At 70.2% G+C, this 113679-nt stretch carries 100 protein-coding genes and 5 pseudogenes (2 of these 105 running past the window's edge); 57 read left to right on the top strand and 48 right to left on the bottom strand.

All coding sequences use genetic code 11. From position 1 onward, the window contains the following. On the bottom strand, positions 1 to 906 hold the 5' portion of the coding sequence (locus ACIRRY_RS21630) for a MurR/RpiR family transcriptional regulator (protein ID WP_403975065.1). It extends 6 nt beyond the left edge of the window; the window shows 906 of its 912 coding nt (coding positions 1-906); the start codon lies at positions 904 to 906; its stop codon lies beyond the left edge, outside the window. A gap of 55 nt (positions 907 to 961) precedes the next feature. Between ACIRRY_RS21630 and ACIRRY_RS21625 the strand changes: the two genes are divergently transcribed. Further along, the gene (locus tag ACIRRY_RS21625; RefSeq protein WP_403975063.1) at positions 962 to 1372 is read left to right on the top strand and encodes a hypothetical protein; all 411 of its coding nucleotides are present in this window, start codon (positions 962 to 964) and stop codon (positions 1370 to 1372) included. Further along, entirely contained in the window at positions 1369 to 1635 is a 267-nt protein-coding gene (locus tag ACIRRY_RS21620) for a DUF4031 domain-containing protein (RefSeq protein ID WP_403975060.1), read from the top strand. Before ACIRRY_RS21625 ends, ACIRRY_RS21620 begins: the two co-directional genes overlap by 4 nt. 47 nt (positions 1636 to 1682) lie before the next feature. Here the strand turns inward: ACIRRY_RS21620 and ACIRRY_RS21615 are convergent, their stop codons facing one another. Further along, positions 1683 to 2774: a GNAT family N-acetyltransferase gene (locus ACIRRY_RS21615; protein ID WP_403975058.1), complete on the bottom strand. Its 1092-nt coding sequence runs from the start codon at positions 2772 to 2774 to the stop codon at positions 1683 to 1685. A gap of 40 nt (positions 2775 to 2814) precedes the next feature. After that, positions 2815 to 3459 carry a hypothetical protein gene (locus ACIRRY_RS21610; RefSeq protein ID WP_403975056.1) on the bottom strand — a complete coding sequence of 215 codons (645 nt, stop codon included), beginning with the start codon at positions 3457 to 3459 and terminating at the stop codon, positions 2815 to 2817. Between the two features lie 44 nt (positions 3460 to 3503). Between ACIRRY_RS21610 and ACIRRY_RS21605 the strand changes: the two genes are divergently transcribed. Further along, positions 3504 to 4184, top strand: coding sequence for a maleylpyruvate isomerase family mycothiol-dependent enzyme (locus ACIRRY_RS21605; RefSeq protein WP_403975053.1), 681 nt, complete (start codon positions 3504 to 3506; stop codon positions 4182 to 4184). A 200-nt stretch (positions 4185 to 4384) separates the two neighbouring features. Next, complete coding sequence (locus tag ACIRRY_RS21600) at positions 4385 to 5077, top strand: copper homeostasis protein CutC (protein WP_403975050.1); 693 nt, start codon at positions 4385 to 4387, stop codon at positions 5075 to 5077. Positions 5078 to 5112: 35 nt separating this feature from the next. Here the strand turns inward: ACIRRY_RS21600 and ACIRRY_RS21595 are convergent, their stop codons facing one another. Further along, positions 5113 to 7200, bottom strand: a complete 2088-nt coding sequence (locus ACIRRY_RS21595) for a HelD family protein (protein WP_403975048.1) — start codon at positions 7198 to 7200, stop codon at positions 5113 to 5115. A gap of 288 nt (positions 7201 to 7488) precedes the next feature. Between ACIRRY_RS21595 and ACIRRY_RS21590 the strand changes: the two genes are divergently transcribed. Further along, a complete protein-coding gene (locus ACIRRY_RS21590) occupies positions 7489 to 7671 on the top strand; it encodes a hypothetical protein (RefSeq protein WP_403975045.1) in 183 nt (60 codons plus the stop codon). 64 nt (positions 7672 to 7735) lie between these two features. Here the strand turns inward: ACIRRY_RS21590 and ACIRRY_RS21585 are convergent, their stop codons facing one another. Next, entirely contained in the window at positions 7736 to 9379 is a 1644-nt protein-coding gene (locus tag ACIRRY_RS21585; protein ID WP_329252116.1) for a DNA repair helicase XPB, read from the bottom strand. Between the two features lie 85 nt (positions 9380 to 9464). On the opposite strand from ACIRRY_RS21585, the gene ACIRRY_RS21580 reads away from it, so the two are divergent. After that, positions 9465 to 9977, top strand: a complete 513-nt coding sequence (locus ACIRRY_RS21580) for an NUDIX hydrolase (protein WP_403975043.1) — start codon at positions 9465 to 9467, stop codon at positions 9975 to 9977. Positions 9978 to 10021: 44 nt separating this feature from the next. Here ACIRRY_RS21580 and ACIRRY_RS21575 read toward each other — a convergent pair whose 3' ends face one another. Then, positions 10022 to 12859 (bottom strand): helicase-associated domain-containing protein, encoded by a 2838-nt coding sequence (locus ACIRRY_RS21575; RefSeq protein WP_403975041.1) that lies wholly within the window; start codon positions 12857 to 12859, stop codon positions 10022 to 10024. Between the two features lie 130 nt (positions 12860 to 12989). Here ACIRRY_RS21575 and ACIRRY_RS21570 point away from each other — a divergent pair, with 130 nt between their 5' ends. Beyond that, positions 12990 to 13970, top strand: coding sequence for a hypothetical protein (locus tag ACIRRY_RS21570; protein WP_403975039.1), 981 nt, complete (start codon positions 12990 to 12992; stop codon positions 13968 to 13970). A 44-nt stretch (positions 13971 to 14014) separates the two neighbouring features. Then, entirely contained in the window at positions 14015 to 14656 is a 642-nt protein-coding gene (locus tag ACIRRY_RS21565) for an HAD family hydrolase (protein WP_403975037.1), read from the top strand. Here ACIRRY_RS21565 and ACIRRY_RS21560 read toward each other — a convergent pair. Then, positions 14635 to 14883 carry a hypothetical protein gene (locus ACIRRY_RS21560; RefSeq protein ID WP_403975034.1) on the bottom strand — a complete coding sequence of 83 codons (249 nt, stop codon included), beginning with the start codon at positions 14881 to 14883 and terminating at the stop codon, positions 14635 to 14637. The two genes, ACIRRY_RS21565 and ACIRRY_RS21560, sit on opposite strands and share 22 nt — an antisense overlap. A 151-nt stretch (positions 14884 to 15034) precedes the next feature. Here ACIRRY_RS21560 and ACIRRY_RS21555 point away from each other — a divergent pair, with 151 nt between their 5' ends. Further along, entirely contained in the window at positions 15035 to 15418 is a 384-nt protein-coding gene (locus ACIRRY_RS21555) for a cold-shock protein (RefSeq protein ID WP_201055598.1), read from the top strand. A 13-nt stretch (positions 15419 to 15431) separates the two neighbouring features. Here ACIRRY_RS21555 and ACIRRY_RS21550 read toward each other — a convergent pair whose 3' ends face one another. The 4 genes from ACIRRY_RS21550 to ACIRRY_RS21535 all read right to left on the bottom strand — a co-directional run bounded on the left by ACIRRY_RS21550 (position 15432) and on the right by ACIRRY_RS21535 (position 19140). Further along, the gene (locus ACIRRY_RS21550; RefSeq protein WP_403975031.1) at positions 15432 to 16286 is read right to left on the bottom strand and encodes a 1,4-dihydroxy-6-naphthoate synthase; all 855 of its coding nucleotides are present in this window, start codon (positions 16284 to 16286) and stop codon (positions 15432 to 15434) included. Further along, the gene (locus ACIRRY_RS21545) at positions 16283 to 16972 is read right to left on the bottom strand and encodes a futalosine hydrolase (RefSeq protein WP_403975029.1); all 690 of its coding nucleotides are present in this window, start codon (positions 16970 to 16972) and stop codon (positions 16283 to 16285) included. Before ACIRRY_RS21545 ends, ACIRRY_RS21550 begins: the two co-directional genes overlap by 4 nt. Next, entirely contained in the window at positions 16942 to 17406 is a 465-nt protein-coding gene (locus ACIRRY_RS21540) for a DUF2771 domain-containing protein (protein ID WP_403975027.1), read from the bottom strand. The genes ACIRRY_RS21545 and ACIRRY_RS21540 overlap by 31 nt, the downstream gene beginning before the upstream one ends. A gap of 309 nt (positions 17407 to 17715) precedes the next feature. Beyond that, complete coding sequence (locus ACIRRY_RS21535) at positions 17716 to 19140, bottom strand: MFS transporter (RefSeq protein ID WP_403975026.1); 1425 nt, start codon at positions 19138 to 19140, stop codon at positions 17716 to 17718. Positions 19141 to 19673: 533 nt separating this feature from the next. Between ACIRRY_RS21535 and ACIRRY_RS21530 the strand changes: the two genes are divergently transcribed. From ACIRRY_RS21530 to ACIRRY_RS21510, 5 genes are all read left to right on the top strand, one after another. Beyond that, the gene (locus ACIRRY_RS21530) at positions 19674 to 20600 is read left to right on the top strand and encodes a DUF3027 domain-containing protein (protein WP_403975024.1); all 927 of its coding nucleotides are present in this window, start codon (positions 19674 to 19676) and stop codon (positions 20598 to 20600) included. Between the two features lie 38 nt (positions 20601 to 20638). Further along, positions 20639 to 21196, top strand: coding sequence for a Uma2 family endonuclease (locus tag ACIRRY_RS21525; protein ID WP_403975022.1), 558 nt, complete (start codon positions 20639 to 20641; stop codon positions 21194 to 21196). An 86-nt stretch (positions 21197 to 21282) separates the two neighbouring features. Then, positions 21283 to 21954: a Type 1 glutamine amidotransferase-like domain-containing protein gene (locus tag ACIRRY_RS21520; protein ID WP_403975020.1), complete on the top strand. Its 672-nt coding sequence runs from the start codon at positions 21283 to 21285 to the stop codon at positions 21952 to 21954. 224 nt (positions 21955 to 22178) lie between these two features. Further along, positions 22179 to 25385: a sacsin N-terminal ATP-binding-like domain-containing protein gene (locus ACIRRY_RS21515; protein WP_403975018.1), complete on the top strand. Its 3207-nt coding sequence runs from the start codon at positions 22179 to 22181 to the stop codon at positions 25383 to 25385. A gap of 365 nt (positions 25386 to 25750) precedes the next feature. After that, positions 25751 to 26695: a hypothetical protein gene (locus ACIRRY_RS21510; RefSeq protein WP_403975016.1), complete on the top strand. Its 945-nt coding sequence runs from the start codon at positions 25751 to 25753 to the stop codon at positions 26693 to 26695. A gap of 52 nt (positions 26696 to 26747) precedes the next feature. Here the strand turns inward: ACIRRY_RS21510 and ACIRRY_RS21505 are convergent, their stop codons facing one another. The 3 genes from ACIRRY_RS21505 to ACIRRY_RS21495 form a co-directional block, all read right to left on the bottom strand. Continuing rightward, positions 26748 to 27185, bottom strand: a complete 438-nt coding sequence (locus tag ACIRRY_RS21505; protein WP_403975014.1) for a hypothetical protein — start codon at positions 27183 to 27185, stop codon at positions 26748 to 26750. 47 nt (positions 27186 to 27232) lie between these two features. Next, complete coding sequence (locus ACIRRY_RS21500) at positions 27233 to 29629, bottom strand: HAD-IC family P-type ATPase (RefSeq protein ID WP_403975012.1); 2397 nt, start codon at positions 29627 to 29629, stop codon at positions 27233 to 27235. 113 nt (positions 29630 to 29742) lie between these two features. Then, positions 29743 to 30027 (bottom strand): DUF2530 domain-containing protein, encoded by a 285-nt coding sequence (locus tag ACIRRY_RS21495; protein ID WP_403975010.1) that lies wholly within the window; start codon positions 30025 to 30027, stop codon positions 29743 to 29745. A gap of 144 nt (positions 30028 to 30171) precedes the next feature. On the opposite strand from ACIRRY_RS21495, the gene ACIRRY_RS21490 reads away from it, so the two are divergent. Beyond that, complete coding sequence (locus ACIRRY_RS21490; RefSeq protein ID WP_403975007.1) at positions 30172 to 31566, top strand: NCS2 family permease; 1395 nt, start codon at positions 30172 to 30174, stop codon at positions 31564 to 31566. 10 nt (positions 31567 to 31576) lie between these two features. Here ACIRRY_RS21490 and ACIRRY_RS21485 read toward each other — a convergent pair whose 3' ends face one another. Further along, positions 31577 to 31768, bottom strand: a complete 192-nt coding sequence (locus ACIRRY_RS21485; RefSeq protein WP_403975005.1) for a ribbon-helix-helix protein, CopG family — start codon at positions 31766 to 31768, stop codon at positions 31577 to 31579. A 153-nt stretch (positions 31769 to 31921) separates the two neighbouring features. On the opposite strand from ACIRRY_RS21485, the gene ACIRRY_RS21480 reads away from it, so the two are divergent. Then, positions 31922 to 32359 carry a MarR family winged helix-turn-helix transcriptional regulator gene (locus ACIRRY_RS21480; RefSeq protein WP_403975003.1) on the top strand — a complete coding sequence of 146 codons (438 nt, stop codon included), beginning with the start codon at positions 31922 to 31924 and terminating at the stop codon, positions 32357 to 32359. 137 nt (positions 32360 to 32496) lie between these two features. Further along, positions 32497 to 33771, top strand: coding sequence for an MFS transporter (locus ACIRRY_RS21475; protein WP_403975000.1), 1275 nt, complete (start codon positions 32497 to 32499; stop codon positions 33769 to 33771). A 28-nt stretch (positions 33772 to 33799) separates the two neighbouring features. On the opposite strand, the gene ACIRRY_RS21470 is transcribed toward ACIRRY_RS21475, so the two are convergent. Further along, on the bottom strand, positions 33800 to 34312 hold the full coding sequence (locus ACIRRY_RS21470) for a GNAT family N-acetyltransferase (RefSeq protein ID WP_403974998.1): 513 nt from the start codon (positions 34310 to 34312) through the stop codon (positions 33800 to 33802). 26 nt (positions 34313 to 34338) lie between these two features. On the opposite strand from ACIRRY_RS21470, the gene thpR reads away from it, so the two are divergent. Continuing rightward, positions 34339 to 34917, top strand: coding sequence for an RNA 2',3'-cyclic phosphodiesterase (gene thpR, locus ACIRRY_RS21465; RefSeq protein WP_403974995.1), 579 nt, complete (start codon positions 34339 to 34341; stop codon positions 34915 to 34917). 351 nt (positions 34918 to 35268) lie between these two features. Here thpR and ACIRRY_RS21460 read toward each other — a convergent pair whose 3' ends face one another. Together ACIRRY_RS21460 and ACIRRY_RS21455 are read right to left on the bottom strand one after the other, a co-directional pair. Then, the gene (locus ACIRRY_RS21460; protein WP_403974992.1) at positions 35269 to 36261 is read right to left on the bottom strand and encodes an aldo/keto reductase; all 993 of its coding nucleotides are present in this window, start codon (positions 36259 to 36261) and stop codon (positions 35269 to 35271) included. 44 nt (positions 36262 to 36305) lie between these two features. Beyond that, a complete protein-coding gene (locus tag ACIRRY_RS21455; RefSeq protein ID WP_403974989.1) occupies positions 36306 to 36893 on the bottom strand; it encodes a Uma2 family endonuclease in 588 nt (195 codons plus the stop codon). 148 nt (positions 36894 to 37041) lie between these two features. On the opposite strand from ACIRRY_RS21455, the gene ACIRRY_RS21450 reads away from it, so the two are divergent. Then, on the top strand, positions 37042 to 37818 hold the full coding sequence (locus ACIRRY_RS21450) for a Stf0 family sulfotransferase (protein WP_403974986.1): 777 nt from the start codon (positions 37042 to 37044) through the stop codon (positions 37816 to 37818). Between the two features lie 47 nt (positions 37819 to 37865). Here ACIRRY_RS21450 and ACIRRY_RS21445 read toward each other — a convergent pair. After that, positions 37866 to 38534: pseudogene (locus tag ACIRRY_RS21445) on the bottom strand (SGNH/GDSL hydrolase family protein); the annotation flags it as partial. A gap of 117 nt (positions 38535 to 38651) precedes the next feature. Between ACIRRY_RS21445 and ACIRRY_RS21440 the strand changes: the two are divergent. Continuing rightward, entirely contained in the window at positions 38652 to 39653 is a 1002-nt protein-coding gene (locus tag ACIRRY_RS21440; protein ID WP_403974984.1) for a WD40 repeat domain-containing protein, read from the top strand. Positions 39654 to 39657: 4 nt separating this feature from the next. Here the strand turns inward: ACIRRY_RS21440 and ACIRRY_RS21435 are convergent, their stop codons facing one another. Further along, entirely contained in the window at positions 39658 to 40449 is a 792-nt protein-coding gene (locus tag ACIRRY_RS21435) for a TetR/AcrR family transcriptional regulator (protein WP_403974981.1), read from the bottom strand. Between the two features lie 112 nt (positions 40450 to 40561). Here ACIRRY_RS21435 and ACIRRY_RS21430 point away from each other — a divergent pair, with 112 nt between their 5' ends. From ACIRRY_RS21430 to ACIRRY_RS21420, 3 genes are all read left to right on the top strand, one after another. Next, positions 40562 to 41554, top strand: coding sequence for an ATP-binding cassette domain-containing protein (locus ACIRRY_RS21430; protein ID WP_403974978.1), 993 nt, complete (start codon positions 40562 to 40564; stop codon positions 41552 to 41554). Then, on the top strand, positions 41551 to 42423 hold the full coding sequence (locus tag ACIRRY_RS21425; protein WP_403974975.1) for an ABC transporter permease: 873 nt from the start codon (positions 41551 to 41553) through the stop codon (positions 42421 to 42423). The genes ACIRRY_RS21430 and ACIRRY_RS21425 overlap by 4 nt, the downstream gene beginning before the upstream one ends. 197 nt (positions 42424 to 42620) lie before the next feature. Continuing rightward, on the top strand, positions 42621 to 44138 hold the full coding sequence (locus ACIRRY_RS21420) for a cellulase family glycosylhydrolase (protein WP_403975572.1): 1518 nt from the start codon (positions 42621 to 42623) through the stop codon (positions 44136 to 44138). 91 nt (positions 44139 to 44229) lie between these two features. Here ACIRRY_RS21420 and ACIRRY_RS21415 read toward each other — a convergent pair whose 3' ends face one another. From ACIRRY_RS21415 to ACIRRY_RS21405, 3 genes and pseudogenes are all read right to left on the bottom strand, one after another. Then, a complete protein-coding gene (locus tag ACIRRY_RS21415) occupies positions 44230 to 44508 on the bottom strand; it encodes a hypothetical protein (RefSeq protein WP_403974973.1) in 279 nt (92 codons plus the stop codon). 268 nt (positions 44509 to 44776) lie between these two features. Next, positions 44777 to 45246 (bottom strand): annotated as a pseudogene (locus ACIRRY_RS21410) (hypothetical protein). Between the two features lie 125 nt (positions 45247 to 45371). Beyond that, positions 45372 to 45458, bottom strand: a pseudogene (locus ACIRRY_RS21405) (DUF397 domain-containing protein); the annotation flags it as partial. Positions 45459 to 45474: 16 nt separating this feature from the next. Between ACIRRY_RS21405 and ACIRRY_RS21400 the strand changes: the two are divergent. Continuing rightward, a pseudogene (locus tag ACIRRY_RS21400) lies at positions 45475 to 45972 on the top strand (DUF5753 domain-containing protein); the annotation flags it as partial. Positions 45973 to 46015: 43 nt separating this feature from the next. Here the strand turns inward: ACIRRY_RS21400 and ACIRRY_RS21395 are convergent. Continuing rightward, positions 46016 to 46240: a VOC family protein gene (locus ACIRRY_RS21395; protein ID WP_403974970.1), complete on the bottom strand. Its 225-nt coding sequence runs from the start codon at positions 46238 to 46240 to the stop codon at positions 46016 to 46018. A gap of 33 nt (positions 46241 to 46273) precedes the next feature. Here ACIRRY_RS21395 and ACIRRY_RS21390 point away from each other — a divergent pair. Then, positions 46274 to 46486 (top strand): annotated as a pseudogene (locus tag ACIRRY_RS21390) (hypothetical protein); the annotation flags it as partial. A gap of 741 nt (positions 46487 to 47227) precedes the next feature. Continuing rightward, the gene (locus ACIRRY_RS21385; RefSeq protein ID WP_403974967.1) at positions 47228 to 49591 is read left to right on the top strand and encodes a spherulation-specific family 4 protein; all 2364 of its coding nucleotides are present in this window, start codon (positions 47228 to 47230) and stop codon (positions 49589 to 49591) included. A 323-nt stretch (positions 49592 to 49914) separates the two neighbouring features. On the opposite strand, the gene ACIRRY_RS21380 is transcribed toward ACIRRY_RS21385, so the two are convergent. Genes ACIRRY_RS21380 through ACIRRY_RS21370 form a run of 3 tightly spaced genes read right to left on the bottom strand, consistent with a single transcriptional unit; the run spans position 49915 to position 51346 of the window. Further along, positions 49915 to 50619, bottom strand: a complete 705-nt coding sequence (locus tag ACIRRY_RS21380; RefSeq protein ID WP_403974964.1) for a hypothetical protein — start codon at positions 50617 to 50619, stop codon at positions 49915 to 49917. 30 nt (positions 50620 to 50649) lie between these two features. Then, the gene (locus ACIRRY_RS21375) at positions 50650 to 50952 is read right to left on the bottom strand and encodes a hypothetical protein (RefSeq protein WP_403974962.1); all 303 of its coding nucleotides are present in this window, start codon (positions 50950 to 50952) and stop codon (positions 50650 to 50652) included. Next, positions 50933 to 51346 carry an ATP-binding protein gene (locus ACIRRY_RS21370; protein WP_403974960.1) on the bottom strand — a complete coding sequence of 138 codons (414 nt, stop codon included), beginning with the start codon at positions 51344 to 51346 and terminating at the stop codon, positions 50933 to 50935. Before ACIRRY_RS21370 ends, ACIRRY_RS21375 begins: the two co-directional genes overlap by 20 nt. Positions 51347 to 51534: 188 nt before the next feature. Between ACIRRY_RS21370 and ACIRRY_RS21365 the strand changes: the two genes are divergently transcribed. Both ACIRRY_RS21365 and ACIRRY_RS21360 read left to right on the top strand, forming a co-directional pair. Further along, complete coding sequence (locus tag ACIRRY_RS21365; protein ID WP_403974957.1) at positions 51535 to 52404, top strand: helix-turn-helix domain-containing protein; 870 nt, start codon at positions 51535 to 51537, stop codon at positions 52402 to 52404. Next, a complete protein-coding gene (locus tag ACIRRY_RS21360) occupies positions 52401 to 52580 on the top strand; it encodes a DUF397 domain-containing protein (protein WP_403974955.1) in 180 nt (59 codons plus the stop codon). Before ACIRRY_RS21365 ends, ACIRRY_RS21360 begins: the two co-directional genes overlap by 4 nt. A 53-nt stretch (positions 52581 to 52633) precedes the next feature. Here the strand turns inward: ACIRRY_RS21360 and ACIRRY_RS21355 are convergent, their stop codons facing one another. The 10 genes from ACIRRY_RS21355 to ACIRRY_RS21310 form a co-directional block, all read right to left on the bottom strand. Next, positions 52634 to 53491: a hypothetical protein gene (locus tag ACIRRY_RS21355; RefSeq protein WP_403974953.1), complete on the bottom strand. Its 858-nt coding sequence runs from the start codon at positions 53489 to 53491 to the stop codon at positions 52634 to 52636. 374 nt (positions 53492 to 53865) lie between these two features. Next, entirely contained in the window at positions 53866 to 54636 is a 771-nt protein-coding gene (locus ACIRRY_RS21350; protein WP_403974951.1) for a crotonase/enoyl-CoA hydratase family protein, read from the bottom strand. A gap of 49 nt (positions 54637 to 54685) precedes the next feature. After that, a complete protein-coding gene (locus tag ACIRRY_RS21345) occupies positions 54686 to 55894 on the bottom strand; it encodes a cytochrome P450 (protein ID WP_403974948.1) in 1209 nt (402 codons plus the stop codon). A 465-nt stretch (positions 55895 to 56359) separates the two neighbouring features. Then, on the bottom strand, positions 56360 to 57478 hold the full coding sequence (serC, locus tag ACIRRY_RS21340; protein ID WP_403974946.1) for a phosphoserine transaminase: 1119 nt from the start codon (positions 57476 to 57478) through the stop codon (positions 56360 to 56362). 108 nt (positions 57479 to 57586) lie between these two features. Continuing rightward, positions 57587 to 58816, bottom strand: coding sequence for a cytochrome P450 (locus ACIRRY_RS21335; protein WP_403974944.1), 1230 nt, complete (start codon positions 58814 to 58816; stop codon positions 57587 to 57589). A 128-nt stretch (positions 58817 to 58944) separates the two neighbouring features. Further along, positions 58945 to 60150, bottom strand: a complete 1206-nt coding sequence (locus tag ACIRRY_RS21330; RefSeq protein WP_403974942.1) for a cytochrome P450 — start codon at positions 60148 to 60150, stop codon at positions 58945 to 58947. Next, a complete protein-coding gene (locus ACIRRY_RS21325; RefSeq protein ID WP_403974940.1) occupies positions 60147 to 60815 on the bottom strand; it encodes a GTP-binding protein in 669 nt (222 codons plus the stop codon). Before ACIRRY_RS21325 ends, ACIRRY_RS21330 begins: the two co-directional genes overlap by 4 nt. After that, the gene (locus ACIRRY_RS21320; protein ID WP_403974938.1) at positions 60796 to 61140 is read right to left on the bottom strand and encodes a DUF742 domain-containing protein; all 345 of its coding nucleotides are present in this window, start codon (positions 61138 to 61140) and stop codon (positions 60796 to 60798) included. Before ACIRRY_RS21320 ends, ACIRRY_RS21325 begins: the two co-directional genes overlap by 20 nt. Further along, positions 61140 to 61544 carry a roadblock/LC7 domain-containing protein gene (locus tag ACIRRY_RS21315; RefSeq protein ID WP_329251992.1) on the bottom strand — a complete coding sequence of 135 codons (405 nt, stop codon included), beginning with the start codon at positions 61542 to 61544 and terminating at the stop codon, positions 61140 to 61142. The genes ACIRRY_RS21320 and ACIRRY_RS21315 overlap by 1 nt, the downstream gene beginning before the upstream one ends. Then, positions 61541 to 63451 (bottom strand): ATP-binding protein, encoded by a 1911-nt coding sequence (locus tag ACIRRY_RS21310; RefSeq protein WP_403974935.1) that lies wholly within the window; start codon positions 63449 to 63451, stop codon positions 61541 to 61543. Before ACIRRY_RS21310 ends, ACIRRY_RS21315 begins: the two co-directional genes overlap by 4 nt. A 199-nt stretch (positions 63452 to 63650) precedes the next feature. On the opposite strand from ACIRRY_RS21310, the gene ACIRRY_RS21305 reads away from it, so the two are divergent. The 12 genes from ACIRRY_RS21305 to ACIRRY_RS21250 all read left to right on the top strand — a co-directional run bounded on the left by ACIRRY_RS21305 (position 63651) and on the right by ACIRRY_RS21250 (position 81984). Beyond that, positions 63651 to 66524 carry an FAD-binding and (Fe-S)-binding domain-containing protein gene (locus tag ACIRRY_RS21305; RefSeq protein WP_403974932.1) on the top strand — a complete coding sequence of 958 codons (2874 nt, stop codon included), beginning with the start codon at positions 63651 to 63653 and terminating at the stop codon, positions 66522 to 66524. Positions 66525 to 66759: 235 nt separating this feature from the next. Then, positions 66760 to 66891, top strand: a complete 132-nt coding sequence (locus ACIRRY_RS21300) for a hypothetical protein (protein ID WP_019072556.1) — start codon at positions 66760 to 66762, stop codon at positions 66889 to 66891. A 101-nt stretch (positions 66892 to 66992) separates the two neighbouring features. Then, entirely contained in the window at positions 66993 to 69110 is a 2118-nt protein-coding gene (locus ACIRRY_RS21295) for an ABC transporter ATP-binding protein (RefSeq protein WP_403974929.1), read from the top strand. Positions 69111 to 69174: 64 nt separating this feature from the next. After that, a complete protein-coding gene (locus ACIRRY_RS21290) occupies positions 69175 to 70149 on the top strand; it encodes an EamA family transporter (RefSeq protein ID WP_403974927.1) in 975 nt (324 codons plus the stop codon). A gap of 1696 nt (positions 70150 to 71845) precedes the next feature. Next, on the top strand, positions 71846 to 72655 hold the full coding sequence (locus ACIRRY_RS21285; RefSeq protein ID WP_403974924.1) for a TIGR03084 family metal-binding protein: 810 nt from the start codon (positions 71846 to 71848) through the stop codon (positions 72653 to 72655). Continuing rightward, positions 72652 to 74373: an acyclic terpene utilization AtuA family protein gene (locus ACIRRY_RS21280; RefSeq protein WP_403974921.1), complete on the top strand. Its 1722-nt coding sequence runs from the start codon at positions 72652 to 72654 to the stop codon at positions 74371 to 74373. The genes ACIRRY_RS21285 and ACIRRY_RS21280 overlap by 4 nt, the downstream gene beginning before the upstream one ends. After that, entirely contained in the window at positions 74370 to 75977 is a 1608-nt protein-coding gene (locus tag ACIRRY_RS21275; RefSeq protein ID WP_403974918.1) for an acyl-CoA carboxylase subunit beta, read from the top strand. The genes ACIRRY_RS21280 and ACIRRY_RS21275 overlap by 4 nt, the downstream gene beginning before the upstream one ends. 8 nt (positions 75978 to 75985) lie before the next feature. Further along, positions 75986 to 77836, top strand: coding sequence for an acetyl/propionyl/methylcrotonyl-CoA carboxylase subunit alpha (locus ACIRRY_RS21270; RefSeq protein ID WP_403974915.1), 1851 nt, complete (start codon positions 75986 to 75988; stop codon positions 77834 to 77836). Positions 77837 to 77905: 69 nt separating this feature from the next. Then, positions 77906 to 79036: an acyl-CoA dehydrogenase family protein gene (locus ACIRRY_RS21265; protein ID WP_403974913.1), complete on the top strand. Its 1131-nt coding sequence runs from the start codon at positions 77906 to 77908 to the stop codon at positions 79034 to 79036. A 37-nt stretch (positions 79037 to 79073) separates the two neighbouring features. After that, on the top strand, positions 79074 to 80651 hold the full coding sequence (locus ACIRRY_RS21260; RefSeq protein ID WP_403974911.1) for a 4-coumarate--CoA ligase family protein: 1578 nt from the start codon (positions 79074 to 79076) through the stop codon (positions 80649 to 80651). After that, positions 80648 to 81382 (top strand): enoyl-CoA hydratase family protein, encoded by a 735-nt coding sequence (locus ACIRRY_RS21255; RefSeq protein ID WP_403974909.1) that lies wholly within the window; start codon positions 80648 to 80650, stop codon positions 81380 to 81382. The genes ACIRRY_RS21260 and ACIRRY_RS21255 overlap by 4 nt, the downstream gene beginning before the upstream one ends. Then, positions 81370 to 81984: a TetR/AcrR family transcriptional regulator gene (locus ACIRRY_RS21250; protein ID WP_403974907.1), complete on the top strand. Its 615-nt coding sequence runs from the start codon at positions 81370 to 81372 to the stop codon at positions 81982 to 81984. The genes ACIRRY_RS21255 and ACIRRY_RS21250 overlap by 13 nt, the downstream gene beginning before the upstream one ends. A 90-nt stretch (positions 81985 to 82074) precedes the next feature. Here ACIRRY_RS21250 and ACIRRY_RS21245 read toward each other — a convergent pair whose 3' ends face one another. Continuing rightward, complete coding sequence (locus tag ACIRRY_RS21245) at positions 82075 to 83181, bottom strand: citrate synthase 2 (RefSeq protein ID WP_403974905.1); 1107 nt, start codon at positions 83179 to 83181, stop codon at positions 82075 to 82077. 154 nt (positions 83182 to 83335) lie between these two features. On the opposite strand from ACIRRY_RS21245, the gene pdxH reads away from it, so the two are divergent. Then, positions 83336 to 84040 (top strand): pyridoxamine 5'-phosphate oxidase, encoded by a 705-nt coding sequence (pdxH, locus tag ACIRRY_RS21240; RefSeq protein ID WP_403974903.1) that lies wholly within the window; start codon positions 83336 to 83338, stop codon positions 84038 to 84040. A gap of 313 nt (positions 84041 to 84353) precedes the next feature. On the opposite strand, the gene ACIRRY_RS21235 is transcribed toward pdxH, so the two are convergent. Continuing rightward, a complete protein-coding gene (locus tag ACIRRY_RS21235) occupies positions 84354 to 84965 on the bottom strand; it encodes a nucleotidyltransferase family protein (RefSeq protein WP_403974901.1) in 612 nt (203 codons plus the stop codon). A gap of 152 nt (positions 84966 to 85117) precedes the next feature. On the opposite strand from ACIRRY_RS21235, the gene ACIRRY_RS21230 reads away from it, so the two are divergent. Further along, complete coding sequence (locus ACIRRY_RS21230; protein WP_403974898.1) at positions 85118 to 86539, top strand: PAS domain-containing protein; 1422 nt, start codon at positions 85118 to 85120, stop codon at positions 86537 to 86539. 38 nt (positions 86540 to 86577) lie between these two features. Here ACIRRY_RS21230 and ACIRRY_RS21225 read toward each other — a convergent pair whose 3' ends face one another. Continuing rightward, positions 86578 to 87333, bottom strand: coding sequence for an SIS domain-containing protein (locus ACIRRY_RS21225; RefSeq protein ID WP_403974893.1), 756 nt, complete (start codon positions 87331 to 87333; stop codon positions 86578 to 86580). 227 nt (positions 87334 to 87560) lie between these two features. On the opposite strand from ACIRRY_RS21225, the gene ACIRRY_RS21220 reads away from it, so the two are divergent. Continuing rightward, positions 87561 to 88253 (top strand): metal-dependent transcriptional regulator, encoded by a 693-nt coding sequence (locus tag ACIRRY_RS21220; protein WP_019057324.1) that lies wholly within the window; start codon positions 87561 to 87563, stop codon positions 88251 to 88253. A 529-nt stretch (positions 88254 to 88782) separates the two neighbouring features. After that, on the top strand, positions 88783 to 89640 hold the full coding sequence (locus ACIRRY_RS21215; protein ID WP_403974891.1) for an alpha/beta fold hydrolase: 858 nt from the start codon (positions 88783 to 88785) through the stop codon (positions 89638 to 89640). Positions 89641 to 89779: 139 nt separating this feature from the next. Here ACIRRY_RS21215 and ACIRRY_RS21210 read toward each other — a convergent pair whose 3' ends face one another. From ACIRRY_RS21210 to ACIRRY_RS21200, 3 genes are all read right to left on the bottom strand, one after another. After that, positions 89780 to 91387: a transporter gene (locus tag ACIRRY_RS21210; protein WP_403974888.1), complete on the bottom strand. Its 1608-nt coding sequence runs from the start codon at positions 91385 to 91387 to the stop codon at positions 89780 to 89782. Beyond that, a complete protein-coding gene (locus ACIRRY_RS21205; RefSeq protein WP_403974885.1) occupies positions 91384 to 92157 on the bottom strand; it encodes an ABC transporter ATP-binding protein in 774 nt (257 codons plus the stop codon). Before ACIRRY_RS21205 ends, ACIRRY_RS21210 begins: the two co-directional genes overlap by 4 nt. Positions 92158 to 92241: 84 nt before the next feature. After that, positions 92242 to 92904, bottom strand: coding sequence for a bifunctional DNA primase/polymerase (locus ACIRRY_RS21200; RefSeq protein WP_403974884.1), 663 nt, complete (start codon positions 92902 to 92904; stop codon positions 92242 to 92244). Positions 92905 to 93160: 256 nt separating this feature from the next. Between ACIRRY_RS21200 and ACIRRY_RS21195 the strand changes: the two genes are divergently transcribed. Both ACIRRY_RS21195 and ACIRRY_RS21190 read left to right on the top strand, forming a co-directional pair. Continuing rightward, complete coding sequence (locus ACIRRY_RS21195; RefSeq protein WP_403974882.1) at positions 93161 to 94546, top strand: transcriptional regulator; 1386 nt, start codon at positions 93161 to 93163, stop codon at positions 94544 to 94546. A gap of 212 nt (positions 94547 to 94758) precedes the next feature. Further along, positions 94759 to 96549, top strand: a complete 1791-nt coding sequence (locus ACIRRY_RS21190; protein ID WP_403974880.1) for a hypothetical protein — start codon at positions 94759 to 94761, stop codon at positions 96547 to 96549. 36 nt (positions 96550 to 96585) lie between these two features. On the opposite strand, the gene ACIRRY_RS21185 is transcribed toward ACIRRY_RS21190, so the two are convergent. Then, positions 96586 to 97896 (bottom strand): ABC transporter substrate-binding protein, encoded by a 1311-nt coding sequence (locus ACIRRY_RS21185; protein ID WP_403974877.1) that lies wholly within the window; start codon positions 97894 to 97896, stop codon positions 96586 to 96588. A 117-nt stretch (positions 97897 to 98013) separates the two neighbouring features. Between ACIRRY_RS21185 and ACIRRY_RS21180 the strand changes: the two genes are divergently transcribed. Then, positions 98014 to 98514 carry a hypothetical protein gene (locus tag ACIRRY_RS21180; protein WP_403974875.1) on the top strand — a complete coding sequence of 167 codons (501 nt, stop codon included), beginning with the start codon at positions 98014 to 98016 and terminating at the stop codon, positions 98512 to 98514. 376 nt (positions 98515 to 98890) lie between these two features. Then, positions 98891 to 99772 carry a formyltetrahydrofolate deformylase gene (purU, locus tag ACIRRY_RS21175; protein ID WP_403974873.1) on the top strand — a complete coding sequence of 294 codons (882 nt, stop codon included), beginning with the start codon at positions 98891 to 98893 and terminating at the stop codon, positions 99770 to 99772. Positions 99773 to 100079: 307 nt separating this feature from the next. Here the strand turns inward: purU and ACIRRY_RS21170 are convergent, their stop codons facing one another. Together ACIRRY_RS21170 and ACIRRY_RS21165 are read right to left on the bottom strand one after the other, a co-directional pair. Then, positions 100080 to 101315 carry a zf-HC2 domain-containing protein gene (locus tag ACIRRY_RS21170; RefSeq protein ID WP_403975569.1) on the bottom strand — a complete coding sequence of 412 codons (1236 nt, stop codon included), beginning with the start codon at positions 101313 to 101315 and terminating at the stop codon, positions 100080 to 100082. 515 nt (positions 101316 to 101830) lie between these two features. Beyond that, on the bottom strand, positions 101831 to 102403 hold the full coding sequence (locus ACIRRY_RS21165; protein WP_403974871.1) for a sigma-70 family RNA polymerase sigma factor: 573 nt from the start codon (positions 102401 to 102403) through the stop codon (positions 101831 to 101833). A 324-nt stretch (positions 102404 to 102727) separates the two neighbouring features. On the opposite strand from ACIRRY_RS21165, the gene ACIRRY_RS21160 reads away from it, so the two are divergent. Further along, the gene (locus ACIRRY_RS21160; protein ID WP_403974869.1) at positions 102728 to 103114 is read left to right on the top strand and encodes an STAS domain-containing protein; all 387 of its coding nucleotides are present in this window, start codon (positions 102728 to 102730) and stop codon (positions 103112 to 103114) included. A 183-nt stretch (positions 103115 to 103297) separates the two neighbouring features. Next, complete coding sequence (locus ACIRRY_RS21155; RefSeq protein ID WP_200689302.1) at positions 103298 to 103810, top strand: EF-hand domain-containing protein; 513 nt, start codon at positions 103298 to 103300, stop codon at positions 103808 to 103810. On the opposite strand, the gene ACIRRY_RS21150 is transcribed toward ACIRRY_RS21155, so the two are convergent. Beyond that, a complete protein-coding gene (locus ACIRRY_RS21150; protein ID WP_403974867.1) occupies positions 103794 to 105323 on the bottom strand; it encodes a class I adenylate-forming enzyme family protein in 1530 nt (509 codons plus the stop codon). The two genes, ACIRRY_RS21155 and ACIRRY_RS21150, sit on opposite strands and share 17 nt — an antisense overlap. An 85-nt stretch (positions 105324 to 105408) precedes the next feature. Here ACIRRY_RS21150 and ACIRRY_RS21145 point away from each other — a divergent pair, with 85 nt between their 5' ends. The 4 genes from ACIRRY_RS21145 (at position 105409) to ACIRRY_RS21130 (ending at position 109619) form a co-directional block, all read left to right on the top strand. Further along, positions 105409 to 106605 carry an amidohydrolase family protein gene (locus ACIRRY_RS21145; RefSeq protein WP_403974865.1) on the top strand — a complete coding sequence of 399 codons (1197 nt, stop codon included), beginning with the start codon at positions 105409 to 105411 and terminating at the stop codon, positions 106603 to 106605. Beyond that, positions 106605 to 107738: an acyl-CoA dehydrogenase family protein gene (locus ACIRRY_RS21140; protein WP_403974862.1), complete on the top strand. Its 1134-nt coding sequence runs from the start codon at positions 106605 to 106607 to the stop codon at positions 107736 to 107738. The genes ACIRRY_RS21145 and ACIRRY_RS21140 overlap by 1 nt, the downstream gene beginning before the upstream one ends. Position 107739: 1 nt before the next feature. Next, positions 107740 to 108633, top strand: a complete 894-nt coding sequence (locus ACIRRY_RS21135) for an acyl-CoA dehydrogenase family protein (protein WP_403974860.1) — start codon at positions 107740 to 107742, stop codon at positions 108631 to 108633. A gap of 509 nt (positions 108634 to 109142) precedes the next feature. After that, positions 109143 to 109619, top strand: coding sequence for an ATP-binding protein (locus ACIRRY_RS21130; protein ID WP_403974857.1), 477 nt, complete (start codon positions 109143 to 109145; stop codon positions 109617 to 109619). A gap of 412 nt (positions 109620 to 110031) precedes the next feature. On the opposite strand, the gene ACIRRY_RS21125 is transcribed toward ACIRRY_RS21130, so the two are convergent. Continuing rightward, positions 110032 to 110979: a cyclase family protein gene (locus ACIRRY_RS21125; protein WP_403974855.1), complete on the bottom strand. Its 948-nt coding sequence runs from the start codon at positions 110977 to 110979 to the stop codon at positions 110032 to 110034. Between the two features lie 95 nt (positions 110980 to 111074). On the opposite strand from ACIRRY_RS21125, the gene ACIRRY_RS21120 reads away from it, so the two are divergent. The 3 genes from ACIRRY_RS21120 to ACIRRY_RS21110 form a co-directional block, all read left to right on the top strand. Then, positions 111075 to 111986, top strand: a complete 912-nt coding sequence (locus ACIRRY_RS21120) for an SDR family NAD(P)-dependent oxidoreductase (RefSeq protein ID WP_403974853.1) — start codon at positions 111075 to 111077, stop codon at positions 111984 to 111986. A 135-nt stretch (positions 111987 to 112121) separates the two neighbouring features. Beyond that, the gene (locus tag ACIRRY_RS21115) at positions 112122 to 113270 is read left to right on the top strand and encodes an acyl-CoA dehydrogenase family protein (protein ID WP_403974851.1); all 1149 of its coding nucleotides are present in this window, start codon (positions 112122 to 112124) and stop codon (positions 113268 to 113270) included. Next, a protein-coding gene (locus tag ACIRRY_RS21110; protein ID WP_403974848.1) for a Zn-dependent alcohol dehydrogenase crosses the window boundary here: on the top strand, positions 113270 to 113679 show its beginning. 640 nt of this gene lie beyond the right edge of the window; only the first 410 of its 1050 coding nucleotides appear in the window; the start codon lies at positions 113270 to 113272; its stop codon lies off the right edge, out of view. Before ACIRRY_RS21115 ends, ACIRRY_RS21110 begins: the two co-directional genes overlap by 1 nt.

The following is a 113679-nucleotide window of genomic DNA, read 5'->3' as shown; positions in this document are numbered from 1 at the left end:
CCTGTGCCGATGCGCCAGCGCCTCGTAAGACGCCGACAACGCCGGCGCAGCCTGCTCGTACGTCCGTTGCGCGACCCCGATGAACAAACAGTCCACCACCAGCAGCTGACTCGTACGCGACGACATCGCCGCGGGCCGAAGCTCACTCTCCCGAGCCGTGGACGTCGTAAGAATGTGATCGGCGTACTGCGTCACAGCCCCGTCCGGCCGCCCGGTGATCGCCACGGTCGTGGCCCCGTGTTCGAAGGCCACCCGCAGCGGTTCGATGACGTCACCGGTGGACCCGGAGTGGGTGATCGCGATCGCCACATCGCCCGCTCTCAACTGCACGGCGTTCGTGACGGCGAGATGCGGGTCGCTGTGGGCGTGGGCTATGAGCCCTATCCGCAGCAGCTTCTGGGTGAGGTCCTGGGCGACGAGCCCGGACGCCCCGACGCCGTAGATGTCGGTACGGCGGGCCGCGGCGAGCGCGGCGACGGCGGCGCCGAGCTGGACGGTGTCGAGCGCGGCGGCCGTGTCGGCGAGGGTCTGCTGCTCGTCGTAGGCGAGTTTCGCGACGACGTCGGCGATCGGGTCGTCGACCGCGATGTCGGTGGTGAGGGCGGGCGCCCGCCCGGACTGCTGCTGCGCGGCGAGCCCGGCGAGGGCGAGGCGCAGGTCGCGGTAGCCGGGGTAGCCGAGGATGCGGGCGGTGCGGACGACCGTGGCCTCGCTGGTGCCGGTGAGCTCGGCGAGGCCGGTGACCGTGAGGGCCGCGCAGCCGGCCGGGTCGGCGGCGACGGTCTCGGCGACCCGCTGCATGGAGCGGGTCATGGAGGGGGCGAGGGTGCGCACCTTGGCGGCCAGGGCCGCGGGTGGCGTACTCCCGGAGGCGCTGGAGAAAATTTCCTTCACGTCCTGGGTCACCTTTGAAAGATATTTTCGTTCCGGTGACCGGGTCAAGAGTGCGCACAATGGGTGCATGGACCCCAGCAGTGATCCCGACCCCGGCCCCAGCCCCGACCCCACCGGCGCTCCCGTCAGCCCCCTGGAGCAGGCGCTGCACGCCGCCCGCGCGCTCGTGCTCGCCGACCTGGCCGCGCGCGAGGTCGTCGCGGCGGACGTGGTGTCCATGGTGGAGGAGTCCATCGTGGAGCGGCGCTGGTGGGTGGAGCAGTGGCCGGAGGGCGTCGAGTACGTCGCCGGGCTTGTCGCGCAGGACGTACAGGACGCGCTGCTGGAGGCGTACGGACGCTGGCCGCTCTGCCCGGTCTGCGCGTCCGGCGACCCGCACGCCCTGGAGATCGAGCCGGAACTCGGACCCGACCCGCACTGGGTGTGCCACCAGGCGGGCGTGAAGGTCGCCGCGGTCGGAAACCTGGGTTCCGCGTGACCGTCTACATCGACCCGCCCACCTGGCCCGGCCACGGACGCCTCTGGTCCCACCTCGTCAGCGATGTCTCGTACGACGAACTCCACGTGTTCGCCGAGGAGTTGGGCGTACCGCGCCGGGCCTTCGAGCGTGATCACTACGACATTCCGTCGCATCGCTACGCGTCCGCGGTGGCCGCCGGCGCGGTGGAGGTCAGGAGCCGGGAGGTGGTCCGGCTGCTGACGGCGGCGGGGCTGCGCCGGCCCAAGGGGCGGGCGCAGTAACCGAGTTGTCCTCAGTGGTGACGGGCGACTGTCGGTGACTCGCTTGCTCAGCGGGTGAGTTCGTAGGCGAACTCGTCTCCGTCTCCCTCCCCGTCCTCGCTCACCTTCCGGAAGCCCGCGCGGGTGACCACCGCCTGGGAGGCCAGGTTGTCGCGTTCGACCGTGGCGAAGAGGGTGCGTACGTCGTCGCGGGCCAGCGCCCACTCCGCGAGCGCGCGCAGTGCCTCCGTCGCGTAGCCCTGGCCGCGGGCGCCCTCCACCAGGTCGTAGCCGATCTCGGTACGGCCCTCCTCGTCGGGGACGCCGTGGAAGCCCATGCCGCCGATCGCCCGGCCGTCCTCGCGGCGGACCAGGGCGAACACGCCGAACTCCGGGCGGTGCACGCCCGATACGTAGGCCTTGAGGAGGAAGGTGGCGGACTCCCGGGTGCCCACGTACGGGCCGCCCTCGATCCACTCGAACCCGCCGTCGCCGCCGGAGACCAGATCGCCCGCGGCCCCGGGGGTGATGCCCTGGAGGGTGAGGCGGTCGGTGGTGTGGACGAGGTTGTTGTGCCAGCGCCAGTCGGTGACGGGGGCGCGGTCGGGGAGTTCGCCGCGACCGGTCGCCCACAGCAGCGTGCGCCAGTGGTCGGCGGCGGGGCGGACGTCCGGGAAGATCCGGCCGAGGACGAACTCGGTGAGTTCGGGGGCGGGTTGGTACTCCAGGCCCAGGCCCTCGGCGATGTCGTGGGTGTGCAGCAGCACCTCGGCGACGCCCATCGCGGCGAAGCCCTCGCGGTTCGCACTGCGGAACGGGTACGGGTGGAAGGCCCGCACCTCGCGGGGGGCGGTACGGACGGCGGCGGCGAGCAGGGCGCCCATCGCCTCGATCACGTCCAGGACACCGGAGTTGTCGGCGTCGTCGTCGAGCATGAGCTCGAAGGGGAGGTACGTGTGCTGCGCGCGGCCGGCCAACTGGCCCGCGTACGCGATGAGATCACCGGCGATGTGCTCGGCGGTGTACCGGCAGCTCCACTCCAGCCGGCCGGCCTTCACCTTCTCCCAGTCCTGACCGGTCGCCGTTCGCAGCAGCGAGACACAGCCCGCTACGGCCTCTTCCACCTGGTGTGCGCCTGTTTTTCCGCCCGTGGTCCCCATGCGGGGGAGCATACGGGCGGCGACCGACGCCCGCCGTGATTTAAAGTGCCGGCAGATCCAGCTCCGCCGACAGGTTGTAGCGTGCCGTCGCCTCCCATTCCGCGACCCCGTGCGGCGTCCTGAACAGGCGTGGCAGGTCCAGGAGTTGGCGCAGGATCGTCGAACGGCCCTCCCGGAACGCGTCGTTGGGGACGAAGTGGTACTCCTCGCGGACGGCCGCGGTGTAGGCGGCGTACGCCGACGGTGGCGCGGCCAGGATCGCGAGGTCCGCGTCGCACAGGACCTGGCCGTCGCGGTCGTCGTCGGCGGGGGCGTGGGTGACGGTGAGGCGGACGAGCCGGGCGACCTCGGCGGTCCGCGCGTCCGGTACGCCCGCCTCGGTCAGGGCCCGCTCGGCGAGCCTTGCCGACCGTTCCTCGTTCTCGGAACGGTCCGGGAGGTAGACCGCGTCATGGAACCAGGCCGCCAGCCGTACGACGTCCGGGTCGTCGGCGTGCTTCTCCAGCACGTCGATGTGGTCGAGGACCGAGGTGAGGTGCGTGAGCGTGTGATAGTGCCGCTGCGGCTCCTGCCAGCGGGCGAGGAGATTCTCGGCGTACGGCCCCGGGGCGGGTCCGGTGGCGGGGGTGCGGGCCCCTTCGAGGGCGTGGGTCCAGCGGGCGCGGAGGGCGTCGAGATCGGCCATGCTCCTTATTTTCCTCCCGCGCGCCCGCCCCTAGCGTGGAACGCATGACTTACGCCGACACGACACACGACGTACGCGACCCCGAACTGCCCGGCCGGCTCCTGACGACCGAGCGCGACGCGCTGATCCCGCTGCTCCGGGCCCGCCCGGACGACGACTTCGCGCTCGCGACCCTCGCGTGTCCGGGGTGGACCGTGCGGGATGTCCTCGCGCACTGTGCGGCCGCGCTGACGCGGGTGGTGGAGGGCCGGTTCGAGCAGGGCGGGTTCTCGCCCGAGGCCAACGACCGGGACATCGCGGAGCGGGCCGACTGGACCAACGCGCGGGTCCTCGACGAACTGGAGCGGGGCATGACCGAGGCCGGTGCGGCGATCGCCCGCGCGGGCGGCGCGCTGGACGGGGTCGCGCTCGGTGAATGGGTGCACTCCGGCGACGTACGGGACGCTCTCGGAGCGCCCGGAGCCTATGGGGGCCAGGGGCTGGGGTCCGCTCTAACCCTTCTCGCCCGCGTGACCGGTCAGAAAGGCCACCAGCTTCTCCATGCCGACCTCGACGACCGGGACGATCCGCTGCGGCTGGGCGACGCGTCGGGCGGGCTGACCCCGGCGCGGTACATCGGCGACGCGGCCATGCTCGTGCGGCTGTACGCGGGGCGGCCGGTGCCGGGCGGGGTGACTTACGAGCTGGCGGGCGCGAAGGCGGAGGACCTGAACATCTTCGGCTGACGGCTGACGGCTGACGGCTGACGGCCATCCGCCATCCGCCATCCGCCATCCACCGTTCTCTGTTCTCTGTTCGCCGCTCAGTGTTCGCCGCTCAGCGTTCGCCGTTCGCGGGGGCGATCTCGCGGCCCCCTGACCTCCCGCGTACCCTGAGATTGGACTAGACCTGTAGCCGCTCCAGGGAACACGACGGAAGGGGTCCTATGAGCACGCGTGCAGTCCTGGAGGTGATCGCCCTCGGCGCCGAGGACGCGATCGCCGCCCAGGCCGGAGGCGCGGACCGTCTCGAACTGGTCACCGACATGGCGGCCGACGGACTCACCCCGCCGGTGGAGACCTTCGCCGCGATCCGCGCCGCCGTCGACATCGACCTGCGCGTGATGCTGCGCCTCGCGGACGGCTTCGCCGCCGGTGACGTGGACCGGCTCGTCCGGGTCGCCGGGGAGCTGCGGACCGCCGGCGCCGACCAGTTCGTGCTCGGCTTCCTCGACCCCGACGGCCGCGTCGACCTGGACGCCGTGGAACGGGTCGTCGCCGAACTGGACGGCTGCGCCTGGACGTTCCACCGCGCGATCGACCGCGCCGCCGACCGCGACGCCCTGCGCAAACAACTCGCCGACCTGCCCGGCCTGGACGCCTACCTCACCGCCGGTTCGGCGGACGGCGTCGACGACGGCCTCTCCACGCTGCTCCGCGAGGCGGCACTGCGCGGTGAACCGGGGTACGAGCAGCGCATCCTGGTCGGCGGCGGTCTGCGCCTCGACCACGTACCGACCTTGCGCGCGGCCGGAGTCGACGCCTTCCACATCGGCGGGGCCGCTCGGCCGGAGGGCTGGGAGCGGCCGGTGTCGGCGGCGGCGGTGGGGGAGTGGCGGGCGGTCCTGGACCGGGCCTGAACAGGTCCTGAAAGGCCCTCAATCACCCCTTCCGCTCAGGCGAGTTGGGGCGGCAGTGGCGCCGTGTGCGTGACGATCAGGCCCGACACCGCTCGGGTCAGCGCCACGTACAGGCGGCGCAGGCCGGTGCGTTCGTCCGGTTCGCCGTCGACCACGGCCTGCGGCTCGTCGAGGACCACGTAGTCGTACTCCAGCCCCTTCGCGAGCGACGCGGGCACCAGCGTCAGACGCGTGTCCACGGTCGTCTCCTCACCGGGGTCGATGAAGCCGATGCCCGCCGCCGTCAGCGCCGCCGCCAGTTCGGGGATGCGGGTGTCGGCCGCGATCAGGCCCGTCGACCCCTCGTTGCGCAGCAACTCCTCGCAGGCGGCGACCACTTCGGCCGTACCGGAGATGGAGCGGAGGTCGAAGAAGCCGGGGTTCTCACGGACCGAGGCGACGGGGGTGAGCCCCGGGGCGATGTGGGGGAGGAGCCGGGAGGCGTACGTGATGACGTCCGTCGGGACGCGGAAGCCGGCCGTCAACTCCTCGATCACGCCCTCCGATTTGCCGAGGTGGGCCAGTGCCTCGTCCCAACTCCGCGTCGCCCAGGGCGTGGTGCCCTGCGCCAGGTCGCCGAGGACGGTCGCGGAACCGGTGGTGCAGCGGCGGCCCACGGCCCGGTACTGCATCGGGGAGAGGTCCTGCGCCTCGTCGAGCACGACATGCCCGAGCGAGTGCGTCCGCTGCACGAGGTCGGTCGCCTCGTCGATCAACACGGCGTCCGCCGCTGACCACTTGGCGGCCTTCACGCTCCGTACCGCCTTTGCCCAGAGGATCGTCTTCTGCTCGTCCTCGTCGAGGATCCCGTCCGCGTGCTCGGCGAGGAAGTCCGCGTCGGTGAGCAGCCGCAGTACGAGTTTCGCGGGTTCGACCGGCGGCCAGACCGCCTTGACGGCCGCCTTCACCGCCGCGTTGCGCGCCACGGCGTCCTGCACCCGGTCGTCCGGCGCCTCCCCGGACCGCTCCATCTGCACCAGCACGGCATGCGAGATGCGCTGCGGAAGCGCCTCGCGGGCGGCGCCGTAGCGGATGTCGCGGTCGAGCAACTCCCGCACGATGCCTTCGAGTTCGTACGCCGGGACCCGCCAGCGGCGCGAGCCGCGCACCACCATCACCGGCTCGGTCGGCAGGGTCACGTGCGCGTAGATCGCCCTCCGCAGGATCTCGGCCATACGGGCGTCGCCCTTGATGACGGCGGCCGGAGCCTCGTCCGTGCCGTGCACCTCGACGTGCGCGACCAGGTCGTCCACGGTGCCCTGGCGGACCGTCAACTCGCCCAGCGCGGGCAGGACTTGCTCGATGTAGTGCAGGAAGGACTTGTTTGGCCCGATGACGAGGGTGCCGGTGCGGGCGAGCCGCTCGCGATGGGCGTAGAGGAGGTAGGCGACCCGGTGCAGACCGACAGCCGTCTTTCCGGTGCCCGGGCCGCCCTGCACGCACACCGTCCCGCCGAGGCCGGACCGTACGATCTCGTCCTGCTCGGGCTGGATGGTGGCGACGATGTCGCGCATCGGGCCGACGCGGGGCCGCTCGATCTCCTGCTGGAGCAGCTTGCTGGTGGCGGCGGCCTCGGCCGGGTCCATGAGGTGCTCGTCCTCGTACGCCGTGAGGTCGCCGCCCGTGTACCCGAAGCGGCGGCGCAGCGAGACGTCCAGCGGGTCCTTCTTGGATGCCCGGTAGAACGGCTGCGAGACCGGCGCGCGCCAGTCGATGACCATCGGGTCGCCGCCCGCGTCGTGCACATGCCGGCGCCCGATGTAGAACTGCGCGCCCTCCGCGCCCTCGGCCTGCTCGGCGCCATGGGGGTCCCCCCGCTCGAGCGAAGCCGAGAGTGGGGGAGCGTGCAGGTAGTTGAGGCGGCCGAAGAAGAGCGGGGTGTCGCTCAGGTCGGCCAGGGCCTTGATGCGCTCGTCGATCTGGCGGGCGAGGACCTCGGCGTTGACCCAGTTCGCGGTGACGTCCTTGATGTCGAGCGACTCGACGTCCTCGCGCATGGCGCGGAGCGCGGAACGGGAGGAGGCGAGATGGGAGCGTTCGCGGGCGAGAGGGTCGTCGAGGGGGTCGGCGGCGGGCGTGGACAAGGGGGTGCCTCCGGAAGACCTGAGAAGAGCCGAGTGGGATACCGGCCGGTTTCCGTCCGGACGGCGGCACTCCCTGCGGGGAGGCGGGCAAGAGCGGAGATTCTAGGTCAGGGGGAGTGGCGGGGGCGAATGGTTTTACGGCCGCGTTGACGCCGGCGAGCGTGTCCCCTAGGGGAGACCCCTCCACCCAGGAGGGGAACGGGTCAGCCCGGAGGCGTACACGGGCGGCGTGAAGGTTGGCTCTCTGGACCGATGCCGACCTTATGTCCCAAGACGCACCATGGATTCATGAGCGCAGCAACCATTCATCCGGCCCCCGTCCGCCCGTCCGGCGCCACACCGGTCACCGGCGGCACCCGCCCCCATCGCCTGGGCAATGCCCTCCGCGCCATAAAAGTCTTCGCGGGCGCCGCGTTCAGCGTGGTCGTCCTCGGTGAGTACGGCGAGGAAGCGGGCATACGCCGTAAGTGACCCCGCGATCACTCACGGCCGCCCCGCGCCTCAGCTCTCCCCGCGCCTCGGTGCTCCCCGCGCCTCAGTTCTCCGCGAGGATCTCGTCCGCGTCCATGATCCGGTACGCGTACCCCTGTTCCGCCAGGAAGCGCTGGCGGTGGGCCGCGAAGTCCTGGTCGATCGTGTCCCGGGCGACGACGGAGTAGAAGTGGGCCTGGTGTCCGTCGGCCTTCGGCCGCAGCACCCGCCCGAGCCGCTGCGCCTCCTCCTGGCGTGAACCGAACGTGCCCGACACCTGGATGGCCACGGTCGCCTCCGGCAGGTCGATCGAGAAGTTCGCGACCTTGGACACGACGAGGACACTGATCTCACCCTCACGGAAGGCGCCGAAGAGCTTCTCCCGCTGGGCGTTGGAGGTCTCGCCCTTGATCACCGGTGCGTTCAAGTGCTCGCCCAGTTCGTCGAGTTGGTCGATGTACTGCCCGATGACGAGGATCTGCTGACCCGCGAAGCGCCGCACGATCGCCTCCGTGACCTTCCGCTTCGTGGCGGTGGTCGCACAGAAGCGGTACTTCTCCTCGGCCTCGGCGGTGGCGTACGCGAGCCGCTCGGACTCGGTGAGATTGACGCGGACCTCGACACAGTCGGCGGGCGCGATGTACCCCTGCGCCTCGATCTCCTTCCAGGGCGCGTCGAACCGCTTCGGCCCGATGAGGGAGAACACGTCCGACTCCCGGCCGTCCTCACGCACGAGCGTCGCGGTCAGTCCCAGCCGCCGCCGCGCCTGCAGATCCGCGGTGAACTTGAAGACGGGCGCGGGCAGCAGATGCACCTCGTCGTAGAGGATGAGCCCCCAGTCACGGGAGTCGAAGAGCTCCAGGTGGGGGTAGATCCCCTTCCGCCTGGTCGTCAGCACCTGGTACGTGGCGATGGTGACGGGCCGGATCTCCTTGCGCGTCCCGCTGTACTCGCCGATCTCCTCCTCCGTCAGCGAGGTCCGCTTGATCAGCTCGTGCTTCCACTGCCGGGCGGAGACGGTGTTCGTGACGAGGATGAGCGTGGTCGACTTGGCCTGCGCCATCGCCCCCGCGCCGACCAGGGTCTTGCCGGCCCCGCAGGGCAGCACGACGACACCGCTGCCGCCGTGCCAGAAGTTCTCCACGGCCTGCTTCTGGTACGGCCGCAGCGCCCACCCGTTCTCGTCCAGCTCGATCGGGTGCGCCTCGCCGTCGACGTACCCGGCGAGGTCCTCGGCCGGCCAGCCCAGCTTCAGCAGCACCTGCTTGATCTGGCCGCGCTCGGAGGGGTGCACGGCCACGGTGTCGGGGTCGAGCCGGTTGCCGACGAGCGGGGCGACCCGCTTCGACCGCAGGATCTCCTCCAGCACGGGCCGGTCGGTGGTGGTGAGGACGAGCCCGTGTGCGGGGTGCTTGGAGAGCGTGAGCCGACCGTACCGGTCCATGGTCTCGGCGATGTCCACGAGCAGCGCGTGCGGCACGGGATACCGGCTGTACTCCACCAGCGCGTCCACGACCTGCTCGGCGTCGTGCCCGGCGGCCCGCGCGTTCCACAGCCCCAGCGGGGTCACCCGATATGTGTGGATGTGCTCGGGCGCCCGCTCCAACTCGGCGAACGGGGCGATCGCGCGCCGGCACTCGTCGGCTCGCTCGTGATCGACCTCAAGGAGCAGGGTCTTGTCGGACTGGACGATGAGGGGGCCATTCACGTACGTACACATCCCTTCCGCACGGCCAAACGTCCAGTGTGCACTACCGGCCGATGATCACGGCGGGCTCTGCGAGGCTCAGCCCATGGGAGAGCTCGTGGAACGGGTAGACGAACAGGACCGGGTGCTCGGGACGGTGGACCGGGGCGAGGCCATCGCGAACCACTGGCTGCACCGGGTCGCGACGACCGTCTGCCGGGACCGGGAGGGCCGCGTCCTGGTGCACCGGCGGGCGGCGGACATGTCCCGGTTCCCCGGACAGTACAACTGGCTGATCGGCGGTGCCGCGGGGATCGGGGAGTCCTACGAGGAGGCGGCGGCCCGTGAACTCACCGAGGAACTCGGGGTGGTGGTGCCGATGCGGTTCGCCTTCAAGTTCCTGTGCCGGGGCGTGATCAGCCCGTACTGGCTCGGCGTCCACGAGGCGGTCGTCCGTACGGACATCACCCCCGACCCGGGCGAGATCGCCTGGCACGCGTGGGTCACGGAGGCCGAGCTGCGGGAGATGTCCCGGCGCCCGACGTTCGTGGCCGACGCGGTGGAGGCGCTGGACCGCTATCTGAACCGAGCCGGGTTGTGGCGAACTGGGGCGAGTTGAGCTGAGGCGGGCCCGTCCGCGCCGCCCCTTCGCCGACCGGCGCCCTACCCCTCCGCCAACTCCGCCACCCCCGTCACCCGGTGCAGCGGGTATGTCCGTACCTCGTCCGCCGTGTGGTCGTACGCCGTGACGAAGCCGCCCTCCACGCGCATCGGGGCGATGACGCGCTGGCTGGCGGAGCCCTCGGCGTTGACGTAGCCGATCCAGACGGTGTCGCCGGTGAGGACGGCGGCCTGCATGGTGGCGAGGGTCTCGGCGGAGCTGGTGCGGGGGAGTTCGCCGGTCGGTGAAGGGGTCGTCTTGAGGGGGGTCGTGGAGGCGCGGTCGCCCGCCCTGATCGCGCGGATCGCGGCCGACAGGAGGGTGGTGTCCGGGGTCGGCGGGCCGTCCGGTACCGGTTCCGGGGCCGTGCGGGGCGGGGTGCGGTGGGCGTGGGCGCGGGTGATGACGACATCGCCCTCCGCGGACTCGGCGGCCGGCGCGAAGCCCATCGCGCGCAGCCCGTCGAGGAGCGCCGCCGGATCGGCCTGCGCGGCCAGCACGGTCGGCGCGAGGCGGCGCAGCCGCAGGCCCGCCGACCGTTTGTCCGCGAGGATCTCGCTGAGCACCGAGTCGTCGTCGCAGCGCACATACGCCGAGGCCGTACCGATCCGCAGATGGCCGTGCCTGCGGGCCACGTCGTCGATCAGATAGGCGAGGGGCTGCGGGACCGGCGTACGGGAGTGCGCGGTGAGGAAGTCGTGCAGGTCGGAGGCGGAACGGCCCGCGTCCAGCGCGCGGCGCACCGAGCCCGGCGTGAAGCGGTAGACGGTCGCCCCGCCCTTCGACTCCACGTCCGCGAGCACGTCCAGCGTGTCCGCCAGCGGCCGTTGCAGCGGGCCGGGCGCGACCGCCGTCAGGTCCGCCTGGAGGAGTACGTGGTCCAAGGGCTCGGGCAACAACGGCGCGAGCAGCCGAGCCGCGGCGGCACTCGCCGTGGCCTGTTCGGCGGGGGAGAGGGGCTCGGGGGGAGCGGGGGTGCGGTGGTGGACGGGGAGCTTGTCGCCGGGGCCGGAGGGAGCCGCGGAACGAGGACCGACGGAAGCCGGGGATCCTGCCCCTGCCCCTGCCCCGGACCCTGCCCCGGACCCTGCCCCGGACCCGGACCCGGACCCGGACCCGGACCCGGACCCGGACCCTGACCCGGACCCTGCCCCGGACCCTGACCCGGACCCTGCCCCGGACCCGGACCCTGCCCCGGACCCGGACCCGGACCCCGACCTGGACCCTGACCCCGACCCTGACCCCGACCTGGACCCCGACCCGGGTCCAGTGGCAGACGCGGGATCGGCGTGGCCGACCGCCGCACCCCGGCGCCCCAGCAACGCCCGCCCCTGCGCCGACAGAGCCCCCCGCCCCGTCACCCCCAACATCTCCGCCTCGCCCAACGTCCACCGCGCAAGGCGACTGCGCAGATCGTCGCCCTCCTGAGGACTCCCCGGAGTGCCCCCTTGAGCACCTCCCTGAGAGACCGCCTGCGCACCCCCCGCCCCCCGCAACGGCCGCTCCCACCGCAACCGGGCCAGCACCGACTCGACCGACGGCGAGGCGCCCTCGGGCAACCCGGCGAGCAGCCCGAGCACCCGGTGTCGTACTTCCGGAGCGGCCGAGCGATCCAGGCCGGGGCCGAGCGCCGACAGCGTCCGGTCCTTCCCGTCCCGTCCGCCCACCAGGCCCGACGTCCGGGTGGCCGTCAGCCAGGCCTCCGCGAGCCGGGACCAGCGCTGCGCGGCGGGCTGCTCCAGCCACTCGTCGAGGGCCGGGGTCGCCGCGTACCGCTCGTCGGCCTCGCCGTCGGACGCCAACAGGCCTGCCGCATAGGCGAGTTCGACCCAGAAGGCCGCGACGGGCTCCGCCACGTCCAGCGCAACCGCCGTCCGCTTCAGATCGCGGACGCTGAGGCCGCCCGCCCGCATCACCGTCGGCCCGCCCTCGTCCCAGTCCTTCAGCAACTCCTCGACCGTCGCCAGCGCGGTGTACGCCTGCCCGGCCGCCGTCGTGTCCACCACCTGTGGACGGTGCGTGGCCTTCGCCTCGACCGGCGGCGCCACCGGTTCCGTCGCGCGGTGCGCGCGCCCGGCCCGCAGATGCAGGGCCACTTCACGGGGGAGTACGACCGTGCCGGGCGCGGTGGGCAGCAGCAGCCCCCGGTCGAGCAGCCAGCGCAGCCGGGCCGCCGGGTCGGCGGTCACCTGCCCGTAGGGCGGCCCCCAGACCAGCCGGTTGAGCACCTCCAGGGACTCCTCGGGGGCGCCGGCGAGCAGCGCCTTCATCCGCCTCCGGGCCGTGAACAGCTTGGTGAGCGCGGCCACCGCGGACACCGAGTCATGGGTGGAGGGCAGCCCCGCCGCCGTCACGATCTCCTGGATCCGGCCCGGCGACATGCCCGCCGTGGCCTCCGCGACCGTAGGCCCGAGCCCGGTCGGCGACGGATGCTGCGGCGACGGCGCCAGCAGCTCACGCGCCGTCCGCACCAGCCGCAGCCGGTCGTCCGCGCCCCACACCAGCGCCTGCTCGCGCAGGGTCGCGAGGGCGCGCGGCAGGGCGTGCGTGACGGCCGCGTCGCGCGCGTCGCCCGCCATGAGCCCGAGCAGCGCGTCGTACGGCGCCGGGTCCGCCGCCACGGCCAACGCCTCCGCCGTCTGCAGCGCGAACCGGTCCAGCCGCTCCAGCGCCCGCACGACCGATCCGCGCGTACCGGCCCGGGTCGCGAGCTGCGTGAGGTCGGTGGGAACGGGCGTGATGAGGTCGGGACGGCTGCGCAGCAGCGCGGCCATGGACGCGTCGTCCCTGCTTCGAAGTGCCTCCGCGAGCGAACGGGGCGGCGTGGCCGAGGTGCTCATCCGACCCACGGTAGCGGGTGGGGGTGACGGCGGGGGAGCGCGTACGACGTGAGGTTCCCGGCAGCGGGCCTGCTGGCGGTAACGTCTGTCACCGAGGGGTATCCAACGCACCCGCCCCTGAGGGGACTTCGTGGGTATCGAGAGCGACCAGGTCGTCTACGAGTATCTGAGCCGCGTCGGCGACGTCGCGCACCAGCGGCAGCTGCCCTCGGTCACGCGGATGCGGCTCGTGTCCGAGCTGCGCAACGAGATCGACCGTCGGCGGGCCGGGGCCACCGTCGACACACCGGCCGCCGTCCAGCGCATCCTCAAGGGCCTCGGCAGCCCGGACGAGGTCGTCGCCGCGGCCGGCACCGGCGCCGGCGTCCCCCGGGCGCCGAGCACCTCCGTGCCCGTACAACGGGACCACGAGGACGATCTACGGCCGAAGGGCCTGCGCCGGGTCGTACCGCTGCCGCGTCCGCGCCCCACGCGGGCGGCGCCCGAGCCCGACAACTCCGCCTCCGCACCGCACCTCGCGAGCGCGTCCGACCTTGGCGCCGGCGTCATGCAGCCCGACTGGTGGCGAGGGGAGGGCAACGGCTTCGCGCTGGGCGACAGCGTGCCCGGGTTCACCGGCGGGATCGAGATCCCGGACCTGCTCAAGCCCCCGCCGTCGAAGGAGCCCCCGAAGGAGCCGGCGAAGGAACCGGAGCCGGTGGCCGTACCGGTGATCGAGCAGGCACCGGTAGTCCCCGCCCGCCGACGCCGCATGGTCCCCCGCCTCCCCGCCGGACGCTGGTCCAACCCCCTGCTGCTGATCGCCGCCGCGCTCCTCGTCGGGGGCGCCGCACTCGGCAACTGGTTCGCGCTGCTGCTGGGTTGGCTCATCGCGTACGCCTCCCGGCGGCTGACCGACGCCGAGACGAAGGCGGCGGTGATCGGCCTGCCGACGGCGGCCGTCGCGGCCGGCATCGTCTGGCTCTGGGGCCGCAACACCGGCCGCTGGGGCACCCCCATCGCCCAGGGCCACATGAACGACGCGATCTCCGAGACCTGGCCGTGGGTGGTGCGGGGCGCGGCGGTGGCGTCGGCGCTGTACCTGGTGTGGCGGTCGCAGCGACAGCGCTGAGGCGATGGGTGGGCCTGGTGGGATAGTCGTAGCGACTGGGCACAATGGCCCATATGACTTCTTACTCCTCGCCCGGCCCGACCGTCGGCTTCGACCTCGACATGACCCTCATCGACTCCCGGCCCGGCATCCGTGCCAGCATGCTGGCGCTGGCGGAGCGGACGGGGACGTACATCGACGCCGATCTCGCGATCACCCGGCTCGGGCCGCCGCTCGCCGACGAGTTGATCAACTGGTTCCCGGCGGAGGAGGTGCCCGCCGTGGCGGACCTGTACCGCGAGATGTACCCGTCGTTCGCCATCGCCGCGACCCTCGCGATGCCCGGCGCCCCCGAGGCGATCGAGGCGGTACGGGCGGCGGGTGGCCGGGCGGTCGTCGTCACGGCGAAGTACGAGCCCAACGCGAAGCTGCACCTCGCGCATCTCGGCATCGACGCGGACGCCGTGATCGGCGATCTGTGGGCCGAGCAGAAGGCGGAGGCGCTGCGCGCGGAGGGCGCGAGCGTGTACGTCGGCGACCACGTCGGGGACGTGCGCGGAGCCCGCGTCGCCGAGGCCCTGTCGGTCGCGGTCGCGACCGGCCCGTGCGACGCGGACGAACTGCGCGCGGCCGGGGCGGACGTCGTGCTCGGCGACCTCACCGAGTTCCCGCGATGGCTTTCGGACTACCTCGCCGCACGCGCCTGACGGCGGCCCGCGGCGACCGACTGGAGCACTCCCGCGGCGGCCAGCAGGAATCCGACGCCCATGAGCATGCTCAAGAGGTACATGTACGTCGGAAAAGGCGTCGTGTGGAGCAACAGCGGTACCACGGTGACGAGTGTGGCCACCGCACCGAGGAAAAAGACGATGGCACCGGCACGGATCAGTCGGTCACCGGCCGCGGCGGAATTCGTTTGGGTTTTGTCACGCACCGGACCAGGGTAGTTCCCAGCGCGAAGGAACAAGCGGGCGACGTCTTGTCAGCCGCCTGAAGACCATTAGCCTTGGTACCGGCGGGTCCCGACGACCCGCCGGTCTGCTATCCGAAGCAGTTTTCCGACGAGTACGAGGACGAGGACAGACGTGCCTACCGGCAAGGTCAAGTGGTTCAACAGCGAGAAGGGCTTCGGCTTTCTCTCCCGTGACGACGGCGGTGACGTCTTCGTCCATTCCTCGGTTCTGCCCGCCGGAGTTGATGCCCTGAAGCCCGGACAGCGCGTGGAGTTCGGGGTCGTCGCCGGTCAGCGCGGCGACCAGGCCCTCTCGGTGGCCCTGCTCGACCCGACCCCGTCGGTCGCGGCGGCCCAACGCAAGAAGCCGGACGAACTGGCCTCCATCGTCCAGGACTTGACGACCCTCCTCGAGAACATCACCCCGATGCTGGAGAAGGGCCGCTACCCCGACAAGGCCTCCGGCGGAAAGATCGCGGGGCTGCTGCGGGCGGTGGCGGACCAGTTGGACGTGTAGATATCCGGCAGATCTAGGGGAAGTCGAGTGCGTTCGGGCCGAGGGGCGGCACCAGCCCCTCGGCCGCCGCGCGCGTCAACAGCCCCCGGATCGCGGCATATCCGTCCTCGCCGAGGTCGGCGGTGAACTCGTTGACGTACAGCCCGATGTGCTGGTCGGCGACGGCCGGGTCCATCTCCTGGGCGTGCTCCATGACGTACGGCCGGGAGACCTCGGGTTCGGCCCACGCGGCCCGCACGGAGGACCGGATCGAGTCGGCGAGCAGGGTCAACCGCCCCTCGCCCAGGGACCGTTTGGCGATGATCGCGCCCAGCGGGATCGGCAGGCCGGTCGTGGCCTCCCAGTGCTCGCCCATGTCCGCGAGCTTGTGCAGACCGTAGTTCTGGTACGTGAAGCGCGCCTCGTGGATGACGAGCCCCGCGTCGACCTTCCCGTCCTGCACGGCCGGCATGATCTCGTGGAACGGCATGACGACGATCTCGCCCACCCCGCCCGGCACCGTGTCCGCCGCCCAGAGCCGGAACAGCAGATACGCCGTCGACCGCTCGCTCGGCACCGCGACCGTACGACCGGTCAGGTCCACGCCCGCGTCCCGGGTGAGCACCAGCGGCCCGCACCCCCGCCCCAGCGCACCCCCGCAGGGCAGCAGCGCGTACTCGTCGAGAACGTACGGCAGCACGGCGTACGACACCTTCAGGACGTCCAACTCACCGCGCTCGGCCATGCCGTTGGTGATGTCGATGTCCGCGAAGGTCACGTCCGGCGCGGGCGCGCCCGGCACCCGGCCGTGCGCCCAGGCGTCGAAGACGAAGGTGTCGTTGGGGCAGGGCGAGTAGGCGATCCGCAGAGGCTGCTCACTGGTGGTCATACGTACGTCCAACTCTCCAGTACGGGCGCGCACTTCCCGAATCCCTCGGTCAGGGCCGCGAGCGCGTCGCCGATGCGCCAGGCGGCGCGGTCGCGCGGGCCGACGGGGTTGGAGACCGCGCGCAGTTCCAGGACGGGGATGCCGTGCGCGGCGGCGGCCTCGGCGACGCCGAAACCCTCCATCGCCTCGGCGAGGGCCCGGGGGTGACGGGCGCGAAGTTCCGTGGCGCGGGCGGCCGTTCCGGTCACCGTGGAGACGGTGAGGACGGCTCCGGTGCGGGCGCCGGTCGCCGCCGCGAGCTCTCGTACGAGTGCATTCGGCGGACGGTGGGTGACGGTGCCGAAGCCGAGTTCGGTGACCGGCACGAACCCGTCGGCGGTCTCGGCGCCCAGGTCGGCCGCGGTGATCTCGTCGGCGATCACGAGGGAACCGATGGGCGCCCCGGGCTGGAAGCCGCCGGCGATCCCGGCCGAGACGACGAGGTCGTACGGGGTGCGGGCGAGAGCCGTGGCGGTGACGGCGGCAGCGGCGGCCGGACCCACCCCGGCGGCGACGACCTCCCACGTGAAACCGGTGGTCCCGGTCAACGCCCGTGCCACCGCGTCCCGTTCGGCCGGGACGGCGGTGGCGACGAGGATGCGAGGGGCGTCCGTGGTCAGGAGTCCTTCTTGAACTTGAAGGACCACAGGCCCTTGACCGTCTTGTCGCCCTCCTTGATGGAGACGACGGTCGAGTTGCCGGTCGCGCCGTACTGGGTGTTGAAGAACACGCTGCCGGGGATCGTGCGGTACGTCTTCTTGCTGGAGTCGGTCAGCGGCTGACCGTTCATCAGGATCGTCCAGCCGTTGTCGGCGATCTTCGGGTCGACACCGAAACGTACGGTCTCGTCCGGGTCGACCGAGATCGACGTGGAGGCCTTCAGGCACTTCGCCAGCTCCGCGGTCTTCACCGCGTCGCCGTCGTTGTAGCAGGTGGCCTCGGTGTGGACCGAATTCCTCCCGACGGTGATCGTCGCGATCGGCGTCGGCTTGTCGCACGCCGACAGGACGAGCAGTCCGGCGGAAACGGCGCCGGCGGCGGCGACGGCGCGGCGGCGTCGCACAGCGGATTGCATGGTCATGGGGCGAAGGCTATCGGGCCCGTCCAGTACTCCCCCCACGTGGGGTGCGGCGTGCCGGGCCGGAGGTCGAGGGTTAGGCCACTCGCGGGCGTCCGCGGCCGCTGTGCCGGGGTGGTGCGGGGTGGAAGACGCGTGGGTGTCGGCCGCGCCTGTGCCGGGGTGGGCGGGGCAGGGGACGCGCGGGTGTCCGCCGCTGTGCAGGGTGCTGCGGGTCAGGCGACTCGCGGGTGTCCGCCGCCACTGTGTCGGGGTGGGAGTGGGAGGGGCAGGCCGCTCGCGGGTGTCCGCCGCCGTGCCAGGTGCCGCGGGTCAGGCGACTCGCGGGCGTCCGCCGGTCCCGTGTCGGGCCGAGGCGAGCAGGCCGCGCAGGGTGGTGAGCCAGCCCAGGGCGATGACCGCGGCGGCCAGGGTGAACCCGAGCGCGCCGTTCAGCGGCATCACGATGCCGATCGCGCCGCCGAACACCCAGGCCATCTGGAGCATGGTCTCCGAGCGGGCGAACGCCGAGGTGCGGACCAGCTCGGGCACGTCCCGCTGGATCAGCGCGTCCAGGGACAGCTTGGCCAGTGCCTGGCAGAACCCGGCGGTGGCGGCGAGACAGGCCACCAGCACGGCCCCGAAGAAGATCGCCGCCGTGATGGCCGCGCCCAGGACCAGCGCGACGACGGTCACGATGATGATCTCCGGCGCCCGCTGCCGCAGCCAGGACCCCACCGCCGTACCGAGCGCGTTCCCGACGCCCGCCGAGACGGCAACGATGCCCAGCGACACGGCCGCGCTCTGCCCGGTCATCGGATGCTCGCGCAGCAGGAACGCGAGGAAGAAGGTCAGGAAGCCGGACAGCCAGCGCAGCGCCGCGTTGGCGCCCAGCGCGTGGGTGACGGCGAGGCCGACCGTGCGCAGCCCCGGCCGCTTGACCTCCTTGGGATGCGGGCCGTGCAGATGGTTCTCGTCGGCCGCGAGCAGCGCCGTGTCCTCGCCCTTGGCCGAGTCGACCTTGGGGTCCAGGAAGAAACACAGGACCGTACCCGCGACGAAGATCACGAAGGCGCCGTAGAGCGGCCAGGGATCGCCGATGGCGTGCAGCCCGCCCGCGATCGGGGCGGCCACACCGGTGGCCAGAAGCCCGGCCAGGGTCACTCTGGAGTTCGCCTTCACCAGCGAGATGCGGGGTGGCAGCAGCCGGGGCACCACGGCGCTTCTGACGACGCCGTACGCCTTCGAGGCGACCAGGGCGCCCAGGGCCGCCGGATACAGCTCCAGGCTGCCGCTGGCGACCGCGCCGGAGATGATCAGCGCGAGGAGGGCGCGGGCCAGCATCGCGGCGGCCATGGCGGCGCGGCGGCCGTGCGGAAGCTTGTCGAGAAGAGGCCCGATCACCGGCGCGAGAACAGTGAAAGGCGCCATGGTGATCGCGAGATACAGCGCGACCCGGCCCCGCGCCTCGTCGGTCGGCACGGAGAAGAAGACGGTCGACGCGAGGGCGACGGTGATCATGACATCGCCGGCGCCGTTCACCGCGTGCAGCTCGATCAGCCGGCCGAGGCCCGACTCGCCCGCGCCGTGCGCGTGGGTCGCCTTGCGGATGCCGCGGGCGGTACCGGTGACGGGGAAGTGCAGGGCACGACCCATCGCGCGGACGGAACCGCCGACCCGGCCCGAACCGCCACCTCGGATGCTCCCCTTCGTCCCACCGATCCCGGTGGCACCTTGGGGCGACCTCGCGGCTGCCACTCCGTCATAGTGCCCCGAGAAAGGCGCGAGTAGTGCGGTTACCGCGCGTATGGCGGCTAGTGGGGGTGGATTCAGTGCCGTTGCACAGGTCTTCGGATGACGGCGTACGGGTCTTCGGGCGGGCGGGTACGGGTCTTCGGGCGGGCGGGTACGGGTCTTCGGGCGGGCGGGTAGCGGGTCTTCGGATGCCCGCTCACGGGCTCTCGGACGGGCGGGCACGGGCCTTCGGGTGACGGTCGCGGAGGTCTCGGTTCGATCGCCGCGCGCCGTCCGAGGGGCCGTCGGTGTGGGCGCATGGCGCGGGAGAAGGTAGCGTGCGTAGCGCGCCGTGGCGATTGTTCTCGGCCGCGCGCCTCTCAGCCATCCCGCAGAATGGATGGCGTAGGCGTGCCCGAGCGCGATCGGGCGCGGACGTCGACGCGGCCCTCCACCAGTGCCCCCAAGGGCCTGGTACATGTCTTTCAGCCGCTCCGTCCGCTCCCTTCGCCGCAACAGGCGCACCCGTGAGACGGCGTAGGAGAGAAGCGATACCTGTGAGCGCAGCGACCACGCGAAGCCGCACCCCCGACCGCCTGTGTGCCGAGGCCGTCGACCTCGCCCGTGCCGCAGCCGAGGAGGCCGCCGCGCCAGGCGTGGTCGGCGAGCACGCGGGCTTCGAATCCGAGGGCGACCGTGTGGTCACGCACTTCTTCGAGTGCAAGGAGTTCGGCTACCGGGGCTGGCGCTGGGCGGTGACGGTAGCGAGGGCGTCCCGCGCGAAGCTGGTGACGCTGGACGAGGTCGTCCTGCTCCCCGGCCCCGACTCGCTCCTGGCCCCCGAATGGGTCCCGTGGAGCGAACGCCTGCGCCCCGGCGACATGGGCCCCGGCGACCTGCTCCCCACGGACGCGGAGGACCTCCGTCTGGAGCCCGGTTACACGGGCGAGGACGAGCCCCCGCCGAACTCCGCGGTCTCGGAGGAGATGGCGGAACTGGTCGAGGCGGAGGACGCGGAGGTGACCGCGGGCACCCCCGCGACCCTCCCCATGGCCCCCACCCGGGGCTCGATCGCGGCGGTCGCCGAGGAACTGGGCATCCGCCGGGCCCGAGTCCTCTCCCGCTACGGCCTCCACGTGGCCGCGGACCGCTGGGAGGACGGCTTCGGCCCGAAAACCCCCATGGCCCAGGCGGCCCCCGCGGCCTGCGTCAGCTGCGGCTTCCTGGTCGCGGTCGGCGGCTCCCTGGGCCAGGCCTTCGGAGTCTGCGCGAACGAGTTCTCCCCGGCGGACGGCCACGTCGTGTCCCTGTCCTACGGCTGCGGCGGCCACTCGGAAGCAGCCGTCATGCCCAAACCGCCCCAGCCGCCGCCGCATGTGATCGACGAGACGATGGTGGACCCGTTCCCGTTGCGGCCCGCGGCGGATTCGGGGTCGGTGTCGGTGGGGGCGGACGAGGAATCGGCTGAGCTGGGGCACTCGTAGCTCTGTATTCTGGCGGCATACGGGAGAGGAGCAGCGCCATGAGCATCGACTCGACGATTGCGCGTACCGAGTTCCCCGAAGGGCACGTGGCTTTCTTCGGAATCGATGGGAAGATCATCTTGACGCCGCAGAGTTTCGAGCACTCCAGCACCATCAAGGTGATGCAGTACAACACGATCTTGTCCCTCGGGCTTGAAGCGAAGACCTCCTCCGACGTGTACATCGACTTCCCTGCGGACGAGAACTCCGCCCCCGACCTCGCCATCCTGCGCGAGGACGCCCGCCGGGAGGGCAAGCGCTACGGCTTCGAAGACGTTCTGCTGATCTCCGAGGTCGTCTCGACCTCGTCCGTCCGCAAGGACTACGACGACTGCACCGCGAAGTACGGCCGCCACGGCATCCCTGTCTACCTCGTCGTGGACCCCTACGCGCGGGAAGTCGTCCTCCACACTCAGCCGACCGGCACGGGGTACATCGCGGCCCACACCCACAAATACGGCACCGGCAAGCTCCCCATCCCTTTGGCTGATGGCCGCACCTTCACCCTCGACCTCGACCAACTCCCGCTGCCGGAGCCCGAGGTCGACGTTCACTGACGAACGGCGGAACCGGGGAAGCGACGACGGCACGGGCGGATCCCGGGTTCGTTGCGCGCCCCCGCCCCCCATGCTTGGCTCGCCCGATGAACCTTCTGCTGACGGCAAGCGGCCTGCGCAACGACACCCTGCGGGACGCGCTCCGGGACATGCTGGGCAAGCCGTTCGGGTCGGCGAACCTCGTCTACATCCCCACGGCGTCCATCGCCGAGCCCGGGGACCACAGCTGGATGATCGCGGACATGAACCGGCTGCACAGCCTCGGCTGGCGGGAGTTCGACGTCCTCGAACTGAACGGCCTGCCCAGCCAGTTGGTACTCGACCGCCTCCTCCACGCCGACGTCATCTACGTCGGGGGCGGCAACCACTACCACCTGGCCCGCAGCATCACCGGCAACAACCTGGCCGACGGTTTCCTGGAAGCTCTGCAGGACCGGGTCTACGTCGGCCTGAGCGCCGGATCAATGATCTTCAGCCGCAACCTCACCGAGCACTCCGCCGAAGTCATCGGAGACACCTCCGACCTCCACCTCCTCGGCGCGACGACCATCGACCCACCCTTCGCCCTCTTCGACTGGTACCTCAAGCCCCACCTCTACTCACCGGACTTCCCCGAACGCGACGACGCCTGGGCCGACCGCATCACCGCCCGCGCCGACTTCCCGATCTACTTCATCGACGACGACACAGCCCTCCGCGTCACGGACGACAGGACCCCGGACGTCATCTCCGAAGGCCGCTGGCGATTCCAGCCGTAGGCCGCCGACGAAACGGGAGCGGGTCGTGGCGGTACGGCGAGCCCGCCGTGTACCTGGTCCCCGCCCCGCCCACTGCGGCAGCGGGCAGAGGGGCCCGACCGGCGGCGGGCTCGCCGTACCTGCGCGACCCGGCACCCCCACCGGCCGTACGCGCAGGCACCGCAACCCCCACCTCCCTCCGCGCGGTACCTTCATCGCGACGTCGATGAGGAGAGTGAACGTACGTGAGTAAGTTCGTGCGGCCCGCCGCCGAGGGTGCCGACCCGTTCGGTACCGCCCGTCTGCGGCGTGGGGTGCTCGACGCCTGGGCGACCAGCCCGGCCCGCTTCCGGGAGGACGCCAACGCCGAGGAGGACCTCGTCCTCGGCGGCTACCGGGACCGGCTCGTCGTAGAGCTCGCGCAGAACGCCGCCGATGCCGCAGCCCGCGCCGGCGTGGCAGGCCGCCTCCGCCTCACCCTCCGCGACGGCGTCCTCTGCGCCGCCAACACCGGCGCCCCCCTCGACGCGACCGGCGTCGAATCCCTCTCCACCCTCCGCGCCTCCGCGAAGCGCGACGCGGGCGACAGCGCGGTAGGCCGATTCGGCGTCGGCTTCGCCGCCGTCGTCGCCGTGACCGACGAACCCGCCGTCGTAGGACGGCACGGCGGCGTCCGCTGGTCCCTCGCCGAGTCCCGCGCCCTCGCCGACGACACCGCCCGGCACAGCCCCGGCCTCGGCACCGAGATCCGCCGCCGCGACGGACAGGTCCCGGTCCTCCGCCTCCCGTTCGCGGCCGAGGGCACCGCCCCGGACTCCTACGACACGGTCGTCATCCTCCCCCTCCGCGACACCGCCGCCGAGGACCTCGCCGAACGCCTCCTCACCGCGGTCGACGACGCGCTCCTGCTCGCCCTCCCCGGCCTGGTCGAGGTCGTGATCGAGGTGGGCGACGAAACACCCCGCATCCTCAGCCGCCGCACCGCCGGCGCCGACACGGTCGTGGACGACACCCGCGACGGAACGACCCGCTGGCGTACGACCGCCGCACACGGCGAGCTCGACAAGGACCTCCTCACCGACCGCCCCGTGGAGGAACGGCTGCGCCCGTACTGGTCCGTCACCTGGGCCGTCCCGGTCGCCGACGACGGCACCCCCGCCCACCCCCGCACCAACCCCGTCGTACACGCCCCCACCCCCAGCGACGAACCCCTCGGCGTCCCGGCGCTCCTCATCGCGTCCCTCCCGCTCGACACCACCCGCAGGCACGCCGCCCCCGGCCCGCTGACCGACTTCGTGGTGGAGCGCGCGGCGGACGCGTACGTCGAACTCCTCGCCGCCTGGCGCCCGGTGACCACCGGCATCATCGACCTCGTACCGGGCCCGCTGGCCAAGGGAGAACTGGACGGCACCCTGCGCCAGTCGATCCTGCGACGCCTGCCGCGAACCCCCTTCCTCCCGCCCGCCGTCGAACCCCCCACCGCCGACCCCACCAGGGATCCGGCCACCGATCCGGCCACCGAACCCCTCACCGACGAACCGGAGTTGCCCGAGTCCCTGCGACCCCGAGACGCCGAGGTCATCGAGGGCGCGGGCGCCGACACCGTGCGGGTCCTCGCCGAAGTGCTCCCCACCCTCCTCCCCGCCGGCCTCGAACGCCGCGTGGAACTAAGGACGTTGGGCGTGGCCCGCGTCCCCCTCGCCGACGCGGTCGACCGCCTGGCCGGCCTGGAGAAGGACCCCGCCTGGTGGCGGCGGCTCTACGACAGCCTCGCGGGCGTGGACCCCGACAGGCTCTCCGGACTGCCCGTACCCCTCGCTGGGGGCACCTCCCAGGCTTTTGGCTCTGGGGGAGGCAGGACGACGATCGGCCCTCGCCAAGTCCTCCTCCCCACCCCCGACTCGGCCCAGGTCGAACCCGAGATCCTCGCCCGCCTGGGCCTCAAGGTCGCCCACCCGGACGCCGCGCACCCCCTCCTGGAGAAGCTCGGCGCGCTCCCGGCCACACCCCGCGCGGTGCTCACCACCCCCCAGGTCCGGGCCGCCGTGGCCGCCTCCATCGACGACGAGGGCGGCGCCGTATGGGACGAACCCGCCCCCGACGCCGAGGAGTTGGCCGACACGGTCCTCGCCCTCGTCCGGGACGCGGATCTCCAGCCCGGTGACGAACCCTGGCTCGGCGCCCTGGCCCTCCCCGACGAGGAGGGCGAACTGGCGCCCGCCGGTGAACTGGTGCTCCCCGGAAGCCCGTTCGCCCAGGTGATGCGCGAGGACGAACTGGCCTTCGTCGACGCGGAGTTGGCGGACCGTTGGGGCGAACAACCCCTCGCTGCCTGCGGAGTCCTCGCCACCTTCGCCCTCGTCCGCGCCACCGACGTGGTCCTCGACCCGGACGAACTGGAGCCCCGGGACAGCGACTTCGCGGAACCGGACGACCCCGGCCTGCTGGACTCCGTGGACGTGTGGTCGGAAGACGTCCTGGACCGCTTCCCCGACACCCCCGTACCCCCCGTGGCCACGGAACTCGTAGCCGTCCGCGACCTCGACCTCGTCGACGACGACCGCTGGCCCCAGGCCCTCGCCCTCCTCGCCCAGCCCCCGCTCCGCGACGCGATCACCCAGCAGGTCCGCGTCCTCCTGCCGGACGGCACCCACGAGCTCGTACGCCCGTACACGGCCTGGTGGTTGCGCGGCCACCCGGTACTGGACGGCCGCCGCCCGGCCGGCCTCCTGGCGGCAGGCGGCGACCCGCTCCTGCGCGGCCTCTACGACGAGGCGGACGCGACCGGCTTCGACGACGAGCAGGTACTCCGAGCACTCGGCGTACGCACCTCCGTCGCCGCCCTCCTCGACGAGCCCGGCGGAGCCGCCGAACTCCTCGACCGCCTCGCCGACCCGGACCGCGAGGTCACTGGCACCCAACTGCACGCCCTGTACAGCGCGCTGGCCGACCTGGACCCGGACCAGGTGACCCTCCCGGACGACCTGCGCGCCGTGGTCAACGGCGAGGTCACCGTCGTGGACGCCACCGAAGCCATGGTCGTCGACTCACCCGACCTGCTCCCCTTCACCGCCGACATCCCGCTCCTCCCCGTACGCCCGTCCAGGGCGGCCGAGTTGGCCGACCTCTTCCAGGTCCGGCGTCTGAGCGAGTCGGTGACGGGTTCGGTGGACTCGGAGGGCGCCGAGCACGAGGTACCCGAATCCGTCCGGATCCTCCTCGGCCCGCTCACCCCCGCCACCTACGTCGAACACGACGAACTCGTCGTGGACGGCGTGGAGATCGACTGGCGCCGCACCCGCGACGGCGTACTGCACGCCTCGACCCTGGAGGGCGTCGCCGCCGGCCTCGCCTGGGCGGCAGGCCAGTGGCCCCGCCGCTTCGAGGTCGCGGCCCTCCTCGAAGACCCGTCCCGCACCGAGGAGTTGGCCCGGGACCGTTGGTTCGACTGAGACCGGCACGCACGGGAAGGGCCGCCCCACCGGCGAGTTTCCGATGGGGCGGCCCTTCCCGGCTGGCCCTGCCCCGTCTCCGCCCCGGTCCCGTGCCGGTGTCGGCGATCTTCACGCGGCCGGGTCCCGGCGCGGGCACCACGACCACCCCGGCCGTCAACGCCGCGGGTGATTTCGTCGACGTGAAGTAATCAGTTCGCAATCCCCGTACAAAAACCTGATTCCGGCGTACAACCCTCTCCACCCGCCGCGCATCACACCACGTGAGCCAACAGGCTCCGCCATCACTTGGGCACCCGGCGCCGACGACGAGCCGTACGGAACGACCAGCGCGCCGGGGCCCCCTTTCTCCACTTGGGGAACGCATGCGCATACGCGCCACCGTGGCCGCCGTCTCCGGCGCCCTGGTTCTCTCCGCCTTCGCCGTACCGGCCGCACAGGCCGCGGGCTCCGACGCCGGCTCGTACCGCTCGGACATCGCGAAGATCCGTGAGGCCGCCCACGCCGCCTCCGGCAAGGCCGCTCTCTCCGGCTCCACCGTCGCCACACCCGCGGACGCCGAGCCGTACGCCCTGAACGTCACCTTCTCCAACATCAAGGTGCACAGCAGCAAGCCGATCGTGGTCGGCGCCGCCGCCCACGTCTCCGTGCCGGTCACGTACACGCTGACGCACGGCGCGGACGTCGACATCACCGCGGCCGACTTCTGGACCGATCTGTACCTCTACAAGGGCTCGTCGGCCGAGCCGGCGAACATGATCTTCGGCAACGACCTGGCCACCTGCACGGCCACCTCGACGACCGTCGCCGCCTGCAAGGGCACGCTCGACATCTACCCGGGCGAGGGCGACCTGTCGAACACCGACGCCGGCGCGTGGAAGGCCGGTGTCGAGGCCGTCGCGTGGAACGGCCAGGACCCCACCAGCAGCACCTTCGACGTCACCAAGGTCGGGTACGCCGACAAGGACGGCTTCGCCTCCCCGAACGTGACGCGCCTGTCCAAGCTGACGGTCAACGCCGCCCCGGAGCCGGTGAAGAAGGGCAAGACCATCACGGTCACCGGCAAGCTGACCCGCGCGAACTGGGACGCCAACAACTACACCGGCTACTCCACCCAGCCGGTGAAGCTCCAGTTCCGCAAGAAGAACGCCACCACGTACACCACGGTCAAGACCATCAAGACCACCTCCAACGGCAGCCTGAAGACCACCGTCAAGGCCACGGTCGACGGCTACTTCCGCTACAGCTTCGCGGGCACGCCGACCACCGCCCCGATCAACGCGACGGGCGACTACGTCGACGTGAAGTAGGAGTGCCGTAGTGAAGTAGCGGCAGTACGGTCCCAGACCCGCGCCCCGTTCCTCAGGGGCGCGGGTCTGCGTCGTTCCGCGACAGCCACTCGCCGACCGAAGGAGCGCGTTCCAGGATCTGGCCGACCTCCAAGCCCTCCTCGCGCGAGGTCACTCGCAGCAGCGGGGCGAAATCGTCGGGAAGCACATCCAGCAGGCTCCGCACACGGTCCCCCGCGCGCAGCGTGATCAGCAGCTCGCACCGCAACTGACGTGGAACGTGCGGCAGATGGGACAGGGAGTGCCACAGCGCCGGCCACAGATAGTGCGTGCCGTCGGGCGCCGCGTTGGCCCGCACCCACGTCGGCTCCAACCGCTGGCTCAGACCGAGATCACCGGCCCGCTCCTCCAGCCTGAACAGCGAGGCCGAGTCGATGGCTTTCAGCTCGCGCGGCAGAGGCTCCTCGCGAGGCAGGGGCTGATCGCGCGGCAGGGGCTGATCGAAGGGCATCGCCCCATACTGCACTGCCCTACGCCCCACCCCAGGAGTCGGTCTCCTCAGACCGAGACCCGCCGGTCGACCACCCGCCACGCCACCTCCAGCAGAACCCCCGCCACCCCCGAAATCCCCACCGCCACCCACGGCATGGTCACCCCCACCAACTTCAGCGCGAAGAAGTGCTGAAGCCACGGCACGATCAGCACGACCACGAAAGCCGCCCCCATCGAAGCCACCAGGGTGATCCGCCACCACGTGTAGGGCCGTGCGATGATCGCCAGCACCCACATCGAGATCAGGAACAGGGTCAGCGTCGCCGCACTCGTCTCCGCCCCCAACGCCCCCTTCCCCGTGTAGTAGTGACGGGCGATCAGATACGTCACGAAGGTCGCCGCCCCGGCGATCACCCCGCCCGGGATCGAGTACCGCATCACCCGCCGCACGAAGTGGGGTCGCGCACGCTCCGTGTTGGGCGCCAGCGCCAGGAAGAACGCCGGGATGCCGATCGTCAGGGTCGAGAGAAGCGTCAAGTGCCGTGGCAGGAACGGGTATTCGACCCGCCAGCACACCACCAGCACCGCCAGCAGCACCGAGTACACCGTCTTCACCAGGAACAGCGTCGCCACCCGCGTGATGTTCCCGATGACCCGACGCCCTTCCGCGACCACCGAAGGCAGCGTCGCGAAGCTGTTGTTGAGCAGCACGATCTGCGCGACCGCCCGCGTGGCCTCGGACCCCGAGCCCATGGACACCCCGATGTCCGCGTCCTTCAGGGCGAGTACGTCGTTCACGCCGTCCCCGGTCATCGCGACCGTGTGCCCGCGTGACTGCAACGCCCCCACCATGTCCCGCTTCTGCTGCGGGGTGACCCGCCCGAACACCGTGCCCTCGTCCAGGGACTTCGCCATCTCCTCCTGGTCGGCGGGGAGTTGGCGCGCGTCCACGACCTGCCCGGTGAGCCCGAGCTTCCCGGCCACCGCGCCCACGGACACCGCGTTGTCGCCGGAGATGACCTTGGCGCGCACATCCTGCTCGGCGAAGTAGCGCAGCGTCTCCGCCGCGTCGGGCCGCAACCGCTGCTCCAGGACGACGAGCGCGGTCGCCTCGGCCTCCCGCGCGACCTCGGGATCGTCCAGCTCACCCGCGACCCGGGCCAGCAACAGCACCCGTAGGCCCTGCTCGTTGAGCCGCCCGGTCTCGGCGAGCGCGGGATCGTCGGCGCCCAGCAGCACATCGGGCGCCCCGAGCAGCCACGTGCTCGACTCCCCGTCGCCCTCGCTGAAGGACGCCCCGCTGTACTTGCGCGCGGAGGAGAAGGGCAGCGACTCGACGCACCGCCACTCCTCGTTGTCCGGGTAGGCGGTGATGATCGCCTTCAGGGACGCGTTCGGCCGCGGGTCCGACTCCCCGAGCGCGCCCAGGACTTTGCGTACGTACGTCTCGTCGGCCCCGCCGAGCGGCCGCAGTTCGGTGACGTCCATGCCGCCCTCGGTGAGCGTGCCGGTCTTGTCGAGGCAGACCGTGTCGACGCGGGCTAGGCCCTCGATGGCCGGGAGTTCCTGGACGAGGCACTGTTTCCGGCCAAGCCGGATGACCCCGATCGCGAAGGCCACGGAGGTGAGGAGGACGAGCCCCTCGGGGACCATCGGCACGATCCCGCCCACGGTCCGGGCGATGGAGTCCTTGAACCCGTGCTGTTTGACGACGAGTTGGCTGATGACCAGCCCGATCGCGGTCGGGATCATCATCCACGTCACGTACTTGAGGATCGTGGAGATACCGGTCCGCAGCTCGGAGTGGACGAGCGTGAACCGGGAGGCCTCCTCGGCGAGTTGGGCGGCGTACGCCTCACGCCCCACCTTCGTCGCCTCGAACGCGCCACCGCCGGCGACCACGAAACTCCCGGACATGACCGCGTCCCCCGGCCGCTTGACGACCGGGTCCGCCTCACCGGTGAGCAGCGACTCGTCGATCTCCAGACCGTCGGCCTCGACACACTCCCCGTCGACCACGACCTTGTCACCGGGCCCGATCTCGATGAGATCCCCGAGCACGATCTCGGAGGTGCTCACCGCCAGGGCGGCCCCGTCACGCCGTACCGTCGGCTTCGACTCGCCGATCACCGCGAGGGAGTCGAGGGTCTTCTTCGCCCGCCACTCCTGGAAGACCCCGATCCCGGTGTTGGCGATGATCACGTACCCGAACAGGCTGTCCTGCACCGGCGCCACGAACAGCATGATCAGCCAGAGCACGCCGATGATCGCGTTGAACCGGGTGAAGACGTTGGCCCGCACGATCTCGCCGAGCGAGCGACTGCTGCGCACCGGGACGTCGTTGACCTCCCCGCGTGCCACCCGCTCGGCGACCCCGGCGGCCGTGAGCCCACGAGCCCGGGCGGGCGGAATGGGCACGGGGTGCACAGGATCGAGTTCGGCGCCCGCGTCGGTGTGCGTCATGCATTCGACGGTACGTGCGGATTTACGGCTTCACCCGCCGAGTGCCCGGAAGATCCGACCAGGGGAGGACGGCGGACGGGGCGGAGTGATGCCGTGGTTGTAGGGGAGCGTCGTTACTCGGCAGCAGCCGCGGGCCCTTCCGGACTCACCGCCTCCGACGCCAGCCGCTTGAGGGCGGCGTCGCGCCCCCGGACGTACCAGATACCGATCAGCCCGAGCCCCGCCCCGGCCAGGCAGGTCCACACCCACCACAGATGGCCGTGGTCGTCGAACCAGCCGTAGAAGGGGAGCTGTACCAGGAAGAGGACGAACCAGAGGATCGTGAGGCCGGTGATGGTCGGGACGATCGGGCCCTCCAGGGGCTCCGGTGCCTCGTGTGTCGGTGTCCACTTCGCCATGGCCACAGCTTACGAGGCGGTCGCAAGGCGTGGAGATCCCCACCTGGTCCACGCCGGTCTACGCGCGGAGATAGCGCCTCACGACCTCATATGTTCATACTGAAACGGTTTCCGTCTGTCCACTTCTGCTCGTAGGAACATCCAATGCAGACCGCCCTCGACCGCTACTTCAAGATCTCCGAACGGGGCAGCACGCTCCCTCGCGAGATCCGGGGCGGGTTCGCCACCTTCTTCGCGATGGCGTACATCATCGTGCTGAACCCGATCATCCTGGGCAGCGCGAAGGACATGTACGGGCACCACCTCGACAACGGCCAGCTGGTCACCGCCACCGCCGTCACCGCCGCCTTCACCACCCTCCTCATGGGTGTCATCGGCAACGTCCCGATCGCGCTCGCCGCCGGACTCGGTGTGAACTCGGTTGTCGCCCTCCAGCTCGCGCCGCGCATGTCGTGGCCGGACGCGATGGGCATGGTCGTGCTGGCCGGTCTCGTCGTGATGCTGCTGGTCGCCACCGGGCTGCGCGAGCGCGTCATGAACGCCGTCCCCTACGGCCTGCGCAAGGCGATCTCCATCGGTATCGGCCTGTTCATCATGCTGATCGGGCTCGTGGACTCCGGGTTCATCTCCCGCATCCCGGACGCCGCCCAGACCACCGTCCCGCTCCAGCTCGGCGGCGACGGTCATCTGGGCGGCTGGCCGGTGCTGATCTTCATCCTCGGCGCGCTGCTCACGCTCGGGCTGATCGTCCGCAAGGTGTCCGGCGCGATCCTGATCTCGATCGTCACGATGACCGTCCTCGCGGTGATCGTGAACGCGGTCGCGACGATCCCCTCCTGGGGCCTGACCACCCCGAAGTGGCCCGGGAACCCGGTCGCCACCCCGGACTTCGGCCTGATCGGCAAGTTCAGCCTGTTCGGCGGCTTCGGCAAGGTCGGCGTGCTGACCGGCATCCTCTTCGTCTTCACGGTCCTGCTGTCGTGCTTCTTCGACGCGATGGGCACGATCATGGGCATCAGCGACGAGGCCAAGCTGACCGACGGCGAGGGCAACATGCCCGGCATCAACAAGGTGCTCTTCGTCGACGGCATCGCGGTCGCGGCAGGCGGCGCCAGCTCCTCGTCCGCCACCACCTGCTTCGTGGAGTCCACGGCCGGTGTCGGCGAGGGCGCCCGCACCGGCTTCGCGAACGTCGTCACGGGCGCGCTCTTCGCCGTAGCGCTGTTCCTCACGCCGATCGCCACGATGGTCCCGTCCCAGGCGGCCACCCCCGCGCTGCTCGCGGTGGGCTTCCTGATCCTGGCGGGCTCCGTCAAGGAGATCGACTGGGCCGACCACACGATCGCGATCCCGGCCTTCATCACGATGGTGATGATGCCGTTCACCTACTCGATCACGAACGGCATCGGCATGGGCTTCATCACGTTCGTGGTGCTGCGTCTGGTGGCGGGCCGGGGCCGGGAGGTCCCGGTGCCGATGTACGTCGTGGCGGCGGTGTTCGGGTTCTACTACCTGATGCCGGCGCTGGGCCTGACCTGAGCCTCGGGGGTCACGTGACCCCGTTGACCCCGTAGAACTTCTCGGTCTCGTCGACCGCGGTCTTGAACCGCTCGTCGAAGTCGTCCCGGATGAGCGTCTGGACCACATAGTCCTGGACGCTCATTCCCCTTTTGGCCGCATGGTGTCGGAGCCGTTCGAGCAGCTCCCCGTCTATCCGCAGGCTGAGCACGCTGGTCCCCATACAGACGAGGGTCCGGGGCGGTTCCGGGCGGTGGGTGACGTTCCGCGCCGGTATCACTCATACGGGTGACGGAAGGGTTCAGTGGCCAGTGTCACGGGCATCCCGGCGTGTCCCATTGGTCTTTAGCGAGAGTAATGAGTTACGCTAAAGAACATGCCGGACCTTACCCATGGCGACGACGCTGCCGCTGTGAACTCCCTGCGGTCAGCCGTGATGCGGTTGTCCCGTCGACTCAAGCACCAGCGGGTCGACGAGTCACTGAGCCCCACCGAGATGTCGGTGCTGGGCACCCTGTCCAACTGCGGCAGCGCGACCCCTGGCGAGCTCGCTCGCAAGGAGCATGTGCAGCCGCCCTCGATGACCCGCATCGTGGCGCTGCTGGAGGCCAAGGGCCTGGTCCAGCTGGAGCCGCACCCCGAGGACCGGCGCCAGAAGGTCGTCACCAAGACCTCCCAGGCCGAGGCGATGCTCGAAGAGAGCCGCCGCAAGCGCAACGCGTTCCTGGCCGGCCTGGTCGACGGCCTCGACGAGGACGAGTGGGCGAAGATCGTCGCCGCCGCCCCCGTGCTGGAGAAACTCGCACACCTGTAAGCGGGCCCCCACGCCCGCTTCCGCACGCTCTATGTAGGAGGCGACTTTTTTTGAGTCCGGGACCCGGAGCAGACTCCGCCCCCGCGCCAGCCACCCCCGACTCCCCGCCCGCACCTGATGCCCCCGCCAAGTCCTCGATGTTCAGCTCGCTGAAGATCCGGAACTACCGCCTGTTCTTCATCGGCCAGGTCGTCTCCAACACCGGCACCTGGATGCAGCGCATCGCCCAGGACTGGCTGGTCCTCAGCCTCACCGGCTCCTCCGCCGCCGTAGGCATCACGACGGCCCTCCAGTTCCTGCCGATGCTGCTCTTCGGGCTCTACGGCGGTGTCCTCGTCGACCGGCTGCCCAAGCGCCCCACCCTCCTCGTCACGCAGTCCGCGATGGCCCTCACCGGCCTCGCCCTCGCCGTCCTCACCCTCTCCGGCCACGTCCAGGTCTGGCACGTCTACGTCGCCGCCTTCGCCGTCGGCCTCGCCACGGTCGTCGACAACCCGGCCCGCCAGTCCTTCGTCTCCGAGATGGTCGGCCCGGAGCAGCTCCAGAACGCGGTCAGTCTGAACTCGGCGAACTTCCAGTCCGCCCGCCTGGTCGGCCCCGCCGTCGCGGGCGTCATGATCACCGGCGTCGGCACCGGCTGGGCGTTCCTCTTCAACGGCCTCTCGTTCGTGGCGCCCCTGGCGAGCCTGCTCCTCATGCGCAACCGCGACCTGAAGGCCGTGGCGAAGCGCGCGCCACGCGGCAAGGGCCAGCTCCGCGAAGGCCTGCAGTACGTCGCCGGCCGCCCCGACCTGATCTGGCCGATCGTCCTCGTCGGCTTCATCGGCACCTTCGGCTTCAACTTCCCGGTGTGGCTGTCGGCCTACGCGGACGACATCTTCCACGCGGGCGCCGGCGCCTACAGCCTCTTCAACACGCTGATGGCGGTCGGCTCCCTGATCGGCGCCCTGCTCGCCGCCCGCCGGGGCACCACCCGCCTCCGCGTACTGATCGCGGCGGCGGCGGCCTTCGGCCTGCTGGAGGTCGTGGCCGCGGTGGCGCCCTCCTACTGGCTCTTCGCCCTGCTCATGATCCCGATCGGCATCGCCGGCCTGACGGTCAACGTCACGGCCAACACCGCCGTCCAGATGGGCACCGACCCGGCCATGCGCGGCCGGGTCATGGCCCTGTTCATGATGGTCTTCATGGGTGGTACGCCGGTGGGCGCACCGATCGTCGGCTGGATCACCGACGCCTACGGCCCCCGGGTGAGCTTCGCCCTGGGCGGCGTCATCGCGGCCGCCGCCGCGGCCACGATCGGCCTGGTCCTGGCACGCATGGGCGACCTGCGCCTGTCGTTCGGCTGGAACCACGGCCACCCGAGCGTGGCCTTCGTCCCACGCGAGCGGGAGCAACTGGCCACGGCGGCCTGAGAGTTGTGCGGTCCGACTGGCTCGGGGGTCACACCCTCCGGGCCAGTACCTGTCCCGGCCACTCGTCATCCCCGACGGTGAACGCCTCGGTCGCCGTGAACCCGTTGCCCTCGTAGTAGGCGACGAGCTTGCGGTCGTCCCCCGCGTAACAGTCCACCCGCAGCAGGGAGATGCCGGCCCGCCGCGTCACCTCCGCCGCGTGCGCGAGCAGCGCGCTGCCGACGCCGTAGCCCTTGAACCGGCGGTCGGAGGCGAGCATGTGGACATACCGCTCGGGCTCGTCGACGGCCTCGATGTACGACCCGGGGGAGTCGGTGAGGGTGAGCGTGCCGGCCGGAACACCGTCGACCTCGGCGATGTATGGGGTGCCGGTCGCCACATACCGCTCGACCATCGCCACGGCCTTCGGGTTCTCCGACCACGGTGTGCTGCCCCACTGCCCGGTCCGCCCCCGCGCGACGAGCCACGCCACGGCGCTGTCGAGCATGCCGAGTATCGCGGGGATGTCCTCGGGGCCGCCGTCCCTGATGCTGATAGCCATGCCTTCATAGTGGCAGGCTGAGGCTCATGAGACTGTTCGCCGCCGTGCTGCCCCCGGCGGACGTCGCCGCCGAACTCGCCACTACGGTGGCCGAGTTGAGAACCCACCCGACCGCGGACGCGCTCCGCTGGACCGGCCGCCCCGGTTGGCCCCACGGCGGAGCCGTTGATTGGCACTACACCCTCGCGTTCTACGGCGAGGTCGACGAGGACGCCGTGCCGCGACTGTCGGCCCGCCTGGAGCAGACGGCGCACCGGACCGAACCCTTCGGGCTGTCGGTGCGCGGTGGTGGGCAGTTCGGGGAGGGGCGGGCGTTGTGGGCGGGGGCGGCGGGTGATCTCGCCGCGCTGCGGGTGCTCGCGGAGGGCTGCGAGGAGGCGGTGACGGGGGAGCACCGGCGCTACCGCGCGCATCTGACCCTGGCGCGGAGCCGGGACGCGGTGGACGTACGGCCGTATCTGGACCGCCTCGACGGCTTCGCGGGCCGGACGTGGACGGTGGACGAGCTGGTACTGGTCCGGAGCGACCTGCCGAGGTCCGGGGTGCCGGGGGAGCAGCCGCGATACGAGGCGGTCGCCCGCTGGGGGTTGGGGGCGGGCGGTTAGGCTCGGGTACGTGGACCCGAAATTCCGGAACCGGATCATGGCCGGTGCGCTCGTGCTGTTGTTCGTTGTCGTGGGGCTTGCTTCGGCGCTCGGTAAGTGAGGGCTGGGGAACTGCGGGTCGCTGTTCGGCTGCGGGCCGAGTGCGGCTGGTCGCGCCCACGCGGCGGAGCCGCATATGTCACAGCCCCGCGCCCCTGAAGGGGCGCTGTCCTCACGGCGTTACCAGGCGAAGGCCTCGGGGCTGAGGGACGACGTTCGGCTCCGCCGGGCGGGAGCTGGTCGCGCCCGGCGGAGCCGCACATGTCACAGCTCCGCGCCCCTAAAAGACAAGGGGCGCTCGCCCTTAGCCTGCTACCAGGCGAAGGCCTCCGGCGACGGCCCCGGGCCCGGGAAGATCTCGTCCAGCGAGGTGAGGACTTCCTCGCTCAACTCCAGCTCTACGGCGCGCAGCGCGGAGTCGAGTTGCTCCGCCGTGCGCGGGCCGACGATCGGGCCGGTGATGCCCGGGCGGGTCAGCAGCCAGGCCAGGGCGGCCTCGCCGGGTTCGATGCCGTGCTTGTCGAGGAGGTCCTCGTACGCCTGGATCTGGGCGCGTGAGCTCGGGTTGGCGAGGGTGTCCGCGGCCCGGCCGCTCGCCCGGCGCCCGCCCGAGATCTCCTTCCTGATGACCCCGCCGAGGAGTCCGCCCTGGAGCGGGGACCAGGGGATGACCCCGAGGCCGTACTCCTGCGCGGCCGGGATGACCTCCATCTCGGCGCGGCGCTCGGCGAGGTTGTAGAGGCACTGCTCGCTCACGAGGCCGATGGTGCCGCCGCGGCGGGCCGCGATCTCGTTCGCCTGGGCGATCTTGTAACCGGGGAAGTTCGAGGAACCGACGTAGAGGATCTTGCCCTGCTGGATGAGGGTGTCGATCGCCTGCCAGATCTCCTCGAAGGGGGTGGCACGGTCGATGTGGTGGAACTGGTAGACGTCGATGTAGTCCGTCTGGAGCCGCTTGAGGCTGGCGTCCACGGCGCGCCGGATGTTCACGGCGGAGAGCTTGTCGTGGTTGGGCCAGGAGTCGCCCTCGGCGGCCATGTTGCCGTAGACCTTGGTGGCGAGGACCACCTTGTCGCGGTTCTCGGCACCCTTGGCGAACCAGTTCCCGATGATCTCCTCGGTACGGCCCTTGTTCTCGCCCCAGCCGTACACATTGGCGGTGTCGAAGTAGTTGATACCGGCGTCCAGCGCCGCGTCCATGATCGCGTGACTGTCCGCCTCGTCGGTCTGCGGACCGAAGTTCATCGTCCCGAGGACGAGCCGGCTGACCTTGAGTCCCGTGCGTCCGAGCTGCGTGTACTTCATGAGTACCTAGCCAACGACTTCGAGTGCGCTCTATGCAAGGGGCGTCAGTCGCGGGGGAAGTCGGCAGTGGTGAAGGTGAGGCCGACCACGGTGTCGGTGAGATCCATGTCGTCCCCGAACGCCACCTTCGTCTCGGTCGCGTAGTCGTCGCCCTTGGGGTGGGTGTAGATGTGGCAGCGGCCCTGGTACGGGTCGGCGATGACGTAGACGGGGACCTCGGCGAGGGCGTACGCGGCCTTCTTCGGGCCGTAGTCGTTGGCGGCCGTGCCCTTGGAGATGACCTCGGCGACGAACTCCACGTCCTGGTGGCGCCAGCCCCCGCCCTCCGTCTTCTCGGCCCCCTCGGTCATCACCGTCACGTCGGTCGCGAATCCGTTGAGGTGACCCGGGTAGTCGATACGGACGTCGGACTTCACGCGCTTCCGGGGGTACTTGGTCCGTAGCTGCTCGTAGATATCCGCGATGATCTCCCAGTGGGTATCCCGCTGTGGCGACATGAAGACGGTCCCCTCGACGATCTCGACCTTGTATCCCTCGGGGGCGGGCATCTTCTCGATCCGCTCGAACCACTCGTCGAGCGTGATCTCGTCGTCGCTCTTGGCCATCGCGATCCTGTCTTCGAGGACGGTCATCGTGGCGCTCCTCCCCGGCCGCCCTCCACACAAGTGCAGCCGCGCGGTACAACGATACGCACGGTGACCGGGATACGTAGTGATCACGCCATCGTCGCCGTCGTTATCCGGTTGCCGCCCTCCACCGCCACCCCCGACCCTGTTCCCCGTGACCCAGCAGACGGACACGGACACCTACTTCATCTGCGCCACCCCCCGAACCGGCAGCTCCCTCCTCCTGGGCCTCCTCGACTCCACCGGGGTCGCCGGACACCCCCAGGCCTACTTCCGATCGCCGGACGAGGTGGCCTGGGCCGAGCGCTGGGGAATCGCCCGCACATCCCAACACGCCCTGGACTACGGCGAATTCGTGCGAGCCGCGCTCGCGGCGGGCCGTACCGCCAACGGCGTCTTCGGAGCGAAGCTCATGTGGGGCACCCACGCCGAACTCACAACTCGCCTCGCCGACCTGCACCCTGACCTCGCCGCAGACGAACTCGGCCTGCTGGAGCGGGAGTTCGGCAGACGGATTCGCTTCGTGCACCTGTACCGGGACGACCCCCTCGCCCAAGCCGTCTCATGGCTGCGAGCCGAGCAGACCGGCGTGTGGTTCATCGGTGGGAAGGGCGAGATCGGCGGAGGCCGGCCCGGCCCCGCCGACGCCCAGCCCTCCTACGACCGTGACGCCATCACCCGCATCATCCGCACGATCGACGAGCACAACGCAGGCTGGGAGCGATGGTTCGACGCCTACGGCATCCACCCGCACCGTATCCGCTACGAGGACCTCTCCGCCGATCCGGAAGCCGTCACCCTCCGCCTCCTCGACCACCTCGGTGTCGCGCTCCCCGCCGGAAGCCCCATCACCCCCAGTCATCAGCGCCAGGCCGACCGCCTCAACGAGGAGTGGGCCGCCCGGTTCCGGCTGCCGCCCCCCGTCCAGTGATCGTCAGGCGCGGTGGACGAGGAGTCCGAGCCGCCCGTGCCGTCCTCGTCGTACTCCCCACCCACCCCCCACGCCTGATGCATCGCCCCCGCGAACGCCCCCGCGATCTTGTGCTCGCCGGCCGCGTTCGGGTGGGTGCCGTCGTACGTGTCGTGGGTGACGTTGTACGACGACGGGAGGGAGGCCAGAAGGAGCGGGGAGCGCGGGGCGTCGAGGTCGGCGACCGCCTTCGCCTGGAGTTCGTTGAAGAGGGCGACCTCGGTGGCGAAGGGGGCGTCCGTCTGGGCGCGGACGTTCGGGATCACCGGCAGGAACACCATGCGGACGGACGGCTTCGCGGCGCGGGCCTCCGTCACGAAGGACCGCAGGTTGTCGGCGGTCTGCGTCGCGTTCGTGTAGAAGCCCAGGTCGATCAGGCCGAGGGAGACGAGGAGGGTGTCCGCCCGGTGCGCGCGGACCGCCTCACCGATCAGCGGGACCATGTGCAGCCAGCCCTCGCCCCAGCCCGCGAGGTGGAAGTGCGGGAAGTCGGGGTCGGCGTACTCGTACGACGTGGGCGTGTCCGTCGCCTTGTCGTACAGCGTCTCGCGCGGGCCGACCACGGTGAACGGGCCGCCGTAGGTCGCGCGCAGGTGCTGCCACATCCGGTAACGCCATGTGTGTTCGCCCGCGCTCCCGATCGTCATGGAGTCGCCTACGGGCATGAACCTGAGCATCCGCTCATGATGGACGATCAGCGGCCGATCACCGGAACCGGGGGGATGTGAGGCCCACCACGCCCGCCCGGTCGGGGCACTCCCGTGCCGCACCGCCGGGGATGGCAGGCTTGGGGCATGCGTCGCTTCCTCGCGTTCCTCGGCGCCGGCTTTCTCGTCGGCGCGCTCGCCCTGCCCGCAGCCGCAGCACCCTCCGACGACGGTGACGGCAAGGGCGACAAGGGGTTCACGATCACCGACTCCCGGATCACCGAGTCCAGCGGGCTCGCCGCCTCGCACCTCCACCCCGGCATCTACTGGACGCACAACGACAGCAACGACGGCCCGTACATCTACGCCGTCGACAGCGGCACGGGGAAGACCGTCGCCACGGTCACCTTCAGCGGGGTGGGCAAGCCGCGTGACGTCGAGGCCATCTCCATCGGGCCGGACAACGAGATCTACATCGGCGACATCGGCGACAACCTCGACGGGACCTGGCCGTACGTCTGGATCTACAAGCTGCCCGAGCCGAAGGTGCTCAAGAACCAGACGATCAAGGCGACGCAGTACGTCGTGAAGTACTCGGACGGGGCGCGCAACGCCGAGTCGCTGATCGTGCACCCGAAGACCGGGCGCGTATACATCATCGACAAGAAGGAGGACGGCGGGCATCTCTTCGAGGGCCCGGCGAAGCTCTCCACCTCCGGCACCAACTACTTCAAGCCCGTCGCGGTCGTCGACCTCTGGGCCACCGACGCCGCCTTCTCGCCCAACGGCCGACAGCTCGCCGTACGCGGCTACTTCGGCGGTGTCTACTACGACTGGAACGGCGGGAAGATCAAGCGCGAGGGGCGCCTCGACGTGCCGTTGCAGGGACAGGGGGAGTCCGTCAGCTACTCCGCCGACGGGACCAAGCTGATGTACGGCAGTGAGGGCACCGACAGTCCGGTGCAGGCCGAGGACGCGCCCGACGGGGCCACGTCGTCCTCGTCCAAGTCGCCCTCGGGGAGCGGGAGTTCGGCGAGCGGTGACGACGGCGGCAGCGGCACGGGGAGCACGGTGAAGGTGGGCGCCGTCGCCGTCGTGATCGTCCTCGGGGCCCTGTTCGGGCTACGGCGCCTCACGCGTCGCAACTGAGGTCTCAAGCGAACTCGCTTGCCCCGCCCCGCTGTTGGACGACGACCTCCAGCCCGTCCAGGATGCGCCCGAGCCCGAACTCGAAGTGGTCGAAGCCGGCGGTGAACGTGTCGGCGGACAGTGACGCGAGGGTCGGGTACGCGCCGGTCGCCATGGCCTTCTCCAGCGCCGGGACCTGGGCGCCGTAGAACTCCGCGTCGGTGAGGCCGGTGGAGCGGGCCGCCTCCTCCTGGTGGACCTGGGTGCGGGCGGCGCCGACGACATAGCCGTCGATCATGACGACCGTCGAGACGAGTTCCGGGTCGGTCAGGCCCATCGGGCGGATGCGGGCGAGCAGGTGCTCCAGGGTGGCGAGGGCGCGGGGGCCGAGCAGCGGGCGGGACTGGTTGACGCGCAGCAGCCAGGGGTGGCGGCGGTGGACGGCGAGGGCGTCGCGGGCGGCGGTCTCCAGGGCCGTACGCCAACTGCCGCCGCCCTCCACGTCGTTGAGGCGGTCCGGGAAGCGGACGCGGTCCAGCATGAGGTCGAGGAGTTCGGCCTTCCCCGGCACGTACCGGTACAACGACATGGCGCCCGTGCCCAGTTCGGTGGCCACGCGCCGCATGGAGACCGCGTCGAGCCCCTCCTCGTCCGCGATACGGATGGCCGCGTCCACGATCCGGTCGACGCTCAGGCCCGGTTTCGGGCCGCGGCTCGGCCGGGGGCCGGTGTCCCACAGCAGTTCGAGGGTGCGGCCGATGTCACCACTGCCGCTGGATTCCGCCGAGTTGGCGGGCCTGCTCGTCGTGCTCGTCATGCGGGGGAGTCTAGGTCGCGGGGCGAAAACCGAGTACACCGTACGCGCCATCGGATACGGTGCACGCAGTTCGCGTTGTCTGGAACGCTCGGTACGGGAGGGAGGGGTCCGCGTGAGCGACGGGTACGTCGTGGAGGCCGAGGCGCTGGAGAAGCGCTACGGCGACAAACGCGCCCTCGACGGCTTCGACCTGGCCGTGCGCGAGGGCACCGTGCACGGGCTGCTCGGCCCGAACGGCGCCGGCAAGACCACCGCCGTACGCATCCTCTCCACGCTCGTCCGGCTCGACGGCGGCCGGGCGACCGTCGCCGGTCTCGACGTGGCCCGCCAGCCCCGCCAGGTCCGCACCCGGATCGGGCTCACCGGCCAGTACGCGGCGATCGACGAGATCCTCACCGGCCGGCAGAACCTGGAGATGTTCGGCCGCCTCTTCCATCTCGGCCGCAAGCGGGCCAAGTTGAGGGCGGCCCAACTCCTGCGCCAGTTTGACCTGGAGGCCGCCGCCGACAAGGGCGCGGGCGGCTACAGCGGTGGCATGCGCCGCCGGCTGGACCTCGCGGCGTCGATGATCCTGGCCCCGGCCGTCCTCTTCCTCGACGAACCGACCACCGGCCTCGACCCGCGCAGCCGGGGCGAAGTCTGGGAATCGGTACGGCAGTTGGTGGCGGACGGCACCACGGTCCTCCTCACCACCCAGTACCTGGAGGAGGCCGACCGGCTGGCCTCCCGCATCACCGTCATCGACCAGGGCCGGGCCATCGCCGACGACACCCTCGACGGCCTCAAGAACCGCGTCGGCGGCGACCGCGTGGAGGTCGTGGTGCGCGAGCCGGCCCACATCCCGTACGCGCTCCAGGCGGTCGCCCGGGTCGCCCACGGCGGCCAACCCGAGGCCGACATGGGCGAGTTGAGAGTCCACGCACCGGTGGTCGACAGAGTCGGCTCCCTGACCGAGGTGGCCCGCTACCTCCAGCACTACGGCATCCCGGTCGAGGACATCGGCCTGCGCCGCCCCAGCCTGGACGACGTGTTCCTACGGCTGACGGGCCGCCGTACGGAGGAAGAACCGGCGCCGGAAACGGAGATCGAGGGGGCGGCGGTATGAGCGGCGGCGCGACGACGGCGGACGGCACCGGGCGGACGTACCGCAGACGCCCCCAACACGGCCGTGTCTTCTGGACGATCGCGGACTGCTGGAACGTGGTCCGCCGCGGCCTGACCCACTACCGTCGCCAACCCGTCAGCATCCTCTGGCAGTTGGGCTTCCCGATCCTGTCCGTGCTGCTGTACGGGTACGTCTTCGGCAAGGCGATGCGGGTGCCGGGCGGCGGCGACTACAAGGCGTTCCTGATGCCGGGCATGTTCGTGATGACGGTGGCCATGGGCTTCGTCTCGACAGCGACGATCTTCGTGAACGACGCGAAGAAGGGCGTCATCGACCGGTTCCGTTCCATGCCGATGGCGCCGTCGGCGGTGGTCGCGGGGCGCGGCGCGACCGATCTCGTCGTCGCCTGCGCGGAGTTGGGCATCATGATGGCCACGGCCTACGGCATGGGCTGGCGCCCGGAGTTCGGCGAGGGCCCCTTCCCGGGCTCGGTGCTCGGCTTCGCGAAGGCGGTCGTACTCCTCCTCTCCCTTCGCTTCGCGCTCATCTGGGTGGGCGTCTGGCTGGGGTTGCTGCTCCCGGGCCCCGAGCAGGTGGGCGGCCTCTTCGCGATCGTCTTCCCACTGACGATGATCTCCAGCATCTACGTCTCCCCGCAGCAGATGCCCCATTGGCTGGGCCAGGCGGCCCTCTGGAACCCGCTCTCCTCCACGGCCGGCGCGACCCGGGCGCTCTTCGGCGCACCGACGGGTCAGGGGGCGTCGTGGCCGGAGCAGCACGCGTTGCTGTTGGCGGGGGTGTGGCCGGCGGCGTTGACGTTGGTGTTCCTGCCGTTGGCTGTGCGGAGGTTCCGCAGGCTCAGCCGCTAGGCGGTCCGGTCGGCCGAGTCGGCCGAGTCGGCCAAGTCGGTCCGGTCGGTCCAGTCGGGTCGAGCCGAGTCGGATCCTGCCCGTCCATTGGCTTGACGTGTCCACGCGATGTGGCTTCCATGGAGACACCGGGTAGTGGGAGCGCTCCCATCCGTTCCGGACCCGCGCCTCCCGAGAGGAAGCAGCGAGTGCCCTCCATGTTCCTGCTCCGCAGATTCAGAAGCTGGCTGTGCGTCGCCGTCGCGGTACTTCTGCTGCCGTTGGCCGGAGTTCACACGGCGCGTGCCGCCGACGCGCCCGGCGCCGGCTACTGGCACACCAGCGGTCGGCAGATCCTCGACGCGGCCGGGCAGCCGGTCCGGATCGCCGGCGTCAACTGGTTCGGCTTCGAGACCGCCAACTACGTGGTCCACGGCCTCTGGTCACGCGACTACAAAAGCATGATCGACCAGATGAGGTCGCTGGGCTACAACACGATCCGGCTGCCCTACAGCGACGACATCTTCAAGACGTCGACCGTCCCCAACAGCATCGACTTCTCCAGCGGCAAGAACGCCGACCTCCAGGGCCTCAACTCCCTCCAGATCATGGACAGGATCGTGGCCTACGCCGGTCAGGACGGCCTGAAGGTCATCCTCGACCGGCATCGCCCGGACGCGGGCGGGCAGTCGGCCCTCTGGTACACGGCGGCCGTACCGGAGTCGACGTGGATCGCCAACCTCCGCTCGCTGGCGGCCCGTTACGCGGGCCAGTCGACGGTCATCGGCATCGACCTCCACAACGAGCCGCACGATCCGGCGTGTTGGGGCTGCGGGGACATCTCCGTCGACTGGCGGCTCGCGGCGGAACGCGCGGGCGACGCCGTGCTGTCGGTCAACCCGGACCTGCTGATCTTCGTCGAGGGCGTGCAGACGTACGCCGGTGTCTCGGGCTGGTGGGGCGGCAACCTGATGGGCGCGGGCCAGTATCCGGTGGAGTTGAGCGTGCCGGGGCGGGTCGTCTACTCCGCGCACGACTACGCCACGAGCGTGGCCCAGCAGAGCTGGTTCAGCGATCCGACCTTCCCGGCCAACATGCCCGCGGTGTGGGACAAGTACTGGGGCTACCTCTTCCGGCAGAATCTCGCGCCCGTGTGGGTGGGGGAGTTCGGCACGACGCTGGCGTCGACGGTGGACCAGAAGTGGCTCGCGGCGCTGGTGGGTTACCTCCGCCCGACCTCGACGTACGGCGCCGACAGCTTCTCCTGGACCTTCTGGTCGTGGAATCCCAACTCCGGTGACACGGGCGGAATCCTGAAGGACGACTGGCTGACCGTGGACACGGTGAAGGACGGCTATCTGGCCGGAGTGAAGGCACCGCTGTTCCCGAGCACGGGAACGGGCACGGGTGGCGGAACGGGCGGCGGTGGCAGTACCGCGTCCTGCGCGGCGGCCTACACCGTCACCAGCGACTGGGGCAGCGGTTTCAACGCGGCCGTGACGGTGACGAACACGGGGGCGTCCGCACTCAAGTCCTGGCAGGTGAAGTGGACTTGGGGAGGCACCCAGCAGATCACGAACATGTGGAACGCGACGTACACACAGAGCGGGGCGAGCGTGACCGCGGTGAACGCGGATCACAACGGGAGTGTGGGGGCGGGGGCTTCGGCCGGCTTCGGGTTCGGAGGTGCGCCGGGGGGCGGGGCTGTGCCGAGTGTGACCTGTACGGCGATGTGAGAGAGGGAACGGGGGTGGCCGTGCGGCTCGGCGTGTGTTCTCGCAGCCGTGGGCGGTAACGGCGCCGAGGCCGCTGAACGGCGTTGGGAGCTCAGTCGTCGGCCGGCTGGTCATGTAGGGCCGGGCAGTTCGGACCGTTCAATTCCTTCAGACCCTTCGGATCCTTGAGGGCCTGCTCCGGCAACCGGGCGAGTCCCGCACCGCGCCCCCGGGCGAAGCACGCGTGGGCCTCGCACCGGGCGTGTTTCGTGGCGGCGGACCGAGCGGCATCCTCTGTGTCGTACCGCGTCACGTTGTGCCCTTCGAGGGCCCTGCACCCCTCCCAGCCGTGGTACTTGTCGCCCTGGTCGCTCACCCAGAAATCCGGCATGCGGGGAGTCTGCCATGGGGAGGGGATGCCTCACGCCTTGAGGATCAAGCCCGCTCGCTCCTCCGGTTCGTCCGCCTCAGCAGCAGATCCTGCGTGAGGAAGGCACCCATGAGGAGAACGCCGGACAGTTCACGGCCGGCGGCCAGACAGCCGCACCCTGTCCCGGTTTCGTCGGGACCTCGTGTCCGAGCGCAAGCGCGGGCGTCAGCCGTTGAGTTCGGGAGTCCCAGAGATCAGGCAGCCGTATGGCGGGCTGCGGGCCCCCGTCTCAACTGCCGAGCGGACAGGCCAGGTTGGGCCTGGCTCGGTTCGGGGAGCAGGTGACGAGGGCGAGGGACAGACAGGCCGGCCGTTCGAGATGGAAGCCGTACGACGAGTCGTGGCCGGAGGCCAGCCGTGCGGTGGCCGAGGTGCCGAGGGCGGCGAGGTGGGCTGTGCCGCGGTGAGCGTCGTTCGCGAACCGGTTTGTGTACGCGCCGAGTTGCTCACCGAGCCAGGCTGCCGCGTCGGCGGGTACCGCCCATGTTCCGCGTACCAGTGAGGGCGGTTTGACCAGCCAGTACGAGGTTTCCAGCGGGGGCAGGTCGGAGGTGGGGAACTCCGCCGCCACTTCTCGGTATCGCTGGATCAACTCCGGGCGGCTGCCGGGTGGGGGTGGGTCGGGGTGGGAGGTCTGCGTAGTGCCTCCTGGTCGAAGCGGGCTTTCGGTCCGGTCCACAGGTAGGCGTGGTGGTGCACCGGGGCTGGTCCTGTTCGGGGTTTCTCTGTTCCAGGGATGATGAAATTCCGTCCGGCCAGCGCGAGTTGGGGTCAAGGCGAGGCCGACCGGGACGGGTGATCGGGAGTCGGTGGGGTCGTGCGGCTCAGATACCCAGCCCGAACCGCGCCGGGTCGATCCCGGCGACGCACAACTCCTCCGTGGTGAACCGCAGCGGCTCCCTGTCCTTCCGATGACGGGCCTGGCAGCCGAGCACCGTTCCAGGCCTGTTCCAGACCGCCGACTACGCGCGATGCGTCTTCGGGGGCCTCGCGGAATTGATGAACACCCCCAAGGACACGGCCGACGCGGTACGCACGCGAATGAAACGCCAGGAGTGGTTGCGTCTCCCCGGCAAGGAACCGCACCAGTTGGTCTGGGAGGGGGTACTGCGTGCCCGGGTCGGTTCGCGCGAGGTCATGGTGGCTCAACTGGACCGGATTATCGAGGTGTTGGACCTGGACACCGTCCGCCTCGGGATCGTGCCGTTCGACGCCGTGCTCCCGCTGGTGATCGGCAACGGCTTCACGATGGTGGACGAGCGTCTCGTCGTGATCGAGGGCTGGCACGCCGAGCACTGGCTCGATGACCCCGAGGCGATCGCGCTGCACCGAAGGGTCTGGGAGACACACACCGCGTCCGCCGTGTACGGCGCCGAGGCGAGGCGGATCGTCACGCGGGTTCGGCGGGACCTCGGCGTCTCGTAGCGCGGGCCCTCTCGCGGCTGCCGTCCGGGGCTGTTCCAGCCGGTCAGCCCTCGTCGAGGCACAGGCAGAAGGGATGGCCGGCCGGGTCGAAGAGGACCCGGACGTTCTTCTGCGGCTGGGACTTCGCCAGCTTGGCGCCCAGGGTGACCGCCTCGGCGGCCGCCGAGTCCAGATCGCCTACCTGGAAGTCGAAGTGCATCATCGGGCGCTGTTCCCCTTCGGCCGGCGGCCACACCGGCGGCCGATAGCCCTCCGCCCGCTGGAACACGAAGAACGGTCCTTGCGGCGAAGCGGCGACGATCCCATGATGGCCGGCCTGGTGATCGCCGCCGGTACCGAACTGAGCCCCAACCTGTGGCGTCAGCAGTACGGCGACTGGACCAAGGAGGAGATGACTCCCCTGGAAGCCACGGCGTTCCTGCTCGCGGAACACATCAACCGCATCGCCGACAACCCGGACTTCGCCACCCGCATGATCGTGGACACGCTGACGAATGCGGGTGGTGAAGGCTAGCCCGTTCCCTTCTCGTCCACGGGCCGCACCTCATGGTGAACGTCGGCGTCCGCATCGCCTTGTGCGCCAGCGAGACCAATACCTCTTGTAGGAAAGGGCGCTTGTGGCGCAGTGGCTTCGCCGCGTGTTTGTCCTCCGCGCCCGTGGTCGGTCGTCGCGCGTGGGCGTGGATCTCGGGGCCGGTCGGCTTCCCGCGGACGGTGGCGGGGGGCTCACGGAGTGCCGACGCCCGTGCCGACTCGTGTGTGAGTGGTGAGCAGGACGGCGTACCGCTCGCGACCGTCCAGATCAACCGAAATGTGTCGGTCAGTCGATCAAGCACTCGTGCGAAACGGTGCCGGCTGAACCGCCTCCCTTGCCGCCCCGATCCCCCGGTGGCGTCGACCACTTCATCACCGTAAGCATCGGCCCATTGAGATTAAGTTTCTCAATGTGGAAAAATTAGAGATTTTGTTGACCATTGTTCCGGTCGGACTATACGGTCCAATTAGCAACAACATTTGCGTGGCCCGGTCGGTGCGTGACAGGTGGGGCGCTTCATTCCCTGTTAATCAATGATTCACGGAATAAGTGTTGTGATGCGGCGCCGGTAGGCGTCGGTAAAAACGCCGGGTCCATCTCTTTCGTCTGTCGTGCCCCAGTTTTGAACGTGTTTCATATGGAGGCGTATCAGTGGGAAGAAGTATCGGAATCGGCGGGTTCGTCCGATGGTGCTCTCGCGCGATTGTCATAGTGACGTCCTTGGCGGTCGTCACGGGACTCTTCGTCACCGGGCCGCCCGTACAGGCGGCCACGGCAGCCACGACGTCGACGGCGGTCACGACGTCCACGGACGCGGCCACCGGCGACTTCGCCCTCACCGTCAACGCGTCGGACTTCGGCATAGATCCGGCCGTCGTGAAGACGGTCGTGCCCGACATGCAGGCGGAGATCACCAAGGCCGGCAGCCTGAGCGCCGCGGTCCAGCAGGATATGTCGGAGTATCCGGTCACCGGTAGCGGTATCGACGCCACGGAGTGGGACGGCACGGATTTCGACGGCACCTTGACCATGGTCGCCGACGGCAGCAGTTTCACTCTCGACGTCTCGTCCGCCGAAGTGCAGACATCCGCCAGCTGGTTGGTGAAGTTCGCGGCCATTGCGGTCGGTTTCGTGATAGGCGCCGCGTTCCGGATGGCCTGCATCTCGCTCATGACGGCCAGCGGCTGGGGTGCCGCGATCATCCCGCTCGTCTGCACACCCCTCTACGGCGTTATGCAGGGCGGTGTCGCAGCCTTCATCATCCACGCGGCCAACAAGGACCTGGACACCCCCGAGGCGTGGCGTGACATCATTCTCTCGGCACTGGCCGGAGCGGTCGCCGGTTACGCGTGGGAGAAGTACTTCGTCCCTTGGGCCAAGGTGTCCCTGCCTCCGCTCTGGAAGAAACTCGGCACCTGGCTGGTGGCCAAGGCGCCGTCGTTCGCCTCACGGTTCGGAGCCACGGTCGGCAATGCCGCGCAGACAGTCGGCGAACTGTCGACCGAGTTGGAGCAGCTCCTCGCCGACGAACTCGCCACCTGGGGCGGCACGGCCGGCAGCGGCGGTCAAGTGGTCGCGGTCCCCTCGTACATCAACCCCGGAGGTGACCCGGGGGACTGGAACACGCTGGTCGGGGCGCCGTCGGACAAGGTCGGCATCGCGGTCGCGAACGTCCTGAACGGCCCCGGTTCGCAGGTCGTCGACGCGTGGACCGACGTGATCGACCGCACCCATGCCTCGGGCAAACGCGTCCTGGGCTACGTCGATACCGGCTATCTGGGCCAGACCGGCATGACCACCCGGCTCGGTTCGACGGCCACCGCCGACTGGGTCGCGCAGATCGAGCAGGACATCAACGCCTGGTACGCCATGTACGGCAGCTCGATGGACGGCATCTTCTTCGACGACGGCTACAACCAGTGCGGCACGGGCAACGAGTTCCCGGCCGTCTACGACGTGGTCAACCAGTACGAGAAGCTCCACCACCCCGGCGCCATGACCGTCCTCAACCCCGGCGCCGTGGTGCCCCAGTGCTATGAGAACAGCGCCGATGTCCTGCTCACCTTCGAAGGCAGTTACGACACCTACGAGGGCGGCGGGTACCAGGCTCTCGACTGGACCCCGGCGGACCCAAAGAAGATCTGGCACATCGTCTTCGGTGTCCCCGCCGACAAGGTCTCCCTGGTCGACGAGACCTCCCAGACCCGCGGCGCCGGCTACGTCTACATCACCGACGACGTCCTCTCCAACCCCTACGACACCCTCCCCTCCTACCTGTCGGCCGAAGAGGCCGCGGTACCCGGCGGCACCCCCGCGGTGGCCGCCTCGGACGCCTACATCTCCGGGTCGGCCCCGCCCTCCGCGCCCTCCGGACTGACCGTCACCAGTTCCGACTACTCCTCCGCCGGCCTCAGTTGGACACCGGGGGCGAACGTCGCCAACTACCTGGTGTACCTCAACGGCCAGGTCACGGCGAGCCTCCCGGCGTCCACGACCAAGGTCACGATCGGCGGCCTGACACCCGGCGGAACGTCCTACACGCTGAAGGTCGTCGCACAGGGTGCCAGCGGTGATCTCTCCGGCTCCAGCAACGCCGTCGGCGTCACCACCTTGTCGCTGCCAGGCGGCCACAGCGTCACGAACGTCAAGATCACCCACGGAGCCGGGACCATCACGTACTCCGCGGACTTCCTGGTCCCCTACTCCTTCCGCCGCGTCGAGATCTCCCCACCCGGCCCCTGCGCCTCCTGCAAGTACTGGTGGCCCAACGGCGACACGGAGTCCTGCTGGTTCCCGGGCCTCACCGACACCCAGCTGTACTGGGACGGGAACTTCTGCGCGCACTGGCTCATCGAGAACTCGACCCTCCTGGTCTACGCCGGAACCACCGCCGGGGACTGGTCGTGGAACTCCGTCGCCTACATCCCGCCCACCGTCAACGGATACACCTACAGCTGGACCGTGCCCCTGTCCGACCTCGGAGACGCCGTCGACTACGTCGACATCCAGGGCGAGGGCTACGGCCCCCTGACCAACATCCTCGCCGGAACCAACCCCGTCGACGGATCCAGCCCCGTCAACTGAAGACCGTTCCACCATCGCTCCCAGGACGGCTCAGACGGTCCCTTAAAAGGGGATCAGTCTGAGCCGTCCGAGGACGCGGGCCTTGTTGTTCCACGGCCGACGGCCAGTTGATCCTCCGTCCGTGCCGTCGCGTTGATCCCCGTCCGGGGCAAGGTTCCAGCAGGACACCGTCCCAGGAAGCGCCGATTCCCACGACCGTGCCCAGGCTGTACCGAGCGTCCGCCTGAAGTCGCAGCCGCCGCGCCGGACCGACCGGGGTAGACCGCTCGATCACCTCCATGAGCTCCCCGAGCCCTTCGCCCTGGCGAAGCCTCATGTGGCCTTCAGGAATCCACGAACCCGTCGGCCCGCTCCGTCACCCCGGCGTCACCCACGCCGGCGCGCTGTACCGGAGCCGAGTCGACCACCTCACCGTCCCGGCCGTCCCGCCTCGCCCCCACGCACAACCACATGTAGACGAGGTCCAGCACGCTGCACATGATGCCGAGCCCGAGCAGGAACCCGTCGTGCTGAAGGGCGCCGAAGAGAATCGTGGGCGCGAGCGTGCCGAGCCACTTGGCCACCGCGATCGTCACCGACTGTCCACGCAGCCCGCGCCGCGCGACGAACATCGCGATGAACAGGGCGGACATCAGCAGGTTCTGGAGAAACGCCGAGTAGCCGGCCCCGTCCTCCGCGCCGAACTTCGCCAGGAACAGCCACTGCACGGCGAACGACATCCCGAACAGCAGCACGCTCAGGCCGCCGAACATCCGCGCCGTGACGAACGACGGGAACTCGGCGCGGCCGTACCGGAAGAACGTGTACACGATGACCGCGTCGGCGATGCCCCACACCAGGTTGATACCGCCCTGGACCGACGGGTCGAAGGCCAGGTTGTGCACCGCGTACGTCCACTCCCACGCGAAGTTGAGACCCAGCGCTACGGCAGGCATGGCATAGGTGCGTTCGCGGAACCCGATGCGGATCGCTTCGACGTACACGATCGTCCAGGCGATGCCGCTCGCGAGGATGAGGGCGATATGCATCTGCGTCTCCTGTCGCGGATCCTGACCGGCTTATAGGAGTGTGACGTAGGGGCGTGCCGTGTCGTACTCGGCTTGCTGGAGCGGCTGTTGGGGATCGGGCGGGAGTTGCCAACAGGGTTCGTCGAGCGGGAAGGGCAGGTGCCGGCCGGCCGCGCGTGAGCGTTTGTGCCAGCGCTTCCAGCGGGCGTCGTGCGGGGTGGGGAGTCGCCATACGTACGGGTCGGGCGTCCGGACCTCTCCCCCAAGGTCCGTGTCAAGTAGGGGAGTTCGGGGCGGCGGGGAAGTTCGGGGCGTGAGCATGCGGGCCGCCGCCTCATAAAGTCGCCGGAACATGAGCCCCCTCCAGTGCGAAATGGGCCCACACGCACTTCGCGTACGGCTCCTGTCGGCATCCCCAGTTGGCGGCCAGCGAGGCGACGAGCGCGAGGCCGCGGCCGCCTTCCTCGTCCGGGGTCGAGTCGTGAGGTCGGGGGAGTCTGTCCCGGTCCGGGTCGGATACCTCAAGGACCAACTCCTTTTCGTCGAGGGTGAGTTCGACCTTGATCTGGGAGTGGGGGACCCGGCAGTGGGTCACGGCGTTGGTGACGAGTTCGTTCGCCAACAGGGTTACGGCGTCGGCGAGTTCGTCGGTGATGCCCCAGTCCGCGAGGGTCTTGCGGACGCGTTGGCGGGCGGTGGGGACGTGCCGGCGGTGCTTGGGGATGCGGAAGCTCTCGGACGCGGGCATGGGGGAACTCCGTCCTGACGTGCCGTCAAGGTGGGTTGCGCTGCGGCGCGTTCAAGAAACTAGAGCTGGATACGCGATCTACGCAATGCGAATCGACGAATATATTCATGAGTGTCACTCGATCGAGTGATGCGGCCCTGAGGTTGACGCTCTGTGTGGCATCGTGGCCGCAGACGAGGGGAGGGCCCATGCCCGCAGGTGGACGGCCGACGGTGCGCAGTAGGCGCTTGGGTACGGCACTCAGGCAGTACAGGCTGGCTGCCAAGTTCGACCAGCCGCAGGCCGCCGACGTGATCGCATCAAGTCAGGCCAGGATCAGCCGCGTTGAGAGTGGTCACGCCACCCCGCGCGTGATCGAAGTGCGGTTGCTGCTTGATGCGTACGGCATTACCGACCGGCAAGAGCGGGCCAAGCTAGAGGAGTTGGCGAAGAACTCGAAGAACCGGGGCTGGTGGCTAGAGCATGCCGCACACCTGCGGCCGGACTACGTCGACCACATCGCGTTGGAGGATGACGCGACCTACATCCGCGAGTGGCAGCCGGTCACGGTTCCGGGACTCCTGCAAACTCCGGCCTACGCGGAGTCGGTTATTGCAGGCGGTCCCCACTACCTGGAACCGGAGCGGATCGACCAGCTGGTGAAGGTACGGATGGGGCGACAGGCGAAGATCGACGAGGGCGGGGCGTCGTACTCAGTCATTCTCTGGGAGGGCGTCGTCGCGCACCCGTTGGTGAGCGTCGAGATTCACCAGGAGCAACTGTCTGCGATCCTTGAGATCGGGAAGCGGAAGAACGTCACGGTGCAGGTGCTGCCGTTCAGCGCGGGAGTCCTGGCCGGTTACTCCTCCGCCTTCTACTCCTTCAGCTTCGACGAGGAACCGACGGTCGAAGCCGTCGCCATGGACAACCTGCGAGGCACCTCGGTTCTTGAAGGGGCTGAGGATCTTGCCGCTTACGCCAATGCATACGACCTACTACGATCGTCAGCGTTGACACCGGACGCGAGCGCGAAGCTCATCCGGGGCGTACTGCGGAGCTTGAAGGAAGACACATCGTGACCAAGGTTGTAAGCCCTTTCTGGAAGTCCTCGTACTCCGGGCAGGAGAACGCCTGCGTCGAGGTCGCCGACACCGCAGCCCACGGCCGCGCCGTTCGCGACAGCAAGCAACCGGAAGACGGCCCTCTGCTCACTGTCTCCCGCGAGAGTTGGCACGGCTTCCTCCGGCAGTTCTGACCCCGCCGGAGTCAGCCGGGCAGCGGCCACGTGTCCGTCGGCTCTCGCGGGACTCACAGTGATGCGTCGGCGCCCCGCTGGCCGAGCTTCCGTAGCACCTCGGCGATGGTGGCCCGATACGTGCGCAGCGCCTGCAGCCCGGCGGCGTAGCGGTCGTGGTGCCGTGTGATGTCCACGGCCTGCTGCTGTGCCCGTGCAGTGTGCCAGAGCTCGGCCGTGTGGTGGCGGCGCTTGCAGGTGACGTCCGCGACGGCGGTGGCCCGTTCCCGTTGCGTATGCCGGGTGTTGCCGTCACTGTCCCGCTGCCAGGCGGTGTCCGTGTACGCCGCGACGGGGTCGGGGTAGCGCGTGAATCCTTGTTCTGCCACACAGCGGGACCACACGTCCCAAGCCGCGAGGAGGCGCGGGTCGCGCTTGACCGCCTTGTCGACCTCGGTCGCCCGTGTACGTGCGTAGAGCCAGTCCCGCTTGACGTCGATTCCGCGCAGCAGCCGCTGGCTCGCCTCAGCGTTGCAGGCGGGGAAGTCCGCATACTCGGCGTTGGTCATCCGGCGGCCCTTCGGCCGGAGGGCCAGGGACTTGGCCGGGTCCCAGCCATAGCCCCAGCGGCGGGCGGCGGCGAGATCCAGAGCGCCGTAGTCGGTGCCGACCGCGGTGGCGACGACGGGGTCGCTGGGGTAGCGGGGGTCGAGCGGGAAGGCCCGGTGGCCGCGCTCCGCCATGCACTGCCGGACCAGCAACGCCGATGCCCGTTGCGATCGTTGGTAGTCCTGCGGCGTGTAGTCGTAGCGGTCGGCCGGGAGGGGGCCGAGGTCCGACGCCGTGCGGATGAGCTCCGGGAGTTCTGGACCGGAGGCGCAGATCGCCGCCAGCACTGCCACGGCACCCAGCAGCCACCCCCGCTTCGTCATGTGCAGGACACTAGTGGACAGCGTGTAGCGGTCGGCCGCGGCCCCCGGCGACTCATCCACGCACGCCAAGACTCCAAGTGACAGGAAGCTCGTTCAGGCGGCACCTGTCGAGCAGCGCTCCGGACCGCGTACCGCGGTCCTGCGGGAAACGCCACACTCCTTCGCGGGACTCTCACTCCACCCAAGCCACGTTTCAACAGGTCGGCGAAATGCGCCGGTTGACCACCGAGTACCCCGCTGTCCCGTCTCAAATGATCTGGTCTTTGCACGGACATGTGTCCTGGGACGACCAGGTCGTTCGAGACAGGCTGTTGGCGAAAATCTCAGTTGGTCTGGTCCCCGGGCTGTGGATGGTGGCTGCTGTCCCGGAAGGTTTACCGGTGCCAGGCCGGGCGGCGTTTTTCGGTGAACGCGTGCGCGCCTTCGGTGGCGGCTGTGGTGGTGAAAACGGGGGTGCTGAGGGGGTCCTGAACGGTGTAGGCGGTGTGGTCGTCGAGGCCGCGGGTGTCCTGGACGATCTGCTTCGTGATGAGGACGGCGTCGCGGGAGTGGGCCTGGACTCGGCCGGCCAGGGTGAGGGCTGCGTCAAGTGCTTCGCCTTCCCCGGTGAGTTGGTTGACGAGTCCGTAGCGGGCCGCGTCGGGGGCGGGCAGCGGGGCCGCGGTCAGGAGCATCTCCATGGCCACGTGGTAGGGGACACGCCCGGGGAGGCGGATGGCTCCGCCTTCGGCGGCGATGAGTCCGCGGGCGACTTCGGGCAGGGCGAAGAACGCGGTGTCGGCGGCGGTGATGAGGTCGCAGGCGAGGGCGAGTTCGAAGCCCCCGGCGACGGCCGCGCCCTCGACGGCCGCGATGAGCGGCTTGCGCAGGCGGGCGCGGGTTATGCCGGCGAGCCCGCGGTGGGCGACGACCGGGACGCCGTCGGTGGGGAATGCTTTGAGGTCCATGCCCGAGCAGAAGTGGCCGCCCGCTCCGGTGAGGATGCCGACGGTCAGGGAGGGGTCGGTCTCAAGCCTGGTGAGGGCCGCGTCCAGGGCGTTGGCCAGGGACTGGTCGACGGCGTTGCGGACGTGGGGTCTGTTGAGGGTGACGAGCAGGACGCCGGGGCGTGGCTCGGTCAATGTCGCGGGGGTGTGGCTGTCCATCCGGTGTGCTCCTGGTCGGGGGACGGTCCGGCGGGGTCGACGGGTGCGGTCAGTTCCGTACGACGGGCAGTGCGGCCAGTCCGCGCATCACCCGGGCCGGACGCCAGGGGAGCTCGTCGGAGGGCTTGGCCAGCGTCACCGGACCCAGGCGTTGCAGCAGCAGGGGGAAGGCGACGCTGCCTTCGAGGCGGGCCAGTGCGGCGCCGATACAGAAGTGGGGTCCGTAGCCGAAGGCGAGGTGGTCGTTGGGAGTGCGGCTCACATCGAGGCGGTCGGCGTGGGGGAAGTGGGTCCCGTCCCGGTTGGCGGAGCCGATCAGGAGGCTGACGATGTCTCCCTCGCCGATCAACTGCCCGTGCAGGCTGATCGGCTCTGCGGCGCAGCGGAATGTCGCGTCGCGGACCGGGGAGTCGTAGCGCAGCAGTTCCTCGACGGCCGTGGTGATGAGGCCGGGTCCGGTCTGTGGTCCGGTGAGGCGGGCGTTCTGGCCGGGGTTGTTCAGCAGGGCGAGCACGCCGTTGCCGATGAGGTTCATGGTCGTGTCGTGTCCCACCAGGAGCAGGAGGTAGGCGGTGGAGCGCAGTTCCTCTTCGCTCATCGCGCCGCTCTCGTCGCTCGCCCGCACGAGGGCACCCAGCAGGTCCGCTTCGCCACGCTCACCGCTCGTGCGTTTGCCGGCGATCAGGATGTCCAGCAGGGCGTGCAGTTCGCCTTCCACCCGGGCCGGATCCAGGCCGGGAGCGGGGGCGATGGTGGCCATCAGGGTGTCGCGGGTGGCCGCGTTGTCCAGCTCCGTGGGGACGCCGAGGATCGCGCAGATCATCCGGAAGGTCAGCGGTGCCGCGAACGCCGCGATCACATCTACGTGGGTGTGCTGTTCGATCCGGTCCAGCAGCCGGTTCGCGGTGTCGGTGATGAAGGGTTCCAGCCGTGCGATGCGGCGGGGGACGAACGCCGCGTTCACCAGGGTCCGCAGTCGGGTGTGGTCCGGGGGATCGGCGTGGACGAGGTGCCTGTTCAGCCCGGCGGGCCCCGGCACGTAACCGGGCACACGGCCGGGTTCCTTGCTCAGACGTCCGTCGGTCAGCAGCGCGCGGACGTCGTCGTAGCGGGAGATCTGCCACACGGTGGGACGTCCGGGCCTGCGGTCCGGGTGGGCGGGTGCATGCCGGCGCAGCCACGCGAAGTACGGGTAGGGATCCTGTACCCGTACGGTCAGCAGATCAGCGGGTGGGGAGGGCACTGCGGGAGCGGGCACGGGAGCTCCGAGATCGAAAACCGGCACGGACACCGCACCAACGACCGGTGACAACCGGAAGGCACGAAACTCGCGCGTTCCCACCCTCCAGGGATAGGCAGCACCGACCTCGACGGAACAGGTCGTCCGAGACGAAGATCGAATTGAACCAGATCATTCGAGACCGGGGCCATACCGCATGAGACGGGACACCCGCGCACCGCCCAACTCCTAGGAGCCGACTGTCCGTTCTCAACGAACCCGGTCGACTCCGAGCGGCTGACCAGGACGGACCAACTTCGTTGAGACGCACACTCCGCAGCCCCTCGTCCTGACCTCGGCCGGTCGACCCGCGGCGACTGGATTGGACGAGACGAACCGTCACTCGACTGGCTTCGTTGAGACGGGACACCGACAAAGGGCGCCCCGCGGTTGATCCGCGGGGCGCCCTTTGTCGTCGTGGAACCGGAATCGTAGGCGAAACGACTACAGCTTCTCGATGACGTAGTCGACGCACTTCGTCAGCGCCTCGACGTCCGCCGGGTCGATCGCCGGGAACATCGCCACGCGGAGCTGGTTGCGGCCGAGCTTGCGGTAGGGCTCGGTGTCGACGATGCCGTTGGCGCGGAGGACCTTGGCGACGGCCGCCGCGTCGATCTCGTCGGCGAAGTCGATCGTGCCGATGACCTGGGAGCGCTTGGTGGCGTCCGACACGAACGGGGTCGCGTACTTCGACTCCTCCGCCCAGCCGTACAGACGGCTCGACGAGTCCTTCGTGCGGGCCGTCGACCACGCCAGGCCGCCCTGGCCGTTGATCCACTCAAGCTGCTCGTTGAGGAGGAACAGGGTGGACAGCGCCGGGGTGTTGTACGTCTGGTTCTTGCGGGAGTTGTCGATCGCCGTGGGGAGCGAGAAGAACTCGGGCACGTGGCGGCCGGACGCGTGGATCCGCTCCGCGCGCTCGATCGCGGCCGGGGAGAACACGCCGATCCACAGTCCGCCGTCGGAGGCGAAGGACTTCTGCGGGGCGAAGTAGTAGACGTCCGTCTCGGTGATGTCCACCGGGAGGCCGCCCGCGCCCGACGTCGCGTCGACGAGGACGAGGGAACCTTCGTCGGCTCCCGCGACCCGCTTGATCGGGGCCGCCACACCCGTCGACGTCTCGTTGTGCGTGTACGCGTACACGTCCACGCCCGCCTCGGCGGCCGGCTCGGGGTGCGTGCCGGGGTCACTCGCGATCACCGTCGGCTCGGCCAGCCACGGCGCCAGCTTGGCCGCCTTCGCGAACTTCGAGCTGAACTCGCCGAAGGTCAGGTGCTGCGACCTGTTCTCGATCAGGCCGTGGGTCGCGACGTCCCAGAAGGCCGTCGAACCGCCGTTGCCGAGGACGACCTCGTAGCCCTCGGGGAGCGAGAACAGCGCGGAGACGCCCTCACGCACCTTGCCGACCAGGTTCTTGACCGGGGCCTGGCGGTGGGACGTGCCCAGCAGAGACGTACCGGTGGCGGCCAGCGCGTCGAGCGCTTCCGTCCGCACCTTGGAGGGGCCAGCGCCGAAACGTCCGTCGGCGGGCTTGATGTCAGCGGGAATCTCGATATCAGCCACGAGCCGGAGGGTATCGCCTCGACGAAACCGGACGGAAACCCGTCCGTTCGATGAGACGACCGCTCCGGCCCCTGGACACACGGTGATCTGCTTCCGACTGCTTCCGATCTACGACGTCAGCCGCACAGGCAGCTCGAAGATGTCGTTCTGCGTCACCACCGGCTTGTTGCGGAGTTCGGACGCCGGGACCGCCAGGTCCAGGGCCGGGAAACGCTCGTAGAGGGCGGGCAGCGCCACCCCCGCCTCCAGCCGGGACAGCGCCGCGCCGGGGCAGACGTGCGGGCCGTGGCCGAAGGAGATGTGGCGGTTCTCGCTGGTGCGGGTGATGTCGAAGTCGCCGGCCGTCGGGCCGTGGGCCTCCTCGTCGCGGCCGATCGCGGCGTACGACACGATCAGCGCGTCCCCGGCCGGGAGGATCTTGTCGCCGACCGGGACGTCCTCCGTGGCGAAGCGGATCAGGACGTGCGAGGTGGGCGTCGAGTGGCGCAGGGTCTCCTCGATCACCGAGGACCAGTCGGCCTCGCCGGCCAGCACCAGGGCACGCTGGACGGGATGCGCCGAGAGGTTGACGACCGCGTTGACGATCAGCGAGATCGTCGTCTCGTGGCCCGCCGCGACCATCAGCTGGAGCGTGGAGACGATCTCCTCGTCGGTGAGGTGGTCGCCGTTCTCGGAGGCCGCGAGCAGCGCCGACGTCAGGTCGTCTCCGGGCTCCGCGCGCTTCGCCGCGACCGTCTGCGCCATGATGCCCGCGAGTTCCGTCAGCGTCGCGATGACCTCGGCCGGCGGGGTCTGCGTCGAGAAGAACTTCTCGAACAGCTCCTTCAGGCGCGGGAGTCGGTCCTCCGCGATGCCCATCAGGTCGGCGATGACGTACATGGGGAGCGGATACGCGAACTCCGCCTTCAGATCCACGACTTCACCCTCGGCCGCCTCAACTCCGTTGAGCAGACCCTCCGTCAGCTTCGCTATCCGCTCCCGCATCTGCTCCACCCGGCGCGGGGTGAGCGCCTGCGCGACCAGCGTCCGCATCCGGCGGTGGTCGGCGCCGTCCACGGTCAGCATCGAACGGCCCGGGTTCGCCAGCCCGATCAGCGGCCAGTCCGCGGGGATCTCACCGCGCCGCCACGCACCCCAGACCTCGATGTCCTTCACCAGCCGCGGATCCGTGAGCAACTGTTTCGCCTCGGCGTGCCGCGTCACCGCCCACACGGGCACACCACCGGGCAGTTCTACGGCGGCCAGCGGACCGGCCGCGCGAAGCCTGGCGCTCTCGCCGTCCAGGTCGCCGACGAACGGGTCCAGGACGATACGGGTCTCTTCGGTACCGGTGCTCATACGGGATCGCCTCCACGGCAGAACCAGGCAGGACAGGCAGGACAGGACAGGACAAGGCAGGACAGGCAGGACAGGACAAGGCAGGGCTCATGGCCAACGGGCAAAAGCAGGAACTCGGGACTCCGAACTCAGCGCGCCGCCACCGGCGTGAACCGCACCGGCAGAGCGGTCAGTCCTCTGAGCCAGGGTGACGGCCGGCGCGTCAGGGACTCGGCCGGTACCGCCAGGTCGATGTCCGGCAGCCGGTCCAGGACGACCTCGATCCCCGTCCGCGCGATCACCTCGGCCACCTCCTGCGCCGGGAACGGACACCGGTGCTCCCCGTGCCCGAAGGAGAAGTGCGCGTTGTTGCCGCCGGTCAGCGCGGAGCCGTCGGTGCGGACCTGGGGGTCGGAGTTGGCGCCCTGGAGGCCGAGCAGCAGCAGATCGCCGGCGCGGATACGGCGCCCGCCGAGCTGGGTGTCGCGGGAGGCCCAGCGGCCGGCCACGTTCTGCGTCGGGGTGTCCTCCCACAGGACCTCGTTCATCGCCTCGGCGACACTGTTGCGGCCGCCGAAGAGGGAGGCCGCGAACCGGTCGTCGGTCAGCATCAGCCGCAGCGAGTTGCCGATCCAGTCGGCGGTCGGCTGGTGGCCCGCCGCCATCATCACCATCAGGTCCTGGGCGATCTCCACATCGGAGAAGCCGGAGAAGTGCGTGAGCATCCGCGAGACGACGTCATCGGCCGGCTCGGCCTTCCGGTCGGCCAGCAACTGCCCCATGGACCCGGCCAGATGACTCTGCCCGGCGAGCGCCCGCTCACGTCCGTCGATCATGTCGTTGAGCGCCGTCACCAGCCCCGGACCCTGCTCGTCCCGGAAGCCGTAGAGCCGGGCCAGGACCCGTACCGGCAGCAGCATCGCGTAGTCGCCGACGATGTCCGTCTCGCCCTTGGCGCAGATCCCGTCGATCAGCTCGTCCGCGAACTTCTCGGTGTACGACCGCAGTTCGGACGGGTCCACGGCCTCCAGCGCGTCGCTGATCATGCCGACGCGCTCACGGTGCCGCTCGCCGACCGTGTAGAGGATCGACGGCTGCTTACGGCCGATCATCGGCAGCAGCGGCCAGTCGTCGGGGATGCCGTCCCACTGGTTCCACAGGTCGGAGTCACGGCTGAACAGCACCGGATCGCCGGTGACCTGATGCAGCTCGCGGTAGCCGAGCACCAGCCAGGCCGGGACGTCGCCGTCGAGCACCACGGGGGTCACGGCGCCGTGCTCGCGCCTCATCTCCCGGTACAGCCGCGCCGGTTCGGTCTGGAACCTGGGTCCACTCAGCGGTACGGGGGCGGTCACAGGGCCAACTCCTGGTGGGGGGCGGGGACTTGGGGGCGGGCGGGGTCCTGGCCGTCGTAACGGCCCTTGGTCTGCTGGTTCTTGGCGTGCTGGTTCTTGACGTGCTCGACCAGGGTGATCAGGACCTGCTTCGCGGACGCGCGGGAGCGGGCGTCGCAGTCCAGGAGGGGGACGTCCGGATCGAGGTCGAGGGCCTCGCGGATCTGCTGCGGGGCGTAGGCGGGGCCGCCGAAGTCGTTGCAGGCCACGATGAAGGGGGTGCCGTGGTGTTCGAGGCGGTCGATGGCGTACCAGGAGTCGTCGATGCGGCGGGTGTCGACGAGGACGACCGCGCCGAGCGTCCCGGAGAACAGCCGGTCCCAGAGGAACCAGAACCGTTCCTGGCCGGGGGCGCCGAACAGGTACAGCACATTGCGGGCGTCGAGCGTGATGCGGCCGAAGTCGAAGGCGACGGTGGTCGCGGACTTGCCGCGCACCTCGCTGATGTCGTCGACGGCCTCGCCGGCCTTCGTCATCGTCTCCTCGGTGTTGAGGGGACGTATCTCGCTGACCGAACGGACCAGCGTGGTCTTGCCGACGCCGAAGCCGCCGACGACCACGATCTTCAGGCCGTTGTCGGCGGAGGCACCCAAGGGGATGCGCGCGTCAGAGGTTGCGGAGTCCAACGAGCACCTGTTCCAGGACGTCGGGATCGGACACGGCCTTGCGCGGATGCCGGGCACTGACCCGGCCGGCCGCGAGAAGGTCGGAGAGGAGGATCTTGGTGATGCTCACCGGGAGTTTGAGCTCGGCCGCCAACTCGACGACGGCCGTGGGGTGTTCGGTGATCCGCAGGATCGCCGCGTGCTCCGACTGCATTCCGGTCACCGGATCGCACTCGGCGACCACGAGGGTCACCAGGTCGAACGGGCTGTCCGGTCCGGAGCGGGCGCGCCCGCCGGTGAGCGTGTAGAGGCGGTCGGGTGAGTCGTCCCTGCCGGGGCGGCTCATCACGTACGCGGTTCCGCGCGCAGGTGCTCGCCGAGCTGTTCGACCAGCTCGCTCATGTTGTGCCCGATCAGGCCCGCGTCCGCGTCCTCGGTGGTGACCAGGGCCAGGTGCGCCCCCTCACCCGCCTCGACGATGAACAGCACCCCGCCGTAGAACTCCGTCATCGCGGAGCGCACGCCCCCGCTGCCGTCCCCGAACTCCACCGACGCGCCGTGCGACAGCGACTGGATCCCGGCGGCGATCGCGGCGAGCTGGTCGGCCTGGTCGACGGAGAGTTCGGGCGTCCGGCACAGCTTCAGGCCGTCCCGGGACAGCACGAGCGCGTGCCGTGCGCCCGGGGTGCGCTCCAGGAGGCCCTCGATGAGCCAGGTGAGCTTCTCGTCGGCGGTCGTCGTGCCGGTCATGAGGTGGGGTTGCCTTCCGAGTGCGGGTGGGAGTGGGAGGGGGTGGTGGCGGTGAGGGGCTCGGCGGACTCGGAGCGGTCGTCGACGTACCCGTCCGTGTCCGTGTCCGCGTCGGTGTACGCGCCCGCGCCCGTCTCTCTGTACGCGTCCGTGTACGGGTCCGTGAACGCGTCCATGCCGGTGTACGCGGTGATCTCCGTGTCCTCCGGCGCGGGCGCGTCCTGGAGGACGGCCGCCGTCGTCCGGTCCCGGTCGGGGGCCGCGTCGCGTACGGCCTGGCGGAAGCTGTTGAAGCGGGCGGTCCGGGCGAGGGTGTCGTCGGCCGAGGGCGCGGGGTGCGGCTCGGGCGCCGCGGACTCGGCACGCGCGCGTGCGCGCTCGGCCGCTGCCAGGGCCTGACCCCGGCGCCGCTTGGGCAGCCCGTCGGGCAGCGTGCTCGGCACCGACGGCGCGTTCAACACCGGTGCGCCCAGCGCCGGTTCGGGCAGTCCGCCGCGGTCCGCCGACTCGTGCGTGGGGACCGGCTCCGGGTCCAGATCGCCGAGGGCGCGCCCGGCGGCGTAGGACCTCCAGGGCTCTCCTGCGGAGGGCTCGCCTACGGAGGTCTTTCCTACGGCGACCGGTTCGGGAGCCGTGCGCTCCGGCTTTGGCGCGGTGGCCGGGGGCTCGGGAAGGGCGAGGGACTCCTGCGGGGCCGCCGGGGCGTCCTGGGGCACCAGGATGTCCTGCGGTACGAGCATCAGGACGCCCGTACCGCCGCGCGCGGAGGGCCGGTACGACACCTTCAGCCCGTACTTGCGGGCCAGCCGGCCGACGACCGCGAGGCCGAGCCGGGTGCCGGTGAGGCCGCCCAGTTCGGTGGAGTCGCCGGACACCGCGCGTTCGGCGCGGCGCAGTTGGATGTCGCCCATGACCAGGCCGCTGTCCTCCACCGAGAGGATGACGCCGGCGGGTACCTCTTCGACGTAGACATGCACTTCGGCGCTCGGCGGCGAGAAGTTCGCGGCGTTGTCGAGGAGTTCGGCGAGCGCGTGCATCACGCCCTCGGCCGCGTGCCCGGCGACGGCGGCGTCGCTCGCGGAGTGGACGCGCACACGCTGGTAGCCGCTGATCCGGCCCATCGCGCCGCGCAGGATCGACTCCATGGCGATCGGGCGGGCCCAACGGCGGCCGGAGCGGGCGCCGGTGAGGACGGCGACGGAGTCGGCGATACGGCCCGCCTGCGCGGTGCGGTGGTCGAGGTGGAGCAGGTCGGCGAGGACGTCCTCGTCGGAGTGCCGCTCCTCCATGGTGCGCAGGTCGGCGAGCATGCCGGTGGCCAACGCCTGCATACGGCCCGCCGCGTTGGCGGTCGCGGAGAGCGCGGCGGCGCGCTCGTGGGCGTCCCGGCGGGCCCGCTCGGTCAACTGCTTGTTCTCGGCGGTGAGTCGGGCGCGCTCCAGGGAGTGCTCCTCCGTGAGGCGGCCGCGCTCCTCCGCGAAGGAGGTGGTGAGCCGCAGCCGCTCCTGAGAGAACTCGGAGGTCAACCGGGCGTGTTCCTGCGAGAGTTCGGCGGTCAGCCGGGACCGCTCGTGGGTCAGCTCCTCGGTCAGCTGGACGCGCTCACGGTCGAAGTCCGTGCTCAGCCGGGCCCGTTCCTGCATCAGCCGCCCCGCGTCGAGGGTGACGGCCTCAAGCCGGCGGCGGGTGATACGGGCCGTCTGGTAGGCGTGCGCGGCGAGCGCGACGGCAGCGCAGAGCAGCAGCGCGCCGGCGCCCGCACCGCAGGCGACCGCGAGGCGCTTCGCGTCGGGAGTCACATAGACCGCGCCGACGACCGCGAGCCCGGCCAGTACGGCGGTGAACAGCGGGGCGGGGGCGATCGTACGGAAGGTGGGCCGTTCGCCGGAAAGTATGGGGGCGGTCATGAAGGGGGTCCTCGGTCGGGTCCTCGGGCGTCTTTGGTCGTGTTCCTCAGTCGTCCTCGGTCGTGTCCTCGGGGGGTGCTCGTCGGGTTCCTGGGCGAGAAGCGACACCGGGTGCTCAACTGACGGTCACTATATGAGAGTTAGTGATCGAACTGGGGAGGTTCTGGATGCGTTTACAGAATCCCTTCATGCTGGGGGCATGGCGGATCTTCAGGCGGAGCTGCGCAGGACCGTCCGGGGCGAGGTGGGTTTCGACGTCACGTCCCGGGCGCTGACGACCATGGACGCGTCCAACTACCGACGCGTCCCCCTCGGCGTCGTCACACCCCGTGACGCCGACGACGTGGCGGCGACGCTCGCGGCCTGCCGGGCACATGGGGTGCCGGTCGTGGCGCGAGGCGGCGGCACGTCGATCGCCGGCCAGGCGACGGGCACGGGCGTCGTCCTCGACTTCACCCGCCACATGAACGGCCTGGTGTCCCTGGATCCCGCCTCCCGCACGGCCGTCGTCCAGCCCGGCCTGGTCCTCGACCGCCTCCAACAGGCCGCCGCCCCCCACGGGTTGCGCTTCGGCCCCGACCCCTCGACCCACAGCCGCTGCACCCTCGGCGGCATGATCGGCAACAACTCCTGCGGCTCCCACTCGGTCGCCTGGGGCACCACGGCGGACAACGTGGGCGAACTGTCCGTGATCACCGCGCGGGGCGACCGCTTGACGCTCGGCCGCGACTGGTCGGGCGCTCCGGAGGGCCTACGGCCGCTCGTGGAAGCCGAGTTGGCGCGCCTGCGCACCGGCTTCCCGGACCTCCCCCGCCGTATCTCGGGCTACGCCCTGGACGCCCTCCTCCCCGAGAACGGCGCGGACGTCGCCCGCTCCTTCTGCGGCAGCGAGGGCACCCTGGGCATCCTCACGGAGGCGGTCGTACGACTCGTCGAGGCACCCCGCGCGCGTGCCCTCGCCGTGCTGGGCTACGCCGACGAGGGCGCGGCGGCGGAGGCGGCGGCGGGCCTGCTGGTCCATGCGCCGCTCACCGTCGAGGGGATGGCCGCCGACCTGGTCCGCTCCACGGCCGACCTCCCCCGGGGCGGCGCCTGGCTGTTCGTGGAGACCGGCGGCGACACGGCGGCGGAGGCACGCGCGCGTGCGGAGACGATCGTCCGCGCGGCCGACGTCCTCGACTCCCTGGTGGTGACGGACCCCGCCGGCCAACGCGCCCTGTGGCGCATCCGCGAGGACGCGAGCGGCACGGCGACGAGAATGCCTGGGGGCACCTCCCGGCCCCCTGGGGCTGGGGGAGGCTCGGAGGCATGGCCGGGCTGGGAGGACTGCGCGGTACCGCCGCCCCAACTGGGCGCGTATCTGCGGGACTTCAGGGCACTGCTGGGGTCGTACGGCCTACGGGGCACGCCGTACGGCCACTTCGGGGACGGCTGCATCCACGTCCGCATCGACTTCGACCTCCTGACGGAGGCGGGTATTGGTGGCTTCCGCCGCTTCTCCGAGGACCTGGCCGAACTGGTCGTGGCCCACGGCGGCTCGCTCTCCGGCGAACACGGCGACGGCCAGGCCCGTGCCGAACTCCTGCCGAAGATGTACGGCACCGAGATGGTGACCCTCTTCGAGCGCGCCAAGGGCATCTGGGACCCGGACGACCTCCTCAACCCCGGCATGCTGGTCCGCCCCGCCCCCCTGGACACGAACCTCCGCTTCTCGGTCCTGCCCCGCGAACCGGTGGACGTGGTGTTCGGCTATCCGTCCGACGGCGGCGACTTCTCGGCGGCGGTACGGCGGTGCGTAGGGGTGGCCAAGTGCCGTACGACGGAGGTGTCCGGTTCGTCGGTGATGTGCCCGTCGTTCCGCGCGACGGGCGAGGAGGAGCACTCCACGCGCGGGCGGGCCCGACTGCTGCACGAGATGCTCGCGGGCGAACTGGTCACCGACGGCTGGCGGTCGACGGAGGTCCGGGACGCGCTGGACCTGTGCCTGTCGTGCAAGGGCTGCCGTACGGACTGCCCGGTCGGGGTCGACATGGCCACGTACAAGGCGGAGTTCCTGCACCACCACTACGAGGGCCGCCGCCGCCCCGCGTCCCACTACACGATGGGTTGGCTCCCGCGCTGGCTCCGCCTGGTGGACCGCACGCGGACGGCATGGCTGGTCAACTTCCTCGCTTCCGTACGGCCGTTGGCGGCGGTGGCGAAGCGGCTGGGCGGGATCGCGGGGGAGCGGGAGATTCCGCGGGTGGCGGGAGTGCCCTTCACCCGGGCGTGGCGGCGGAAGGCGATGGCGGAGTCACGGCGGAACACGCACGACGGAGTGGAGTACGTGGAGACGCCCACTCGGGGACGTGTCCAGCTGTGGCCGGACACCTTCACGGAGCACCTCTCACCGTCCGTCGGTCACGCGGCCGTCCGGGTACTGGAGGCGGCGGGACTGGAGGTGCTCCCCGTCCTGCCGGTGATGGCGGGGAAGCCCGTCTGCTGCGGACTGACGTATGTGTCGACGGGCCAACTGGACCGCGCCCGCGAGGTGATGCGCACCACCCTGGACGCAATGGGCGTGCTGGTGGACGGCGAGGGCGCCCCGCCCGTGGTGGTCCTGGAGCCGAGCTGCGCGGCGGCCCTGCGCACGGACCTCCCCGAGCTGTTGCCCGACGACCCCCGCGCGGCCCGCCTCGCCGCCATGGTCCTCACCTTCGCCGAGGCCCTGGAACGCCACGCGGCCCCCGACTGGACCCCGCCCCGCATCGACCGCCCGACGGTGGGCCAGACCCACTGCCATCAGCACGCGGTACTGGGCGACACCGCCGACCGCCGCCTCCGCGCGGCAGCGGGCCTGACCGGCGAACTCTCCGGCGGCTGCTGCGGGTTGGCGGGCAACTTCGGCTTCGAGAAGGGCCACTACGAGGTGTCGGCGGCCTGCGCCGAGGAACAACTCCTGCCCGCCGTACGGAAAGCGCCGGCCGACACGGTAGTCCTGGCGGACGGCTTCTCGTGCCGCACACAACTGGAGCAGTTGGCGGGGGTACGGGCGCGGCACCTCGCGGAGGTCCTGGCGGACGCCCTCGATTGAGGGCGGAAGCACAGGTTCGTTAAGGCTTCTCTCAGGTTTATTAGAGAACTCTCAGGTTCACCGCCGGAACTCAGGATTCGCAAAGGTATTCACAGCAGCTGCTTGCCGTTCGCTTGCCCAATTTGCCGATCCGTGGGGTGGGTCGCGTGTAAGTTCATCGGTGTCGGGAATTCCCCGGGCGGTAACACGCTCGAACTTGACGCACAAAATCCTCTGCACAGCCAAGGAGTTCGGAATGGGCCTCAACAAGCTCGCCCCGCTGCCCAAGCCCAAGAAGCAGCAGCTTCCGCCCCCGCCGCCCCCGAAGCCCCGCAAGAAGCACGAGCCCAAGCCGCTGCCGAAGCCGCTGCCCGGCCAGGACAGCTGAACCGGCGGTAAAGAAGAGGGCCGACCCACGCAGTCGGCCCTCTTTTCTTTCCTGAATTCAAAAGTCCAAAAGAATTCTGATGACGGGAAGCGGAGGGCATCATGGGCGCGGCTGAATATATGGACACGGACGAAGAAGGCCTCGAATGCGACGAGGGCGACGAAACTCCCACCATTCCCGCCCGAGTCGCCTTCCGCCGGTTCTGGCCGCTGACCCGGGGTCTCAGACGCTGGCTGGTGCTCGTCTGGGTGTGCACCATCGTCGGCGCGCTCGCCGAGACCGAGTCCATCCTCCTCTTCGCCGACCTCACCGACCGCGCCCTGGCGAAGGGTTCACTGAGCGCCTTCTGGAGCCCCGCCGCCAAGTGGCTGGGCGTGGCGATCGTCGGCGCGTTCGTCTCGTACGCCGGCAACTCCCTTGCCGCCTGGGCCACCGAGCGCTTCGTGATGAGACTGCGCGAGCATGTCTTCGACCACGTACAGCAGTTGCCCCCGCACTTCTTCCAACGCCACCGCCAGGGCGACCTGTTGTCCCGCCTCACCGGCGACGTCGAGGCGATCGAAACGCTCGTCGTGTCCGGCGTGGTCGGAACGGCCTCAGCGATCTTCTCGGCCCTCTTCTACGCCGCCGCGGCATTCTGGCTGCGCTGGGACCTGGCCGCGGCCACCTTCGTCCTCGCCCCCCTCTTCTGGCTGGCGGCCCGCCGTTTCTCCGGCTCCATCAAGGACGTATCCCGCGAGGGCCGGGTCGCCGACGGCGCGATCACCTCCGTCGTCGAGGAGTCCCTCGGCAACATCGTCCTCACCCAGGCCTACGGCCGCCGCGACGCGGAACGCCGCCGCCTGAACGAGGAGGCCGGCGCCTGGTTCCGCGCGTCCGTCCGCTCGACGCGCCTCAACGAGGCGTACGAGCAACTCGTCGCCGTCATCGAGACGGTGTGCGTGCTGGCCGTGGTCGGCATCGGCGCCTGGGAGATCTCCACCGGCCGCATGACCCTCGGCCAACTCCTCGCGTTCTCGGCCTTCTTGGGCTACCTCTACCCGCCCGTCCGCGGCCTGGCCCAACTCGGTCTGACCGTCACCGCCGCCACCGCGGGCGCCGAGCGTCTGATCGAGATCCTGGACGTACGACCGTCCGTCGCCGACCCCAGCCACGGCACGGAGTTCGGCCGCCCCGACGGCACGGTCGAACTCCGCGACGTCACCTTCAGCTACCCGGGTGCGGACAGGGCCGCGCTGGAGGGCCTCTCCTTCACCGTCAACCCCGGCGAACTGGTGATCGTCACCGGCCCCAGCGGCGCCGGCAAGTCCACGGTCTCCAAAATGCTCCTCCGCTTCTACGACCCCGACGCGGGCGACGTCCTCCTCGACGGCGTCCCCCTGCGGGACCTTCCCCTCGCCCGCCTGCGCGAGTACGTGACCCTGCTCCCGCAGGAGACCCTCGTCCTGCACGACACCGTCCGCGCGAACATCGCCTGCGGGCGCCCCGGCGCGAGCGAGCAGGCGATCGTGGACGCGGCGACGGCGGCCGACGCCCACGAGTTCATCCTCCGCCTCCCCGACGGCTACGACACGAAGGTCGACCCCAACTCGGCCCGCCTGTCCGGCGGTCAGCTCCAGCGCCTGGCGATCGCCCGCGCGATCCTGCGCGACGCCCCGGTCCTGGTCCTTGACGAACCGACCACCGGCCTGGACTCGATGGCCGCGCGCCGCGTCGTGAAGCCGCTACGACGACTGATGGCGGGCCGTACGACCATCATGATCACCCACGACCTCAACCTCGCCCCCGACGCCGACCGCATCCTGGTCGTGGACGGAGGCCGGATCGTGGAGACGGGACGGCACGCGGAGCTGATGGCGACGGGCGGTGCGTACTCCCGGCTGCATCGCTCGCAGAACAACGCGGTGATGGACACCGGGGAACTGCGACTGCCGCTGTTCACGGACATGGGGCCCGAGGCGGGGGCAGGGGCGGGGGTAGGGGTAGAGGTTCCGGCGAGCTACGGGTACACCGCGCCGCCGGTGTTCACCGAGAGCTGGGTACCGCAGCCGCACCAGACGTACCAGCCGCAGCCGACATACCCCCAGGCCGAGCACTCCGAGTACGCGGGGTATGCGGGGTATGCGGAGTACTCCGATCCCCTCTTCGGGCCGATGCCCGCCACCCTCCCCGACGGGCGGCCCCTGTTCCGGGACGAGGTCCCCTGGAGCGGCATCTGACAGTTGCATAGAGGGTTCACACGCCTGTCTCAGTCCATTACTATGGACCGAGTAGTGCATCGTGATGGACAAATCCCGAGCTGAGCCCCTTGGAAGCCCCGTGAGCATCCCCAGTACGACATCGGCGTCGACGTCGACCACCGCCCCCGTGGCCACTCCGGCCGCCGCCGCCCCGCGCCGTGCCGGTTCGCTCGGGCCGGTGGGTCTCGTGCTGGCCGGGGGTATCTCGGTGCAGTTCGGTGGTGCGCTGGCGGTGACGCTGATGCCCAGGGCGGGGTCGCTGGGTGTGGTGACGCTCCGACTGCTGGTGGCGGCGGTGGTTCTGCTCGTGGTCTGCCGCCCCAGCCTGCGCGGTCACTCGCGCGCGGACTGGGGCACGGTCGTCGCCTTCGGCGTCACGATGGCCGCGATGAACGGCCTCTTCTACCAGTCCCTGGCCCGCATTCCCCTGGGCCCGGCGGTGACGCTGGAGGTACTGGGCCCGCTCGCCCTCTCGGTCCTGACCTCCCGGCGCGCCCTGAACGCGGTGTGGGCGGGACTGGCTCTGGCAGGCGTCTTCCTCCTCGGCGGCGGAGGCTTCAGCAGCCTGGACCCCATAGGCGTAGCCTTCGCCCTGGGCGCCGGCGCCATGTGGGCCACGTACATCATCTTCAGCGCCCGCACAGGCCGCCGCTTCCCCCAGGCCGACGGTCTGGCGCTGGCGATGGTCGTGGCGGCGGTGGTGTTCCTGCCGCTCGGTATCGCGGAGTCGGGCACGAAACTCCTGAACCCCACGACGATCGCCCTCGGCTCGGCAGTAGCGGTCCTCTCCTCGGTCCTCCCCTACACCCTCGAACTCCTTGCCCTGCGCCGCCTCCCCGCCTCCACCTTCGCCATCCTCATGAGCCTGGAACCGGCCGTCGCGGCAACAGCGGGTTTCCTGATCCTCCACCAGGCGCTGTCCGTTCCTGAGGCCATGGCTATTGCGCTGGTCATCGCGGCGAGTATGGGGGCGGTGCGGACGCAGGTGGGGCGGGGGAAGGCGAAGGTCGAGGCGTAGGCGTTGCTGTGGCCGTCAGCTGTGGTGTGACTGTTGGGCCACTCGCTTCTTTGTGAGTGTCGGGATTGTGTGAGCCGAGTAAAGGGCGCTCCCTGCGGTCGCGTCGGCTGCGCCGATTTCGCTGCGCTCCACCCTTGACTCGGCTCACACAATCCCGTTTGAGAAGCGAGCGAGCGGCCCGGAGGAATGGGTGGCCGACCTGTGAATACCCTTGCCTGTACTGCGTTGTGGCCCGGTGTGGAGGGTGCGCGCTGGCGTCTCGCCTGCACGCCGGGTGGGCTTAGCGGCCAACGGTGAGTGGGGACTTCCGAGGTGGGAGGGGAGCAAGAAGATATTCCGGGCCTGCGGTGTGCGGGGACGCGTTTGCGTCTCGCCTGCACGCCGGGTCGGCTTGGCGGCCAACGCCCGGTGGGGGCTTCCGGGGCGGGAGGGGAGCAAGAAGATATTCCGGGCCTGCGGTGTGCGGGGACGCGTTTGCGTGTCGCCTGCACGCCGGGTGGGCTTGGCGGCCAACGCCCGGTGGGGGCTTCCGGGGCGGGACGAGAACGGGACGGCATTCGGGGCCTGCGGTGTGCGGGGACGCGTCTGCGTGTCGCCTGCACGCCGGGCGGGCGGTTTAGCGGCTGGCAGTGGGTGGGGGGGGGGCTTTCGTGCGAGATTCTGGTTCTGCGTGTGTGTAGGGGTGCGCTGGTGCCTTGCTGGTATGCCGGGTCGGCTTGGCGGCTTTCGCCTGGTGGGGACTTCCGTCGGAAGCCTCCGGGGCGGGCGGAAGCTTTCAGGTCGGCAGGGAGGTTCCAGGTCAGCCGGCCAGCCGGTCATGGTTTGCCGGTCATGGTCAGTCAGTTGGTCGGTTCTGGGGATGGCCCGGCCGGCGGCAGGTCCTCGTCTGCCGCTCGGCCTCCCTGTCGGGGTGTCGGTCCGCAGAAGGGTGACAGTCCGGGGAGGAGTGTCACGCTTCCCTGACTCGGTAGCCCCCGCCCCGGGTCTTCCGTCCTGCCCTGCCGACCTTGTCCTCTCTGGAAGCTGGGGTCTTTTCTAACCGGTCAAGATGCATGTGAGTGGTTAGTTTTACCCCCAGCCTCCAGCACCCACCCATCCCCTCCACCCGTCTCCCCTCACCGGCCGGTAGTCGCTGAGCCGGCCCGATGTGCAAGGCGGACCGTCGGTGCGCACCCTTGCGGGCCGCAGGTCCCGCGTCTCTTGTCTCGGAAGTCCCCACTCGCCGTTGGCCGCTGGGCCGGCCCGGCGTGCTGGCGAGACGCGAGTGCGCCCCTGCGCGTCGCAGGTCCGGAGTCTCATAGGGAAGTCCCTGCCGGGCGTTGGCCGCTGAGTCGGCCCGGCGTGCAGGCGAGACGGCAGCGCGAACCCTCCACACCGGCCCGCAACGCAGTACAGGCAAGGGCATTCACAGGTCGGCCACCCATTCCTCTGGGCTGCTCGCTCGCTTCTGGAACGGGGTGGAGCGGGTCGTGTCAAGGGTGGAGCGGAGCGGAATCGGCGTAGCCGACGCGACCGCAGGGAGCGCCCTTTACTCGGGCCGTGGAAGCCCGACACTGGCTGAGAAGCGAGTGGCCCAACGGTCACATCGCGACCCACGCCCACAGCAACTCCATCGACCAGCACCTCTCCACCCCCCACCCATTTGAATAATGCAAGCACGCTTGATTGTTTCTGGCGCCCCTGCCATGCTCCCCCCATGTCCGATCCGACGCGCGTGTTCGACGACCTGCGTGAGGAGAGCGAGGAACTCGACCGGCTTGTCGCCGAGTTGAGGCCGGAGGGCTGGGCCTTCGAGACGCCTGCTGCCCGATGGGCCGTCGCCCACCAGATCGCCCACCTGGCCTGGACCGACCACTCCGCGCTGCTCGCCGTGACGGACGAGGAAGCGTTCGGGGCGCTGGTCGAGAAGGCGCTCGCCGCTCCCGAGTCGTTTGTGGACGAGGGCGCGCAGGAGGGGGCCGCGAAACCGCCCGCCCGGCTCCTGGCGGACTGGCGGGCCGGGCGGAGGGCCCTGCTGGACGCCCTGTACGCCGCGCCCACAGGAACCCGTTTCCCCTGGTACGGCCCGCCCATGTCGGCCGCCTCGATGGCTACCGGTCGCCTCATGGAGACCTGGGCCCATGGGCAGGACGTCGCCGATGCGGTGGGTGTGGTCCGGCCGGCTACGGACCGGCTCCGGCATGTGGTGCGTATCGGCGTGCGCGCACGTGACTTCGCCTTCGGGGTGCATGGGCTGACTCCACCGAGTGAGGAGTTCCGTGTCGAACTCCGCGCTCCATCAGGCGAGTTGTGGACCTACGGCCCCGAAGCCGCCCCGCAGCGTGTCACCGCCCCCGCTCTCGACTTCTGCCTCCTCGTCACCCAGCGAGCCCACCGCACCGACCTCGCGGTGGAGGCGGTAGGCCCCGACGCCGACCGATGGCTCGACATCGCGCAGGCCTTCGCGGGACCACCCGGTACCGGACGCCCGCCGAAGCCGAAGCCGAAGGGAGGCGGCCCTCAGTGAGCCCGCACAGTGAATCCCGCCCCGCCCCGCTCCGCATCGGCAACGCTTCCGGCTTCTACGGCGACCGTTTCGACGCCCTCCGCGAGATGCTCACCGGCGGCCAACTGGACTTCCTCACCGGTGACTACCTCGCCGAGCTGACCATGCTCATCCTGGGCCGCGACCGGCTCAAGGACCCCGGCGCCGGATATGCGCGTACCTTCCTCAGGCAGCTGGAGGAGTGCCTCGGCCTCGCCGTCGAGCGCGGGGTGCGGATCGTCACCAACGCCGGGGGGCTGAACCCCGCCGGACTCGCCGATGCCGTAAGGGAGTTGGCCGGTCGGGTCGGGGTTCGCGTACGAGTCGCCCATGTCGAGGGGGACGATCTCGCCGGCCGGTATCCGGACGCCCTTGCCGCGCATGCCTATCTCGGTGGTTTCGGTATCGCCGCCTGTCTCGACGCGGGGGCCGACATCGTGGTCACCGGACGCGTCACCGATGCCGCCCTGGTGACGGGGCCCGCCGTCGCTCACTTCGGGTGGGGGGCCGACGACCACGACCGGCTCGCGGGGGCCGTGGTCGCCGGACATGTGCTGGAGTGCGGGACCCAGGCGACCGGAGGTAACTACGCCTTCTTCACCGAGCACACGCCGGAGAAGCTCCGCCGGCCCGGCTTTCCGCTGGCCGAGATCCATGAAGACGGCTCCTGCGTCATCACCAAACACCCCGGCACCGGGGGAGTCGTGGACGTCGGCACCGTCACCGCGCAGCTCCTCTACGAGACGCACGGTGCCCGGTACGCCGGTCCCGATGTCACCGCCCGCCTCGACACCGTCCGGCTTGCCGAGGACGGGCCCGACCGGGTCCGGATCGAGGGTGTGCGCGGAGAGGCTCCACCGCCGACCCTCAAGGTCGGGCTCAACCGGCTGGGGGGCTTCCGCAACGAGGTGACCTTCGTGCTCACGGGGCTCGACATCGAGCGCAAGGCCACTCTCGTCCGGGAACAGATGGAGGCCGCGTTCGGCGAGGGGAACGCCAAGTCGCGGCCCGGTGAACTCCGTTGGGATCTCGCCCGTACCGACCACGCGGATGCCTCCACCGAGGAGACCGCCAGCGCACTGCTGCGGCTCGTCGTGCGGGATCCCGATCAGGAGACCGTCGGTCGGGCGTTGAGCGCGGCCGCCGTCGAACTCGCACTCGCCAGTTACCCCGGCTTCCATGTGCTGACCCCACCTGGAAAGGGAGCGCCCTATGGCGTCTTCGATGATGTGTATGTCCCCCACAGTGCCGTCGACCATGTGGCCGTCCTCGATGACGGGCGCCGGGTTGCTGTGGCCCCGGCCCACGACACCCGCGTACTGGAAGACCTTCCACAGCCGTCCCTCCCCGAGCCTCCGCCGGACGGGCCCACGACGCGGGCGCCCCTTGGTCTGGTCGCCGGGGCCCGTAGCGGTGACAAGGGAGGGAACGCCAACGTGGGGGTGTGGGCGCGTACGGATGAGGCGTGGCGCTGGCTCGCCCATGCGCTGACCGTCGAGCGGTTCCGTCAACTTCTGCCGGAGACCGAGGAGTTGGCGGTGACGCGGCATGTGCTGCCCCATCTCCGTGCCCTCAACTTCGTCGTCGAGGGAATCCTCGGCGAGGGCGTCGCCGCCCAGCACCGTTTCGATCCGCAGGCCAAGGCCCTGGGCGAATGGCTGCGTTCCCGCCGACTGGACATACCGGAGGCCCTGCTGTGACCGTCCTCCCGACCGCCCTGGACACCAACGGTCCCGACTACACGGCCAACCGCGAGGCCATGCTCGCCAAGCTCACCGAGTTGGACGCCGAGCACGCCAAGGCCCTCGCGGGCGGCGGGCCCAAGTACGTCGAACGGCACCGCAAACGCGGCAAGTTGCTCGCCCGCGAGCGCATCGAACTGCTCATCGACCCCGACACGCCCTTCCTCGAACTGTCCCCGCTCGCCGCCTGGGGCAGCGCCTCCCCCGAGTACACAGTCGGCGCCTCGCTCGTCACCGGCATCGGGGTGGTGGAGGGTGTGGAGTGTCTGATCACCGCCAACGACCCCACCGTGCGCGGCGGGGCCAGTAATCCGTGGAGCCTGAAGAAGGCCCTGCGGGCGAACGACATCGCGCTCGCCAACCGGCTGCCCTGCATCAGCCTCGTGGAGTCAGGCGGTGCCGATCTGCCGTCCCAGAAGGAGATCTTCATCCCGGGCGGCGCCATCTTCCGCGACCTGACCCGCCTTTCTGCCGCCGGTATCCCCACGATCGCGGTCGTCTTCGGCAACTCGACCGCCGGTGGCGCGTACATCCCGGGTATGTCCGACCACGTGATCATGGTCAAGGAGCGGGCGAAAGTCTTCCTCGGCGGGCCGCCGCTCGTGAAGATGGCGACCGGCGAGGAGAGCGACGACGAGTCGCTCGGTGGCGCCGAGATGCACGCGCGCGTGTCGGGTCTCGCCGACCACTTCGCGGTCGACGAGCAGGACGCCCTGCGCCAGGCCCGCCGCGTCGTCGCCCGCCTCAACCACCGCAAGGCGTACGGCGATCCGGGCCCGGCGGCACCCCCCAAGTACGACGAGGACGAGCTGCTGGGCATCGTCCCGGGGGATCTCAAGACACCCTTCGACCCGCGCGAGGTCGTCGCCCGCCTCGTCGACGGCTCGGACTTCGACGAGTTCAAGCCCCTCTACGGCACGAGCCTGGTGACGGGCTGGGCCACCCTGCACGGCTATCCCGTCGGCATCCTCGCCAACGCCCAGGGGGTCCTCTTCAGCCAGGAGTCCCAAAAGGCCGCCCAGTTCATCCAGTTGGCCAACCAGCGCGACATCCCGCTCCTCTTCCTGCACAACACCACCGGCTACATGGTCGGCAAGGAGTACGAACAGGGCGGCATCATCAAGCACGGCGCGATGATGATCAACGCGGTGAGCAACAGCCGCGTACCGCACCTCTCCGTACTGATGGGCGCCTCGTACGGCGCCGGCCACTACGGCATGTGCGGACGCGCCTACGACCCCCGCTTCCTCTTCGCCTGGCCCAGCGCCAAGTCCGCCGTCATGGGCCCCCAGCAACTCGCCGGCGTCCTGTCGATCGTCGCCCGCCAGTCGGCCGTGGCCAAGGGGCAGCCCTACGACGACGACGCGGACGCCGCGCTGCGCGCCATGGTGGAGCAGCAGATCGAGTCCGAGTCACTGCCGATGTTCCTGTCGGGGCGGCTGTACGACGACGGTGTCATCGACCCGCGCGACACCCGCACCGTCCTCGGCGTGTGCCTGTCCGCCCTCCACACCGCGCCCTACGAGGGCGCGCGCGGTGGCTTCGGCGTCTTCCGGATGTGAGGGATCACGTGATTTCGACAGTACTGGTCGCCAACCGGGGCGAGATCGCCTGCCGGGTCTTCCGCACCTGCCGTGAGCTGGGCATCCGCACGGTCGCCGTGCACTCGGACGCCGACGCGAACGCGCTCCACACACGCGTGGCCGACGCGACGGTACGGCTGCCCGGAGCGACCCCCCAAGAGACCTACCTGCGCGGCGAGTTGATCGTGAAGGCGGCCGTCGCGGCGGGCGCCGACGCGGTGCACCCCGGCTACGGTTTCCTCTCCGAGAACGCCGACTTCGCCCGCGCCGTCCTGGCCGCCGGCCTGGTGTGGATCGGCCCGCCGCCCGAGGCGATCGAGGCGATGGCCTCCAAGACCCGCGCCAAGGAACTGATGGGCATCGCCTCCCTGGACCACGTCACCGAGTCCGACCTCCCCGTCCTGGTGAAAGCGGCGGCGGGCGGCGGCGGACGCGGCATGCGCGTCGTACGCCGACTCGCCGACCTGGAAGCCGAGTTGACGGCCGCCCGTGCCGAGGCCACCAGCGCCTTCGGCGACGGCGAGGTCTTCGTCGAGCCCTACGTGGAGGGCGGCCGCCACGTCGAGGTACAGATCCTCGCCGACACCCACGGCACGGTATGGGCCCTCGGCACCCGCGACTGTTCCCTCCAACGCCGCCACCAGAAGGTGATCGAGGAGTCCCCGGCACCGGGCCTGACCGAGGAACTCGCCGAGGAATTGCGCGAGTTGGCGATCCGCGCCGCCCGCGCCGTCGCCTACGAGGGCGCCGGAACGGTCGAGTTCCTGATCGCTCCCGACGGCAGGCCCCACTTCCTCGAAATGAACACCCGCCTCCAGGTCGAACACCCGGTCACGGAGGCCGTGTTCGGCATCGACCTGGTGGCCCTGCAACTGAGGGTCGCAGAAGGCCACCCCCTCGAAAGCAACCCTCCCCACCCCCACGGCCACGCCATCGAGGCCCGCCTCTACGCCGAGGACCCCGCGACCGACTGGACCCCCCAGACCGGCACCCTGCACCGCCTGTCCGTCCCGGCCGGCGTCCGCCTGGACACCGGCTACACCGACGGCGACGACATCGGCGTCCACTACGACCCGATGCTCGCCAAGGTCGTGGCCCACGCCCCCACCCGAGCGGAAGCCATCCGCAAACTGGCCGGAGTCCTCGACCGGGCGACGATCCACGGCCCCCTCACCAACCGCGCCCTCCTCGTCAACTCCCTGCGCCACAAGGAGTTCACGACCGCCCACATGGACACCGGCTTCTACGACCGCCACCTCCCCGAACTCACCGCCTCACCCCCCGACCCGCACGCCCCCCTCGCAGCCGCCCTGGCCGACACCCACAACCGCTCCCGCTTCGGCGGCGCCTGGCGCAACGTCCCGTCCCAGCCCCAGCTGAAGCGGTACGCGACGGGTGACACCGAGCACGAGGTCCAGTACAGCCACACGAGGGAGGGCCTGAGCGCGGACGGGGTACGAGTCGTCCACGCGGACGCGACTCTCGTCGTACTCGAAGTGGACGGCGTGCAGAGGAAGTTCGAGGTCGCAAGCTATGGCACCGACCAGGTGTACGTGAACACCACGACCCTGACCGTCCTACCCCGCTTCCCCGACCCGACAGCCCAACTGGCCCCCGGCTCCCTGCTGGCACCCATGCCGGGCACGGTGGTGAGAGTCGCGGAGGGCCTGACGGTAGGAGCTGCGGTGAGCGCCGGCCAACCCCTGATCTGGCTGGAGGCAATGAAGATGGAACACAAAATCTCGGCCCCGGTCACAGGCCGACTAACGGCCCTGCACGCCGTACCCGGCCAACAGGTACAGCTAGCCGCCCTATTGGCGGTAGTCCAGCCCACCTAAGGGGCGCGCGACTGTATCGATTTGCGGCTACCGCCGCGCGAGCGCGACCAGCCACAACGAGGGAGCCACATGCCCACAACCGAAACGACCGAACACAAAGCCCTACGTGAAGCCGTATCCGCCCTGGGCAAACGACACGGCCGCACCTACGACCGCGAGCAACTCTGGTCAGAGGCAGCCAAACTCGGCTACCTGGGCGTCAACCTCCCCGAGGAATACGGGGGAGGAGGCGGCGGCATCTCCGAACTCTCCATAGTCCTGGAGGAGTTGGGAGCGGCAGGATGCCCTCTCCTCATGATGGTCGTCTCCCCGGCAATCTGCGGCACGGTAATCGCCCGCTTCGGCACAGCAGAACAGAAACGTGACTGGCTCCCCGGAATCGCCGACGGCACCCGCACGATGGCCTTCGGCATCACCGAGCCGGACGCGGGGTCCAACAGCCACCGCATCACCACCACTGCCCGCCGGGACGGCACGGACTGGCTGCTCACCGGCCGCAAGGTCTTCATCTCCGGCGTGGACCTGGCAGACGCGACCCTCATAGTCGGCCGCACGGAAGACTCCCGCACAGGCCGCCTCAAGCCCTGCCTGTTCATCGTCCCGCGAGACGCAGCCGGCTTCACCCGACGCCAGATAGACATGGAACTCACGGCGGCGGAAAAGCAGTTCGAGCTGACGCTGGACGACGTACGCCTGCCCGCCGACGCACTCGTCGGCGACGAGGACGCGGGCCTGCTCCAACTCTTCGCCGGTCTCAACCCCGAACGCATCATGACCGCCGCCTTCGCGATCGGCATGGGCCGCTACGCGCTCTCCCGAGCGATCGAGTACGCGCGCGACCGCACCGTGTGGGACGCCCCCATCGGCGCCCACCAGGCGATCGCCCACCCCCTCGCGCAGGCGCACATCGACCTCGAACTCGCCCGCCTGATGATGCAGAAGGCGGCGTATCTGTACGACGCGGGCGACGACGTGGGCGCGGGCGAGGCCGCCAACATGGCCAAGTACGCGGCCGGCGAGGCCTGTGTGCGGGCCGTGGACCAGTCCGTGCACACCCTCGGCGGAAACGGCCTCACGCGTGAGTTCGGGCTCGCCTCGTTGATAACTGCCGCGCGTGTGGCTCGTATTGCTCCGGTGAGCCGGGAGATGATTCTCAACTACGTCTCTCACCAGACCCTGGGCCTGCCCAAGTCGTACTAGCGGCAGGCCCAAAGCCCGTGCCGTGCCAGGAGGAACCATGTTCCGCAGCGAGTACGCAGACGTTCCGGCCGTAGAACTCCCCATCCATGACGCGGTGTTGGCGAGGGCCGCCGAGTTCGGGGACGAGCCCGCGCTGGTCGACGGGACAGACGGCACCACCCTCACGTACTCCCAACTCGACGCGTTCCACCGGCGGATCGCGGCCGGGCTCGCGGACGCGGGTGTGCGCAAGGGGGACGTTCTCGCCCTGCACAGCCCCAACACGGTCGCGTTCCCGCTGGCGTTCTACGCCGCCACGCGCGCGGGTGCCTCCGTCACGACGGTGCACCCGCTGGCCACCCCGGAGGAGTTCGCCAAGCAGTTGCGGGACTCGGCGGCCCGCTGGATCGTCACGCTGTCCCCCCTCCTGAACGCGGCCCGCAGGGCGGTCGAACTCGCGGGCGGGGTCGAGGAGATATTCGTCTGCGACAGCGCGCCGGGGCACCGTTCACTGGCCGACATGCTCGGCTCCACGGACCCCGAGCCGGTGGTCGACATCGACCCGGTGACGGACGTAGCGGCCCTCCCGTACTCCTCGGGCACGACGGGCAGCCCCAAGGGCGTGATGCTCACACACAGTCAAATAGCCACGAACCTGGCCCAGTTGGAGCCCGCGGTCCCCACCGGCCCAGGCGACCGCATCCTGGCCGTACTGCCGTTCTTCCACATCTACGGCCTCACGGCCCTGATGAACGCGCCCCTGCGAAAGGGCGCCGCGGTGGTGGTCCTGCCGCGCTTCGAGCTGGAGACCTTCCTCGCGGCCATCGAGAACCACCGCATCACCGGCCTCTACGTCGCCCCGCCGATCGTCCTGGCCCTCGCCAAACACCCCGCGGTCGCGCAGTACGACCTCTCGTCGCTGAAGTACATCATCAGCGCCGCGGCCCCCCTCGACGCGAACCTCGCCGCCGCCTGCTCACAACGCCTGGGCCTGCCGCCCGTGGGCCAGGCGTACGGCATGACGGAACTGTCCCCGGGCACCCACGTCGTACCCGTACGGGACATGTCCACCGCGCCTCCCGGGACCGTCGGCAAACTCATCGCCGGCACCGAGATGCGGGTCGTCGCCCTGGAGGACCCGGACAAGGACCTGGGCAGTGGCGAGCCGGGCGAACTCCTCATCCGCGGCCCGCAGGTGATGAAGGGCTACCTGGGCCGCCCCGACGACACGGCCGCGATGATCGACGGCGACGGCTGGCTGCACACCGGGGACGTCGGCTATGTGGACGACGGCGGCTGGACGTTCGTCGTCGACCGGGTCAAGGAACTCATCAAGTACAAGGGCTTCCAGGTGGCCCCCGCCGAACTGGAGGCCCTCCTGCTCACCCACCCGGACATCGCCGACGCGGCGGTCGTCGGCGAGTACAACGACGACAACAACGAGGTCCCGCACGCGTACGTGGTCCGCCAACAGACCGCCGTGGACCTCCCGGAACTGACGGAAGGAGAGGTCATGATGTACGTCGCCGAGCGCGTCGCCCCCTACAAACGCGTCCGCCGGGTCACCTTCATCGACGCCGTCCCACGAGCCGCCTCCGGGAAGATCCTGCGCCGGGAACTGCGGGGCCGCTCATGACGTCGATCGGTCGGGCACGCGCGCGTGGCATCGAGACCCTGAGCCTGGACTCACCGGCCACGCGGAACGCGCTGTCGGCGTCCCTGGTGGCCGAGTTGGCGCACGCGCTGACGGAGTGCGGGAAGGACGCCGACGTACGGGCGGTCGTCCTCACCCACACCGGCAACACGTTCTGCGCGGGCGCGGACCTGCGGGACCCGCCGCCCCCGGAGGCGCTGGTGGCCCTGCTCCGCCTGCTCGTGGACGTCCCCAAGCCGGTGGTCGCGAGGGTGACGGGCCACGTACGGGCGGGCGGCCTCGGCCTCCTCGCGGCCTGCGACATCGCGGCGGCGTCCCTGGAGTCGACCTTCGCGTTCACGGAGGTGCGGATCGGCGTCGCCCCCGCGGTGATCTCCCTCCCGCTGCTGCCCCGCACGGACCCGAGAGCCCTGGCCCGCTACTACCTCACCGGCGAACGCTTCGACGCGACGGAGGCGACCCGCGCAGGCCTGCTGACGACGGCGGCAGCGGACGTAGATGAGGCCCTCGCACCGATCCTCGACGGCCTGCGCCGATCCGCTCCCGAGGCCCTGGCCGAGACGAAACGGCTGCTCACGGCTAGGGTGCTGGAGACCTTCGACCGGGACGCGGCCGACCTGACCGCGCTCTCGGCACGGCTGTTCGCCTCCGCGCAGGCCCGCGAGGGGATGACGGCCTTCCTCGAACGACGGGACCCGGTGTGGGTGGTGTGAGCGCGACGACGGCGCCGGGCGCGGTCGACCGCAGACCCAAGCAGGACCGCAGCCGGGCCACCCGGCAACGCCTCCTGGAAGCCGCCGTGTCCTGCCTCGCCGAACACGGCTGGGCAGGCTCCACGGTCTCCGTCGTGGCCGAACGCGCCGGCGTCTCCCGAGGCGCCGCCCAACACCACTTCCCGACCCGCGAGGACCTCTTCACGGCAGCCGTCGAGTACGTCGCCGAAGAACGCTCCACGGCCCTCCGCGCCCTGTTCCCGGACGGCGCCGAAGACCGCCGCGTAGTGGTGGAGGCCCTGGTCGACCTCTACACGGGCCCCCTCTTCCGCGCCGCCCTCCACCTCTGGGTGGCCGCCTCCAACGAGGACCAACTCCGGCCCCGGGTGACGGAGTTGGAGGCCAAGGTAGGCCGAGAGACCCATCGAATCGCCGTAGATCTACTGGGTGCGGACGAGTCGAGGCCGGGGGTACGCGAAACGGTCCAGGGCCTCCTGGACATGGCGAGGGGCCTGGGTCTGGCGAACCTGCTCACGGACGACAGGGGGCGCAGGGGGAGAGTGGTCGCCCAATGGACAAGGCTCGTGGACGAGGCTTTTTAGGGGCGCGGGGCCGTGTCGATTTGCGGCTCCGCCGCGTGGGCGCGACCAGCCACCCGCACCCGCACCCGCCCACGCACCTCAAGCCCCACTTCAATGGGCGATATCCCCAAACCCCTCAATCGCCTCAGGCCCCCGAACCGCGGGCCCCACATACCGAGCGGACGGCCGCACCAACCGCCCCGTCCGCTTCTGCTCAAGAATGTGCGCCGACCACCCGGCGGTCCGCGCACACGTGAACATCGACGTGAACATGTGCGCCGGCACCTCCGCGAAGTCGAGCACGATCGCCGCCCAGAACTCGACGTTGGTCGCCAGCACCCGGTCGGGACGACGAGCGTGCAACTCCGCGAGCGCCGCCTTCTCCAACGCCTCGGCGATCTCGAACCGCGGCGCCCCCAACTCCCGCGCCGTACGCCGCAGTACACGAGCCCGAGGATCCTCGGCCCGATACACCCGGTGCCCGAACCCCATCAACCGCTCACCCTTGTCGAGCGCCTGCCGGACATACGCCTCCGCGTCCCCGGTCCGCTCGATCTCCTCGATCATCCCGAGCACCCGGGACGGCGCACCACCATGCAACGGCCCCGACATCGCCCCCACGGCCCCCGACAGCGCCGCGGCGACATCCGCCCCGGTCGACGCGATGACCCGTGCCGTGAACGTCGACGCGTTCATGCCGTGCTCGGCAGCAGACGTCCAGTACGCGTCGACGGCGGCGACATGCTTGGGATCGGGCTCACCGCGCCACCGGATCATGAACCGCTCGACAACGGACTGCGCCTTGTCGATCTCCCGCTGCGGCACCATCGCGTTGCCCTGCCCGCGCGCGGACTGGGCGACGTAGGACAGCGCCATGACGGCCGCGCGGGCGAGGTCGTCGCGGGCCTGCTCCTCGTCGATGTCGAGGAGGGGCTTGAGGCCCCACACGGGCGCGAGCATGGCCAGCGCGGACTGTACGTCGACGCGGATGTCACCGGAGTGCACCGGGATCGGGAACGGCTCGGCGGGCGGCAGCCCGGGGTTGAAGGCGCCGTCGACGAGCAGCCCCCAGACGTTGCCGAACGAGACATGACCGACCAGGTCCTCGATGTCGACGCCCCGGTACCGCAGAGCGCCGCCTTCCTTGTCCGGTTCGGCGATCTCCGTCTCGAACGCGACGACTCCTTCGAGTCCAGGTACAAAGCCGGGGTCGGACATCAGGCGGCTCCTCATGCTGTGGCTCCGCGGTCGCGCGGGACTCGCGGGCCGAAGATAGAGACATCAGCACCATAACGCCGAGTGCCACCCAGGGGGAGAGTCCGCGGCACTCAGTGCCACCTGAACTCGTGGCCACGGGCGTCCGTACGGCAAGATGACCGCCGTGACCGACCGCGATGCCACCGACCGTGAGCCCATCGACCGCGATCCCCGCTTCGACCCCGCCGCGATGCGCAGGCAGTACCGCGTGGCGGGCGTCGACGAGAACGACCTGGCAGCCGGCCCCATGGCGCAGTTCGGCCGCTGGTTCGAGGAGGCGGCGCTCCAGGACCTGGTCTACGAGCCGAACGCGATGGTCGTCTCCACCGCCGACGCCGACGGCCGCCCCAGTTCCCGCACGGTCCTCATGAAGCACTACGACGAGCAGGGCTTCGTCTTCTACACGAACTACGACTCCCGCAAGGCCCGCGAACTCGCCGCGAACCCCCATGTCTCGCTGCTCTTCCCCTGGCACCCGATGGCCCGCCAGGTCCTGGTCACCGGCATCGCCCGCCGCACCGGCCGCGACGAGACGGCCGCGTACTTCCGCACCCGCCCGCACGGCTCGCAACTCGGAGCCTGGGCCAGCACGCAGTCCTCGGTGATCGGCTCACGGGCCGAACTGGAGTCGTCGTACGAGGAGTTGCTCGCCCGCTATCCCGAGGGCGAACAGGTCCCGGTCCCGCCCCACTGGGGCGGCTTCCGCGTCGCGCCCCGGACGGTCGAGTTCTGGCAGGGCCGGGAGAACCGCCTCCACGACCGTCTCCGCTACACCGCCGAGCAGGACGGCAGCTGGCGCGTGGACCGGCTGAGCCCATAGGTCCCCGGAAACGCAGGCGACCCGCGAGCTCAGGTCCCTCCGCCTGACGGCGGGGGAGCCGGCCGGACGTACCGGCGAGCTCGCGGGTCGGGTGACTGCGTTGGGTTAGGCCGGTTGCGCGCAACTCGCACACGCTGGTCCGGCGCCGAACCGAGTACGACGGCGGGCCACTAGCCCGCAGTCACCTCTTCCGTCCGGTTTCCATACATCTGCCGAACCACCTCCTTTCCGAAGTACTCGCCACCCTAAGAACCTCCCGCCGACGGATCAACCGTTTTTAACGAGACCTGAACTCGCCGGACGGACCTGTGGCTCACGTCGCGGCCGGCGTGGGCCACGGCAGGACCGTCAGTTCCGGCCAGGTCTCCCGCCAGCGGGCCGTCTTCGTCTCGTAGACCTCTCGTGGTGCCAGGACCGGGTTCGGTCGTACGACGAGGCCGAAGACGTCGGACAGGCCGTGCGGGGCGTACACGCGCCAACTGCCGTCCTCCTTCAGGCGTACGGCCAGGCAGCAGGTCGTCGCCGCGAAGGAGTCGATCGCGGCCTCTACGGAGTCGTACGGCGGGCACGGGGTGCCGAATTTCTCCTCGTACCAGAGGTGAACGCGGGCCTCGTTGCGGATCTCCACCTCGGCGGGCAGGCCCGCGTACGCTTCGCGGCCTGCCCGGATCGCCTTGTCCTCGGCCTCCCAGGACAGGTCGGTGGCGTCGTGGTAGAAGACGTCGTAGTCCTTGATGCCGTGGGTCGGGGGACGGTCCGTGACCGTGTTCCAGATGGTTTGGAAGAGGCAGCCCGCGGTCAGGTACCAGTTCGGGAGATCGAGGGCCGCTGTGCGGTCGAGGATCTCCAGGAGAGTCTCGTTGCGGGACAGCGTCGTGCGCAGCGCGGGGAGTTGTTCGTCGAGCGGGAGGCGGGCGGCGGACATCAGGCGAGTGTGCCGGTGTCGAGTCGGTGTCGTACAACGATTCCCTCAATCTTGCGGGAACTCGGTGTGTGCTGCGTCACGTTCGAGTTGAATGAGGGGGAGTGAGTGAACCGACGCGTCGTGTCCGCGGACGCAGCCTGCAGGGGGTCCAGGTGAGTGCTTCCCGGCGTAGTGGGACCACGGACGAGTTGGGTCCCGACGAGCCCGAGCGGGACGGCGGGCCCGAGGGTGTCGGTGGGTCGGATCTGTTGGCCGCGTTGCTGGACGGCATGGACGCGGCACTGTGTGCCTTCGACGCGGACGGGGTCGTGACCCACTGGAACCGCGAGGCGGAGCGCATCCTGGGCTGGACCGCGGCCGAGGCCGTCGGACGGCACGGGCTGGCCGGGTGGGCCGTACGCCGTGCGGACGCCGAGGAGGTCGAGGGGCGGCTCATGTCCGCCATGCAGGCGCCCGGTCGGCAGGTCAATGAGTTCGCCCTTCTTACGAAGGACGGTGGACGGGTGCTCGTGCGGACCCAGTCCGCCGCCGTGCGCGGGCCGGACGGGAAGCCCGCCGGCGTCTACTGCGCCTTCAGTGAGGTGCATGCCCAGATCGACCTGGAGCGGTCGATCGCCCTGAGCGAGGCGCTGTTCGAGGACGCCTCCTGGGGGGTCGTGCTCGTCGATGCCGACCTGCGGCCCGCCGTCGTCAACTCGCATGCCGCCCGCGCGCTCGGCACCGGCCGCACCTCCGTCCTCGGCCGCCCCCTCGGCGAACTGCTCGCCCAGGGCGTCGAGGAACTGGAGGCCGCGCTCACGCACGTCCTCGCCGAGGGCGCACCGCCCGCGCCCGCCGAGATCTGGGTGAGCGTACGGACGCCGGAGGGCAACCTGCGGCGCTGCTGGCGCAGCGGCTTCCTGCGGCTGGCCTCGCCGCTCACCGAGGAACCGGTGCCGCTCGGCGTCGGCTGGCTCTTCCAGGACGTCACCGAGGCCAAGCAGATCGAGCAGGAGGCCTCGCTGCTGCGCTTCCGCGCCCAGCAACTGCACCGCGCCGCCCGCGCCGCCGCCGAGTGCGAGGACCCGCGCGACGCGGCGACCGTCCACCTCGACTTCGCCCTCGCCGGCTTCGCCGACCACGCCTTGGTCGACCGGGTCGCGGGAGGATCGTTGAACGATGCCGACGGCGGCGGGGGACGGACTACGGCCGTACGACTCGTCCGGGTCGCCGCCACTCCCACGGGCGCCCCCGGTCCCAGCCTGCTCACCGGCGCCGCCGGGCTGCCCGTGCGCTACGGAGAGGGCCATCCCGCCCTCCAGTGCGTCGAACGCATCGGCTCCGTGCGGGCCAGCATCGGCAGCGTCCCGCCCGAACAGGCCCGCGAGTGGGCCCGGGTCCGGCAGTGGCCCACGGACTCCGTGCACGCCCTGTGCGCGGTGCTGCGCAGCCGGGGACGGACCCTGGGCGTCGTGACGTTCCTACGGGGCGCGGGGCGCAGCCAGTTCGAACGGTCCGACTCGATCTACGCCGAGGACGTGGCCGTACGGATCGCGGCGGCGCTGGATCTGGCGGGGGCGACGGGCGAGAAGTGAGCCACTACGGGGATGCCGATCAGTAACCGGGACGCCGCTCAGTACTGGTAGAAGATCCGGTCCCGGTACTCCTCGAAGACCCGGCCGTTCCACTCGTGGCCGCCGTCCACGTTCCCGGAGCGCAGCAGCGGCGGCTCGATACCGCGCTCGGCCAGGGTCGCGGCGGCCGTCGCCATGACCGCCTGGAGGAGGGCCGCGGTGACGACCGTGGAGGCGGGGGCGAAGGGGGCCGGGATCGTGTCGAGGGTGAGTTCCGCGTCGCCGATCGCGATCTTCGAGTCGAGGACGACATCGCAGTGGTCCTTGAGGTACGTCCCGGAGACGTGCCGTGACGTCGTCTCCGAGGCGTACGCCACCGAGGTCACGCCGATGACCCGGACGCCGAGGGAGCGGGCCTTCATGGCCATCTCGACGGGCAGGGCGTTGCGTCCGGACAGCGAGATGATCACCAGGGCGTCGCCGGAGCGCAGCGGTGACGTCTCCAGGACGACGCTCGCGAGGCCGTCGACGCGCTCCAGGGCGGAGCCCAGCGTGGCAGGCATGACGTCGACGCCGACGACTCCGGGGACGGCGAGCAGGTTCATCAGAGCGAGTCCGCCCGCGCGGTAGACGACGTCCTGCGCGGCGAGCGAGGAGTGCCCGGCACCGAAGGCGAAGAGACGTCCGCCGTCGGCCACCGTGTCCGCGAGGAGCGTGCCGGCCGCCCGGACGGGCTCGGCCTCTTCGTCGCGGACCCGCTGGAGAAGGGTGATCGCGGCGTCGAAGAACTGGCCGGACGGCGTACGGTCGCTCATGCGGAAGTCCCCTCGGTGAGTTTGTGTCGCGGATCACCGTGCGGTCTGGACCAAGGGGATGTCAATACGGCGACAGCACGTCTGCGGGGGCCGCGGCGAGCGGCCGTAACCGGCTGGTTTCAGCGGCGCGGCACGGTTGTCAGTGGTATGCGTCAGAATTGAGTCCAGGGCCAGCGCACGCGCCGCGGAGCCGTCGAGCTTCGGGCAGAGGTAATCGAGGGGCACGTATGTCCGGACTGATCGACACCACGGAGATGTATCTCCGCACCATCCTCGAGCTGGAGGAGGAAGGTGTGGTCCCCATGCGCGCCCGCATCGCCGAGCGGCTCGACCAGAGCGGGCCCACGGTGAGCCAGACGGTGGCACGCATGGAGCGCGACGGCCTGGTGGCCGTGGCCAGCGACCGCCACCTGGAGCTGACCGACGAGGGCCGCAGGCTCGCGACACGTGTGATGCGCAAGCACCGGCTCGCCGAGTGTCTGCTCGTCGACGTGATCGGCCTGGAATGGGAGCAGGTGCACGCCGAGGCCTGCCGCTGGGAGCACGTGATGAGCGAGGCCGTGGAGCGCCGCGTCCTGGAGCTGCTGCGCCACCCCACGGAGTCGCCGTACGGCAATCCGATCCCCGGGCTCGAGGAGCTGGGCGAGAAGGACGGGGCCGACCCGTTCCTCGACGAGGGCATGGTCTCGCTGGCCGACCTCGACCCGGGTGTCGACGGCAAGACGGTCGTCGTACGCCGGATCGGCGAGCCCATCCAGACGGACGCGCAGCTCATGTACACGCTGCGCCGGGCGGGCGTGCAGCCCGGTTCGGTGGTGAGCGTCACGGAGTCGGCCGGCGGGGTGCTGGTGGGCAGCGGCGGTGAGGCGGCCGAGCTGGAGTCGGAGATCGCCTCGCATGTGTTCGTCGCCAAGCGCTGATCTCCTCTTTTCTCCGGCAGGTCGTCAACTCGTGGGGAGCGAGGGGTAGTTGTGGCGTTCCCCGGGGCTGGTCGACGATCTCGGCTAATCCAAGATTCAGTGCGCTGAATCGCAGCGCTCGGGCGCTGCGCGTGCCAGGCTGTCGCGTGAGGCATATGACCGTGAGGGGGCGGGAGGATGTGCCGCAGTCGTGGAGAGGGCCCCGGCGCCGTGCGGCGCCGGGGCCTGTCCTCCCCTGTGCTGACCCGGAGCCCCGAGCTCTCAAGGTCATCCCCTTCGGACCGGTTTCCCCGAGCGGTCCGCCTCCCGCTGAAGATCTCCCCTCGGCAGCGGCGATCATTCCTTGAGCCGGGTCACTCGAACGAGGGGTGTTGCGGCGCGAGACAGCATTTTCGAATCTGTATTCGATAACCTGTGGATGATGAAACGCACGGGGCGTGACCTGTAGGAAGAGACGAGCAAGAGAAGAGACAGCAGAAAGAACGAACGGCACAAGCGGCAGAGCGTGGCTAGGGGGGTGCCAGGACCAATGGCGCGGCGCATCGACGTGACCGGAGCAGGCGGCGTACGCCTGGCCGCATGGGAGTTCGCGGACCCGCCCAAGTCGGGGGAGATCGAGCGGGCACCCGGAGTTCTCTTACTGCACGGCCTGATGGGCCGTGCCTCGCACTGGGCGTCCACCGCCCGCTGGCTCTCCGAACGGCACCGCGCCGTCGCACTCGACCAGCGCGGCCACGGCCAGAGCGACAAGCCGCCGCAGGCGGCCTTCACCCGCGAGGCCTACGTCGAGGACGCGGAGGCGGCGCTGGAGCAGCTGGGGCTCGCCCCGGTCGTTCTCATCGGGCACGCCATGGGCGCGCTCACCGCGTGGCAGCTCGCGGCGAAGCGGCCCGATCTGGTGCGGGGGTTGATCATCCTGGACATGCGGGCGTCCGCGCTGGGGGCGGCCTCGCAGCGGGAGTGGGCCGACTGGTTCAAGTCCTGGCCCGTGCCCTTCGCCACGCTCGCGGATGTCCGTAAGTGGTTCGGCGAGGACGATCCGTGGGTGGAGCGGCCCAATCCCTCCCGGGGAGAGTTCTACGCCGAGGTCATGCACGAGTCTCCCGACGGGTGGCGGCCGGTGTTCGAGCCGGAGCAGATGCTGAAGTCTCGGGAGACGTGGGTGTACGACGCGCACTGGGAGGAGCTTGCTCAGGTTCAGTGTCCTGCGCTCGTGGTGCGGGGACTGGATGGGGAGTTGGGGCGGGCGGAGGCGCAGGAGATGGTGCGGGTGTTGCCTCGGGGGGAGTATGCGGAGGTTGTGGATGCGGGGCATCTGGTGCACTACGACCAGCCGTCGGCTTGGCGGGCGGCTATCGAGCCGTTTCTTGACGGGGTGCTGGTGTGACGTGGGCGCCTAGGGGGGTGGGGGGTTCTGTTGTGGGGCGAGTGCGGGTGCGTTGTGGCTGGTCGCGCCCACGCGGCGGAGCCGCACATTGATACAGTCCCGCGCCCCTTAGGGAATCACCCTGCCCCGAGTTGAAAAGTCACCCTTTGCTGACCGCCGCCAGGATCTCCGGCAACCGCCTTGCCGTCCCAGGTGCTGCCAGCCGCAGCCCCGCGTAAGTGATCGCCGCCCCGTACCCCGCCCCCACCGGCAGCAGCACCCAGCTCCACTCATCGCCCTCCGCGCTGACGTTCGCCCAGATGGTGAGGGCGATGACGGGGGCGCAGAGGAGGGCCGCTGAGATCATGCCGCCGAAGATGGAGATCCAGGCGAGGCCGGCCTGGCCGGGGGCGACGTTCTTGTGGGTGCCCTGGGGGATGGAGTAGGGGAAGCGGGCCGAGGTCCAGGCGCCGGTCGCGAGCATCGCGCCGAGGAGGGCGAAGGAGAGGCCGAGGACCTCGGGGAGCTTGGGCCAGTCGCCGAGCATCGCGGTCGTCAGGACGGTCACGAGGGCCGCGTACGGCAGGGTGATCACCAGCAACGCCAGTGCGCGGGCCCGGAGTTCGACGTAGGCGTCCCGAGTCGTGGAGATCGTCATCGCGACCATCCAGAACGCGGACGTGTCCTGGCCGAACTGGTTGTACATCTGGATGCCGAGCATCCCGGCGGCGAAGCACGCGAAGTAGACCGAGCCGGTGCCCTGCAACGCGTTGAACACCGGGACGATCAGGCCGATCGCCAGCGAAGTCACCCACGCCGCCTTGGTCTTGGGGTCGCGCCAGATGTAGCGCAGGCTGCGTTCCATGACCGTTCCGGTGCGGCCGGAGGGAAGGAGGCGGGCCAGGCCGCCGGTGGACGCCCTGTCCTTCGCGGCCGGTTCGGCGGACTGGAGGGTGGAGCCGTCGGGTGAGGTCATCAACTGGGTGAGGCTGCGCGACCAGAGGATCAGCAGGGCCGCCAAAGCGCCTGCGGACAGTGCGAGTTGGGTGACCGCCAGGCCGTAGGAACCCTTGCTCATCGAGTCCACCGCGCCGACCGCCGACGCCGGCGGCACCCAGCGCAACACCTCGGCCGCCGGGTCGAGTTGGGCCAGCCCGGACGAACCCAGGCGCTGTGCGCCGAAGTTGACCAACTGCGCCCCGACCGCGATCACCAGCCCGCTCAGCACCGCCAGGTCCCGGCCCTTCCTGCTGGTCAGCAGGCGGATGTTGGCGGTGGCGACGGCCCGCGCGAGGGCCACACAGATCAGCAGGGCGAGCAGCAGCGCCGGGACCGCCGTGATGTACGCGGCGGCGCCGTGCGCGACCGCGATCACCGACCCGAGCAGCAGCACCAGCGTGAACAGCGGCCCGATGCCGACCAGCGAGGCCGTCAGCAACGCCCGTACGAGAGCCCGGGGTTGCAGCGGCAGCATCACCAGGCGGGTGGGGTCGAGGGTCTCGTCGCCGGACGGGAAGAACAGCGGCATCACCGCCCAGCCCAACCCCAGTACCGCCACCAGGAGCACCACCACGGAGACCGCGTGCGCCTCCCCGCGCAGGGAGATCAGCCCGAGCAACTGGAGCGCCGCGAAGAGCAGTGCCACGACCGCCGACGCGACGTAGGCGGCCCGCCGGCCACCGGACTGCCGTAGACCATTGCGCAACAACGACAGCTTCAGCCGTACGACGACGGGGGTGATCGAGGCCGGGGGCGTGGTGGCGCTCATCGGGTACCGCCGCCCAGCCAGTCGAGGTCCGAGCTGTGGTCGCGGGCACCGGCGCCGACGAGTTCGAGGAACGCCTGCTGGAGTGTGGGGGATTCACCGCGGACCTCGGCGAGGGTGCCCTGGGCGCGGATGCGGCCGGCGGCCATCACGGCGACCCAGTCGCAGAGCGACTCGACGAGTTCCATGATGTGGGAGGAGAAGACGACGGTGGCGCCGGAGGCGGTGTAGCGCTCCAGGACGCCCCGGATGGTCTGCGCGGAGACCGGGTCGACGCCCTCGAACGGCTCGTCCAGGAACAGGACTTCGGGATTGTGGAGGAGAGCGGCGGCGAGCCCGATCTTCTTGCGCATACCGGTCGAGTAGTCGACGACGAGCTTGTGCTGGGCCCCGGCCAGGTCGAGCACGTCCAGCAACTGCGTGGCCCGCTTGTCGACCTCGCCCCCGGGCAGCCCCCGCAACCGCCCGCTGTACCCGAGGAGTTCACGCCCCGACAGCCGCTCGAACAGTCGCAGACCTTCGGGCAACACCCCGATCCGCGCCTTCACGGCCACCGGATCCGCCCACACGTCGCGCCCGACCACCTCGACGGTCCCCTGATCGGGCCGCAGCAACCCGGTCACCATGGAGAGAGTCGTGGTCTTCCCGGCTCCGTTCGGCCCGACCAGCCCGATGAACTTGCCCGAGGGCAACTCCAGATCGATCCCGGCAACAGCGATCTGCTGCCCAAATCGCTTCCAGAGCCCGTGCACGCGTACGGCGGCTGACGTCATACCTTGCACCCTACGGTCAGGGGTCGCGCCTAAGGGGCGCGAGGAACCGCGCGACCAGCCCCCACCGAACCCGCACTCGCAAAACTACCGATCCCGCCCACACGCATAGGCGAGCGGCGAGATCAACTCCTCCGCATCCGGCAGCCAACGATTCGCCGCGGTAGGCCGGCAGGCCCACTGCACAGCCCCCCGGGACCCGAACCGAGTGGGCGGCGCGGCCACATACCCACCCTCACCCAACACCACAAGATCAAGAGAAGCCGGCGCCCACCCGATCCGCCGCACCAGATCCGGCACCTTCACCGAAGCCCCGGGAAGAACGAAGAACTCCATCCGCCGATCCGGAGTCAACGACACGGGCCCCAGCGTCAACTCCATCCGCTCCATCCGGGCCAGCGCCAGGAACCCCGAAGTCTCCGGAACGGAAATCGCGTCGAACGTCCGCCCCGTCGGCAGCAGAATCGATGCCCCCGGCTGCTTCTGCCACATCCGCCGCGCGACCGTCGCACTGCCGGTCGCCTGCGAAGCCCAGTCCTCACGCGCCGGGTGTGCGCCGGGTGCGGCGCACGCAACGTCGTCGCACGAGCAGCGCTGCACCCCGTCGACGGCTTCCAGCCAGGTGCCGGGGAAGACGTCCCAGTGGCGCTCCTCGGCGTAGCGTACGGCTGTCTCCAGCAGCGATTCCCCGCGCTGCTTCGGAATCTGAGCGGCTTCGGTGCCCGCGATCGTCTCTTCCACGCCCAACACAACTCCCGCGCCCACCTCGGGTTACGGCTGTAGCGCGCGCGGGGGAGGAGCATCGATTCCGCAACTGGGGCGCATGGATGCATGTGCGGGGGCGCGCGGGAGGAACGACGGCGGGAGTTGGGTAGCCACCTGTGGGGCGGGCACCAGGTTTTACCCCGGCATTCCTCGCATGCTTCGCATTTTCGCCATGTTCGCTGGGCACTGATCTTCACGGCCGGATCTTTTCGCTTCAGGGGTTGTTCCCAGGGGGTACGCCATGGCCGCAAGGCCACTTGTCGCGCGGCAGCCGAACGAACGGCTGCAGGCGCTCATCCAGGAGGCGGGGTGCTCGAACGCCGGGCTGGCCCGCCGGGTCAACATGTGCGGCGCCGAGCACGGTCTCGACCTGCGCTACGACAAGACGTCCGTGGCCCGTTGGCTGCGGGGGCAGCAGCCGCGCGGGCGGGCTCCGGCGATCATCGCCGAGGCGCTGGGCCGCAAGCTGGGCCGTACGGTCACGATCGACGAGATCGGCATGGCCAACGGCAAGAACCTCGCGTCGGGTGTGGGCCTGCAGTTCTCGCCGACCGTCCTCGGGGCCATCGAGCAGGTGTGTGAGCTGTGGCGCAGTGACGTGGGGCGCCGGGACTTCCTGTCGGGTTCGTCGGTCGCCGCGTCCGCGCTGGTCGAGCCGAGCCGTGACTGGCTGATCTCCTCGCCGGACTCACAGGTCGCGCGCGCGGCGGGACCTCGCGTCGGGCAGTCCGACGTGGCGGCGGTCCGCGCGATGACGCAGGCGCTCAGTGAGTTGGACCACCAGTACGGCAGCGGGCATGTGCGCCCGGTCGTCGTGCACTACCTCAACAGTGTCGTCTCCGGCCTGCTGGCGGGGTCGTACCGGGAGGCCGTGGGGCGTGAACTGTTCGCCGCCGTCGCCCGGTTGACGGAACTCGCCGGCTACATGGCCGTCGACACAGGTCAACCGGGCCTGGCGCAGCGGTACTACATCCAGGCGCTGCGCCTCGCACAGGCGGCGGGGGACAGGGGATACGGCGGGTACGTCCTGGCCGCCTCCATGAGCCATCTCGCCGCGCAGCTCGGAAACCCGCGTGAGATCGCCCAGTTGGCGCGCGCGGCGCAGGAGGGGGCGCGCGGTCGTGTGACCCCGCGGGCCGAGTCGATGTTCTACGCGGCGGAGGCGCGCGGGCACGCCCTCATGGGGGACGCGCGGTCGGCGCAACTGGCGTCGGGGCGCGCGGTGAGCGCGCTGGACGCGGCCGATCCCTCGGCCGGGGACGACCCGGCGTGGATCGGACACTTCGACGAGGCCTATCTCGCCGACGAGTTGGCGCACTGTCACCGCGATCTGGGGCAGGCCGAGGCGGCGGCCAGGTGCGCCCAGGAGTCCCTGGACGGGCACCCGGAATCGCGTGCGCGCCGCCGGGCCATCGGGTACGTCCTGCTCGCGAGCGCGCAGGTGCAGCAGCGCGAGGTCGAGCAGGCCTGCAACACGGGCCTGAAAGCAGTGGAGTTGCTCGGCTCGCTGCGGTCCAACCGGGGCGCCGAGTACCTGGACGACTTCCAGCAGCGCCTGGAGCCGTACCGGGACGAGCCGGTGGTGCGGGAGTTCGGGGCGCGGATGGAGTTGCAGGCCGCCGCGTGAACAGGGAGTGAACGAAGCTTCTGGTGCTCTTCCGGTGGTGAAAGGGGGGCGTACAGCGGGATTTGGAGCGGTTGGTGGTGCTGATGGGGGCCTGGAGCTGTTACCGGGGTCACAAGTGGAGAGGTCCAGTCCAGTGCTGCGTGGCATCGGGCTCGGGGTACCCGGTAGCGTGAACCGACGATCCCGTAGGTCCCCCATTCGTAGGAGTCCCGGTGACGCAGAGTGGACAGGGCGAGGAGCCCTCGGCGCGGCCCGCGCGCGAAGGCATCGTGCTGCCCTCCGACGGAGGCGCACCCCTCCTGCCGGGAATGACGGGCGGACACGGTGACCAGCGATCGGGGCAACAGCCTTCGACAGCACCCCCGGCCGTCGGCCAGTCGTGGGGCGGGTCCTGGGGCCCGGACCAGCAGCAGGACCCCCAGCACCACCATCAGCACCAGACCCCGGCCCCGCCGCCGGGCCAGGGCTGGGGGGACCCGCAACAGCAGCAGCACCAGCAACCGCAGCAGTGGGGCGCCGCCCCCGAGCTGCCCGCTCCCGCGCCGTGGGGCGCCCAGGACGGCGTCCCGGGCCAGCCCGGGGCCCTGCCCCAGGAGAGCGCCCAGCACGCGGCCTACGGCGTGCAGCAGCAGTCGTACGCACAGGAGTACTCGTCGGGATACGCCCCGGAGCCCTCCGCCGGGTACGTCGGGGCGGGCTACGCGTCCGACCAGACGTCCGCGGCAGCTCAGTCCGCGGGGCAGGGGTACGGGAGCGGCGCCCAGGCCTATGGATACGGACAGGGCGCTTCCGGTTCGGGCTCGGCGCTGCCGGCCGCCGCGTCCGCGTTCCCGAGCGCCCCGCTGCCGCGCGCCGACGAGGGCGCGACGCAGTACATCCCGCCGATCGTCAACAATCCCGGCGACGAGGGTGCCACCCAGTTCCTGCCGCCGGTCCCCGCCGCCCCCATGGACGAGGGCGCGACCCAGTTCATCCCGCCCGTCGTGTCCGGGGCGTTGCCGCCCGAGGTGTCCGCGGGCGCGATGCCGCAAGCCGCGCATCCCGACGCGCAGCCCACGCAGTTCCTGCCGCCGGTGCCCGCGCAGGGCGGCCCTCCCGGGTACGGGGCGCGGCCCGGCGGGCCGGACGACCGGCAGCCGCCCGCCGAGTTCGACAACCTCTTCCGCAGCGACGCCGGGGGCGAGCCGCCGGCCGCGTCCACGCAGCAGATGCCCCGCTTCCAGCAGCCGCCGCGGGACGGGCAGCCGGGCTACGCGCAGGCCCAACCGCCGTACGCGCAGCCGCAGTACGGGCAGCAGTCGTACGCCCAGCCCTCGTACGTGCCGCCCGGGCAGGACGGCGGACGGCGTGGGGCGCAGGACGACGACGGCGGCCGGGGCGGGCGCCGTTCGCGGGTGCCGCTGATCGCCGGGATCGGGGTCGGTATCGCGATCCTCGGGGTGGGCGCGGGGGCGCTGCTCAGCGGGGGCGGCGGCAAGAGCGACGCCAACAAGACGGTCGCCGCCACGTCGGCCGCGACGGACGGTTCCTCGTCGGCGGGCACCGACGCCGCCAAGGAACAGGCCGTCGCCCTGGACAAGTTGCTCGCCGACAGCGGCAGCAGCCGTGCCTCGGTGATCAACGCCGTAGGCAATGTGAAGGCCTGCAACAAACTCGGCGACGCGGCTTCCGACCTGCGGGACGCGGCGGGTCAGCGCACCGAACTGGTCACGAAACTCTCGCAGTTGAAGGTCGACAAGCTGCCGGACAACGCGGCCCTGACCGCCGCCCTCACCAACGCGTGGAAGGCCTCCGCGTCGGCCGACACCCACTACGCGGCCTGGGCCGACCAGGCGGCGGGCAAGCACGGCTGCAAGAAGGGCCAGGCCCGCACCACCGGCCAGACCGCGGCCGGCAACGCGGCGAGCGGCACCGCCAGCAACCAGAAGGCCAAGGCCGCCGCCCTCTGGAACTCGATCGCGAAGACCTACGGCCTGACCCAGCGCCAGCCGACCCAACTCTGAGGAAGCGAAAGCGAAAGCGGGAGGCCTGGGCGGGCGTCAGTTCAGATCGGCGTTGCCCAGGGTCTTCGTCATATCGAAGAACCCTTTCTTCGCGGACACCAGGACACCCTTCCGTACGATCTGAAGGGTCACGTTCGCGTTGACCAGCCGGGCCAGTCCGACCGAGGCCAGGTTCTCGTCCTGGGCACTCCACTGCAGCGTCGGCGTGAGCCCGCCCGTGGTGACCTTCACCCCGTCGTCGAGCGCGCGCCGTACGGTGTCGGCGGTGATGTCACCGCTGCCGAGCGAGTTCACGACGGTCTTGAACGCGGTGTACGCGATCCAGGTGGTCTGCACCCCCGCGTCCGCCGGGTCGATGCGGTTGTCGCCGAAGGCCACCTCGTCGACGGCCTTCTTCATCGGGTTCCAGCGCGGGTCGCTCGCGACCGGGTACCAGCCGGTGATGTACGACCCCTCGTACGGCCCGGACTGCCCGCCCGTCGAGTTGATCTCGGTCTGGTCGACACTGCCGAGCACGGTCGCGGCGCGCACCGCGGGATAGTCCTCGCGGTCGCGCCGGAAGGAGTCCATGAAGGTGTCGGTACGGTCGCCGAGCGAGGGCACCACACAGCCCTCCTTGCCCGTGCCGCCGCTCGCGCTCTTCAGGGCGCGGGTCGACTGGCTGGAGTACTCGGTGGCGTCGTCGGCCGCGAGCTGGTCGGTCGCCGCCGCGTGGCCGCCCGCCGCGAGCCCGGCGTTCAGCAGCGGGGGCAGGTCGTCGCCGACGATCGAGTCGGGCCGTACGAGGGTGACCGGGCCGCAGGTGGAGGCGAGTTCCTTGCCGAGGCCCGCCAGGAGCGCGGGCTGGCCGCCGTTGACGGGGTAGGACAGCGCGCGGGTGAACTCCTCGGTCGTGACGCCGTAGCCGCCTATGTACGGGATGCCGGCGCCCTCCAGCGGGGCGAAGTACGAGTCGCTGAACTCGCTGTAGGAGCCGACGACCGCGACGACGTTCTCCTGCACGGCCTGCCGGGCGCACCTCGCCGCGGACACGGTGGTGTTGTGGTCGTTGCAGGTCAGGACCTTGAGTTTGCGGCCGTTGATGCCGCCGTGCTTGTTGATCCACTTCGCGTACGCCGACGCCATGGCGGGCATGCCGGGCTTGTTGGTCGCGTTGGTGTCCCAGGGCGCCCAGGTCATGACGGTGATCGAGCCGTCGCCGGAGCCTCCCGTGACCCCGGGGATGACCCCGCAGCCGGCCACGAGCGACGCGCAAGCCCCCAGAGCCGCCGCCGACATGACGGTCGCTCTGACGGGGCGGGTGAAGGTGGGGAGGAAGGTGCTGCGGTTGCGTCGCCTGCCTGTCATGGACAGACACGCTTCCGCCACGCAACTAACCGGGGAGTGACTCCGGGTCAACGAACGGTGACTTGGAGGTGAATTACGGGGGGCGTTCCTGTGTGTGTGACGAGGAACGTACGATCGATGACCGTGCAAGCTCCGGAGAACTCTTCCCGTCGCCCCCGTCGCTCCTCCACCATGGGCGGCATGCCACTGAACGACATGCCCTGGTGGCGCTGGCGCAGCAACGTGCGTTCCGCGCTGCACATGCTCTCGGACCCGGCGTTCCAGCAGAACGTCTGGCTGGCCGGTGTCGACGGCTACGGTGACGTCACCGACGCCGTCTACCGCCTCGTCGAGGACACCTGGCTCGACAACTGGTCCGCCGAGAAATACGTCGGCACGATCTTCCGCGACTCCCAGGAGGCGGCCCTCGTCGATACGGCCGTCCTGCGCGTCCTGCGGATCATGCACCAGGTCGGCCCCGACGCCCAGGTCTCCGCATACGTCGACCACCAGGCGTGGCCGGAGGCGGTGCGGGCGGCGCGTGACGCGCATGTACGGATGGCGGTGAGCGACGGAGACGACCCGGACACGCCGCCGCGCACGCTTGAGGTGCTGCAGATCATCACGCGGTCCGCGTAGCGGGGGGGCGGGGTCTGCGTGGTCCGGGTCCGGGTCTGCGGGTCCGGGTCCGGGTCTGTGTGGCGCGGGGTCGGTCCGGTTGGTGTGGGCGTCGGCCTGGGGGCGCGGGCCCTGGTCCGGGTGACGTGGGCTCGGGTCCGCGCGGTGCGGGCCGTGGTCTGAGTGGTGCGGGCTCCGGTTCGGGTGGCGCGAGCTCAGGTCTGAGTGGTGTGGGCGTCGGCCTGGGGTGCGGACCCCGGTCTGAGTGGCGTGGGTCCCGCTTCGGGTGGCGCGAGTTCCGGTCCGGGGGGCTGGACCCTGGTCCGGGTGTGTGGGTGGCGGTCCGGGTGGCGGACGCCGGTCCCTCCGGACAGGGGGATATGGGACCCTGTCCCGCATGAATGCGCAGTCCACCGCCGCCGCGGCACCCGCCGACCAGTACGTCCTCACCCTGTCGTGCCCCGACAAGCAGGGCATCGTGCACGCCGTGTCGAGCTACCTCTTCATGACCGGTTGCAACATCGAGGACAGCCAGCAGTTCGGCGACCACGACACGGGACTGTTCTTCATGCGCGTCCACTTCTCGGCGGAGCCGCCGGTGACCGTGGAGAAGCTGCGGGCGAGCTTCGCGGCGATCGGTGACTCCTTCCACATGGACTGGCAGATCAACCGGGCCGCGGACCGGATGCGGGTCGTGCTCATGGTCAGCAAGTTCGGGCACTGTCTGAACGACCTGTTGTTCCGGGCCCGGATCGGTGCGCTGCCGGTGGACATCGCGGCCGTGGTGTCCAACCACACGGACTTCGCCGAGCTGGTGGAGTCGTACCACATCCCCTTCCACCACATCCCGGTGACGAAGGACAACAAGGCCCAGGCGGAGGCCCAGGTTCTCGACCTGGTCCGCGAGGAGAACGTCGAACTCGTCGTCCTCGCGCGCTATATGCAGGTCCTCTCCGACGACTTCTGCAAGGCGCTCAGCGGCCGGATCATCAACATCCACCACTCCTTCCTGCCGAGCTTCAAGGGCGCGAAGCCGTATCACCAGGCGCACGCGCGGGGCGTCAAGCTGATCGGCGCCACGGCCCACTATGTGACCGCCGACCTCGACGAGGGGCCGATCATCGAGCAGGAGGTCGAGCGGGTGGGGCATGACGTGACGCCGGACCAGTTGGTGGCGATCGGCCGGGACGTGGAATGCCAGGCGCTGGCGCGGGCCGTGAAGTGGCACGCTGAACGCCGGATTCTGCTCAACGGGCGCCGGACTGTCGTGTTCGCCTAGGAGTTCGGGAGGCTCGAGTGTTGCGGGCGGGTGCGGGTGCGGGTGCGTTGTGGCTGGTCGCGCCGTTCCCCGCGCCCCTTGAGGGGGTTCTGTCTCGGGGCGGGTGCGGGTGCGTCGTGGTTGCTCGCGCAGTTCCCCGCGCCCCTTCGTAACTCGGGCCCAGTTTTATCGGTGCGGGGAACTGGGGTTCCTTCGTGGCGCGGGCCCAGTTGTCAGGGGCGCGGGGCCGTATCAATGTGCGGCTCCGCCGCGTGGGCGCGACCAGCCCCCACGCACCCGCACCCACCGACGAACCCGCAACCAGCCCCTACATCCGGCTCAACGACGCCGTAGCGAACAGCACATCCCGGATCGCCTGACGGTCACCGAGCTGCCCCGCAGCAGCCTCCTCCGGCGACACATGCCCGGCGGCCAAGTGGCAGAACTCGACCCCGTCCAGGGCGATATGGGCAACCTCCCGCTCGGCGGAGCCAACCGCCCCGGGCGAGTCGAGGGAGATCAACCACTCACCCCCACCGTGCCCTTCGATCTCCAGCCGAAGACTCCGCCCAGGCTCCCCCACCCCGACCAACTGCCGACCCCCGCCCGGCGAAGCCAACCCGTGTCGCCGCCGCTCGGCCAACACCACCGGCAACATCCGCGCGGCCAGATCGATCATCCGGTTCAGATACCGAGGAGACGGCGGCTCGTACGGATAGTCCACCGCCTCCGCGATGTCCTCCGCGTGCACCCAGCACTCGAAGGCCCGGTCGAGCATCGCATCGTGCAACGGAAGCTCGAAGTCCCCGTAGGAGACGGCGAGTTTGCCGGTGCTGCCACCGGTGAACGACACCGTGCGCACGATGTTGTGGCTCTGCTCGCGCCAGGGCGGCCGAATGGACCGGGTCGGCGGGAAGTGCGACGACTTCCAGTACGCCTCGGTCCGCGAGGCCGGCGTCGCCGCCTTGGCGACCTCCCCGGTCAACGGGTCGTCGAGACCCAGCGCCGCCGCGACCAGCCCGTCGACGGTCAGCAGATGCGCGATCACCCCGGCGACGGTCGTACGACGACTCGTCGGCCCCTCGCCCTCGAACCACCGCAGCCGCACGGGCGCGTGCCACTCCGCGTCGCCTATGTCCTGCAACAGGGCGTCCAGCCGCGCGGTCTCCGCGTCGTACGGCGTCGCCCACTCCGGCACCGGGATGCGCGGCGGCCGGCGGTCGAAGGAGCCGGTGAGGACGCGCGTGCGCAGCCCGGGGTCGAGGTCGAGGGTCTCGACGGGGTGGAGCAGTCCGACCGCGCCGCGCAGCCGCAGCGCCTCGTCCGCGCAGGGCCCGCACTCGCCGAGGTGTTCCTCCACGGCAGCCGTCTCCGCCGTAGAGCACGCGGCCAGCGCCCACGCGCCGAGCAGCGCCTTCAGCACCCGGTGCTCCAGCACCAGCGGCACCGCCCGGGCCTGGGACACGTCGAACTCGGGCAGCGGTCGCCCACCGTCCTCCACGGAGGCACGCGGCATCGGAATCCACGGCGGCTCACCCGCACCGCTCACGGTCCCACCCGTCACGGAACCGCCATCGCCACCGGAACCGCGCGAGCCGTCGCCGCCCACGGAGCCGTCACCGGAACCGGCCGCTTCGCCGCGTGAGCTGTCGCCGCTCACGGAGCCGTCACCGGAACCGGCCGCTTCGCCGCGTGAGCTGTCGCCGCTCACGGAGCCGTCACCGGAACCGGCCGCCGCACCGCGCGAGCCGTCGCCACTCACGGAACCGCCCCCGGCCCCGCCCGGCCCACCCCGCACGCCGTCGTCGCCGTCACCGTCGTCGTTCACCGAACCGCCGTTCCCGGAGCCGTCGTTCCCGGAGCCGTCGTTCACAGGCCGGCCGTTCCCACGACCGCCCCGCACAGAGCTGCCGCCGTCCTCGGAGCCGCGGTCCTCGGAACCACCGGGCCCACCCGGACCCCCGCTCCCCGACCCACCCTGCGCCGGCACGACCTCCTCACCTTCCCCGGCCCCTTCGCCGTACCCCTCGTGTCCCTCGTACCTCTCGGACCCCTCGAAGCCGTCCCGCCACGCGTCGGTCACGTCCCACCCCCCGCTCCCGGCGGTGCGCCGGCGTCATGGGCGGTGGAGAGGAGCTGGAGGCCCAGGCGGAGGCGGCGGCGGGCCTCGTCCTCGGTGACGCCGAGGTCGACGGCGGTCTGGCGGTAGTCACGGCGCTCGAAGTAGGCCAGCTCCAGGGCGGCCCGCAGCGGGGCGGGCATCGACGTGACGATGTAGTCGGCGCGGGCGGCGACGGAGGCACGGCGGACCTTGCGCTCCAGCTCCTCGGTGGAACCCTCTCCACTGTGCGCGAGGGCGACCGTCTCGGTGGCGCGCAGCCGCTGCACGGCGAGGCGGTGGGTCAGCGCGGCCACCCAGGAACGCAGCGGGCCCTGCTTGGGGTCGTAGGCGTCGGGGTGCTCCCACACCTGGGTGAAGACCTCACGGGTGATGCCGTCGGCGGCGCGCTCGTCACCCAGCACGCGGTGGGCGAGGGAGTGCACGAGGGAGGCGAAGCGGTCGTACAGCTCACCGAGGGCCGCCGCCTCGCCGCGGGCCAGCCGCTGCTGCATCTTGCGGTCCCAACGGGGCGGTGCGTCCTTCGTCGCCATGCGGCCCCCTCACCGTGTCCGTGCCCAAGTCAAGCGTGCGCTCACCGTCTCTTCGAATGTAGTGGGCACGTCTGACAGCGCACCCCCCATTCTGCAATTGCACGCCCCCGAAGCGGCGCGGGTGGTAACGGATCGGCGCCTACCCTGCCCACACCTGATCGAACAGGATCGAAGGCGACTAAAACAAGCCTCTTCGGGCCGCTATCCGTTTCTGCCCCCGTGTTTCAGGGAACGGCCGCTGGGCAGCCGCGCTGCAAGGAAGCGTAGGTACGGCTTCCGTTTCCGGACGGTCTCCGGGAGTTCCGGCTAGCGAGAGGCGCGACGGTGGCCTTCAATGTGAACGACGGCGAGCGCGGCGACTGGTCCGTGCTCCTCGTGTCCGGCGAACTGGACCTGGTGAGCTCACCGGTGCTGCGCCAGCGGGTGCACGACGTGGTCGCCGACGGGCGGCACAGCCTGGTCCTGGACCTCTCCGAGGTGCTGTTCTGCGACTCCAGCGGCGTCGGCGTGCTCATCGCCTCCCGCCGCCTCATCCGCTCCTGCCAGGGCCACCTGCGCGTGGTCCTGCCGGCCCGGGGCGCGGTCGACGGCTCCCATGTGAACCGGGTCCTCGGCGCGCTCGGTGTGCGCCGCCTCTTCGACGTCTATCCCGATGTGATGACGGCCACAGAAGAGGACCCCGAGGAAGAGGCGGACCCCCTCTCGGCGTGACACCGGGGGATCTCGGCGTGACACCGCGGGATCCCGGCGTGACACCGTGGGTCTCCGGCGTGACGCCGTTGTTTCGGAATTTCCCCGGTCTTGGTACAAGCGACGTTTTCCGCTCCCGGACCCGCCCCGGCGTCGTACGCTCCAGCCAAGCGCACCCCACATGAGTAAGGCGGCCCGAAACACATGGTCAGCACCGAGTACGAGCGACGGATCGCCGCCCGGTTCGCCACCTTCGACCAGGACGGCAACGGCTTCATCGACCGCGAGGACTTCAACTCGGCGGCCAAGGCGCTGCTCGCGGAGTTCGGTACGGCGGCCCGCTCCGACAAGGGACAGGCCCTGTACATCGGCGCGGAGGCGTTCTGGCAGGGCATGGCGGGCATCGCGGACCGGGACGGCGACCAGCGCGTCAGCCGCGAGGAGTTCGTGGGCGGCGCGGTCAAGCGGCTGCGCGACAACCCGGAGCGCTTCGCCGAGATCGGCCGCCCCTTCCTGCACGCGGCTCTCGACGTCGCGGACCCGGACGGCGACGGCTCGGCCACCATCGCGGACACCGTGCGCGTCCTGAAGGCCCTCGGTGTGCCGGACGACATCGCCGCCATGGCCGCCGCCGCGCTCGACACGGACAGCGACGGCAAGGTGGGCGAGGCGGAGATCGTCTCCTCCTTCGCCCGCTACTTCACCGTCCCTGAGTAGTACGCGGATCCGAATAGCGTTCCCGCAGCTTGTACTTGAGCACTTTGCGCAAGGCGTCGTTGCGTGGAAGGGCGTCCACGATCTCCAGCTGCTCCGGCAGCTTGTGCACGGACAGCCCTTCCGCGCGCAGATAGTCCGTCACCGCCGACAGGGTCAACTCACCGGCCCCCGACGGCTGTTCGACCACCGCGCAGACCCGCTCCCCACGCTCCGCGTCCGGCAGCCCCACGACGGCCACGTCATCGACGTCCGGATGTGCGGCGAGCAGGTCCTCGATCTCCTTCGCGGAGATGTTCTCCCCTTTGCGGATGATCACGTCCTTCAGCCGCCCGGTGAGGATGAGATGCCCGCTGTCGGTGACGACCCCCAGGTCCCCGGTGCGCAGAAACCCGTCCGCGTCGAAGGCTTCCGCCGTCTGCGCCGGGTCCAAGTACCCCTGGCACACGGCCTCCCCGCGCAGCCGCACCTCGCCGCCCTCGGCGATCCGTATCTCCATCCCCTCGGGCGGCCGACCCTCGGTCGTGGCGAGGTTCTCGGTCGTGTCCTCCGGGTCGCCCATGGTGATCATCGGCACCTCGGTCATGCCGTAGCCATGGGTGAGTTGGACCCCCATCTCCCGTACGACGGAGTGGTAGACCTCCGGCGGCTTCGGCGCCCCGCCACCCGCGAGCAGCCGCAGCGAGGGAATCACCTTCTGGTCCGGCTGCTTGCGCTGCTCCGCAAGGAACATGGAATAGAAGGCGGTTGACCCGCCGGCCACCGTCACCCCGTGCTTGCGGTACCCCTCCAGCGCGTCCGGCAGCGCGAACTGCTCGAACATCACCGCAGGGAAGCCGTACAGCAGCAGCATGACGGTGTAGTCGGGCCCGGCTATGTGCGCGTACGGGAAGGCCATCGAGCCCACGTCGTCCGCCGTCAGCCGCAGCGCGTGCGCGAGGCACGAGCCGCCCGCGATCAGTGAACGGTCCGTGTGCAGCACGCCCTTGGGGTCGGAGGTGGTGCCGGAGGTCCAGTAGATCCAGCGCACCGAGGTGCCGTCGGTGGGCGGCGCGGGGAGCAAGGACGGCTCCCCGTCCGGGAGTCGGGCGTCGTCGTACGCCTCGAAGATCCCCCTTGCGCCGAGCCGCCGTGCCAGCTCCGTGTGGTCGAAGCCGCGCCAGGTGCCCGGCACCGCGAAGTACTCCGCCTTCGACTCCCGTAGCGCGAAGCCGACTTCGCGGTCCCGGTAGAAGGGGATCACCGGCGTCTGCACGGCGCCCAGGCGGGCCAGCGCGAAGGAGAGCAGGGCCGTCTCGATGCGGGTGGGCAACTGCCAGGCGACGACCGTGCCGGGCCGTACGCCCATGCCGTACAGGCCGGCCGCCACCCGCTCCGAGCGGTCCCGCAACTCGCCGAAGGTCAGGGCCCGGTCGTCCTGGAGGAGGACCGGCCGGTCGGGGGTCAACTCGGCGCGGCGGACGACCAGTTCCCACAGGGTGCGGGAGGAACTCAGGGAGTGCGGCGTCTCGTTCATGGTCCCCCTCCTTGGCTGACGACTCGTCAGGTGACATGCTATCTGACGGGTCATCAGATAAGTACCGTCCGGCGGAGGGGAACCCATGGCCACCGAACTGCCCCGCATCATCAGCGTCGACGACCACGTGATCGAACCCGCGCACCTCTTCGAGACCTGGCTGCCGAAGAAGTACCGCGAGCGCGGCCCCCAGCCGCTCACCGCCGGAATCGGCGAACTCGCCTATGTGGCGGGCAAGTACCAGATCACGATGGACCCGGACGGGCCGCCCACCGACTGGTGGATCTACGAGGACCTCAAGTTCCCGTACAAGCGGAACATCGCCGCCGTCGGCTTCGACCGCGACGAGATGACCCTGGAGGGCATCACCCGCGAGCAGATGCGCCGAGGCTGCTGGGACCCGGCCGAGCGGCTCAAGGACATGACGGCCAACCATGTCGAGGGCTCGCTCTGCTTCCCCACCTTCCCGCGCTTCTGCGGCCAGACCTTCGCCGAGGCGCACGACAAGGAGGTGGCCCTCGCCTGCGTCCGCGCCTACAACGACTGGATGGTCGAGGAGTGGTGCGGCGACAGCGGCGGCCGGCTCATCCCGCTGTGCCTGATCCCTTTGTGGGACGTGGAGTTGGCGGTCGAGGAGATCCGGCGGAACGCGGCACGGGGCGTCCGCGCGATGACCTTCTCCGAGATCCCCACCTACCTCGGGCTGCCGTCCATCCACTCCGGCTACTGGGACCCGTTCTTCGCGGTCTGCCAGGAGACGGAGACCGTCGTCAACATGCACATCGGCAGCAGCTCCCAGATGCCCGCCGCCTCCCCGGACGCGCCCCCCGCCGTACAGGCCTCGCTCTCCTTCAACAACGCCATGGCCTCGATGATGGACTTCCTCTTCAGCGGGGTCCTGGTGAAGTTCCCGACCCTCAAACTCGCCTACAGCGAAGGGCAGATGGGCTGGATCCCGTACGCCCTGGAACGCGCCGACGACGTCTGGGAGGAGCACCGCGCGTGGGGCGGAGTGCGGGATCTCATCCCCGAGCCGCCGTCCACGTACTACTACCGCCAGATGTTCTGCTGCTTCTTCCGCGACAAGCACGGGGTCGCTTCGCTGGACGTGGTGGGGCGGGACAACGCGACCTTCGAGACCGACTACCCGCACGTCGACTCGACCTTCCCGCACACCAAGGAGGTCGCCCTCGACCACGTGAAGGGCCTCGACGACGAGACCGTCTACAAGCTGATGCGGGGCAACGCGATCCGCATGCTGGGCCTGGACCTCGACAAGTAATGGACCTCTCCTACACCCCCGAAGAGGACGAGTACCGGGCCCGACTGCGGGAGTGGCTCGCCAAGGTGCTCCCCACCCTGCCCTCGAAGCCGTCCCCGGACGACTGGCCGGCCCGGCGCGCCTACGACCTCGGCTGGCAGCGGATGTTGTACGACGCCGGGTACGGCGACGTGCACTGGGACGCGCCCCCGACCACCCGGCTGATCTTCCTGGAGGAGACCGAGAAGGCGGGCGCGCCCTACGTAGGGGCCAATTTCGTCGGGCTGTTGCACGCCGGGCCGACGATCGCCGCCGAGGGCACGGCCGAGCAGCGGGAGCGCTGGCTGCCGCCCGTGCTGCGCGGCGACGAGGTGTGGTGCCAGGGCTTCAGCGAACCGGACGCCGGCTCCGACCTCGCGGCACTGCGCACGCGCGCGTGGCGGGACGGCGACGACTACGTGGTGACCGGTTCCAAGATCTGGACCTCGCACGCCGAAGTCGCCGACTGGTGCGAGCTGTTGGTCCGGACCGATCCTGCGGCGCCGAAGCATCGGGGGATCAGCTGGCTCGCGATGCCGATGGACGCGCCGGGTATCACCGTACGGCCGCTGCGGACGCTTGCCGGGTCCGCGGAGTTCGCCGAGGTGTTCCTCGACGAGGTGCGGGTGCCTGTCGGCAACCGGGTCGGGGACGAGAACGACGGCTGGCGCGTGACGATGGTGACGCTGTCCTTCGAGCGCGGTACGGCTTTTGTGGGTGAGGTCGTCGCCTGTCGGCGGGTGTTGGGTGAGTTGGCCGTGGAGGCGCGGCGGAACGGGCGGTGGGACGATGCCGTGCTTCGGCGGCAACTGGGGCGGTTGAACGCGGAGTTCCGGGCGTTGTGGCGGCTTACTCAGTGGAATGTGAGCGAGGCGGAGGCCTCCGGCGGTGTACCGGGGGTGGGTGGCTCGGTCTTCAAACTCCGCTACTCGCATGCCCGTCAGGAGCTGTATGACGTGGCGGCGGATGTTCTTGGCCCCAACTCCCTGGATCTGGATCGGGCTTGGGTGCTGGATCGGTTGTCCTCGCTCTCGTACACGATCGCTGCGGGTACTTCGCAGATTCAGCAGAACATCGTGGCTGAGCGGATTTTGGGGTTGCCGAAGGGGCGCTGACATGCGATTTCAACTCACGAATGATCAAAAGGCGTTGCGGGCTGCTGTGCGGGATGTGGTCGGTCGGTGGTCGGGTGCGGGTCCGTCGGGGCTGGTCGCGCAGTTCCCCGCGCCCCTATGCGGCGCTCCTCGGCTGGACCGGGGTTTGTGGCGGGCCCTCGGTGACCTTGGGCTCTTTTCCCTGCGGTTGGCCGAAGGCGACGGAGGTGCTGGACTCGGGCTGCCCGAAGCCGTGTTGGCGTTCGAAGAGGTCGGCGCGGCGCTGGTGCCGGGGCCGTTGGTCGCTACGCATCTTGCTGCCGGGGTGGTGCCGGGGGCTGCCACGGGGGAGACCGTGGTCGCCGCTGCTGATGGTCGGCTCGTGGAGTGGCTGGACGAGGCCGATGTCGTGGTGCCGGGGGCCGAGGGGGCCGTAGAACTGCGGTCTGTGGATCCGTTGACGCCCTTGCATCGGGTGCCGGCTCCGGCGCGTAGTGATCCTGTCGCTGTTCTTCTCAGTGCTGCGGAGCAGCTCGGGACGGCTGGGCGGGTGGGGGAGCTGGCGGTGCAACACGCCCGGACGCGGGAGCAGTTCGGGCAGCCGATCGGGGCGTTCCAGGCCGTCAAGCATCTGTGCGCGCAGTCGTTGGTGCGGGTCGAGGTGGCGCGGGCCGCCGTGTACGCGGCGGCGGTGACCGGCGATCCGGTGGACATCGCGGCGGCCCGGCTGCTGGCCGACGAGGCGGCCGTGCGCGGTGCTCGGGACTGTCTGCAGGTGCATGGCGGGATGGGCTTCACCTGGGAGTCCGAGGTCCATCTGCATCTGAAACGGGCGTGGGTGCGCGCTCGGCGTGGTGGTGGGAACACGGAGAGTGAGGAGCTGCTCGCGGCGGATCTGCTGGCCGGGGCGGTCTAGCGGGGCGCCTGCCTGCGGTGACCGGAACGGGCTCGACAACGGTGTCGCGGAACGTGGCACACCGGAATCACGGAGCGTTGATATCGGGTTGTGTCCTATGCGTGACTTGTCACGGCCTGGAGTCGCCTGCGGGCTCCGGTACCTTGTGTGGGATGCGAGTGGTTCAAGGTACGAGCCATGCCGGTGTTGCCTGTGAGGCGGCCCCGGACCGGGCGTTGCGCGCCGCCGTTCGCAGGGCAGAACGGGCTTTCGCCCCTGCCTGTTCGACTCCCCGCGACGAGCGTCGCACAGTATCCCGCACGCGTACTCCTTCGCGCTGGAATATGCCCGAAGCGCTTGTTGGGGTGACTGAACGTCAACCATGCTGTCTCGCAAGGGATTCACGTTCCGTGACCCTGGTTCTGGCCGTTGTTCTGGTCATGCAGGAAATGGCTACGATCGTGGCCCTCGTGAGGCGCGAGGCTAAGTGTCCGCCGGTTCGGATGGTGTGAGCGGTGCAGGTGCTTCAAGTGCAGCTGGAGATCCGGCCCGACCCTGCCGAGGTGGGGCGAGCCCGGCGGTGGGCGCGCTCGCGGCTCGCGGGGTCCGGCATAGAGGCCGATGAGCCGCTCGCGGAGACGCTGATCCTGCTCGTCTCCGAGCTGGTCACCAACGCCGTGGTGCACACCGGTTGTCCGGCCGTGCTGCGGCTCTCCCTGCCGGGTGTGGCGACCGAGTCGGCCACCGTACGGCTGGAGGTCGCCGACACCAGCTGCAAGGCTCCCGTGCCGCGCTGTGCGGACGGCGACGAGACCGGCGGGCGCGGCCTGGCCCTCGTGGACGGCCTCGCCGACCGCTGGGGCTGGAGCGCCGAGGGCACCGGCAAGCGCATCTGGTGCGAGATCGACCGGGACAGTGAACCCCGCCAGGCGGTCGCCGAGTTCGGGGGCGGTGTCACCGCGTACGAGGGCTTCGAGTTCGAGGGCTTCGCGTACGAGGCGGTGTAGGTCCCGGTTCTCGTGTCCCGCTCACGGGTGTGATGTGCGCCGGTCGCGGGTGCTTGGGCGGCTCGGGTGTGTAGGTGCTGTCTGCAAGTGCCGGGCGGAGATGCGCCGGGCCGTGCTTCCGTGCGCGCCCGGTGACAAATGCGGCTTACGGAATAAATCCCCGGATGGGCGTTGACGCGACGTGACCATGTGGTCACGCTTGTGGGCAGCGATTCGCCGCGAGGGGACGGCGAGGGCTTCGGTGACGGGAGCCCTCGGCGAGTGTGGATCGCGTTCGGCGTGGGTCCCCTCGGGGCCGGGGGCCAGGACGGGGCGCCGGAGTCGGATGGCGGCACGCGGTGCCGTGCTCGGGGCGGGCAGCAGCGGGCCGCCATCCGACCGTAAGTCCGGCCCTCGTCAAAACCGGACTGCCCTAGAGGATGGCGATCGGGGCCACTGGGGTTCCCGTCGCGCCGACGAAAGGTTCGGGCATCGCGGACAGGAGGAATGTGTAGCGGTGTTCTTGTCCACAGGCTGTGGACAACTCTTCGAGATTCCAGTTCTGGCCCTGCAGCATGCCCATCTCGACCAGGTCGAGCGCGTGCACCGGCAGCCACAAGTCGTCTATTTCCGGCGGAAATATCTCAAAGGTGAGCGTGTCATTGGCGACCGCCGCGACATCGCGCGCGTGGAACCACTCCGGCGTACGGACCGACAGTCCGGGTGACGGATAGCCGTACCCGTGCTTGTCACCGGCCAGATACACCTGCACCTGCCCGGTCCGTACGAGCACGATGTCGCCGGCGCGGACCCGCGCGCCGGCGAACTCCTCGGCGGCTTCCAGGTCTTCCGGGGTCACGGCGTGCCCGCCTTCGAGGCGGTCGACCCCCCGCGCGCGTGCCACGTCGAGCAGCACCCCGCGCGAGACGATGTGCCGGGCCTTGTCGATCCCGCTGAACTCGGCGCCGCCGTGCGGGGTCACGGTGGCGGCCGGGCGGCCGTTGTAGAGCTTCCCCGAGTGCGAGACATGGGTCAGCGCGTCCCAGTGGGTGCCGGCCTGGAGCCCCATGGTCACGGCGTCGTCGCTGCACGCGACGGTGCCCGGGCCGAAGAGTTCCTGGTTGATCTGCACCATCGCGTGCAGGGGGTTGATCCGGCCGGGGATCAACCCCGTCTGTACGCCGTCCTGTTGGAGGGGGAGGGCGAGGGGGACGCGGCGGCCGGTCCTGATCTCGGCGGCGGCCTCGCGGACCACCTCGTCGGTGATCAGGTTCAGGGTGCCGATCTCGTCGTCCGCTCCCCAACGGCCCCAGTTGTTCACGCGCTTGGCGATGTCGTGGAACTCCGGACCAAGTGTCGGCGGTGACGTCGACGGTGACATCGGGGCCTCCCCGGGGCTTGTCCTCAGGCATCTGACGGGTCGTAGAATCTGAGTCGAATCTAACGGACCGTCAGAAACTGCGGGAGGGGCCGGACATGGGGAACTTCTTGGCAGGCAAGGTCGTCGCCGTCACGGGCGCGGGCCGGGGCATCGGGCGGGCGGTCGCGCTCGCGGCTGCCGCGGAGGGGGCGCGGGTCGTCGTCAACGACTACGGGGTCTCGATGGACGGGGCGTCGCCGACGAGCGAGATCGCCGCGGGTGTCGTCAAGGAGATCGAGGCGGCGGGCGGTGAGGCGGTCGCCGTCGCCGACGACATCTCGACGATGGCCGGTGGGCAGCGGGTCGTCGATGTCGCGCTGGCTTCGTACGGGCGTCTCGATGGTGTGGTGTGCGTGGCCGGGATTCTGCGGGAGCGGATGCTTTTCAATATGTCCGAGGAGGAGTGGGATCCGGTTCTCGCCACCCATTTGAAGGGGACGTTCACCGTTTTTCGGGCGGCTTCCGCTGTGATGCGGAAGCAGCGGGGCGGGACGTTGATCGGATTCACCAGCGGGAATCATCAAGGGTCGGTTTCGCAGGCCAATTACAGTGCGGCGAAGGGCGGGATCATCTCGTTGGTGCGGAGCGCTGCGCTGGGCTTGAACAAGTATGGGGTGACTGCCAATGCGGTGGCTCCTGTCGCTCGTACGCGTATGTCGGCCAATGTTCCTATGGAGTTGGCGGAGATCGGGTCCGCCGAGGATGTGGCGGCGCTCGTTGTTTATCTGCTGTCGGACTCGGCTCGGGAGGTGGGGATTACCGGGCAGGTTTATACCGTTGCCGGGCCGAAGATCGCGGTGTGGGCTCAGCCTCGGGAATTGCGTTCCGCGTATGCCTCCGGCGGGTGGACGGCTGAGAAGATCGCGGAGTTTCTGCCGGGGTCTGTGGGGGTGGATCCGATGCCGATGCTCGAGCGTCTGCAGGAGATGGAGCGGGCCGCGCGGGGTGGGGAGCGGCCTAACGCCTAGTGGGGTGGGGCTGTGCGTTGTGTGGCGAGTGCGGGTTTGTTGTGGCTGGTCGCGCCCACGCGGCGGAGCCGCAAATTGATACAGCCCCGCGCCTCTTGGGGAGATGGCCTGGACGGTGTTTTTTAAGGAGCCCCTGTGGACTTTGGATTCAGTGCCGCTGATGACGTGTTTCGGGGAGAGGTTCGGGAGTGGCTTGGTGCGCATGTCGATTCCGGGCAGGATCGGCGTAGTTGGGAACGGACACTCGGCAAGGGTGGGTGGATAGGGCTGGGGTGGCCGGAGGACGGGTACGGGAATCGCAGTGCCACACTTACCCAACAGGTCGCCTGGGCCGAGGAATACGCGCGGTCAGACGCCCCGCCGCGCTCTGGGCACATCGGAGAGAATCTGCTCGCCCCCACCCTTGTCGCGCATGGCACCGATGAGCAGAAGTCCCGTTTCCTGCCCGCCATTGCCGCGGGGGATGAGCTGTGGTGTCAGGGGTACAGCGAGCCGGGGGCCGGGTCCGATCTGGCCGGGGTGCGGACCGTCGGTGTGCGGGACGGGGGCGATGGGGCCTATCGGGTTACCGGGCAGAAGATCTGGACCTCGCTCGCCCATGAGGCCGACTGGTGTTTTGTGCTGGCGCGGACCGAGGTGGGGTCGCGGCGGCATCGGGGGCTGAGTTTTCTGCTGGTGCCGATGGATCAGCCGGGGTGCGTCGAGGTGCGGCCCATACGGCAGTTGACCGGGACCAGTGAGTTCAACGAGGTGTTCTTCGACGGGGCGCGGGCCGAGCATCTGGTGGGGGGCGAGGGGGCAGGGTGGCAGGTCGCCATGAGTCTGCTCGGGTTCGAGCGGGGGGTGTCGACCCTTGCCCAACAGATCGGTTTCGCCGGGGAGTTGGGGCGGGTGATCGAGGCCGCCGTCGCCTCGGGGGCGGTCGGCGATCCCGTCGTACGTGATCGACTCGTGCGGCAGTGGGCCGAGTTGAGGGCCATGCGGTGGAACGCGCTGCGGACGCTCGGGCGGGCCGGGGATGCCGGGGCGCCCAGTGTGGCCAAGCTGTTGTGGGGCGGGTGGCATCAGCGGCTCGGGGAGCTGGCGATGCAGGTGCGCGGGGCCGCGGCGGCGGTGGGGCCGGTGGACTGGACGCCGTCTCTGGCGTACGAACTCGACGTGTTCCAGCACCTGTTCCTCTTTTCGCGGGCCGACACGATCTACGGCGGCTCGGACCAGGTTCAGCGCACGATCATCGCCGAGCGGGTGCTCGGTCTGCCCAGGGAACCCAAGGGGGTCGTCTGATGCGCGGAGTGGTCTTCGACGGCAAGCAGGTCCAGGTCGTGGACGATTTGGAGGTGCGCGAGCCGGGGGCGGGAGAGGTGCTGGTCGCCATCTCCGCGGCCGGGTTGTGCCACAGCGATCTGTCTGTGGTGGACGGGACCATACCTTTCCCCGTTCCTGTGGTGCTGGGGCATGAGGGTGCCGGGGTGGTGGAGGCGGTGGGCGCCGGTGTCACCCATGTGTCGCCCGGTGACCATGTCGCCCTGTCCACGCTCGCCAACTGCGGTACCTGCGCCGAGTGCGACCGGGGGCGGCCGACCATGTGCCGGCAGGCCATCGGGCGGCCGGGGAAACCGTTCACGCGGGACGGGCGGCCGGTCTATCAGTTCGCCTCCAACTCGGCGTTCGCCGAACGGACCGTGGTGAAGGC

Origin of the sequence: Streptomyces sp. NPDC101776 (genome assembly GCF_044766845.1) — a bacterium.
Lineage (GTDB): Bacteria > Actinomycetota > Actinomycetes > Streptomycetales > Streptomycetaceae > Streptomyces.
The sequence above is the reverse complement of the archived record's forward strand: the minus strand, read 5'-3'. Positions and strand labels throughout refer to the sequence as shown.

Excerpts from the sequence above, each read along its gene's own strand:
- ACIRRY_RS21625 (WP_403975063.1), top strand. The coding sequence starts at position 962 with ATGGACCCCAGCAGTGATCCCGACCCCGGCCCCAGCCCCGACCCCACC.
- ACIRRY_RS21615 (WP_403975058.1), bottom strand. The coding sequence starts at position 2,774 with ATGGGGACCACGGGCGGAAAAACAGGCGCACACCAGGTGGAAGAGGCC.
- ACIRRY_RS21610 (WP_403975056.1), bottom strand. The coding sequence starts at position 3,459 with ATGGCCGATCTCGACGCCCTCCGCGCCCGCTGGACCCACGCCCTCGAA.
- ACIRRY_RS21605 (WP_403975053.1), top strand. The coding sequence starts at position 3,504 with ATGACTTACGCCGACACGACACACGACGTACGCGACCCCGAACTGCCC.
- ACIRRY_RS21600 (WP_403975050.1), top strand. The coding sequence starts at position 4,385 with ATGAGCACGCGTGCAGTCCTGGAGGTGATCGCCCTCGGCGCCGAGGAC.
- ACIRRY_RS21590 (WP_403975045.1), top strand. The coding sequence starts at position 7,489 with ATGAGCGCAGCAACCATTCATCCGGCCCCCGTCCGCCCGTCCGGCGCC.
- ACIRRY_RS21580 (WP_403975043.1), top strand. The coding sequence starts at position 9,465 with ATGGGAGAGCTCGTGGAACGGGTAGACGAACAGGACCGGGTGCTCGGG.
- ACIRRY_RS21575 (WP_403975041.1), bottom strand. The coding sequence starts at position 12,859 with ATGAGCACCTCGGCCACGCCGCCCCGTTCGCTCGCGGAGGCACTTCGA.
- ACIRRY_RS21565 (WP_403975037.1), top strand. The coding sequence starts at position 14,015 with ATGGCCCATATGACTTCTTACTCCTCGCCCGGCCCGACCGTCGGCTTC.
- ACIRRY_RS21550 (WP_403975031.1), bottom strand. The coding sequence starts at position 16,286 with ATGACCACCAGTGAGCAGCCTCTGCGGATCGCCTACTCGCCCTGCCCC.
- ACIRRY_RS21540 (WP_403975027.1), bottom strand. The coding sequence starts at position 17,406 with ATGACCATGCAATCCGCTGTGCGACGCCGCCGCGCCGTCGCCGCCGCC.
- ACIRRY_RS21525 (WP_403975022.1), top strand. The coding sequence starts at position 20,639 with ATGAGCATCGACTCGACGATTGCGCGTACCGAGTTCCCCGAAGGGCAC.
- ACIRRY_RS21520 (WP_403975020.1), top strand. The coding sequence starts at position 21,283 with ATGAACCTTCTGCTGACGGCAAGCGGCCTGCGCAACGACACCCTGCGG.
- ACIRRY_RS21510 (WP_403975016.1), top strand. The coding sequence starts at position 25,751 with ATGCGCATACGCGCCACCGTGGCCGCCGTCTCCGGCGCCCTGGTTCTC.
- ACIRRY_RS21505 (WP_403975014.1), bottom strand. The coding sequence starts at position 27,185 with ATGCCCTTCGATCAGCCCCTGCCGCGCGATCAGCCCCTGCCTCGCGAG.
- ACIRRY_RS21500 (WP_403975012.1), bottom strand. The coding sequence starts at position 29,629 with ATGACGCACACCGACGCGGGCGCCGAACTCGATCCTGTGCACCCCGTG.
- ACIRRY_RS21495 (WP_403975010.1), bottom strand. The coding sequence starts at position 30,027 with ATGGCGAAGTGGACACCGACACACGAGGCACCGGAGCCCCTGGAGGGC.
- ACIRRY_RS21490 (WP_403975007.1), top strand. The coding sequence starts at position 30,172 with ATGCAGACCGCCCTCGACCGCTACTTCAAGATCTCCGAACGGGGCAGC.
- ACIRRY_RS21485 (WP_403975005.1), bottom strand. The coding sequence starts at position 31,768 with ATGGGGACCAGCGTGCTCAGCCTGCGGATAGACGGGGAGCTGCTCGAA.
- ACIRRY_RS21480 (WP_403975003.1), top strand. The coding sequence starts at position 31,922 with ATGCCGGACCTTACCCATGGCGACGACGCTGCCGCTGTGAACTCCCTG.
- ACIRRY_RS21475 (WP_403975000.1), top strand. The coding sequence starts at position 32,497 with ATGTTCAGCTCGCTGAAGATCCGGAACTACCGCCTGTTCTTCATCGGC.
- ACIRRY_RS21470 (WP_403974998.1), bottom strand. The coding sequence starts at position 34,312 with ATGGCTATCAGCATCAGGGACGGCGGCCCCGAGGACATCCCCGCGATA.
- thpR (WP_403974995.1), top strand. The coding sequence starts at position 34,339 with ATGAGACTGTTCGCCGCCGTGCTGCCCCCGGCGGACGTCGCCGCCGAA.
- ACIRRY_RS21460 (WP_403974992.1), bottom strand. The coding sequence starts at position 36,261 with ATGAAGTACACGCAGCTCGGACGCACGGGACTCAAGGTCAGCCGGCTC.
- ACIRRY_RS21455 (WP_403974989.1), bottom strand. The coding sequence starts at position 36,893 with ATGACCGTCCTCGAAGACAGGATCGCGATGGCCAAGAGCGACGACGAG.
- ACIRRY_RS21440 (WP_403974984.1), top strand. The coding sequence starts at position 38,652 with ATGCGTCGCTTCCTCGCGTTCCTCGGCGCCGGCTTTCTCGTCGGCGCG.
- ACIRRY_RS21435 (WP_403974981.1), bottom strand. The coding sequence starts at position 40,449 with ATGACGAGCACGACGAGCAGGCCCGCCAACTCGGCGGAATCCAGCGGC.
- ACIRRY_RS21425 (WP_403974975.1), top strand. The coding sequence starts at position 41,551 with ATGAGCGGCGGCGCGACGACGGCGGACGGCACCGGGCGGACGTACCGC.
- ACIRRY_RS21420 (WP_403975572.1), top strand. The coding sequence starts at position 42,621 with ATGTTCCTGCTCCGCAGATTCAGAAGCTGGCTGTGCGTCGCCGTCGCG.
- ACIRRY_RS21415 (WP_403974973.1), bottom strand. The coding sequence starts at position 44,508 with ATGCCGGATTTCTGGGTGAGCGACCAGGGCGACAAGTACCACGGCTGG.
- ACIRRY_RS21380 (WP_403974964.1), bottom strand. The coding sequence starts at position 50,619 with ATGCATATCGCCCTCATCCTCGCGAGCGGCATCGCCTGGACGATCGTG.
- ACIRRY_RS21375 (WP_403974962.1), bottom strand. The coding sequence starts at position 50,952 with ATGTTCCGGCGACTTTATGAGGCGGCGGCCCGCATGCTCACGCCCCGA.
- ACIRRY_RS21370 (WP_403974960.1), bottom strand. The coding sequence starts at position 51,346 with ATGCCCGCGTCCGAGAGCTTCCGCATCCCCAAGCACCGCCGGCACGTC.
- ACIRRY_RS21365 (WP_403974957.1), top strand. The coding sequence starts at position 51,535 with ATGCCCGCAGGTGGACGGCCGACGGTGCGCAGTAGGCGCTTGGGTACG.
- ACIRRY_RS21355 (WP_403974953.1), bottom strand. The coding sequence starts at position 53,491 with ATGACGAAGCGGGGGTGGCTGCTGGGTGCCGTGGCAGTGCTGGCGGCG.
- ACIRRY_RS21350 (WP_403974951.1), bottom strand. The coding sequence starts at position 54,636 with ATGGACAGCCACACCCCCGCGACATTGACCGAGCCACGCCCCGGCGTC.
- ACIRRY_RS21335 (WP_403974944.1), bottom strand. The coding sequence starts at position 58,816 with ATGAGCACCGGTACCGAAGAGACCCGTATCGTCCTGGACCCGTTCGTC.
- ACIRRY_RS21320 (WP_403974938.1), bottom strand. The coding sequence starts at position 61,140 with ATGAGCCGCCCCGGCAGGGACGACTCACCCGACCGCCTCTACACGCTC.
- ACIRRY_RS21315 (WP_329251992.1), bottom strand. The coding sequence starts at position 61,544 with ATGACCGGCACGACGACCGCCGACGAGAAGCTCACCTGGCTCATCGAG.
- ACIRRY_RS21310 (WP_403974935.1), bottom strand. The coding sequence starts at position 63,451 with ATGACCGCCCCCATACTTTCCGGCGAACGGCCCACCTTCCGTACGATC.
- ACIRRY_RS21305 (WP_403974932.1), top strand. The coding sequence starts at position 63,651 with ATGGCGGATCTTCAGGCGGAGCTGCGCAGGACCGTCCGGGGCGAGGTG.
- ACIRRY_RS21300 (WP_019072556.1), top strand. The coding sequence starts at position 66,760 with ATGGGCCTCAACAAGCTCGCCCCGCTGCCCAAGCCCAAGAAGCAGCAG.
- ACIRRY_RS21295 (WP_403974929.1), top strand. The coding sequence starts at position 66,993 with ATGGGCGCGGCTGAATATATGGACACGGACGAAGAAGGCCTCGAATGC.
- ACIRRY_RS21290 (WP_403974927.1), top strand. The coding sequence starts at position 69,175 with ATGGACAAATCCCGAGCTGAGCCCCTTGGAAGCCCCGTGAGCATCCCC.
- ACIRRY_RS21285 (WP_403974924.1), top strand. The coding sequence starts at position 71,846 with ATGTCCGATCCGACGCGCGTGTTCGACGACCTGCGTGAGGAGAGCGAG.
- ACIRRY_RS21265 (WP_403974913.1), top strand. The coding sequence starts at position 77,906 with ATGCCCACAACCGAAACGACCGAACACAAAGCCCTACGTGAAGCCGTA.
- ACIRRY_RS21260 (WP_403974911.1), top strand. The coding sequence starts at position 79,074 with ATGTTCCGCAGCGAGTACGCAGACGTTCCGGCCGTAGAACTCCCCATC.
- ACIRRY_RS21255 (WP_403974909.1), top strand. The coding sequence starts at position 80,648 with ATGACGTCGATCGGTCGGGCACGCGCGCGTGGCATCGAGACCCTGAGC.
- ACIRRY_RS21245 (WP_403974905.1), bottom strand. The coding sequence starts at position 83,181 with ATGTCCGACCCCGGCTTTGTACCTGGACTCGAAGGAGTCGTCGCGTTC.
- pdxH (WP_403974903.1), top strand. The coding sequence starts at position 83,336 with ATGACCGCCGTGACCGACCGCGATGCCACCGACCGTGAGCCCATCGAC.
- ACIRRY_RS21235 (WP_403974901.1), bottom strand. The coding sequence starts at position 84,965 with ATGTCCGCCGCCCGCCTCCCGCTCGACGAACAACTCCCCGCGCTGCGC.
- ACIRRY_RS21225 (WP_403974893.1), bottom strand. The coding sequence starts at position 87,333 with ATGAGCGACCGTACGCCGTCCGGCCAGTTCTTCGACGCCGCGATCACC.
- ACIRRY_RS21220 (WP_019057324.1), top strand. The coding sequence starts at position 87,561 with ATGTCCGGACTGATCGACACCACGGAGATGTATCTCCGCACCATCCTC.
- ACIRRY_RS21215 (WP_403974891.1), top strand. The coding sequence starts at position 88,783 with ATGGCGCGGCGCATCGACGTGACCGGAGCAGGCGGCGTACGCCTGGCC.
- ACIRRY_RS21210 (WP_403974888.1), bottom strand. The coding sequence starts at position 91,387 with ATGAGCGCCACCACGCCCCCGGCCTCGATCACCCCCGTCGTCGTACGG.
- ACIRRY_RS21205 (WP_403974885.1), bottom strand. The coding sequence starts at position 92,157 with ATGACGTCAGCCGCCGTACGCGTGCACGGGCTCTGGAAGCGATTTGGG.
- ACIRRY_RS21195 (WP_403974882.1), top strand. The coding sequence starts at position 93,161 with ATGGCCGCAAGGCCACTTGTCGCGCGGCAGCCGAACGAACGGCTGCAG.
- ACIRRY_RS21185 (WP_403974877.1), bottom strand. The coding sequence starts at position 97,896 with ATGACAGGCAGGCGACGCAACCGCAGCACCTTCCTCCCCACCTTCACC.
- ACIRRY_RS21180 (WP_403974875.1), top strand. The coding sequence starts at position 98,014 with ATGACCGTGCAAGCTCCGGAGAACTCTTCCCGTCGCCCCCGTCGCTCC.
- purU (WP_403974873.1), top strand. The coding sequence starts at position 98,891 with ATGAATGCGCAGTCCACCGCCGCCGCGGCACCCGCCGACCAGTACGTC.
- ACIRRY_RS21165 (WP_403974871.1), bottom strand. The coding sequence starts at position 102,403 with ATGGCGACGAAGGACGCACCGCCCCGTTGGGACCGCAAGATGCAGCAG.
- ACIRRY_RS21155 (WP_200689302.1), top strand. The coding sequence starts at position 103,298 with ATGGTCAGCACCGAGTACGAGCGACGGATCGCCGCCCGGTTCGCCACC.
- ACIRRY_RS21150 (WP_403974867.1), bottom strand. The coding sequence starts at position 105,323 with ATGAACGAGACGCCGCACTCCCTGAGTTCCTCCCGCACCCTGTGGGAA.
- ACIRRY_RS21145 (WP_403974865.1), top strand. The coding sequence starts at position 105,409 with ATGGCCACCGAACTGCCCCGCATCATCAGCGTCGACGACCACGTGATC.
- ACIRRY_RS21140 (WP_403974862.1), top strand. The coding sequence starts at position 106,605 with ATGGACCTCTCCTACACCCCCGAAGAGGACGAGTACCGGGCCCGACTG.
- ACIRRY_RS21135 (WP_403974860.1), top strand. The coding sequence starts at position 107,740 with ATGCGATTTCAACTCACGAATGATCAAAAGGCGTTGCGGGCTGCTGTG.
- ACIRRY_RS21125 (WP_403974855.1), bottom strand. The coding sequence starts at position 110,979 with ATGTCACCGTCGACGTCACCGCCGACACTTGGTCCGGAGTTCCACGAC.
- ACIRRY_RS21120 (WP_403974853.1), top strand. The coding sequence starts at position 111,075 with ATGGGGAACTTCTTGGCAGGCAAGGTCGTCGCCGTCACGGGCGCGGGC.